The following is a 115343-nucleotide window of genomic DNA, read 5'->3' as shown; positions in this document are numbered from 1 at the left end:
ATCGCTTTCAAAGATTTCAACGCATCCAAGGGGATTTGGGGAAGTGAGTGGGTAGGGGTAAAGTACTTCACTTCTTTTTTTAACGATCCGATGGCGTTCAGGGTATTAAAGAATACTTTGCTTCTCGGTTTGTATACTTTATTTTGGTCATTTCCGGCACCAATTATATTAGCACTGTTATTTAATGAATTGAAAAACAAGGGCTTTAAGAAGCTTGTGCAGACGGTTTCTTATTTCCCGCATTTTATATCGGTCGTCATTGTTGCAGGGATGCTTAAGGAATTTACGGCGAGAGACGGTTTGTTTAACCATATTGTCGGCTTCTTCGGCGGAGACCCGATCATGTTTCTTCTCGAGCCTGACTATTTTCGGACCATCTTCATCTCTTCCGGCATATGGCAGGGCGTCGGGTTCGGCACGATCATCTACCTTGCTGCATTAAGCGGAATAGATCCTACGCTGTATGACGTAGCCGAGGTAGACGGCGCAGGCCGATGGAAGAAGGTTTTGCACATTACATGGCCGTCACTCAAACCGACCACCATAATTTTGCTGATTTTCGCCGTGGGGGGAATCCTCGGAAGCGATTTCCAGAAGATTATTCTGCTTTATTCGCCTGAGACTTACGAAGTAGCGGATGTCATCGGATCCTATGTTTATCGGCAAGGTATACTGGGCGCGCAATACGAGTACACGACGGCCATCGGATTATTCATGTCGGTTATTTCCTTTACGATCCTTTACTTGACCAATTGGTTAAGCCGGAAAGTATCAGATACGAGTTTGTTCTAGGTGGTGGAGTGTTGAAAAAGGCTAGCTTGGGTTCCAGAGCTTTCGATGTATTCAATGTTGTTATCATGCTATTCATCCTGATTGTCGTGCTGTATCCGATTCTGAACATTATCGCGACATCGCTAAGCGGCACGCGTTACATCTCTTCCGGGAGCGTAACCATTTGGCCCAAGGGATTTAATCTGGAAGCGTACACGACGGTATTTCAGGATCCGTACATTTTTAAAGGGTATCTAAACTCGATCATTTATGCGACCGGCTCTACGGGCATCATGCTGCTGTTTACGGCATTGATGGCTTATCCACTCACGATCCCGGGATTTGCGGGCAAGAAATTTTTTACCCTTTTCCTCATGATTACGATGTTTTTCGGCGGCGGTTTAATCCCGACCTATCTGCTTATGCGCGGTCTGAACCTGTTGGATACGGTCTGGGTCATGATTCTCCCCGGCGCGATCAGTGCTTATAATGTGTTTCTATTTCGGACCTTCTTTCTGAATATTCCTTCTGAACTGAAAGACTCCGCCTATATCGATGGAGCGAGTGATTTGGTGGTTCTTTTCAAGATCATACTGCCGTTGTCGAAAGCGCTTTTTGCAACCTTTGCTCTATTCGGTCTGGTTGGAAGCTGGAACAGTTGGTTCGAGGCTTTGATTTATCTGCGAGATCAGGATAAGTATCCGTTACAGATGGTGCTCCGAAACTACCTGTTTACCTTGGATACGACTGCGATTCAAGGACGAGTAGGCGGCGGATCCGTTGCCATCAATGCCCCGGGGGAAACGCTTGATCCGAAGGCGGTACGAATGAGCGTCATTATTATTACCATGTTTCCGATCATGTGTATTTACCCGATCTTCCAGAAGCATTTCACCAAAGGGATATTCGTCGGCTCCATCAAAGGCTAAAGCAGCGGAGTGGCGGTGCAAGCAAGCTGAGTGTGCAGTCATTGATGACAGTTAATGAATAGCAGATTTGAAGAAGAAGCGGTTCATTGTGCAAATTAGGGGGAAATGGAATGAACAAATTGGCAAAGAAGCTTGTCCTCGGATTGTCCCTACTGATGGTTTTTTCCGGATGTTCGAATAATTCCAAAAATACGGATACCCATGAAGAGAATCAAGAAGTCATGCGCTTTTCGGTCACGCTGCCTGCGAACGGTGTGGATAATCCGAACAGTCTGGTAGGCAAGGAATGGCATAAACGCATGGAAGCTTATATGGGCAAGAAGGTGGAAATTGAATATAACTATATTCCGTCTTCCGAATATGACGAGAAGGTCAAACTTATGATCGCAAGCGACGATCTGACAGATTTCTTCGTGACGCCTTTATTCTATGATACGACCGAAATGGCCGAACAAGGCCAGCTTCTCGAGTTAGGCCAGTATAAAGATTTGATGCCGAACTATATGAACTACATTGGCAAGGTAAAAAACGGGATGAAGCGGGTTACGGATGCCGACGGCAACATGTTCACCTTTAAAGAAACCTCCACGCCTAGATTCCCCGAGGATCGCGGCATGCTCATCCAGAATACGTCTGCCTACCGCTATGACGTGTTCGAGGCCAATAACATCAATATTCCGGAAACGCTCGATGAATTTTATGGGGCTGCCAAAAAACTTAAAGAGCTATACCCCGACAAATATCCCGTTGCGACAAAGTGGAACAGCTTGAGATCGTTGTTCTCCGCGAACCATATCCGGGATGAAATTTTCTGGGACGGCGAGAAATACGTATACGGGGTTCTGGAAGAAGGGTATAAAGATGCGCTGCAGTTTGCGAATAAGCTCTACGCGGAGAAGCTGTTAGATCCGGAGTACACTATTGATACAGACGATACGTTGAAAAGAAAAGCGTTGAACGGCGACAATCTCATGTGGCTGACGCAGTGGTTTACGACGCCAGCCGAGTATACGAGAACAGCGGGCGACGGCAAGATATTCGCAGTTTCGCTGTATCCCGACAATCCGAAGTACGGAAAGGCCTGGCAGGAGGTTGTAAACGGCAATACGCCTGACTTGGGCTGGGGAGCCTACGGCATAAGCTCAAAAGTGAAAAACCCTGAAGAATTGATCAAATTCATCGATTATCAGTATTCGGATGAGATGATCCAGCTCATCACTTGGGGAATTGAGGGCACGACCTATACGATCGGAGAAGAGGGTGTTCCGACCTTTGTCGACTCGCTGAAAACGGCCAAGGATCCATGGTTGGAGGGCGATAAATACGGCATGCGCGCAAGTCGGAACCATAACCCTGGATTGCAGATGGTGAGCGATGCAAGAGCGTTCGTCGATTTTGCCGCGACAGACTATACGGTATTTAACGGCAAATACGAAGAGGTGCCGATTGAGAAAGCGCAATTCCTGACGAGTCTGCCCATGCCCGAGAACGACTATGTTCCTTCTTGGTTGAGCGAGCCGTCGATTCAACTCACGGGAGATGAAAGCCAGCGGATCTCGGAGATCATGAACCCGATTAAGACGTTCGTTACGGAAGAACAGGCCAAATTCGTAGCAGGTAAGAACAGCTTCGATCATTGGCAGGCATTTATCGATAAGGTCCAAAAAATGGGGAACATTGATGAAGCGCTGAAAATTTATAATGACGCTGCACAAAGAGCTCTAGCCAACTAACAGAGATTGTCCCTCCGTTCCCGACCGCCGCCGGCGGCAGTAAGTCGCAGAGCGATAGGATTAAAGATAACGAAACCATAGGATGTGAGAAAGCTTGAGTGAAAAAAAAGAGATTTTATTTCATGCCGAAAAGCTGCTAAACAAAAGACATCAATTTATGATGACGAAGCTTTCCTCTATAGATTTTTCCGGTTTTACAACAATGGAACAACTATTCATCCATGAAATGGATGGGCGACCGTTTGAGCGCATCGCCCCGGGTCAACGGTGGGGGGAAAAGTGGGGATACGGCTGGTTCCGCTCGATGATCGTCGTTCCTCAGGAGGCTGAAGGCAAACGTCTTGTGGCCTTGCTTGATTTTGGATCCGAAGCGACCGTATATATTAACGGCATTGTGAGCGGCGCAAAGGACCTTAACCATCATTACGTAACGTTAACCCGTTCGGCGCAAGCCGGCGAGCGATTCGAAATTATCGCGGAAGCGTACGCCGGCCAAACGGATTCTCAGCCGATGTTCGGAGAGTCGCAGCTCTGCATTTTTGAAGAGGAAGTCTACCAATTTTTCATCGATATGGAATGTTTGTACGATCTTCGCAATCATCTCGATGCCAAATCCCTTCGCGTTGCGGAGATTGATCGTTGTTTGACTCAGGTGTTTGCCACGATCGACCTGACCCTGCGTCAGGAATTATTGGAAGAGAACGTAAAGCAGTGCCGGCAGATGATGGAGCCGCTCTTGGCCTGCATGAACGGTTCAACGGCGCCGACCCTGTACCTTATGGGACAGTCCCACCTGGATGTCGCCTGGCTGTGGCCGATCGCGGAAACGAAGCGGAAAATTGCGCGGACCATGTCCAATCAGTTGGCGCTCATGGACGAATATCCGGAATACACTTACACCCAAAGCCAGCCGTATTTGTTCCAGGTGGTCAAGACGCTGTATCCGGAGTTGTATGGGCGCATTAAACAGGCGGTAAAGGAAGGGAGAATCATACCCGAAGGATCCATGTGGGTGGAGCCCGATACGAATTTACCCAGCGGCGAGAGTCTGATCCGCCAGGCGCTGCACGGCAAGCGGTTCTTCAAGGACGAATTCGGCGTGGACAACGAGATGCTGTGGCTGCCTGACGTATTCGGTTATTCCGGCAACCTGCCGCAAATCATGAAGGGCTGCGGGATCCATTATTTCGCGTCTACAAAATTGTTCGGTACTTATGATAATGTAGCGGACCCGTTCCCGCATAATACGTTCCTGTGGGAAGGGATCGACGGTTCGCAAATTTTGACGCATCTGATGAACTACGGCGATTACTACCCGATTCGGATCAATCCGTCGTTCTTAATCCATCAGTGGAGCGATCGTGTGCAGCTTGAGGGAATTTCTACGCGACTCACGCAGTTCGGACACGGCGACGGAGGCGGCGGCTCCAATCGGGATGATCTCGAATTTATGCGCAGGCTCGGTAATTTGGAGGGCGTTCCCAAGACGAAGCATGGCTCGCCGATCGAATTTTTTGAGGATCAGATCGAAAAAGGCATCCCTGATGCCAAATACGTAGGAGAGCTCTATTATCCCGCCCACCGCGGGACGTATACGACGCAAGCGATCATCAAAAAGCTGAACCGAAAGGCGGAAATCGGCTTCCGCGAGGCGGAGCTTTGGGGAGCTGCCGCGGAGCTGCTGGTTAATCGGAACTACCCTCACGAGGATCTGGACCGGCTATGGAAGACCCTGCTGTTGCACCAATTTCACGATATTCTGCCGGGCTCCTCCATCCATCGTGTCCATGAAGAGGCGAAGCTTGAGCTGATGGCATTGAATGAGAATGTGTACGACATGGCATCGGATACAAGGAATGCGCTCACGGACGATGATGCCTCCCGGGTTACCGTCTTTAACTCGCTATCCTGGTCGAGAAAGGAATTGGTCGCGTTGCCAGCCGGCGTTCATGGCATTGCGGACGGGAACGGAGCGGTTATGCCGGTGCAATTGTACGAAGGCGTTCGTTATGCCGAGGTAGAGGCGCCTTCCATGGGTTGGTCGACGTACAAGGCTGAAGCGGAAGCGTCGGATGCTCCAGCAGCGTCGGCGATTCTTGCAACGGAATCGCGTTTGGAGAATGAATGGATTGCACTCGAATTGAACGAACAGGGCGGGCTTACTCGTATTTTTGACAAGGAGACCGGAACGGAATGGGCGGCGGATCGCTGCAACGTCATGCGAATGTATCGGGATCAAAATTCGGATTTCGATGCGTGGGAGATCGATCGGCGCTACCGCTTGGCACCCGTCGAGCTGAATACGAGCGCCAAGGTATCCGTTACCGCAAACGGCCCGCTCTTCGCGAATATTCGGGTTGAGCGCGAACTGAACCAATCGACCCTGGTCCAGGATATCCGGCTTCGTGCCGGCAGCCGCCGGGTGGAATTTCATACGACGATTCACTGGCGCGAGAAGAACAAGCTGCTAAAAGTTGATTTCCCTGTTCGCGTTCATGCGAACGAGTCGCTGCAGGAAATTCAGTTCGGTTACGTCAAGCGGCCGAATCATGCTTCGCGTCCGCATGATGCGGATCGATACGAAGTTGTGCAGCATAAGTGGTCGGCGCTTGCAGAAGCGAATCGCGGCTTTGCGCTGCTGAACGACTGCAAATACGGGATCTCCGTCAACGACAATACTCTGAGCCTAACGCTGCTTCGGGCTCCGACGTGGCCGGATGAGACGTCCGATCAGGGGACGCATCATTTTACATATGGATTTACTTTCTGGAACGGAGCGTTCCTGGGCAGTCCTGTCGTACGGGAAGCCTATGAGATGAACTATCCTATCAGCCTCGTGTCTGGAGGAGGCCGGGAGGAGCAATCGTTGCTCTTTGTCGATCAAGCCAATGTGATCGCGGAGACGGTCAAGCTTGCCGAAGACGAATCGGGCGATTGGATCGTGCGTCTGTACGAGAGCAAGGGAGCCTCCGTAGCGTGCGGGCTTCACTTCGGCCTGTCCGTTGCGATGGTTTATGAGGCAAATATGCTGGAGGAGAGAATGGCGGAATTGCCGCACGAGGGCGGAAATGTATTGCTACAATTCGGTCCGTTCGAGGTGAAGACGATTCGGCTCCAACGGAGTGGGAGGAATAAAGGATGAAGCTGAAAGAAGGGCAACGCCTAGTCATGATCGGCGACTCGATCACGGACTGCGAACGTAAATATCCGTACGGGGAAGGGTTGTTCCAGGGCGTCGGCAAAGGGTATGCCGCACTTGTGGACGGGATGCTGCAGGCGGCATATCCCGAGCTCTCCATTCGCGTGACGAATATGGGCATCGGCGGCAATACGGTTCGGGATTTGCAGGCCAGATGGCAGACGGACGTACTGGATCTGAATCCGGATTGGTTAACGGTTATGATCGGCATCAACGATGTATGGCGGCGGTTCGACCAACCTGCTATCCCGGAGTCGCATGTGAGCCTTGAAGAATATGAACAGACCCTGGAAGAGCTGGTGCGATCGGCACTTCCCGGCTTGGAGGGACTCGTGATTATGACACCGTTCTATCTGGAGCCGAATGACCAAGATCGCATGCGCAGCCGGATGGACGAGTTCGGACGGGCTGCCAAGCGGGTAGGTGCATTGTTTGTGGATACGCAGGCTGCTTTCGCCAGCCATTTCGAATACGTGCATCCGACTGCGCTGGCGTCCGACCGGGTGCATCCGAGCTTGACGGGGCATCTGCTGCTTGCGCGCGCACTGCTGGAGGCGATCGGCTTCGATTGGTCGCGCATGCGAGTCGGATCCTGACGTCAACTGCACTTAGTTGTAGCGTTCCTACTTTATATTGTGGGGCTAGTAGAGCCAGTGCTTCCTTCATCAGCATGGAGCAGGTAATCCGCAAAATGCTTGCAGAGCTCGGTGCGAAGTTTCTTCGAAATTCGCGCCGAAGCTTACATTCGCTTATGCTTGTCGATCCGTATGTTCTGATTGAAAATGTACGTCGCTAGGTCCTTTTTTTATTGCTCGATCCGCGTATGTGTTCCTCTCCAAGTTGAGAAAGGAGGTGGTTATGGAGGCGTTTCGTACCCATGGCTGTAGAAATAGGGTTCGAACAGACGGTATCCGGTCAGCAACGATATCATTCTATCAAAATTACTAGAAGTCGGGAGGTAAGAGTTATGAAGATGAAGCAGTGGAAACGTGCGGGAATTTGGACATGCATCATACTGACGGTCATGACGGCTCCAGGCGCCGCGGTGACGGCGCAGGCTGCGGAAAGCAGCGCGGAGCCACATCTGAGCAATGCAAAGAAAAAGGTTCAGGAGCCGTTCATGATCAAGATCGTGGATGCCGAGACGGGCCGGGGCATTCCTCTTGTTGAGCTGAAGACGACGAACAACATTCTGTATTACACGGACAGTGCCGGTATCGTGGCCTTCAACGAGCCCGGCCTAATGGATCAGTCGGTCTTCTTTCATTTGTCGAGCGACGGTTACGACTTCCCTGCCGACATGTTCGGCAATCGCGGGCAGGCCGTACAGATCACGCCCGGGGGCATGATTACGATCGAGATGAACCGGGTCAACATCGCGGAACGGCTGTATCGGGTTACGGGACAGGGTATATACCGCGACAGCGTACTGCTTGGTTTGAATGCGCCGATTCAGGAGCCGCTGATCAACGGTCTGGTCATGGGACAGGATTCCGTGCAGACGATCGAGTACAACAATAAGCTGTACTGGTTCTGGGGCGATACCGACAGACCGGCTTATCCGCTGGGGAATTTCCGCGTAACGGGAGCGACTTCGAGTATGCCGCAAAACGGCGGGTTGGATCCTGACGTCGGCGTAAATCTGAACTATTTTACGAAAGACGACGGCTTCGTCAAAAGCTTGGTGCCGCCGCTGCCCGACGGCGCCGGTATAGCCTGGGTGTTCGGTTTGATGACCGCCGAGGACAGCACAGGACAGGAGCGTCTGCTCGCCGGCTACAGCACGCATAATCCCGATCTCACCGCCTTCGGGATTCTTGTCTTTAACGACAATACGAAGGAGTTTGAGCAGGTCGTCCAGTTCCCTTCCAAAGACGATTGGCGCCATCCGGGAGGCCAAGCAACCTATTATGAAGAGAACGGGTCGGGTTACTGGCTCTTTACCGAACACCGGATGCCGAATTTGCGAGTTGCCGCCAGCTATGACGCCATCATCGACTATACTCAATACGAATCGTTTACGTGCTTGACGCCGGGAACGGCATACAACGGGGCTCAAACGTCGCTGGAACGAGACGAGGACGGCAAGCTCGTATGGGGCTGGAAAAAGAACACGCCGCCGCTTACCCAAAGTCAAGAGAAGGAACTGATCCAACTAGGGCTGATCCAAGCGGATGACCCGCATTATTATCAGTTGAAAGATGCCGATACCGGCGAAGCGGTGGAAATCGCCTCAAGCTCCGTCGAATGGAACGATTACCGGCAGCGTTACGTGATGATCGGGCAGCAGCTGCAGGGCAAGACGTCGGTGCTCGGGGAAATCTGGTACGCGGAGGCTCCGGCCCCTCAAGGCCCTTGGACTACTGCCAAAAAGATCGTAACGCATGACAATTATACTTTTTACAACGTGGCCCAGCACAAAAACTTCAACAAGGAAAGCGGCCGAATTATCTATTTCGAAGGCACCTACACGAATACGTTCACGGATCATATCCCGACACCGCGGTATAACTACAATCAAGTCATGTATAAACTCGATCTGGCGAATCCGGAGTTAGGGCTAGAGCCGGTTCAAGTAACGACCGGTATATAGCGTTAGAGCGCCAGACCGTTATTGATGAACGAATAAGGACCTTTCCGTAAGCGCTGTGGGGCTTTACCGGAGAGGTCCTTTTCGACTTGAGCTTGTTCCTGCAGAACAGGCATACCTAGCTGCCGCTTCTCCATGATAAGCTGGGAGGAACGATATCTTTAACGGCGGAGTCCCCGTGGATTTCCCGATACTGCTTCGGAGTAAGATTCGTGAACTTCTTGAATGTGGCGAAAAAATGCCCTTTGGATATGAAGCCGCATTGATCTGCGATCTCCAGCACCGAGAGCTGGCTGGATATCAGTTTCTCCTTCACTCTCTCGATTCGTTCCTGAAGTATGTACTCGGACAATGACACGTTCATGATCTCTTTGAAAAGCTGCCGGATATAGCTCACGGAGAAGGAAAAATTGTCGGCTACCTGCTCGATCGACAATTGCGCATCCTGCAAGTGGTTGTCCACGTACTCTTTGATCTCCAGGACGATTTCTTCCTTGCGGCTTGAAGATTTCGGAACCTCGGTCTCGGACGCGAGCATTGTCACGATGCTCTCCAGCCATGCTTGATACTCGGACAGCGTGCTGTACCGCTCGAGTAATTGATGAATGCTGCTGATTTCGTGCAGGACGCTGGATTTGTTGAAGTTCTTGAGCAGATCGTAGGTAAAGTAGGTCAGGTTAAGCTTGCAGTCGCGATAAGGAAGTTCATGGACGTGCTTCATCTGCTGACGCAGCAGAGCGAGCGCGCTCTCCGGGCGGCCGCGGCGGATCGACTTGATGATCTCGGCTGTCTCCAGCGCCTCAGACGCAGAAGGATACCCTGCCATAAACTCTTCATAATCGCTCTCCAGAAAAAATTGCTTCTCTCCGTTAAGAAATCGCAGCTTCGTCAATTCGTAGATATGATCATAGATGTTTCGGATATTGGCGCCGAAGTCATAGGCATTGCTGACTGCGGTGGTTGTATCAACGTTCAGGATACGTGCAACCTGATTCTGCGTCTCCTCCAGAAGACGTTGTAGTTGAAGCCCGCCGGATGCATGGCCCCCAACGACCAGAATGATATGGTCGCCGCCCATATCCAAGCCTTCGGCCGCATAAGAACCTGTGCCAATCACTTCTTCGCTAATATTGCGTATGGCGTACTTGATCAATTTCCGGGAGGGGAAATCGTAACGTTCGCAAAAGACCGTATAGGCTTCGATCCGAAGGACGGCCAAAAACAGAGCTTCACAGGAGGCCAGTTTGGTCTTGGTCTGAATATATTCGTAGCACTTGGTACCCGGCGTACCGTGGAGCATCCACTGGGCGAGAAGCTCCGTTCGAACGAGCTCGGATTGGTTTCTCATGGATGCATGAAGCTGTTCCACATTGTTCAGAAGCATATCGATGCCGTCATTGATCCATTGGATATCCGGCCTGGCATCTGACGTGGCATTTGCGAATGCAACCTTTCCCTTCAGCTTTTCCGACAAGAAGGTGATGGAGCGCAAGGAACGGCGAGAACTCCAGAAGAACAACAAGGAGAGGAGTGCCAATAGAAGCAATGTATACGTTATCAATTTTTGCTGGAATAAGGAGATATGGCGTGTCAAAATATGATACTCGTTCGAGTAGTATACCGACCAATTTTCAGTAGTCAGCTTGGCTGTATTAACGAACCATCTCTGATGCGGGAGCCGAACTTGAAATTCGCTGTCCTGCTGCTCCCGGCTCGCTTGATATAGCTGTCCGCTCAGCGCGGGATTAGACACGCCCAATAGAAGTTGCCCGTGCTCGTCCAGAATCCGAATGTCTTGTTCCGAGGAGACCGTTTGGCCGAACAAAAGCTTCGACAGCAGCGGTTTGTCAACGAGCAGCACGAGATAGAAGTCGGACGGCTTCTTGGGGGTTGCAGGCAGAATAAGGGCCAGGGAGTCCGAGCCATCCAGCGAATGATTAAAGAAGCGCAAATATTGGGGGTGGAATGACTCCACACGCTTCAGCATGCTCTGGTCGGCGAAGGATTCATTGCGGACAATTCCGACTTTGGAATCGACGACAAGATCGAGCTTCAAATTAATTAGATAGGATCGCTGGATGAGCGGTTCGGTGGACATGAAATTGGATTGGGCGACGAGTGCAGCATGGTTGATGAGCGGATCGTTGCTTGTATTGAAGAACCAGTTCTGAATATTCTGATCGGCGTACATGCTGAGCCCGTTAGCTTTCAAATTGCCGAGAATCATTTCGGCCTTCGAAGCCAGGTTGTTGACTTCGTTCTGCGAACTGCTGCGAACCTCCAGCATGGTGTATTTTGCGAATTCCGCAGACAGTAGATAGACGAAAGGAATAATGGAACAGATCAGAACGGTGGTCAGTAAAAGAAAGGTTCGAAAATAGGTCTTCTGTAAAATAGGTTTGATCCTCATATAATGCCAGCACCCCTTGCTGATGGATTGACGGTTTAAGGGTATAACGTAACTGTTCGATAGAAGAAACGAACCGGGACCTCCTTACTCAATCATATCCTGACCCTTGTGTGAAGTCCTCATTTTGACAAAGTAGAAATTAAGATGATACCGAAAGTCCGATTACCGCACAATCCTTAAGTTGAGTACCCTTTGTGACACAATGAGGACTATTCCGAAATCCTCCTTCCATACATAATAAACACTGTCAGGATTTGGCCACATCGGACAGACCAGATCGAATGGAGGGATACTATAAATTGAGAATGTTTAGGGATCTTGTAAAGAATCGGAGCTTGTATTCGATGGCGATACCGGGAGTCATCTTTCTCGTTGTCTTCTCCTATATTCCTCTGTCCGGACATCTGCTAGCGTTCAAGGACTTTCAGATCAGCAAAGGTATATGGGGCAGTGATTGGGTGGGGCTGGATAACTTCCGCTTTTTTTTCTCCAATCGGGATTGGATTCAAGTTACGGTCAATACGGTTTATTTAAATGCGCTGTTCATTATTTTCGAGATGGTTTTTGCGCTTCTCATTGCTCTCTTCTTGAATGAGATTCGCTTGAAATGGTTTAAACGTACGATACAATCCGTCGTCTTCCTTCCTTACTTCATTTCCTGGGTTGTCGTAGGGTATATGACATTCATTCTATTCAACAACACGGACGGTCTGATTAACCGCGTGCTGAGCATGAGCGGACTTCAAGCCGTCGATTGGTACCAGACCCCGTGGGTATGGCCGATTATTCTAACCTTAACGCGAATCTGGAAGAGTGCCGGTTACTACTCGATTATTCTGATCGCTGCCATTACCGGGTTCTCCTCCGACTATTATGAGAGCGCTCGCCTGGACGGAGCCACGAGGCTGCAGCAGATGAAATACATTACGCTGCCTTTGCTGAAGCCGCAAATCATCATTCTCGTCCTCTTGGGAGTCGGACGTATCTTCTATGGTGATTTCGGTATGATCTACGGAATTATCGGGGACAACGGGATTCTATTTCCGACGACCGATGTCATCGATACATACTCCTATCGGGCGTTAAGGCAGCTGGGCAATTTTAGCATGTCATCGGCTATCGTGTTCTATCAGTCTATTATGGGGCTTATCGCCGTCGTTTCGTTTAATGCGCTGGTTCGGAAAATCGATAACGACTCCAGATTATTTTAGTTTTGAGAAATCCAATGGGAGGTGAATTCCATATGAATCGTCCGGTTGCTCTGATCACGCCCCCACGAGTTCGACGGACAAACGGGTTCTCCGATAAAATGGCGGTGTTCTTATTCGGACTGTTTTTGATTCTATTTGCACTGGTTTGTTTGTTTCCTTTTTGGCTGATGGTCATCAATTCGTTCTCCAGCACCCGAAGCTTGGCGGTGAACGGATACTCCGTATGGCCGGATGAATTTACGCTGGAGTCGTATCGCTTTCTCCTTCAGGGTAAGCAAATGTTTACCAGCTATGGCATCACCATTGCGGTAACAGCCATCGGAACCGTATTCGGCCTCGTTGTCACCGCGTTGTTTGCATACGTGCTGGCCCATCCGAAGAACCGATACGGCGGCTTCCTCTCGTTCATGACCTATGTGCCGATGGTCTTCGGCTCGGGGCTCGTCGGCTTCTATCTTCTCGTTGTTCAGTGGCTGCATCTGAAAGATACGCTATGGGCGCTTGTGCTCCCCTATGTCATGAATCCATTCTTTGCGTTTATCCTGGTCTCGTTCTATCGCTCGTTGCCTTATGAGCTGAACGAATCGGCTAATATGGACGGCGCCGGAGAGTGGACGATCTTCTTCAAAATTATCCGGCCGATCTCAACGCCGGTTATTGCGACGATCAGCTTGTTCTATGCGCTGCAATATTGGAACGATTGGTGGCTGTCGCTTCTGTTTATCGACAACAGTGATATGTACCCGCTTCAGCTGCTTCTTCGGCAGCTCATGTCGCAGATGCAGCTCACGTCGCTTAATCACGGCAATGTGCTGACGCTGCCGCCGGCGGAAGGGGTCAAGTTGGCAACGGTATGCCTGACGATCGGCCCGATTATACTCGTCTATCCAATGGTCCAGAAATATTTCGTTAAAGGTCTGACCCTCGGCTCGGTGAAAGGTTAAGATTGGGGCTCTACGCAAATGGCTGAGCGCGTTATAGACTGGCCAGCCGCTTATACATAAGTTGATAATTTGAAGGGAGTCATTTACATGGCCAAATCAAAACGCAAATTCTTGGTGACAGCGCTGCTCGGACTAGCCATCGCTTTGTCCGGGTGCTCCGGATCCGGCGGGGGCGCCACCGCGCCGGGCGATGCCGGGGAAACCGGAGATCCGTCCTTTGAACCGGTCACTTTGGAGGTTGTCATTCCGGGGGCAAAAGGAGCTAATTATGACGAGGTGCTGGCCGAAGTCAACAAGCGATTAAAAGCCGAAATCAATACGCAGGTTAAATTTACATTTGTCGACTTTGCCGATCTAAATCAGAAGACCAACGTCATGCTGGCTTCGGGAGAGAGCGTGGATTTGATGTTTGATGCCCCGTGGCTGCATTTGGACACGATGGCTTCCCAGGGCTATTACGAAGAATTAAGCGAACTGCTGGACCAATACGGCCCTAATGTGAAAAAGACGAGGCCGCAACAAATGTGGGACGCGAACAAAATTAACGGTAATATCTACGGCGTTCCCTTAGGAAGCGCCTATACCCAACAGAGGTCGATCTTCATCCGAAAGGACCTGAGGGAGCAGTTAAACTTGCCGCCCGTAAAGACGTATGAAGATCTAAAAGCTTATCTCTACGCCGTTCGTGACAGTAACTCCGGCATCACGCCGCTCCTCGCGGGCGCAGACGACGTCACCTACAGCTGGGTCAACTGGCTGATCCGGGACGATACCAGCGTCAACATTCGTCCAACGAATTTTGCTGGCGCCAGCTTGATGCTGTATTACAAGGGCAACGATGGCAAGGTCTACAACTTCTTTGAAACCCAGGAACCAAAGATCTGGTCGGGCATCCAGGATGTCCGCAAGCTGTTCGTTGACAAAGTCATGTCGCAGGATGTCTTGACGAATAAAAGCGGTCCGGGGGACATGCAGCTCCAGAACAAAGTCGCGGCCACGCCCCAAATGGCCTTTGGCATTCCCAAGACGTACAACGATCAGTTGAAGCAGGTCGTGCCCGATGGAGAGCTGGAAGCCGTCCGTCTATTCGATCTGACCCCTGGAAAGAACCTATCCAATTACAAAATGGATAATTTCATCTGTATTGTGAAGACGAGCAAACATAAAGACCGGGCGATGATGTTCCTCGATTGGGCCAACCGGCAGGAGAATTATGATTTGTTGGAGCACGGCATCGAAGGCGTGAACTGGAAAGCGGTCGGCGAGCATCAATACGATACACTGAACAACGATGGCGGCATTGTCTCGTTCCAGCTCATGTTGAATCCTGCGTTAGAGCGGGAGTGGGCCGGTATCGACGAAGAGACCCGAGAGTATAGTCAATTCATTACGCAAGCCGACAACTTCACGAAGGATATTATGACCGGCTTCACTTTCGATCCGACGCCGGTGAAGAACGAAGTGGCCCAGTTCGCGACCATTCAGGCCAAATATTATAGCGGATTATTTAACGGCGCGCTTGATCCGGACGAATACTTTGCCAGATTCAAAACGGAAGGCGAAGCGGTGCTGAAGAAAATCCAGAATGAGCTGCAGAATCAGGTCGACGCCTTCTTGGCAAAATAGACCTACCGTTCCGCAAAAAAAATGACCGCTTCTGGTAGGAAGCGGTCAGCCTGTTGAAAAACTTCAACAGGCTTTTTTTAAATTATAAAATATATAAATTTCAGCGAAGCTGAATTCTGTAATCGCTAGAAAAACGACATTCAAAAAGTCTGTCTTCTGTGAAAGTACGTCGATCGACGTTTATCTTATTATTTAGGGATCGATGCGAATTGATTTCCTGCAGATGAGGCCCCCTTAAAGAAAATCAGAACCAGCTTTTGAAGGCTGACTTTACTTTCCTAAATTAGAATCGTTGGGCGACTTCCTTAGCATGTTCGATTGCTTTTTCTTTAATAGCCGGAGCTTGCTCCGATGATGCCGTTCCTTCAACCAAAATCGCCTCAGTCGATATCCCATAGAACTGTAAAACCTTATTCAAATAACTGTATCCCATTTCAAGTGGGGCAAGAGGACCTTCCGAATAAATGGAACCGCTAGCTTGAATATGCAAGGCTTTCTTGTCGGGCAATAGCCCTATAGGACCGTTTTTGGTATATCTGAACGTCTTCCCCGGAATTGAAGTCGCATCCGTGTATGCTTTCAAGACTGGCGGGACCGAGAAATTCCACATCGGGGAAACATATACGTACTTATCAGCGGTCACGAATTGATCAACAATCGCCCCAAGACGGTCTACTTTTGATTTCTCGGCATCAGACAGTTGATTGAACGATGAACCCGTCCGAAGCTTTTCCCAACCGCGTAAAACATCGGCATCGATTTGTGGAATATTCTCTTGGTACAGATCCAAATGAACCACTTCGTCGGTTGGATTTGCTTGACGATAAGTTTCTATAAATTCTTCCCCTACCGCGAGACTAAATGATGACTGGGAATCCAGGGGGTGTGCGGTGATGTACAGTACTGTTGTCATGAATCCAAACTTCCCTTCTGTAATAATATTAGATACGCTTTACAGGTTAATCATATAATATATATTTCTTTTGGGAAGTACGCACAATAATGTGATATAGTATTAAAAAAGGTACTGTAAGGGAGACGGATGTATGCAAAAGGACCCTATCCAATGTCAATTCGTTGTGGCGCTGGATTCGATCGTCGGCAAATGGAAGCCGATGATCCTTTATCATTTGCTTAAAGGTGAACCTTTGCGGTTCAATGAGCTAAGAAGATTGCTGCCGGATATCACGCAAAGGATGCTTACACTCCATCTGCGCGAATTGGAGGAGGAAGAGATCGTTAAACGAGTCATCTATCCGCAAATCCCGCCGAAAGTGGAATATTCCATCACGGAATACGGTAAGAGCCTGTCTCCGATTTTGGAATCCTTACATCAATGGGGAGTGGCTCATGTCGAGCGAAAGCAGCTAAAAAAGGCGAATAACGAACAAACAGAGACGGACTAGCGTTCGAGATTGCGCTAGTCCGTTTCTTTCTGCATCGATTCGCAAAATATAGCGAAAATGCTCTACAAAGGGACAGGGGAACACTTGACGGTCGTTCCGGCCAATTGTTCGGCTATTTGCCGATGCCATAAATTTGAAATTTGGTTATTGACTAATCAATCACAACTTGCTATAGTGTGATCATAAGTTAGTGATTGATCAATCACAAATAAGGGGAGTGTTGATGAACATGAAAAAAGCAATTGTAGTGGGTGCAACGGGTGGTACTGGTGCTGTTATTACGGCTGAGTTGGTAAAAAGGGGGTTGCCTGTGATTGCATTTGGACGGTCGCGGCAAAAGCTGGAGGAGCTTGCAAGAGAACTCGGCAATCCTTCACACCTTACATTAGCAATCGGGGATGCATACCGGCCGGATGACATTGTAACTGCGGCAAAAGAGGCGGAGGTATTGTTCCATTGTGCGAACGTCCCATACCACGAAATGGAGAGTAAATTGATTCCGCTCGGCGAAGCCATCATGGAGGCTGCCAATCGATTAAGCTTGAAGGTTGTCGCAATAGACGGAATTTACCCTTATGGAAGAAGACAGATGGATCGGGTAACCGAGGAGCATCCAAAAAAACCTCATACCAAAAAGGGTAAAGTGCGCCTTGCTTTTGAGCAGATGATCTTTAGCAGCAGATGGAAGAATGTGTCTGCCATGATTGTTCGTTTGCCGGACTATTACGGACCGACTGCAAATCAAGCATCCTATCTTGGAGGGACACTCGAAGCGATCGCCGCAGGCAAAATGGCATTTTTTATCGGAAACATGAAGGTTCCTCGCGAATATGTGTACTTGCCTGATGCGGCAGTTATGATTGTAGAGCTTGCGAGACAGGATCAGGCATATGGTCAAAATTGGAATATTCCCGGGGCGGATATTATTTCCGGTCATGAGATTGTCCGCATCGCCCAGCAAGCCTCCGGTATGAAGAAGCCTGTTATTGCTCTTGGCAAGGCTGGATTGTCGCTGCTCGGTCTATTCGTCCCCGTCATGAAGGAGATTGTCGAAATGCTTTACTTAACGAAGGAGCCCCTGCGCCTAAGCGGGGATAAATATAAGCGTTTTATCGGCCCAATTCCGGCTACGAAGCCGGCGGATGGAATTGCCGCAACGATTCGCGAACTGCAGAAAAAACGATGAACATTTTTATAAATAAGTAATTGATTGATCAATCATAAAAAGGAGTGAAAGCTTATGCGGAGGCTAACTTGGAAAGGGAAGGTCGGTATAGCGGGGTTGGGAGTGGCGATTCTGCTGGGTGCGTTGGTTGGCACGTACTTTTGGCAAATTCGCATGCAAAAACCATATGAAGTAAACATGGGCGAAATGCATCACATGGAAGGGATGGCGGGCCATCAGCAKGGAACCGCCTCTGCAGCAACCCACCAGGCTTCACTGGCGACACGGTCATGCGAAGCAATTACAGAGGGGGAGAGCGACGCACCCGTACGCGAGTTTCGGCTCACGGCCTCACAGAGCGAGAAAAAATTAGATAATGGTGATATCGAGAAGGTTTGGACATTCAACGGCCTCACGCCAGGACCAGAAATTCGAGTTGCCGAAGGTGAAAGAGTCCGTGTCGTGCTAGACAACAAGGACATTCAAGAAGGGGTTACCATCCATTGGCACGGGATTGTTCTTCCTTGTTCGCAGGATGGAGTAGCGGGTGTGACGCAGGATGCCGTAAAGCCCGGAGAGCAGTATACGTACGAATTTATAGCAGACTCTCCCGGAACGTATTGGTATCACTCTCATCAGGCTAGCTCCATCCAGGTTGAAAAAGGCTTGCTGGGGAATTTCATTGTCGATCCTCAGCAGGATCGGTTCGAATACGATCAGGAGGAAACGATACTTATCCAACAGTTAAATGGAACTTATCTCATGAACGGTTCAACAAAGGGAACGAATATCGAGGCGGCTCCCGGAAAGAAAGTCAGACTGAGGATGATCAATGCTGCGAACGAAACGGAAACGATTCACGTCGACGGGGCCTCTTACCGAATAATTGCGATGGATGGCCATGACCTCCACGAACCGGGGATGCTGGAGCATTATAAATTTCTAATGGGAGCGGGCCAGCGTTATGATCTTCTCTTTGAGATGCCGCAGCAAGGTAAAGTTGTCGTCACGAGTGAATCAGGTTTGAAGGTGACACTCGGGACCGGTAGCGAACCGGAGATCCGTTCGGATCACAGCTTATTCAGATGGACCGACTATGGAGAACCAGATCCGAATGCTCCTGTAGACAAATTAACCTACGATCAGTCCTATACCTTAAAGCTCGATCAAAATCTGTTCATCAACTCCATTAACGGAAAAAGTTTTCATGAAATACCACCTCTGGTGGTCAAGGAAGGCCAGCGTGTAAAAATGACGATTACGAATGCTGGCGGAGGTGACCACCCTTTTCATTTGCATGGGCACATATTTCAGGTGCTAAGCCATAACGGCCAGGCTTTGAGCGGAAGTCCCGTATATCTTGATACATTATTAACGCAAGAAGGTGATACTTACGAGGTGTACGTAAAGGCGGATAACCCGGGTTTATGGATGATGCATTGCCACAATCTGATGCACGCATCTATGGGAATGAGCATGATGTTCAATTATGAAGGTATTTCGACGCCATTTCGGGTCGGGACAAAATCGGGAAATTTACCGGACTTATGATCGGAACTAGGGAAGACGCTTATCCTGATATGAAAAGCTTCATATTGTTTCCCCTTTGCGCCCAGCTCGATAATACCAGCTGGGCGCATTTTTGCGTTATCAAATAGCCGCCAGACATCATCATGCAATGGAAAGTTTCTTCAATAATATAAAGAGGAAAAAACACCATGAATTCGAATATACTCTAGAAACTATACGAAGAGAGGGATACGATAATGGATATGCAGACGCTAGCAGAGAGAATGAGTGCAGGCGTGTTTAACGATATTCTGAAACGTGACTTTTCACAGGACATGATTTCTGAATTAGAACAGATGAACGCGGTCCAAATGGAAAACAAACTGAAAGACATATTAGCCGTACCGATAGGTATATCCAAGCAGAGGGTATTCGAATATCTTCAATTGTATTATTCGGCCTCTTGGCAGAATCTTTTCATGGAGCTGAATATGCCCCGTGCGTTAAGTCTTTTGGAGGTTGGTGCCGGTGATGTTGTTTACATTCCAAAGGCTTTAGATGCTTATTCCAACAACATGGGAACCTATGTGACTGCCAATCTCAACAGGGATCTGACACGAAACTTTCAGGAGAAAACGAAAGGGATGGACGTCAGTATACGGGTTGTTGAGGACGATGCAGCCAATGTCGGTTTATATTATCCGGAGTCCTCTTTTGACGTTGTCGCTTATCACCACGCTATTAACGATATCATCCAGACCATTATCGCGGATCGTGAGGGCATTGATACAGTAAATCAAGATTGGTGGACAATCGAACCTCAAATGTTACAAACTGTTATGGATTATCACCGAAAAGGCATATTGAAGGATGCAGCATATCATGCGTTTATCCAAATCATTGACACAAGCCGTAAGCAGTTAAAAAGAGGGGGATACATGATATTCGATAACATTACTTATTCTGGATATGATGAAATGGGGTATTCCTCTGAATTCCACAGCAACTATATCCAACTGGCTAGAAGCTGGATTAGCGAAGCGAATCTAGGATTGGAAGAGGTTGAAGTCGAATCGTATGATAAGCAATGGTGGATGATACTGAGAAAAGTGTGATGACTGGTTGAAAAAGGAAATGCGGTCGGCAATAATAGAATGGGCTCCAATTCCAAATCCATATAATTATCATTGTCAGGAGTTGATACTGAAGTGAGTAAGCCTGTTATGCAGGTCGCTCTGGTCGTCGGACCGGATTGCGACATGGAGAGCCAAGCGGTAAGGGCGGCTCTGGAGTATTTCGGGGTGCGCGTCTTTACATACTGGATCGGGAGGCCGAATGATCTGATCTCCGTCTTGTCAGGCGTTGATCTATATGAAGGCACCGATATGATCCTGTTGAATTTTCACGGGGATGAAGGCAGCTTGATTATGCCGGAGCTCGGCGAAGAGGTATACGAGGAGGAGGAGCCGAAGGGCGACTTCGGGGCAGATGAGGTTCGGCGCTATGCGAAGCTGGACGGGAAGACGGTAATCGCGAACGGCTGCTCGCTGGGGGATCCAGCACTGGCTGAAGCTTTCCTGGAGCGGGGCTGCAAGATGTATATCGGGCCGGATGACTATCCGGACGGCAACGATGCGCTGATGTTTGTTCTACGGCTGTTCTATGAGATTGTTCAGCAGGGACGGGACGTGAAGGAAGCTTTTGCCCAAGCTGTAGCGATGAGTGATGAACTATCCATGTACCGTTTGTATGAACGATAGCAATCATAGATAAAGATTCCACACCCCTGCTCATGTCTTGCAGGGGTGTGTGCAAATATAAGTACGATCGAGCACCTCTCGTATCTAGATTACCCGTTCTATCCATTCTTCTCCTCGAAATATTCCTGATACTGGCTCGGCGTGACGTGGGCGTACTTCTTGAAGATGCTTATAAAATACTTGTAATCGCTAAATCCGATATCCTGCGCGATGGTATAAACTTTGTTATCGCCTGACTTCAGTAATTCGATCGATTTCTGGATGCGATAACGGTTAAGAAACTCATTAAACGTATAGCTGGTCTCTGCCTTGAATTTCTGGTTCAGGTAATAGGCGCTTAATCCGATCTCCTCCACGAGATCATGAATGCTGATCTTCTTGGCATAATTCTCCTGTACATAGGCGATCATTTTGGCCACGTATTTCGAGGTTTTGGTTTCCTTCTCCAGAAACTTGCTGTTAAGAATCTCCTCCTTTTCCTGCGGATGATTCGAGATCACTTCATATTTGCGGATTAAATCCACTTTAGCTTTGGCCGATTCGAGTGCCGCGACCAGCTGCTCGTCCTCTAAGGGCTTTACCAGAAACTCGCTCACGCCTAACTGGAGCGCCTGCTGCGCAAGGTGGAATTCATTATAACCGGAGATAATAATGCTGCTGAAGGTATGCTGCTTGAGGCCTTCCCGAATCATCGAGATGCCATCCATGATCGGCATGGTGATGTCGGTTATGACGATATCCGGCTTGAGCTCGCAGATCTTCTCGTAACCATCCTGACCATTCAACCCTTCCTCAATGACGATGCAATCGTATTGAACCCAATCGATGCTGAACCGGATGCCCCTGCGAATCATATCCTCATCTTCGACCAGCAGTACTTTAAACATGATATCCACTCCATTCGTAAGGAATTGTTAGTGCCACGCAGGTGCCTTTTCCTTGCGCGCTGTCAATGTGGATGCCGGATTCTTCACCATATAGAAGAACTAAACGACGGTGAACGTTATACAGCCCGATATGCTGCGTCGTGTTCGTCTGGCTTTGCAAAATCTGATTCACTTCCTGCAGTTTCTCTTTACTCATGCCTTGCCCGTTGTCGCGAACCTCCAGAATGAGCTTGCCGTTGGAGGTGTAGATGTTAATCTCAATCAGCACATCACTTTGATTCTCATAGCCATATTTGATAGCGTTTTCGATAATCGGCTGCAGCAGAAGCTTGGGGACGTATACATCCAGCGTTTCCTCCGCTACGGCAATCCGGTATTCCAGCCGATCGTTGAACCGAATTTGCTGCAGCTTTAGATAATCCCGTACATAATTCATGTCATTCTTCAGTTGAACATTGCGATCATGTCCGATGCTGTACCTTAACAAGCGGGATAGAATCAGCACGATGTCCTGGGCCTGACTGGCATCGATCTTAATGGCATAGCGCAGGGTTTCCAGAACATTAAAAATAAAATGCGGATGGAACTGCGATTGCAGCTGCTTCACCTCAATAATGGTGCGAAGCTCCGACAGCTCTTTATTTTTCTCGATCAATTCTTTCAACCGATCCAGCATCACATTGTACTCATCGCCCAGAATTTGAAACTCGTCATTTGTCTGAATATCGACATAGCCATTGAAGTTACCTTCGCGCAGCTGTGCCAAGGCATGAATTAATTTATCGATGGATTCGGAATTGCGCGTCGACATTTTGTTCGCCAGGAACTGGATCAACACCCACAGCAGCAGGCTGGCCGCAAGGACAAAGAAAGACACCGTATAATAGGTGTATTGCTCCGATTTATAGGAGTTCAGCGTAATGACTTGAATCGGTGTGTCAGGGATTCGTTTGGCATACATATAATACTTGCCTTCGTTCAGCAGAACATGTCCCCTGTTATCGAGCTTGGGGCTGAATTTGTTGAGAACCCCTTTGGTCACATTGCTGGTCGTGGCAATAATGGTGTTATGTTCATCCGTGATCATGGCAATCTCATTATTTTGTTCGAAAATCATCTTCTGAATGTCGGATTCATACAGCTGATAGATGATATAGCCTATCGTCCGTTTGTCCTTCACGATGGCTTTGCCAAACGTGTAGCTCGTATCGCGGTCATGCGAATAACGAAAACTGTTCATTTCGGTAAGCGTGTCGCCGGGCCGCTGATCGATCCGATGAATGAGATTGCCGAAGGCAAAATTGGAATACAGTGCATCCGCCGGGGCGGAGCTTGCCAGAAAGACCCCGTCCGTATTGACGATATGAAAAATACTCTTTACCTTCTGCCGGTTGTTGAAATCATAGAAGGCAGAGTACACCTGTTCGCTGCCCAAATGCGAGCTTACATAATTGATCACGGTAGGAGAAACGGCCATCCGGTGAATCTCCTCGTCGTACTGCTGATACACGCCGGAAATGGACTGACTGATGGACTGGGCGGCTTCGGTCGTTTTTTGGGTTAGGTTCATTCTGCCATTAATAATCGTGAACGCCAAAAACAATACGATTAAGACGGAGAACGGGATCATCGTATAGATGCGAAATAAATGACGGGTTGATTCCTTGAAATTACGATAATGTGTTGGTTTCATGCTGCCCTCCATCTGCGATAAGGCCCTCGATCCTATTATACTGACTCGCGGTAACCGCAGATAATCCAAATACATCCAAGCCGGACCTTCATGCTGCAGGTGCCGACTTGGATGTAGTCTTTCGTTATGAATTCTTCTCTTCACATTACATGGAAACTTCCTTTTGTCCGGAGAGCTTCAGGAAGACGAGCAGCGACACGACCGTAATGACGGTAAGAATGGTTGACAGCGCTGCCGCCACGCCGTAGTTTCCGCGGATGACCTCGGTGTAGATGGCAACCGTTACGGTCTTGGTCTTGCCTGTATAAAGAATGATCGAGGTGCTTAGTTCGGTGATGATGGTAATCCAGCTTAAGATCGCGCCGGAGACGACGCCTGCCAGCATCATCGGAAGCGTGATCTTGAAGAACGTCTTCATCTGGGAAGCGCCCAGACTGATCGCCGCTTCCTCGATCCCATCGTTAATCTGATGCAGAATGGCCGCACTGGATCGAATCGTATAAGGCAGCCGCCGGATGACAAACGAAATGATCATGATGACGGCTGTTCCACTTAGCGCCAGCGGCTTATTGTTGAACGTGATCAATAGAGCAATCCCGAGTATGGAACCGGGAACGATATACGGGAACATTGTGAAAATGTCCAATGTGTTCGTCAGTGCATTCTTCCTGCGAACGGTTACGTAAGCAATCAGTATCGCTAACAGAATGATGGCGACCAGCGAGACGATGGCCAGAAAGAACGTGTTCAGAATGACGCCGCCAATATTACTGAAAGCCTCTTGATAGCTTTGGAGCGAAAATCCTTTTACAAAGATTCTGCCGTTGGATTTCAGGAACGAAGTATAGATGACATAGAGCTGCGGCAGCAGTGCGATTAACGTATACAGATAGATAACGGCATGAGCCGCAATGTTGCCGATCCCCTTCTTCTTCTTGGCTTCGATCGGATGCAGTGCACTCATCGTAAAGGATTTGCGATTGGCTACGAATTTTTGCAGTAGAAATATCGTGGTGGCGAACAGAACGACGATGACACTGATCGCTGCCGCAAAGCCGTCATCGCCGCCGACCTCACTGATGAACTCGTTAAAGATCAGTACAGGCACGGTCTTGTATCCCTCACCGATCAGCATCGGCGTACCAAAATCGGCAAGCGCACGCATGAAGACGAGCAGGCCGCCTGCCAGCAGGGTTGGCGTAATGAGCGGAAGGAGCACTTTGCGCATTTTGCCTAAGCCTGTATAACCCATGCTCTCGGCTGCTTCCATCAACGATTGATCCATATTCTTCAGTGCGCCGGACACATACATGAAGATCAGAGGAACCATCTGCAAGGTTAAGACCACCAAGATCCCCGTAAATCCGTAGATATCCGGCATCGTAATGCCGAATGTGCTGCTAACGAATTTCGTAATGACGCCGCTTCTGCCCAGCAGCAGGATCCAGGAGTAAGCGCCAATGAAAGGAGCCGACATCGAGGAGATCAGAATCATGACCCGAATGGCCGAACTGCCTTTAATCTTCACCGTTGCCATGATGTAGGCCAGCGGCGTTGCGATAATGGCGGCAAGCAAGGTAACGCTGACGGTGACTTTCACGCTGTTGAACAGCGCGTTTAAATAATAGGGCTTACTGAAAAACTTCGTGAAATAGGCGAGGGAAAAATCGCCTGTCGTACCGTTGTACACACTCTTGAACAGCATCGTAAACAAAGGCAGAGCGAGAAAAAGAATGTAGAACACAAAGATCAGTAACGAAATGTTGGTCCAGACGTCAAATCGTTTGCGCGTCTCTCTCATAGCCGAGCGCCCCTAGTATAGTTCAGTTCGCCTGCCGCATCATAGACATTGATCTTCTCTTTTTTCACTTTGAGATAGATGACTTGGCCAGGCTCGAGGATCTGTGACGTTTTCGATTCCTGCGTGATCTCCATGCGTTGACCGGACGACAAGTCCACAAAATAATGGGTGTTCTGCCCCAGAAATACGCTGTGCACAATCGTTGCTTTCATGCCGGTTTGGTCCTCGGTTAGAATGAACTCTTCCGGCCGAACCGAGATTTGAACGTTAAGTGTATCAGCCTTGGCATCGGATTTCGGAACCTCGATGTTAGACAGCTCTTCCATATAGCCGGAGCCGAAGTGCAGGACATGGCTGTCTGCCAATTTGGTTAAAGTACCGCCAAGAATGTTGGTACGGCCGATAAAGGTTGCTACGAATACGTTTGCAGGACGCTGGTAAATCTCCTGTGGTGTTCCGAGATGCTGAATCACGCCGGATTTCATGACCGCGATGCGGTCGGATACCGCCATGGCTTCCTCCTGATCGTGCGTAACGTAGACGGTGGTAATCCCGACTTCTCGTTGAATGTCTTTAATGGCATTACGCATGTCGACCCGAAGCTTGGCATCCAGGTTGGATAGAGGCTCATCCATCAGCAGGACATCCGGGCGGATGACGATCGCTCTGGCTAGCGCAACGCGCTGCTGCTGGCCGCCGGACAGATTCTTCGGCATACGATCTTTATAGGGCTCAATCTGAACGACCTTTAAGATGTCATCCACCTTGGCGTTAATCTCCGCTTTGGATAATTTTCGATTCTCCAGTCCGAACGCGATGTTTCCTTTGACGGTTAAGTGAGGGAAGATCGCATAGCTCTGAAAGACCATCCCGATATTCCGCTTGCCCGGTTCCACCTGGTTAATGACGCGCTCATTAAAATGAATGGTCCCGCCTTCAATGCTGTTGAAGCCGGCGATCATGCGCAGCAGTGTCGTCTTGCCGCACCCGGAAGGCCCGAGAAGGGTGAAGAATTCACCCTTTTTAATCTCCAGGGACAGCTCGGGAATGACGGTTGTGTCGCCGTATTTTTTGATTAAGTCTTGAATGGTTATGGTTACGCTCATGGTTGTCACCTGATTCTATAGTTTATTTAACGCTAGTGAACAAATCGACATAACGCTCAACGATCTCGGATTTATGCTCGCTGACATAGTCTGTGTCTTCATCAATCATGTGGATCTCTTCATAAGGCTTCATGTGATCGCCAAGCTTCGTATCCTGGCGGAGCGGACGGTTCGTTAATTGCGTGCCGAATGCATCCTGCGCTTCTTGAGACAGAATGAAGTCGATGAATTTCTTGGCGTTGTCCATATGCGGCGCATCTTTGATAATGGCAGATCCCGCATCCAGGAATACCGCGCCTTCTTTTGGATATACGATTTCTACCGGAGCGCCGTTCTTTACATAGGTGCTGGAAGGGTCTTCGTAGGTAAGGCCGACCACATATTCACCGTCTGCCACGCTTTTGTGAACTGCACCGGAACCGCTCGCGATTTTGCCGTCCAGGTTCTCGATCAGCTGACCGACGTAGTTCCAGCCTTGTTCGTTCTCATAATCGCCGCCCATCGCTTTCAGCATGTTGGTTAACTGGGCGAAAGCGGAGCTTGAGCTTGCCGGATCAGCGGAAGCAATCTTCCCTTTGAGCTGCGGGTTCAGTAAATCCGCATAACCTTCGATTTTGATGTCGCCGATCAGATTTTTGTTCACGAGCAGGACGCTGCCATCCGAGATATAAGGAGTAGCGAAGCCCGACGTATTGCGGTGACCTTCCATTAAGTTCTTGTCTTCAGGTGATACGTAAGGCTCGTATAAAGCTTCATTTTCACGGAAACCGGCCATAGAACCGCCGAACATCACGTCAGCGTAAGGGTTTTGCTTCTCGGACTGTAAGCGCTTAATAATTTCGCCGGTACCAGCCGTTACAAGCTCAACCGTAATCCCGGTCTGCTTCTCGAACATCGGGATGATGGTCTTGATGATCTCCTCGCTATTCGGACTGTAGATGACGAGTTTATTAGACGAAGCCGAGTCGGACTCGCTGCTTCCGCAACCGCTTAGCGCCCCCATAATCAACACGCAGGTTAACAGTAAAATCGACAGCTTTTTCATGTATAATCCCCCTTGAACAAAGTTCATTTCGTAATTGCATGTTCATTGTAGCAAGCTTGGTACCGTTTACATAATCCCATAATCCGCAAACATCGTCTAAAATACGCAACCTATTTTGGAGTAGAAAGAGATCTGGGTCCGATATCCTTTTAAAGAATTCTTTCAGACTCGTTAGGGCAAGATATGGTTTGGAACAACGTCTGGCAAGATGGAGCTGTTCCGATCACAATGTCGAGGGAGTGAGATGGATGGCTAATAAAAACGATCGTAATCAAAAGGTTGATTCTGACCGTGACACGACCAACATGGATATTGAAGCTGGAGAAGCTTTAGGAACAGCTGGCGGCGGCGTCGTGGGTGCTGCTGTAGGTTCCGTTCTGGGTCCAATCGGCACGATTGCCGGCGGTATCGCAGGCGCAGCATTGGGAAACAAAGCTGGCGACGCTGTAGACAATGACGACAACGATTCGAAATAAACGGCTTAACACTACCATCTGTACGAGTACAAATAAGAGGACCCAAGGAATATAGGTGCCCTCGATAATTTGAGCTGTTTTGTAGATAAGAACCGCGCTCTCGCGCGGTTCTTTAATTTTACGTATAAGTTCAGTGTAGTGGAAAATTTCAACTTCCTTCGCTTGACATATCACTACGCGTTGTAGTAGGTTATAATCACTACATCGTGTAGTGATTAAGTTCGTTATGGACGCATAACGACGTAAAGAGGTGTTCACCGTGAACCAAGTTCAAAAATTATCGGATACCGAAATGGAGCTAATGGAGGTGATTTGGGAGTGTACGCCGCCTGTCACATCCACCGAATTGCTCGCCCTGTTTGCCGAGAGAGGTAGGGAATGGAAGGCACAGACCATTTCCACCTTCCTATCGCGTTTGGTGGACAAAGGGGCACTCACGGCTACAAGGGATGGGCGGACAAATAAATATACGCCTCGCATTTCGCCTGAAGATTATAAGCTTATGGAAACGCAGCATGTTCTGGACGGATTATATCAAGGCTCGGTTAAAAATCTAATTTCAGCTTTGTATGACGGCGAAAAGCTTTCAGATGAAGATATTGCAGAGCTGAAGCAATGGTTTTCGCAAAAGTAGGGGGGCTTATGAATACGATTCTTGAAACGCTGTTTACCCTTACCGCTGCTGGAAGTGCCGTCGTAGCCAGCATGCTTGTCCTGCGGATCATATCTGTCAATGCGTTTCCTACAAAGTGGCGTTATGGAATGAACAAAATGGCAATAGGCTTTTATCTTTTACCCGTAGTCCTTGGTATTCAGTGGATCTTGCCGCTTTTTACATTCAATCTAACAGCAACCGTTCCCATCGTGAACGAGCTGCCTTCAACTGTGCAGCATGCGCTGCCAGGTCCATATTCAGGGATTCATCCGGAGCCGCTGATCCGAGATCAGACCATATCAGCAAACATAGCACTTCCCCTGATTGTCCTATGGGCAGTCGGCGCTATAGCTTTTGCTGCATGGCAGATGTATTGTTATCGCAGATTTTTAAAGAAACTAGAACATACACGTACCAACGTTCCGACAAGCAGCGAAGCAGCCAAACAGCTCTCCTTCATTAAGGAAGCCCTTGGTGTGAAAAGCAGTGTCAGGCTTGCCTACAGCTCCATCATTCGGAGTCCTGTTCTTGTCGGCCTATGGAAACCAACCATTTATCTCCCTATAGAGAATACCGTTAACGTGGACATGGTGATCCGACATGAGTTGATCCATCTGAAACGGAAAGATTTATGGGTCAAAGCGTTCACGCTCGGAGCAAGCGCCGTGCATTGGTTTAACCCTTTGGTGCACATTCTTCGCAAGGACATTCATATATGGAGCGAGCTGTCTTGTGATGAAGAGGTCGTAAAAGAGATGTCCTATGCCGAGCGAAAACGCTATGGGGAGACGATCTTAAGCGTCATGGCAGGATCAAGGAATTTACCCGTGCAATTCTGTGCCTCCTTATCCGGTGACGGCAAACAATTAAAGAGGAGATTAATGATGATGCTGAATGTAAAGAAACAAAAAAAGAAAACGATGTATCTCACGATAACAGCAGTGTTTTTGGTTGCTGCAATTAGCACATCCGCAGCGGCATGGGCTTCTAACCATACGCCCAGAGTCATTGGAAATGAGGAAAGTCATGCTGAAGCTCAACGACAAGAAGCTGCCCCTAGGCCGGTACCTCCTGAAACCGTCGTTGAGAGTGAAGGAAACGATGTTGAAACTCAGCTGGAGGAAGCTCGTCCTGCACCTGTTGTAGAGCATGAAGGAAGCAATGTTGTAGCTCCTCCACAAGAAGCTCGTCCTGCACCTGTTGTAGAGCATGAAGGAAGCAAAGTTGTAGCTCCTCCACAAGAAGTTCGTCTTGTACCTGTTGTAGAGCATGAAGGAAGCAATGTTGTAGCTCCTCTTCAAGAAGCTGCCCCTTCGGAGGCGGTCGTTGAGAGTGAAGGAGACCAAGATGTAGCTCCTCCAACAGTTCGTCCTGTAGACGATCCACACGAGCTCCCCCAGGTAGTTCCATCACGGTAAGATTTATAACGCCTGAAGAACTTGCCGAGTATGATTTTGATAAATAAGAAACCTCATTTTAAAAAGAGCGCTGTCATTAGGGCAGTGCTTTTTTGTGGCTTGTATCACTACTTATCAATGTTGATAAAACTAAAGTAGCAGGCGATTAATCTAATTTGGCTTCATACAGAATGGCTCAGATAGCATCTGTAGTTGTAGCTGTATAAGCCCGCCTATGGTACGATATGAAGGATTGGCAAGCGACTCAGCTAGCGAATCATGCGATCATAGACATGGGATTGGGGATAACATCTTGAAGACGTTTAAGAAAGTTTACATAGAAATTACGAGTATTTGTAATCTGGCCTGCACGTTCTGCCCGCCGACGGAGCGCAAGGCCAACTTCATTAAAGTGGAAGACTTTGCGAGAAGATTGGATGAGATCAAGCCGCATACGAGTTACATTTATCTGCATGTGAAGGGGGAGCCGCTGCTCCATCCGAAGATCGATGAGCTGCTGGATATCAGCCATGAAAAAGGGTTCAAGGTCAACATTACGACCAACGGCACGTTGATCGCGAAGAACCGGCATAAGCTGCTGGGCAAGCCGGCCTTAAGACAGATGAACTTCTCGCTCCACAGCTTTGACGGCCATGTCGGGTCCACGGACCGTGAGGGATATTTGCGGGAGATTCTATCCTTTGTTCGTGCTGCCGAGGAGCATAAAGTCATCTTCTCGTTCCGTTTGTGGAATCTGACCCAGGACAACCAAACGAACCTGGAGAAGAGCCGCAATCGCCAGACACTCGAAATTTTGGAGCAGGAATTCAACCTGGACTACCGAATCGAGGAAAAGGTTGAACCCGGCGGCGGCGTGAAGGTCGCCGACCATGTCTATCTGAATCAGGATTATGAGTTTCAGTGGCCAAGTCTGACAGCCCCGGAGGATGAAGGCAAAGGCTTCTGCCATGCGCTTCGCAGCCAGGCGGCCATTCTGGTAGACGGGACGGTCGTGCCGTGCTGTCTGGATGGGGAAGGGGTCATCAACTTGGGCAATATCCATCAGAAATCCTTCTCGGAGATCGTTGACGGGGAGCGGGCGAACAATCTTGTGGATGGATTTTCGCGCCGGGAAGCTGTTGAGGAGTTATGCAGAAAATGCGGGTATCGGCAGCGGTTTGGGGCATAACTGGAACTGGATATAAAGACGTAGTGTACGTTTAGAAAATAGGAACAGTGCCGTCATAAAATTGGATCGTTTTTTGTGTAATTATTTAGTTTATTATGGGTTTTTCGCATATTCAGCCTTATAATTGGATAAACATGATTTTTCAAGCTGGAGTTACTCTTTGAATTACTTAAAAACAGGAATTCGGGGAGGCAGTATAAATGAATAACAACCGTGATCATGAACGAGAAGAACTTGAGAACAAACTAAGGAAAGAGTATGAAAAAAATGCAATTTTAAATTTTTCACAATCCATTGGAAAAACAATGATTGGTCATCAAACAGGATGCTTAACTACGCTAATAGCAATATTTATCATATTCCTAATTTTCTTCTTGAATAAGTAAAATCAATGATCCAAAGAAAGGTGGGTTGAATGAAATTTTGCGGTAGATAATAGCCGAAACGAGAGGCGGAGAAAAATTCCGCTTCTTTTTTTGTGCTAATGTATGGTATCGTTATATGTTATGACGTAAAGGAACGGCTTGTGGAGACTCTATATGAGATGCCCCATGTTACGTGATGAGACAATATAGGTATTCACCTTAAAGGAGACCCCATGACATTTCAAGATTTAAATATATCCCCCGTGATTCTCAAGGCTTTAGCGAAGGAGAATTACAAGACGCCAACGCCTATTCAGGCTCAGGCGATCCCGGCTGTGTTGGCCGGCAGAGATTTGCTGGGCTGCGCGCAGACCGGAACAGGGAAGACCGCCGCTTTTTCGGTACCGATGATTCAGCTGTTGAACGAACAGCCCCCTAAACCAGGGATGGCGCGCCGTATTCGCGCGTTGGTGTTGTCGCCGACCCGGGAGCTTGCCCTGCAAATTTCGGATAACGTGAAAGCCTACAGTCAGTTCACAAAGCTGCGGTCGACGGCCATTGTTGGCGGCGTTTCGCAAAAAACACAGGAGCGGGCGCTTCAGCAAGGAGCGGACATCCTCATTGCTACGCCAGGCAGACTTCTGGATCTTATGAATCAGAAGCGTGTCGATCTGCAGCATGTGGAGATTCTGGTGCTGGATGAGGCTGACCGGATGCTTGATATGGGCTTTATTCATGACGTAAAACGAATTATTGCCAAAATGCCGAGCAAAAGACAAACGCTGTTCTTCTCGGCTACCATGCCTGCGGAGATTACCCAGCTTGTCAAAACCTTATTGCAAAACCCTGTAAAAGTAGAGATTACGCCGGTTTCATCAACGGCCGAACGGATCAAGCAATCGGTGTACCTGCTGGAAACAGGAAATAAGCAGAAACAGTTGAATGAGCTGATGAAGGACCCATCCATCGTGTCGGCCCTGGTCTTCACACGTACAAAGCGCGGGGCTGACCGGGTTGTTCGCGATCTGACGAAGGTGAACATCTCTGCACAAGCCATTCACGGGAATAAATCGCAGGTCAGCCGTCAGACGGCACTCAAAAATTTCAAAAGCGGGGAAACCCGGGTTCTGGTGGCTACGGATATTGCGGCGCGAGGCATTGATATCGACGAGCTGTCGCATGTCATTAACTTTAACCTTCCGAACATTCCGGAAACGTACGTTCACCGGATTGGCCGGACGGGGCGTGCGGGACTGAGCGGAACGGCGATATCGTTCTGCGAAGTGGACGAGGTGCCTTTTCTCCGGGATATCGAGAAGTTAATCGGCAAGTCCATTCCCGAAGTGAAGGACCATGCCTTCCCGATGTCAGGATCATTAAGAGCAGCCAAGGTAGACCGATCGCCGAAATCGGGCACGGCCAAACCCGGAAAAGCCAAATCAGCAGCAGTTAGACCTGCTAAACCGAAGGCCGATGCCACCCGTAAGCCAAAGACCGACACGGCTCGTAAACCGAAGTCAGACGCGGCTCGCCATTCGAGCACGAATTCGGCACGTAACCCGAAGGCGGAAGTTGTTCTTAATCCGTATTCAGAGATGGCACGTAAGTTCAAAGCGGAAGCGGTTCATAACCCTAAGGACGGTCAAGCCCGTAAACGCAAGTCCGGTGGATTCAACAAGGGAAGCAAGACCGGCAGACCCCAGTAAGAGGAAAAGACGCGTAGGCGTTCCCCGGCCTCCCTGACAATCATCCTAAACTTAAGAAGCACCCTGTTCCACTTGTGATGTGGAAGGGTGCTTTTTTTTCGGAATGGAATGGGAGTTACGTGCTCTTTCTCCCTGCCAGAAACAGGAACAGTGGGATTCTGCGCCTGCGCTCATAGGTTTCCTCGTGTATGAAATGTTCTCGCACGGGACTGGATTCCCTAAGCTGCTCCACGATAAACCCGGCTTCCTGCATCGCCCTGAAATAATCCTCGACGGTTCGATGGTACTTGTGAACGGTACCGCCGAGCCATTGCTGTTCCCGGTAGCCTTCGATGAAGTAGTTGTCCACCACCCAATTCGTTCTGGTACCGGACGGTTGAAGCGTGGAGGTAATGACGGGATGCTCGACGGAGAAGACAAACCTGCCGCTTGGCTTCAAGCTCTGATAAATGCATTGAAAGACGCGCTCGATATCCTGCAGATAATGAATGGCGAGCCTGGAGAGCACCAGATCATAGGAATCGCGGGGATATGTAAAGTCCTCGAGCCTCGTGTGTACAACGGTTCCGTTGCAGCCGGCGAGATTGTTCGAAGCGGCTTCCACCATATTACGGGAACCCTCGATTCCTACATATGATGCACATCCTTTTTCCAACAATTCCACGCCAAAGCCAGCATCGCCGCAACCCAGGTCCAATACGAGCTGCTCTGAGACATCTCCCAGCAGCTGCCAGATGATGGGCTTCTCCAATGTATCGTTGGCATTCTCCTGCCCTTGCCGTCGCTGCATGTAGTTCTCGAAGTTCGTATCGTTGTCATAAAAATCGGATCCGTTATAGCTCATAGGCACCTCCTGCTTGGAATGATCCTTACACTCGATATTTCAGAAGATCAGCCAGCCGTGCTAATCCACCTAACACAGCCGTCTGCAAAATCCGGGGCGGTCCCGCGAGGTACCCATCCATAACTCTCCAAGCGGCACCAAGCCATAAGGGGTTCGACGGAATCCCCTTGTTGTTAAGTTTGCCTTCACATTCCAATTTGTGAATAAGCTCAAACATGTTCCAATGTTGTCCCGGAGGGCGAATCTCATGCAGGGCAACCAGTCGGTCTGTGCTAACATTCCAGAATTGGTGAATCTGAGTCGGAAGGATGCGGGCCTGCCCCCCTTGCTCTACGATCGTCTCTTCTCCGTTAATCACAAATCGCATAAGCCCCTCTTGTACAGTAAATGTTTCTTGCAGAACCGGATGCCAATGCGGGCCGTTCATCGGACCTTGCTTAACAATCGTATGTTGTACCAAGAGATAGTCCCCTTGGTCGTCGGTGCCGCTGTCGAGTAAGGTTACGGTTCGACCATCAGGATGAACAAGGGTTTTTCCTGTCGCATGACTCACCTCGATCCGTTATTTTGGATAATAGGGGATGTTTTCCTTATGATTCATTATAACGGAACGTTCCTCCCGGAATAATACCTAGGCTATGATTTAAGATATAAAATATCGTGCCGATATGAACCGGGCTATTCCTCCCAAAGTGGAATACGCTTTATAGCGAATCTGCGACACGCTGGTTCCCGTACTCGAAGCGATGTATAATTGGGTACGATTCATAATCAAAAAAATTACAGTTGGCGGGTGTAGAATTGCAAATTCAAAAGATAAAGAATAGAAGTTTCTTGTTTACCAACCATATCCCTACTGGATGGGATTTAAATGTTCAACTGATTATGGGAGACCGGAATAATTACATTATCGATACGGGTCTGGGCTCACGGAACATCGAGCCTGTCAAAGAATACATAAAGCATGACAGCAAGCCAACCATTGTAATCAATACGCACCATCATTGGGACCATATCTGGGGAAATGGCTCGTTCCGAGACTGTATCATCATATCTCACAAGCTATGCAGGGAAATGATGGAGTCGGGCTGGGAAGGCATGATCCAGAAAAACATGAGGTTTGTTGAGGGCGAGGCAGAATTGGTTCTTCCCAATCTGACATTTGATCACGAATTATATTTTCCGGAAGACAACATACGGCTCATTTATACTCCTGGCCATACCGTGGATTCTATAAGTGTGTTGGACGAGTTAGAGCAGGTGATCCATGTAGGCGATAATGTAGGTGACTCCATGGATGAAATTATTCCAAGCATTTATGTTGAACAAGATCTTTATATACAAACGCTTTTGAAATATAAAGAAATGGATTTTGACACGTGTATATCGGGTCATAATGTGATGTTGGATAAGCAGGTCATAGAGCAGATATTGAGCAAGCTTTAGGATCTGGGTAGAGCTATATTGCCGAAAAGCAGATAACCGAGTGCAACGGGAATAACCCCGTTTTCTCTCGGTTTTTATTTATCGGCGGGGATGCATTTATACCTCGGTTATATCACCACGTCGCTCGGACGAATCCGTTGCGTAGTAAACGGATGGAGCTTGGCATGGTGGATATTCCTCCTTACAGAATTAATGCTGGAACCTATTTTGCGGTCTCCTGTAAGGTGAGAGTCAATAGGTTAAAAACAACTAAAGTTGCTTAGTTGCATTCAGAGAACAATGTTGGAATATCTGTGTGAATGGAAGTTGGTTCATCAGCGGAAACATCGTACCCCCTTATCAACAACGGTCCTTATCGTGTAAAGTAAAAAATAAGAAGAATCCAACGAGTTGGAGGTGTGTTAATGAGCAACCTGTTGCAGGTTAGAGTGACCGGAATCCTGATTGAAGACGAACATATTTTACTGGTCAAACAGAGCGTTTCGGCAGAACGTGGCTGGTCGCTTCCAGGAGGAAGGGTAGAGCAGGGGGAAACCCTGGAAGAAGCCATGGTTCGGGAAATGGTAGAGGAAACCGGGCTGACCACCAAAGTGAAGAAACTCCTGTATCTATGTGATAAACCAGATTCATCGCCATCCCTGTTACATATTACTTTTTTGCTGGAACGCTTAGAGGGGGAGATCCGACTCCCATCGAACGAGTTCGACTCCAATCCCATAGGTGATGTGGTCTTGGTCCCAATCGCAGATCTACCAAGCTACGGGTTCACCGAGAAGTTTATGACGATCGTTCAGCACGGATTTCCCGAGTCCGGAAGCTATCAAGGACTCAAGGTTAATATTGGATTGTAGAGGAGGCACTGGTTCCATGAAAAACGTATTTATTGTGCGGCATTGCAACGCAGAGGGACAAGCTGCCGACGCTCCGTTAACCGGGCAGGGCATTCAGCAAGCGCTTGAACTTGCGGAGTTTCTCTCGGATAAAGGGATTGATCATATTGTTTCGAGCCCTTACCGTAGAGCCAGCGATACAATAAAACCGTTGGCGGATCTCATTGGCGTGGAAGTCGTGATGGATGAGAGATTAACGGAGAGAATTCTATCGAGTCGCAATGAGCCTGCTTGGCGGGAGATGCTTCGCCGAACTTATGATGATTTGGAGTTGTGTTATGAAGGCGGGGAATCAAGTCGTACAGCCATGCACCGCGCCGTTCGTGTAGTGGAGGAGATCCAGCAGAACTCCAGCCAGAATGCTGTCATCGTGTCGCATGGCAACCTGATCTCGCTTCTGCTGAAGCATTACGACAACCGAATTGGATTCAGGGAGTGGGAGGGCTTGTCCAATCCTGATGTATACCATCTTAGCTTTCTGCAAGATGCACCCGGCATACAACGAATATGGACCTCATGAAGGCTTGAAACGCTTATGTAAAAAAGAATTCATAAGCGTTTATTCCCTATATTTGACGACAGGTCGTCCCCTATAATGGAGCTGCACAGATATCCAGCTTGCTCGCCTTGAGGAGATTACAATTCTCATAACAAAGGATAAACGCAATGTAGACCAGCTGTGTGCATGGGTTCGCAACAACATTAGAGAGATTATGAAATAAAGGGGATACGAAACATGGCCAAAACAAAACGGGGCCGCGCACTCTGGAGTATGCCATCACGTGGCCGCGGCACATGCCCGGTATGCAGCACTTCTCGCATCAAGCTCCTTTACGTCGCCAACAAGTCGGACGGCACGGCGTTGAAGGTATGCAAGAGATGCCAGAATGCCGATCAGTCCAGAGTCGACGCTGCTGTCGTGTAAGACGCGGTTCGTCGGTTAACTGCATGTGAATACGAAACTTGAGAAACGATAGTCATGCAGCAGCCCGCTCCTTTATAACAATGGAGCGGGCTGTTTCACGTTCTGTGAAGTTCAGGCGTTACTGAAGGTTTACTTTGAATTTCGGATGGGATAATATCTGATTTAATGAAACATAAATTAGATGTTCGTCAAATTGTGTAGGGAGTGAACATATCCATGCAATTGGATAAGGTGGTTAGTTATCATAAGGCGCTTGCAGACCCGACGCGAATCAAAATGCTGATCCTGTTAGCCGAAGGCGAATTGAACGGACAGGTGCTGGCCGAGAAGATCGGCGTCACCCCCGCAACGATTACGCACCATGCAGCAAAGCTGCGGGAAGCGAGCCTGATTAAAGAGCGCAGGGATAAGAACACGATCTATTTTTCGCTAAATGATTATTTTATCGCAAATAGCGCGAGAGCGACGGAGAATTTGATCTATCAGAGAGTAAGGCCCGCAGGCGTTCCGGAGCGCTTGGAGGAAGACGATCAGCGGACGAGGGACGCTGTCGTGAAGAATTTTTTCACTTCCGAGAGAAAGCTGAAGAGCATCCCTGCCCAGCTGAAGAAGAAACTCATCGTGCTTACGCATATGGTATCCCGACTTGAGAAGGGACGTAAGTACACCGAGAAGGAAATCAACGAGTTTATTCAGGGTTACCATGAGGACTTTGCGACTCTTCGCCGGGAGTTCATCATGCATCATTTCATGTTCAGGGATAATGGGGTATATGAGCTCAATCCGCAAGAGATGTGGGCACGGTGGGAGGATCTATCCTCATGAAAGAGGATTCGCCGCTATCGGAGCAACGGATAGAGGATGCTAAAGCGGGGGATTTTGAAGCTTACCGGATGATTGTCCATCAGTATTCCAATGCCCTGTTATCCGTTGCGTACAGTGTACTGGGGGACTTCCACGAGGCGCAGGATGCCGTGCAGGAGGCGTTTTTGAAGAGTTACCGTAACCTGCATACGCTGAACGATCCTGCCAAGCTTGGCAGCTGGTTATATGCGATTGCGCACCGGACCAGTCTCGATTTTGCCAAAAGAAGCAGGCGAACGCTCCCGCTGCATGAAACGTCTTTATCATCGGACAATATCACGCCATGGCTGGAACAATATGTGATCCATGACTCCGTCTGGGGAGCCTTGCAGGAATTGGAGGAGAAGAGTAAAACCGTTGTCGTCCTGCATTACTTAAGCGAGTGGTCCATGAAAGAGATCGGACAGTTCCTTAATATGTCGGTATCTGCGGTTGAAAGCCGTATACGGCGTGCCAGAGAAGTTTTGAAACAGCATCTTGCCCGTGATTTCGAACATTATTTCCATACCCATCGTCTGGGGAGGGATTTCGAGCAGCAGGTCTTGGAGCAAGTCCTTAAGCGAGCCGGTCATTTCTATATTCCAGTCACGGATAAGAGGCAGGCGACCGCATGGTTTATCCTGCATTTTCATCTGGAAACCAGCAGGCACGGAAATCCGGTACTGGAATCCGGACAGGAATTGTATTTGCTCGAATGTCAGCATCACTCACCGGCCAGCATGCCAGTACTCACGTTCGAAGTAGCGAGCGTTGGGCAGTTAGGGCACCGGCTGCATCAACAGGGGGTTAGAAGCGAGCCGATCCGGGAGGATAATGTATTCGGCAAATGGCTGGCATTTTACGATCCCGATGGCAATAAGTATCTTGCGATTGAAAAACATGGATAAAAAATAGGGACTTCGTGACGGAATTGATCCGGCTCCATCGTCTATATATTGAAACCACATTAAACAAGAGGTGAATAGGATGACGACAGACAACCAATTAAACGAAGTGCCCAAGCTCCAATCCGTGAACAAGCCTTTGCTAAAGAAGGTTCATTGCAATTATCTCCCGGTAAGGAATCTTCCGCTGGCGGTAAAATGGTACTCTGAGCTATTTGGCCTTACTGTGAGAAAATGCGACGACACGGGCGCTATCCTGATCCTAGGGGACGGACAGTGGCTATTCCTGCTGGAAACGCTCGATAACCGAACAGCCAACTTTGTAACCAACCAATGGGATGGGGAGAACTATGAGATGTTTTCGTTAACCTTCGAGGTCGAGAACATTACCGAGCTGCACAAACGGCTGCGGGAGAACGGAGCAGAGGTCGAGCCGCTGGTTGATCACGGTTCCTGCGGATTGCAGTTCAAATTCAAGGATGTGGACGGCAACAAGTTTAATGTTTGGCAGGATGCACCCACGGGCTGACGGATAGAAGAATGGAATGGATAGGCAAGCGCTGGCTTTCATAAGGCAGATGGCTTGCCTTTTTTTTGTTGTTAAAGCGCCGGGGCCATCCTTGCTGCTGGGTCTGGCGCCTCTAATGTTACTCATAATCACGGGACAAGCGTCGTAAATGTAGGTGGTAGTCTAATTCTCCGGCAACGTTTACAATAGGGGATATAGGGATTAAATGCCAAGTGAGGTGATTGGATGGAATTCTACCGCTGCATGAACCATCCCGAGAGGGAGGCCGTCGCTCAGTGCACTCGCTGCGGGAAGCCAGTGTGTCAGGAATGCCATAATCCGGAGACAGGCCGCTGTCGCTACCGCTGCGGTGAGATGAACCCCGCTCCCGGCGTGCCGGGACGGCAAAGGAACGTATGGGTGACCGTGATCATCTCCATACTGGCCATTTTGGGCGGCCTTGCGCTGCTGCTGCTGACGATTTGCGGCGCAATCTTATTTTCTTATTAAAATAACGCGTGCCAATTTCCGGTTAGATTGCTTTTCCAATTCAAGTTTTGATATCAAGGAGTGGACAGATGGAGTTTCCTGTTTATGTGTACCTGGGTTCCTGGCGGATTCATCCGCACGTGCTGTTTGAATCGCTGGCCTACTTTCTCGGCTTCCGCGTGTATTTATGGACCCGCAGGCCGAGCGGCATGACGAAGCTGATGAGCCTGCAGATTCTGGCTGGAATCATTGCCGGCGCGGCCATTGGCTCCAAGCTGCTATTCTGGCTGGAGGATCCGGCCGCCACCTGGGAACAGCTGCGCCAATTCCATCTGCTGTGGGGAGGCAAGACGATTGTAGGCGGTCTTCTGGGCGGGTTGATCGGCGTTGAGCTGACGAAGCGCTTGGTGGGATGGAAGCATTCCACGGGCGATGATTTTGTTTATCCGCTGATGCTGGGCCTGGGACTCGGACGGATCGGCTGTTTTCTGACCGGTCTGGATGACCATACCTATGGTACGCCGACGACCTGGTTCACGGGTGTGGATTTTGGCGACGGGGTTTATCGCCACCCGACTCAGCTGTATGAGATCCTGTTCCTGATCGTGCTGGCCTTGCTGCTGCTTCCGCTGTACCGCCAAAGCCGTGGCAGATCCGCTCGCGAGGGTTACGTGTCCGGGCGGATGTTTCAATGGTTCATGGCCGGGTATCTGCTGTTCCGCCTGGTGATCGACTGGATCAAGCCGACGCCGCATCCTTACCTGGGACTGAACAATATCCAATTAGCCTGCATCGCGGGCCTCATCTATTATGCGTGGCTGATCGGCGGCAGAAACCGGCTTCGCCGATCGATGCCGGGTTCCCAACTTCCAAGCTGACCAAAGGAGTCTTGATTATGCCAAAAAACCGGCCTTATCTGTATCATGAACTGACCAACAGCATATGCACGACCTGTTACCGCAAAGTGGAAGCCAAGATCATCGAGGAGAACGGCATGATCTACATGCTCAAAAGATGCCTCGTTCACGGTCCGGAAAAAGTGCTGATCGCAACCGAGGCCGATTATTACCATCAGACGCGAAAGTTCATCAAGCCGTCCGAAATGCCGCTCGTCTGGAATACGCCGATCCGTTACGGCTGTCCTTACGACTGCGGACTCTGTCCGGACCATGAGCAGCACAGCTGTCTCACGCTGCTGGAGATCACGGACCACTGCAACCTGCAGTGTCCGATCTGCTTCGCGGAATCGTCGCCGCATCGCACTTCCTACAGGTCGCTTGCACAGATCGAATTCATGCTCGACCGGATCGTCGAGAACGAGGGGGAGCCCGACATCGTGCAGATCAGCGGCGGCGAGCCGACGACGCATCCGGATTTTTTTGACATCCTGGACATGTGCAAGAGCCGCCCCATCAAGCATATTATGGTGAACACGAACGGTATCCGCATTGCCCAGGACCGCGATTTTGCGCGGAGGCTCGCCGAATATATGCCCGGCTTCGAAATCTACCTGCAGTTCGACAGTTTTGAGGCGCATGTGCTGAAGGAGCTGAGAGGGGCCGACCTGCGGCGCATCCGCCAGCAGGCCATTGACCATCTGAATGAATTCAACATATCCACGACGCTGGTCGTCACGCTGAAGAAAGGCCTCAATGACGGCGAGATCGGAGACATTATTCAGTACGGACTTCAGCAAAAAGCAGTGCGCGGCGTGACTATTCAGCCGATTCAGGCCGCAGGCCGGCTGGAGGGGTATGATCCGGCAACCGATCGGCTGACCGTGAGCGAAGTCCGGCGGATGATCATCGATCAGTCCGAGGTGTTTACGGATGCGGACATTCTGCCGGTGCCTTGCCATCCGGATTGTCTGGCGATGGGCTACGCATTGAAGCTGGGCGGGGAAGTGCTGCCGTTGACGCGGATGATCGACCCGGAAATCCTGCTCGAGGGCGACAGCAACACGATTGTGTTTGAGCAGGATCCGGTCATCCGAAGCAAAATGTTCGAGCTGCTGTCAACGGGCCATTCGCCGCAATCCTCGGCGCTCTCCCTGAAGAGCCTGCTCTGCTGTCTGCCGCTGGCCGCCGTACCGGAGCAGATTACCTATGACAACGTCTTCCGGGTCATTATCATGCAGTTCCTGGATGCCCATAACTTCGATGTCCGCTCCGTCAAGAAATCCTGCGTCCACATCATGCATCCCGACGGACGGATGATCCCGTTCGATACCTACAACATGTTCTACCGGGATGACAAGGAAGAGCTGCTGAAGGAGCTGAAGGCAGAGGTTGCCACGGCCTGGGACCGGTAAGCCGTTCTAAGGCAATGCACACTCCATGCCTATGAAACGAAAAGTCGATCCGAGCTTACATAGGGAGGCGATACATTGTGCAGAACAATAGCCCTGAATTTGATAAGGTGTCTCCATTTCAGTTGGATCAGAACATGAAGATTGATAACGCCGGAGCGGACGAACGGTTATGGTATTCCCCATTGGAGGAGCCGTTCCGAGTATCGGGCTTTGCCTGGCTCGACGTTGAACATAAATATCGCAGGCTGCCTACCGTTCCTGATGTTCCCATAGGGCCGGAGGTGGATGCATTAGCGAACTGCACATCAGGTGGTCAGATCCGCTTCCGCACGAATTCGCGAAGCGTCTCGGTCCGCGTGCGGCTGACCGCAGGATCCGGCATGTATCACATGCCGCCAACGGGGGAGTGCGGAGTGGATGCTTATATCGGCGGCCCGGGCGAGTGGAAACATGCAGGAACGGCCCGTTTCCAGCCAGGTCAGGTAGAGTATGAGAGCAGTCTTGTCACTGTCGAGGACCGCAAAGTACGCTCGTTCCTGCTCAACATGCCTTTATACCAGGGCGTCGAGGAGATATGGATTGGACTTGAACCAGAAGCGGAGGTCTGGGCGCCGGAATCCTATGATTCTTCCAAAAAAGTGATTGTATACGGAACATCCATCACCCAAGGAGGATGCGCGTCGCGGCCCGGCATGTCGTACACGAATATCTTAAGCCGCAGGCTGCATCTGGAGTTTGTCAACCTGGGCTTCTCGGGGAACGGCAAGGGAGAGCCGGAGCTTGCCGAGCTGGCCGCCCAAATCTCGGAGCCGGCCTGCCTCGTGATTGATTATGAGGCGAATTGCGGGGGGACCGAAGCTTATCGGCAGACCTTGCCGCAGTATATCGAGACTTACCGGAAGTTCCATCCCCAGGTTCCCATCATCCTGGTATCCCGCATCCCTCATGGAGCCGAGTCGTTTATGCCGGAGTTTCGCGAAGGACGGCTGGTGCGGAAAAAGTTCCAGATGGATCTGATCCGGCAGCTGACCGAGGACGGAGACCATAACCTAACATTTGTGGATGGATCGGATTGGTTAGGTGACGATCCCGGGGAGACGACCGTTGATGGGGTTCATCCGACCGACCTTGGCTTCAAGCTGATGGCGGATGGGCTTGAGCCTGTGCTAAGGCAAGTGATTGGCGATAGAGCCGCTGCAGCAGGGCGATAGGGCAGCTAACCGTCCATAGGTTAGCGTATCGGTGTATGTAGGTGTATGTATGGAGATTCATTATCGCAATGAAACGTAAATAAGGTGAATCAATAAGTTACAAAGTCCGTTCCTGGTTGGAACGGGCTTTTGTCTGTGCCCTCGCCTAATTCAAAAACTTTTGATTGTTTGCCTAATAAATGGGATGTTATGATAACAAATAACTAATAAATAATAACTAACCGATTATGCTAAAGGATGTGTGCAGCTTATGGCAGGAAAAGTCACGATGCAGCAAATTGCCGATCATCTCGGACTTTCAAAGTTCGCAGTTTCTAAAGCGCTTTCAGGTAAATCCGGCGTCAGTCTGGAGACAAGGGAGAAAATCGTGAACGTCGCGACCCAACTCGGCTATTTTGCCAACAAGCCGCCGAAGGCCGGAGGCAAGAAAAACGAAACTAAAGCCAGCGGCACCCTTGCCGCAAGGGAGACCGTAATCGTGCTCGTTCCGAATGTCCGTTATCAGACACGCGATTCCCTGTATTGGGGACGAATTATCGATGGAATCACAAATGAGCTTGAGCTGAGGGAGACGGGGATGGTCATCGTGACCGACCAATTCAAGGACAGCTTTGCGAACCTGATTAATCCGAGCGGGGTGAGAGGCATCATCGGCGTCGGATTCATCTCGTCGCAGCTGCTCCTCGAAATCCGGAGCCTGGATATCCCCTTCGTATTGATCGATCATGAAGATCCGCTGATTCCGTCAGACTCCCTGTTCATGAACAATGTGGAGTGCACGAGACGGGTAACCAATTACTTGACGGGGTGCGGGCATCGAAAGCTTCAGTTTGTAGGCAACGTCCGGTTTTCGCGCAGCTTCACCGATCGTTATCAAGGGTACCGCTCCGTTCTCGGCGAGCAGGGGATCCCGCTGAATCAGAACGAGGAGCTGCTCAGCTTCGAAGGGGACAACCGTTCCGAAATGACGGAGGCGCTGGAGATGATTATAAGTCGAATGGATGAACTGCCGACCGCTTTTGTGTGCGCGAACGACTCCATTGCCATCTGCATTATGACGGTCCTTGGCAAGCTGGGTACCAAAGTGCCTGCCGATTGCTCGGTTACCGGCTTTGACAACATTGAGGATGCGGCTTTTGCGACCCCGTCGCTTAGCACCATCCATGTCAACAAGGAGGCGTTCGGACGCAGGGCGGTGGAGATGTTGATGAGACGGGTGGAGCAGCCGGATAGTCCGCTGGAAAAAATACTGCTTGCCGGCGACTTCATCCTCCGCGAATCCACGGCTTATGCCAAGAAGGTCGATTGAGATGAATATGCGCGGCTGCATTGCCCGTCTATGGAAGGAGCGGCCGGCCGGGCGTCTGGACCGGAAGCTGTTTGTGGTCTTTTTGTTTCTGATCATCCTGCCGATCGGACTCATCACGTATTTTGCGGCAGAACGCTATACGGCCACCATCGAGAATAATACGGTCGCCTACGTGTCCCAACTGTCGAGCAAAATGATGGGCAAGCTGGACGATTACGTGACCGATATGATGAAAATTTCGATCATTCCCTCGTACCTCAACGAAATTCAGTCAGGGCTAGAGCTGTCGAATCGGCATTACCAGGCGGAAGGGCAGCCGAAGGAATCGGCGAGCCTGAACGAGAGCGAGCTGAAGCTCCAGATCACGCGCAAGGTCGAGCGGAGCATCTATTTCATGAACAACATAAAGGAAGGCACGAGTAACGTGTATCTGTTCGACCTTTTCGGCAACCCGTACTATGTGGTCAAAAGCGGCGGGAACCGCTCGAATCTGCAGCAGTACTATGACAACTGGCGCAAGCTCGCCACGGCGGCCGGCGGCCGGCCCGTGCTGGTCAGCACGCAGGAGATTGCCGTGTCCGCCGGCAGCAAGCAGTATATGTTCACGGTCGTCCGCGACATTATCGATAAATCGTATCATTCCATCGGCACCATCGTGGTGGATGCCAACATCGGCGTGATCGAGAACATTGTCACCGACCTGGAGGAAACGACGCACGGCACCACCTTCATCTTGGACGACAACGGGACCGTAATCTATGACAGCGAGAAGAAATATTTGTCCCGCAGCATGACCGATAATGAGGCGCTTGCCCAGGCCACCGGAACCGAAGGGAGCTTTCGCCTTGACGTTGGCGGGGAGGAGCAGCTGGTCGTTTACCGGAAATCCGAGCAGACGGGCTGGCTGATCCTGATTACGGTGCCGGAGCGTCAGCTGATGCAGGATGCCCTTAAGACCCGCAAAATTACGATCGCTGCAGCTGTCGGCGTTACCAGCTTTGCCCTCATCATTTCCCTGATTCTGATTTATGCGCTGACAAGACCGCTGCGGTCCATCGTCCATCTGATGAAGCAGGTGCAGACCGGCAAGCTGGATGTGGTGTTCCCGGTCCGAAGGCGTGACGAGGCAGCGCTGATCGGCGTTTCGTTCAACCGGATGATGGCACGCATCAAACAGCTTATTGATGATATTTACACGATCGAGAAGCGGAAGAAGGAGGCGGAGCTGGAGCGCCTACAGCACCAGATCAATCCGCATTTTATCTACAACACGCTGGAGACGATCCGGATGACGGCCGTCCTTCATGATGATCATGAGGTGGGGGATATGGTTCAGCTGTTAGGCCAGCAGCTCCGTTACAGCATTCATGCCGGCAGCGAGGTCGTGGAGGTGAAGCACGAGTGGGAGCATGTCAAAGCCTACATCGAGCTGCTGAATTACCGTTACGGCGAGCGGTTCATGCTGACATTGCCGGAAGATCCGGCAGCTAATTCCATTAAGGTGATGAAGCTGCTGTTTCAACCGATTATCGAGAATGCCGTCAATCATGGCTTTGACGAGAACAAACCCGTGCTCCATCTGACCATTACCTATGCTATGGATGGCACGGACCATGTTTTTACCGTGACGGATGACGGGTTAGGCATGTCGGCAGAAGCGCTTGACAGGCTGCGCCACGTGCTGGATCAGGCGCAGCCTCAAGGTACGGACGGCCGGGGGGTCGGGCTGCGCAATGTGCATGAGAGACTTCAGCTCCGATACGGCAGACCTTACGGCCTTGCCGTAGACAGCGAGGAAGGGCAGGGCACTTCCGTTCGGATTACATTTCCCGCGGACCATACAGAAGAACCGAGAACAGGAGGACTTGCGAATGCTTAACATTGCAGTGGTGGATGATGAGGAACGGATCAGGTTAGGGCTGGGCAAGCTCATACAGGATGCAGGCGAGCAGTACCGCGTCGTGGGGACGTTCGCAAGCGGTCAGGAGCTGCTGGATCAATGGCATGAGCTGCAGCCCGATCTGGTCATTACCGATATCAAAATGCCGCAAATGAACGGGCTCCAGCTAATGGCGAATATCAAGCAGATGGCCTGCCATACCAAATTCGCCGTGCTGAGCGGTTATAACGATTTCGAATATGCCCGGACCGCCATGCGGCAGGGAGCCCTGGAGTATTTGCTCAAGCCGGTCAATATGAAAGAGCTGCTTCGCATGCTGGAGAACGTCGACGAGCTGGTCAAGGGCGAGCAGAACGAGCGCAAGCTGGAGTCGGACGATCTGGCGAGCTTCCTGTTAGGCGCGGATCAGCGAAAAATGCCGGGGCATTTGTTCGAGGAAGTCTGCGACCGACTGGATCAGCAGGCGCTGTTCCACGGATATTATGCGGTCATCCTGCTTCGCACATTCCCGGAAATCGTGGAAGAGAGGCTGCTTGAATGGACATCGGCTTGGGGGGCTGAGCGGAAAATTATCGACTGCGAAGGGGAACGGCAGGCGATCCTGGTGTCCATTGCAGAGTCCAGCCATGCGAATATCGTAAGGGAATGGGCTGCGATGCTCCTGCAGCAGCTTCCCGCGGGCACATCGGCGAAGGCAGGCATCAGCGGCGTGTTCAGTGGAAGCCGATGGCTGCCGCAGGCCTATAGGGAAGCCGCGAGCGTGCTGGAGCAGGCTTGGTACAGCGACGAAAGGCGCTGCTGTGGGGGTGAAGGCAGACCGCCGGTTCAGAAGGAAGAGCGCTACCGTCTTGTCCGTTCGCTGGATAAGCTGCTGCTTCCGGCACTGCGTGCCGGCGAGTATGCGCGCTTGCCGGCGGCGCTGCGGACATGGCTGGATGAGACGGCTTCCCTGCAGCCGGGCTGGGCCGAGCTGAGAGAGGTTTGTTTTGCCCTGGAGTCACATGTGGCGGAAGAGATGAAGCTGAGGGGCATTCCAGCAGGGGATGTGGATTGGAGCCTGGAGCCGGGGAACAGCGAGAATTGGCGCTCCTTCGCGGGCCAGCTGAAGATCGCTGTTGAGCAGGCTGCCGGGCTTCTGGATCAAGGGAAGAGCGAGCACCGGGCTGTGGAGACGATCAAAGTCTATATTCAGCAGCATTATACCGAGGAAATAGAGCTGCAGCACCTCGCCGATCTGGTCTATTTGACCCCGAGTTACTTGAGCAAGCTGTTCAAGACCGAGACGGGGGAGACGATTACCGACTATTGTATCGCCGTGCGAATCGAGCATGCCAAGCGGCTGCTGAAGGAGGATCACGGGCTCAAGACGTATATGGTCGGCGAACGCGTGGGCTACCCGGACCCGGCTTATTTTAATAAAGTATTCAAAAAAATGACCGGGAAAACTCCAAAAGAGTACCGTGATTTTGTTAGGTGACTGTTATCTAAACTGAGGACAATAAAAGCAAACAAAGTCTATTATTTTTCGGGGCGCTGTCTTTTATAATGATTGAAAACGGTACCATTTCATCCAGAAAGCGAGGAAGGGAATTGTTCAATTTCAGTTATAAAACGCAGCGCTATCTTATTCTGTTCGGTTTCCTTGCCATTCCGGTGCTCTTGTCACTGACCTTCTCTTATTATCCGGCACTATCGCTGTTGTATTACAGCTTGACGGACTGGTCGGGTCTCGGCTGGGATATGAACTTTATCGGCTTTGACAACTACGTCGAAATTTTTACGAAGCCTGAAGTGTTCAGTTCACTCAAGAACAATCTGTATTATCTGGTCGGGGGCCTCATCCAGGTCGTGTTTGCCCTCTATTTTGCCGTCATTCTGACAAGCAAGCTGAAGGGGAGAAACGGCTTCCGGGTTGCTTTGTTCCTGCCGTACGTGCTGCACAGCGTGGCCACGGTTATCATGTTCAAGAACGTATATCACATGGAGTACGGCTCTTTGAATACGCTGCTCGGCGCGCTTGGACTCGAATCCTTGCAGCAGAGCTGGCTGGGCGATAAGGGGATCGTGAATTTTGCCCTGGCGTTCATCTCGATGTGGAAGTACATGGGACTGAACATGGTTATTTTTATTGGGGCGCTCCAATCGATTCCGGGCGACCTGTATGAGGCAGCCTCGATTGACGGGGCATCGGGTTGGCAGAAGTTCCGTTACATCACACTGCCTAGCATCCGGGGCGTGCTGGAGCTGATGCTCATCCTTACCTTGACGGGCGCGCTCGAAGCGTTCGATATTCCGTTTGTGATGCTGCTCGGGGCGAACGATACGTCGACCTTCGTCATTAAGACGGTGGATACGGCGTTCAAGTATCAGAACTTTGGACTGGCTTCGGCGATGGCGGTTGTGTTGCTAATTATCGTGCTGCTGTTCATTGTCATCCAGCGGAAGCTGCTGTTCAGAGAGGAGAAGCAATCATGAGAAGGGAACGCTCGCTCGGCTTTACGATGTTCAACTATTTCACGCTGGTTGTCGCTTTGTTCGTGGTCTTTTTCCCGATTTACTCCATTTTTGTAGGGGCGTTCAAGACCCAGGTGGAGTATTATCAATCAGGCCTTAGTCTACCGGATAATTTTTTAAACTTCGAGAACTTTAAGCGGGTAATCGATATCGGGGATTTGGGACTTGGCTTTCGCAATATCCTGATCGTGCTGGTCATTTCGGTTGTCGGCAATATCCTGTTTGGCACCATGGTTGCTTATGCCGTCGGACGGTTTGAGTTCAAGATGAAAAAAGCCATCATGGGCATGTATCTGGTCGCTCAGGTCATCCCGATGGTCACGACACAAGTGGCTACCTTCAGCGTCATCCAGAGCCTGGGGGCCTACAACACGATGTTTGCGCCGATTCTGCTGTACTTAGGAGCCGACGTGCTCCAGATCGTCATCTATCTGCAATTCGTGAACAGCATCCCGCGGGATTTGGATGAGAGCGCCATGCTGGAGGGGGCGTCCTTGTTCAAAATCTACCGTTCCATCATCTTCCCGCTGCTTGCGCCAGCTACGGCCACCTTGGTCATTCTGAAGAGCATCTCGATCTACAACGATTTTTACACGCCGTACCTGTATATGCCGAGTCAGGACCTGAAGGTGGTGTCTACCGCGATCTATTCCTTCATCGGTCCGAACGCGGCGCAGCTGAACGTGATCTCGGCAGGCATTCTCATTATTTTCATTCCGACGGTCGTGTTGTTCTTGTTCATGCAGCGGTATATTTTTGCGGGGGTTACGAACGGAGCGGTCAAATAACGAACACTAGACGATGTAGAAGAGGAGACTCGATATATGAATTCGACAAACACGTGGACGGAAAAAGTATGCGGCATGACTTGGGGGTGGACCGGCGTACGGGGCTCCTGGACGGGACCCGAGGCGGAATTCTCCATGGAACGCATGGCGGACATGAACGTAAATTGGGTGGCCATTTCGCTGTCTGCCGTGCAGGCAACGCCGCAGTCGACGGAAATCCCGTTCCGGGAGGAACCGACGGTGACGGATGATGAGGTGCGATGGGCCATCCGCAAGGCGAAGAGCCTGGGCCTCAAGGTATGCTTGAAGCCGGTCGTGAACGTCGCGAACGGAACATGGCGAGCCCACATTAACTTCTTCGACGAAGAGGTTCCCGGTGAACCGAGCTGGGCCGAATGGTTCCGCTCCTATGGGGAATTCATTCGCCATTATGCCGAAATCGCGGAGGAAGAGCACTGCGAGATGCTGTGCGTGGGCTGCGAGATGGTGCAGGCCGACAAGCGGGATGCGGAGTGGCGGGCCCTGATTGCCGGKGTACGAAGCGTTTATAGCGGGCTGGTAACGTATAACTGCGATAAATATCAGGAGGAGCGCGTGGGTTGGTGGGATGCGGTAGATATCATCTCCTCCAGCGGCTATTATCCGATCGACCAGTGGGAGGAGCAGCTGGACCGGATCGAAGGCACGGTCCGCCGATGGAACAAGCCGTTCTTCTTCATGGAAGCCGGCTGCCCGAGCCGCGAGGGATCCCCGGCCCGCCCGAACGATTGGTCGCTGCCCGGCGGCCCGTCGGAGGAGGAGCAGCGGCGGTATTATGAAGCAATGTTCGCGGCCTGCGCCAAGCGGGATTGGATGCAGGGGTACATGCTGTGGGACTGGCCGGCACGGCTGTACGGTCTGGAGGAAGCGGCCCTGAACGATGATTATTGCATGTACGGCAAGTTGGCCGAGGAGACGGTGAAAACATTTTATGCTGCCGGAATTCGGGTTTAGATAGTTACCGGCTGGACTTACCGGGTTCGCCAGGTAGCTGAGCTTAAGAATATAGGGTTGGTATCGCACCGCTTGCTTCTTTAGACGCGCGGTGCGATTTTGCTATAGTTAAGGAGATATTCTGGAACCTAACAAGAAAGTGATATGTTAGCATAATTTATGACAATAAAAACAAAAACACTTCATTTGTTTTGGGCGTGTTAGCGATTATTATTTGGAATGTAAGCGATATCAGTAAGCGCTTCATGAGAAAACAGGAAGCGTAATACATTCATAGTACAGGGGGAAGACGAAATGAAAAAAAGATTCACGATGGCACTGCTTCTGCTCTTAACCGTATCATCCATTTTGGCCGCCTGCGGAGGAAATAAAACGAATAATGCAGGCACTGAGACGCCGCCGAGCAATAACGCAGGCAGCGAGCCGACCGAGGCATCCGGCAAAACGGAGCTTGGCGGCAAGCTGAAGGTGCTGACGCACCGAACCGACCTGGTGAATGACGGCACGCTGGACAAATACGTGGAAGCATTCAAAGCAAAATATCCGAAGGCCGAAATTGAATTCGAAGGATTGACGAACTATGCGACGGATATTCAGGTCCGTCTGACCACGGGAGAAGCCGGCGACGTGCTGATGATTCCGACAGGCCTTGCCACCTCGGAGTACAGCAAGTATTTTGAACCGCTGCCGGATGCGATGTTTGAGGATGTCTATTTTGCGGACAATACCCTCTTCGAAGGGAAACGCTATGGGATCTCCACGGGCGTGAATACGCAAGGGATTGTGTATAACAAGAAAGCATTCGAGGCTGCGGGCGTCGACAAAGTGCCAACCACGCTGGATGAGCTCTACGGGGCTGCGGAGAAGCTGAAAGCGGCGGACATCATTCCGCTGTACATGAACTTCGGGGCTCAATGGACGATGGGCAACTGGGCGGATAACTCCGCATGGTACGTGAACGGGGATCCGCAGTTCGCCTCGAAGCAGGTAGCCGAGGAAGCGCCGTTCCAGGTGGATAATGCTTGGGGAATCCTTGCGAATATTGGACGCACCTTCGTGCAGAATGAATGGGTAGAGAAAGACCTGTACACGAACAACTGGGAGATTTCGAAGGGCGAAGTGGCTTCCGGCAAAGCGGCGATGTACTTCCTGGGCAACTGGGTAATCCCGCAGGTGATCGGCGCAGGAGCAGCTTCGGAGGACATCGGCTTCTTCCCGCTCCCGTATGATAATAGCGGCAAGTACAACGCACCGCTCGGTTCGGATTATTTCATCGCCGTCAGCAAAGATAGCAAGAACAAAGAGCTTGCCACGGCTTGGGTCGATTTCTTCGTGAAGGAATCCGGCTATGTGGAAGATTCCGGCTTCATGCCGATCATCAAGTCGGCAGAGTCCTCCATCTCGCAGCTTGCCGAATTCCAATCGTTCAAACCGACGTTGATCGAGAGTGAAGCGACCGATCCGAAGTTTAACGAAATCGCCAATAAAGCACAAATCGGTATTGGTACTGGCGATTATGTTCAGGAATATATTGTGGCAGACGATCTGCAGGCTGCGTTCGACAAGCTGAATGCGAAGTGGAAGGAAGCCAAAACCGCACTGGGCTATTAATCTGGAGGAACCAGCAGGTTCAGCCGTAGTGCTGCTCGTGCTCGAGCGGCCTTATCCTGAGGTGATCAGGATAAGGCCGTTTCGTTACGAGTATAGATGGATTGAAGAGGAGGCGGATATATGAAGAGGATATTGTTGCTGGGCGATTCCATCCGGGAGGGATATGAGCCTTACGTTAGAGAAAGGCTGGCAAGCCTTGCAGAAGTCGTGGCACCGGGGGAGAACGGGCGCTTCTCGTTTTATACGCTGTGAAGGCGCTTGTGCCGATGGGCATTACGATTCATGATCTGAATGCCAGGGTCAAAGAGGATCTGAGCGGTTATTTGTCGGATGACCGCCTTCACTTGAATCAGGAAGGATACCGGATGTGCGCCGACTCGGTGGTGGAGATGCTCGGTCGCTATCTGTGACGTTTGGGCCAGGCCAATGAGCCTTAAGGCGCGAATCTATGGAATCTTTACCAAAAATGGCATAAGTCTATTATAGGTTCTAACAAATTTGTTACATCCTACTTGCGTTAAGACGATATTATAGAATAATATGAAGGGGCGCGGCTTTCATAGAGGGAACCCGCGCTTTTTTGCTATCTAACTTGCCTGGACACCTTCTTATCGGAAGCCCCCCCTGTAAGAGAGTGTTATGACGCGGAAGGCCGGCATGCCTTAAGGGTCTACAGGCTTGGGATGCGCATTTTCATATTTTCCATGTATAATAGAAGAAATCATTCAAATAGGAGCTAGGAAATGAAAAAGCTAGGAAGAAACGATCTATGTCACTGCGGAAGCGGGAAAAAGTACAAAAGATGTTGTCTTGAAAGAGATGAACGCACGGTATACGGTAAAGTCATCCAGTTCCCTGGTGCGAGAGCAGCAGATCCTAAGCTACAGGTCGATCAATTGCGGCAGATGATTAACGACAAGCTGGGATGGATGGACTGGAACGCTGATGAGCATCGTGAGCTTGCAGAGTCTGTGTTTCCTCAAATCTGCCGGGATTACGAATTGCAGGATGATCAGCAGCTGTTTCAAGTGTTCAGCCTTCTGATGGTCTGGAACAGCTTCTCCCGAGAAGCCAATCCGAAGTACCGCAAACAGGGCGGATATGCAAGTGCGTTAGAATATATAGTAACTTCATCGCTTAACATTTCAACAACGAAGTCTGATATCGCGAAGAAGCATGAGGTTTCCGTTGCTACATTGACCCGCAACAGCGGTCAGATTCAAGATTTCATGGATGGCGTAGCTGCATCCGGCGACGACGCGAACGTCGAGGATGAGGAATCCGATAGCGAAGTGGACAAGGACTTGTCCTTGGGACGCTAGCACTGCCAAAGTGAGGCTCCATAGCATGAGTGCGGCATTTGCGCATTCGGTTTCATAGCTGTGACCGCTCCCAAGTGGAGCGGTCATTTTGCGTTAATCACCCAGTCGAATTCAAAGATGTTTATACAAGTTAATCCTATGTGGTGGATTAATCAGTTTGTGATATGATTTAAAAGAGAAACGGTATTCAACGACAATAAGTTGGAGGTTGTGGCTATGAAAAAGGATAAACAATTAACCAAACTTATTAGGCTGACTGGCGAAAGAGCAAGACTTGAGGCCAAAGTAAACGAATCTTATGTTGTATATAAAGATGATTTTGGCAAACTGGTAAGGGAGTATTCTAATGGGGAGAAGGAATATGTCTCGGGAAAAGACAGTTGAACCAACAACGATGTTTGTTTTTGCCGGAAACAATGGGAGTGGGAAGAGTACGATTCGTAATCTCATCATCGACCGAATTGGGGTGAGTGTAAATATTGATCCCGATGCACTGGCTAGGCGTCTGAGCCCGGAGCAACCTGAATCAGCCCGCGTTTCAGCAGGAAAAGAGGCAATAAAATTAGCTCGAGAATGCCTACAATTTCAACGGGATTTCTCCATAGAAACGACACTCTCGGGTGGGTACGCCATTAGGCTTATGAAGGAAGCAAAAGCAAATGGTTTCCAGGTCACCATGTTTTATGTAGGCCTTGGTGATCCAAATCTTAATGTTGAACGAGTAGCCGGCAGAGTTCGTAATGGGGGTCACCACATCCCTGCCAAAGATATCATGCATCGGCATCATTCTTCTATGCAAAATCTTCTCCAATACTTGGGCCTGGTTGATCATCTACTAGTGATAGATAATAGCGCACTAAGTGGAGAAATTGTTCTGGAAGCAGAATTCGGGATAATTAAGCATAGGGAAATTAATTTGCCGAATTGGGTTTTACCTATCGTTAATCAACTGAAAGCGTTGGAAAATTAAATCAAAAAAAATTGTACTAAACAAATACCATACGCTCAAGCCGCTCCCATTCAAACGGAGCGGTCATTTTGCGTTAATCCATAAACCGGCGTTTCCGTAAGTCTGCTATCCGACCTAGGCTGAAGCTTTGCGTGAACCCGTCAGCAGCCAGCCCAATGCAATGCCGTATAACAGATGACCGGCCAGCCAGAATAGGAGGGCAGCGAGGTCAGTTAACTCCGGCGTACGGTTCGACAAAACGGTAGTCGGATACAGGAGCAGTCCTACGGCCAGACATACCAAGGAAACCCAAGACAAACTTCGCCCCCGAGGCCAGTTCTTTGACTTCAGAAAGATGGCTAGAAGAATGCTCAGCAGGACGGAGATGACGAGGTGTAGCACAAACTCGATCAGTTCGGGGAGCCTCAGCTCCTTCAGGACAGGCACGTAATCGACGTTCAGGAGCAGCGTATAGACCTTCAGCGTGGTGATATGCTCGATGATCTTGAGGAACAGCCCGAGAAGAATGCCCGCCGCGATGCCTGCCCAGACCGGTCCGTTCAACCTGAATATACTCCACATGAACGACGCCCCCTTTTGTGTTCATTGTATAATACCTGTCGATCCGATGTGAAACGAATATTCGCTGTGCAACATTGGAACGAATCGAGCGAGTACGAGGGCAGGCAGATATATGTACATATAAAATAACCGGATTCCTCCTCCATATACGGGGGAAAATTCCGGTTATTCGCGTCCTCTGTTATTTCACACGGCGCTTTGCAGCAGCAGGGAGCCGGGCAGTTCGATCCGGTATCCTTTGACAAGATGTTCGCCGTTGAACGTATCCGTGTCGTATGCCCGCTCAAAGCCGAGCCGCTCGTAAAGCTTCACCGCAGAGGCCATCATGTCGGAGGTATGAAGATTCAGTGTGGTTGAGCCGAGCTGGATCGATCTGCGGGCAGCCTCTTGAATCAGAAGTGTGGCAATGCCTCGTCCCCGGAAACCTGGAGATACGGCAAGAAGACGGATAATGGGGGAGTGAATTCCCATTTCCGGTTTTCCGTAAGCGTCCTCCGAGGAGAGGAAGAGCTGGACGCTGCCGACGATTTCCCCGGCAAGCTCGGCGACGATCCGGGCATGCGGCGCATGGCTGTACGCGGAATTCCTGATGGAATCCCGATACTCCTCCCATCGTTCCGTTGACAGATCGAAGGCATACTGCTGATAAGATTCCAGCATCACAGCCGCAACAGCCTCGCATTCCCAATCATGTGCATCCCGTACGATCACTTCTTGCATTGAATTCATCGCTACCACTCCTTTTTACGGTGTTTATAACTTCAGAGGATACGGTCATATCCTGATAAGGTGAGATTAGTATAGCAGTTTATCTCATTAATCACATCGGAATACAAATAACATTAATCCCCTCATTAAAAAAATCTATAAGCATATTTGGATTGACAATAATTTGCCAACTGCCTAAGATAAGGATAATTTATAAGGAAATTGCGGTCATAAAACCACCTATATTCATTGGAATAGTAAGTATAATAGTAATAATAATATCATGATGTTTCCGGAGGTGTTAGCTTGAACATCGAAAATATCGAGGCTTTTGTCTACATCCATCACTACGGCAGCTTCAATAAGGCGGCAGACGTCCTGTTTCTGTCCCAGCCGACGGTGACCGCACGCATCCAGTCGCTGGAGAGAGAGCTTGACTGCAGGCTGTTCGACCGTTTAGGTAAACAGATTCATCTGACCGACAAAGGCAAACAATTTCTTCCCTATGCTCAGCAAATCCTCCAAACCTTCCAAAAAGGGAAGCACCACCTTCAATCGAAAGCATCCATGCCCAATGAGCTCAGAATCGGAAGCACGGTTTCGGTATCCAATTACTTAATGCCTAATCTGCTTATGGTGCTCAACCGCCGGTTTCCCGAGATGAACTTCAAGCTGACAACAGGTCCTACAGAAGAGTTGGCCGGCAAACTATCATCTAAGGACATCGATCTGGCTTTCGTTCGCAAGCTGATGAATCCGGCGTTTCAATCCTATCCGTTCTTCGAAGACCCCATCCGCCTGTACGTATATAAGGATCATCCCCTCGCTGCGGCCGGGAGAGCCTCCATTCGGGATATTCGGCGCGAGACGCTGGTCTTCTTCGAATGCGGTTCGCTGGACTGGCTGCGGATTCACCGGGCATTCGAAAGTCTGGAACAGCCGCCGAACATCGTGTTTCAGGTGGATAATTCCGAGACGGCGAAGAAGCTCGTGCTGGGGCGGGCGGGGATCTGCTTTCTACCGGGGCTGTGCGCTCAGCAGGAGGCAGCCGAGGGAAGTTTGATTCCCGTGGATATTGCCGAAACGGCAGGCATTTCCCTGCAGACCCATCTCATCTCCTTGAACGGGCAGAATAATGAGTTTCTGGATTCCTTGCTGGAGCTCGGTCGGGAATTGTCCTATTGATGATTTACATGGATGAATAGAAAAACTCTATTAGACGCGTTTTCCAAATCGCGGTAAAGTTAGTGACAACATAATTCTTACTAAATCTATAGGAATTATTAAATTAGGATGGGGACAAGATCGAAAGGGGATGAGGTCGTGAAGAAATCAATCGTGGCAGCCGTTGTCATGGCGTTGGCAGGGGTGATCGCCGGGTGCGGAGCAGACGCGAAGAGCGGAGAGGCGCAAAAAGATAGCACGGTGAACAAGGCGGAAGGAAAAGTAACAAAGATTGTGGTTGGCACGGGCACGGCCTTTCCGAGGATTTGCTTTATTGACGAGAATGGAAAGCTGACCGGCTTTGACGTTGAGCTGGTGCGGGAGATCGATCAGCGTTTGCCGGAGTATGAGTTCGAGCTGCAGACGCAGGAATTCTCCAATCTGCTGCTGAGCCTGGAAACGAAGAGGATCGATTTTGTGGCTCACCAGATGGAGAAGAATCCGGAACGAACCGAAAAGTACCTGTTCAATAAAGAGCCTTACGCCTATTGGCGAAATAAAATCATTGTTGCCAAGGAGAACGACTCCATTCAATCACTGGATGATTTGAAAGGGAAGAAGGTATTGACCGGTGCAACCAGTGCGGCTGCTCAGATTCTGGAAAACTACAACAAGGACCATAACGATACGATCAATATTGTCTATCAGAACGGTGCGGCGAATGATACCGTAATTACGACGGGCCGTGTGGATGCAACCGTTGGGGCGGACTTTACGCTGCCGCTGATCGATCCGCAAGGAAAGCTGAAAACAACGGGTGATCACCTGTCGGAGGCCGATATCCTGTTCGTATTCCGTAAGGATGACCCGGACAGCCAGAAGCTGTCGGATGCGGTTGATGATGCGATCAGAGAGCTTAAATCGGATGGGACGCTGACCAAGCTGAGCAAGGAATGGCTGGGCGACGACTTCACGTCGTCGAATCCATGACGCGATAACCATACAGGAAGGGAGAAGGATTCATGGGGGCACCGTTCGATTTCACGTATGTGCTTAGCTTTTTGCCTAAACTCTTGTCGACCTTAGGCGTCACGCTGCTGATCGTGGCAGGCTCTCTGCTGGTGGGGATCGTCGTCGGTTTTCTGGTGGCCCTGCCTCGCCTGTACCGGATCCCGGTGCTGGACACGTTCTCCAAGGTGTACATATCGTTCTTCAGGGGAACGCCGATCCTGATCCAGCTCTTCTTGTTCTATTACGGTCTGCCGGAGATGCTGAAGCTGGTTCATATCGACATGTCCCGGGCGCCCGTCATAGTATTCGTGATCCTGACTTACGGGCTTCATACCGGAGCTTTCATGTCGGAGATGATTCGGGCATCGGTAACGGCGGTGGACAGAGGCCAGGTAGAGGCAGCATATGCCATGGGGRTGAAGGGACATCAAGCCTTCCTTCGGATCGTTCTCCCCCAGGCGCTCGCGATCGCCGTTCCTGTATTTTCGAATATGGTGATTGCCCTGCTGAAGGATACCTCGCTGGCGTTCACCCTTGGACTGATGGAGATGACAGGAAAAGCGCAAACCCTGGGCAATATCACCCAGCATTTTATCGAGGCCTATCTGGCGCTGGCAATCATCTATCTTGTCATCAGCTTTACGCTGGAGAAACTGCTGCTGCGAGCGGAGCGGAGCCTGATGCGTCATGAGGTTCCGGAGTCGGCGGCCCGTAAAAGATTCCGTATGCAAAAGAAATGGTCCTACCGCCGCATCATTGCCGGAATGAGAGCTGAAAAAGGAGGTGCGGAGCTGTGAAAATCGACCCATCCTTCATATGGACCGCATTCGTAAACCTGCTGTCCGCGATCCCGACAACGCTGTTAATCACCGCCGTATCGGTATCGGTTGGATTCATGATCGGGTTAGTGGCGGCGTTTGTGCGGATCTATAAGGTGCCGGTGCTCAGCCAGATCGCCACCGTCTACGTGACCTTTATCCGGGGCACTCCCATGCTGACGCATCTGCTGCTGATCTATTTCGGCCTGCCGGTGCTGGTGGATGCGCTGTCCGCCCAGATGAGCTGGGGCTTTAAGTCATCCTCCATCCCGATGATCTGGTTAGCGTTCATATCGTTCTCCATTACAGCAGGGGCGTATATGTCGGAAGTGATCCGCTCCGGACTTCTCGCGGTCAACCGGGGGCAGCTGGAGGCAGGTTATTCGATCGGCATGACGACCTGGCAGGCGCTGCGCAGAATCGTATTCCCCCAAGCCTTGGCGGTCAGCTTGCCGAATCTGTCCAATTCGGTGATTGGTATGCTTCACGGTTCAACCTTGGCTTTTACCGTGTCGGTTGTGGATATTAATGCGCAGGCGCAGATCGTGGCATCGACCAATTGGAAGTTCTTCGAATCGTATCTGGCGGCGGCAGCTATTTTCTGGGGACTTACGCTCCTCATCGAGAGACTGACCGCAATCATTGAGAAACGAATCAATCTGTACAATCGGGGGGGCGTCGCATGATTCAACTAACCGGAATTTCAAAGTCCTACGGCAAGAACGCGGTGCTGAAATCGATTGATCTGACGGTAAACAAAGGGGAAGTGGTGGTGATTCTGGGGCCGAGCGGTTCGGGCAAAACCACGCTGCTGCGCTGCGTGAATTATCTCGAGAAGCCGAATGGGGGCGAGATAACCATCGGCGATTACCGGCTCGATTGCAAGCGGGCCACGAAGAAGGAGATTCACGAACTCCGCCAGCGATCGGCGATGGTGTTTCAGCAGTACAATCTGTTCAAACATAAGACGGCGATCGAGAACGTGATGGAAGGCTTGATCGTCGTCAAAAAAATGCCGAAGGCCGAGGCAAGGCAGAAGAGTGTCGCCCTGCTCGAAAAAGTCGGTCTTGCCGATAAGCTGGATGCCTATCCGAGCCAGCTCTCGGGCGGACAGCAGCAGCGGGTGGGCATTGCCAGGGCACTGGCCCTGGAGCCGGAGGTGATCCTGTTCGATGAGCCGACGTCAGCGCTCGACCCGGAGCTTGTGGGCGAGGTGCTTGCCGTCATTCGCAAAATCGCGAAGGAAGGGATCACCATGATCGTGGTGACCCATGAGATGGGCTTCGCGAGGGATGTGGCGAACCACGTTGTGTTCATGGACGAAGGCGTGATCGTGGAGCAGGGGCCCCCGTCCGAGCTGTTCCATCATCCGCGGGAAGAACGAACCAAGCAGTTTCTGAAGCGGATCACGCCTGAGTTTAACTATAGCATTTAGGAGGTTGACGAATATGGGGATTACGATAAGCGTGCTTGACCAAAGTCCGATGTATCCGGGGGAAACGGCAGCGGAGGCGTTCGCGCACACCGTGCTGCTTGCCCAAAAGTCGGAGGAGCTCGGCTTCCGGCGCTTCTGGGTTTCCGAGCATCACGATTCGGACCATGTGGCAGGGTCTTCGCCGCCGGCGCTTCTGGGTTTCCGAATCCGCGTGGGATCCGGCGGCGTCATGCTGCAGCATTACAGTCCCTACAAGGTAGCGGAGAATTTTAACGTGCTGGCCGCGCTCGCGCCGGGACGCGTGGATCTGGGCATCGGGCGCGCGCCTGGCGGGTTGCCGCGCAGCACGCAGGCACTGCAGCGGGGCGTGCAGGAGGACGCGTCATTAACGGATAAGATCGTCGAGCTTCGAAAGTTTGTGCACAATACGCTGGAGGAAGACCATCCGTTAGCCGGGCTGCGCGCCGCTCCGCTGCCGGAGACCGCCCCCGAGCTGTACGTGCTGGGGGCAAGCGCGGGCAGCGCGGAAATAGCGGCCGGACTCGGTCTGCCCTATGTATTCTCCCTCTTCATCAACGGGGAGGAATCCGCGGCGTTGGAGGCCATTCGCGTTTACCGAAGCACATTTGACTATACCTATGGCAGGGAACCGGAAATTCTTGTCGCTCTATCCGTAATTGTGGCCGATACGGAGGCGGAAGCGGCGGAGCTGGCAGGGGCAATGAAGCTGGTGAAGATTCATTTGGCCAGCGGCCGGACGCTGACGCTGGGGACGAGGGAACAGGCGGAAGAATTCGGACGCCAGGCAGGCGAACCGTATACGATTGAGGAACAGGAACCGTTCATCACTAAAGGGACGAAGGAGACCGTGCGTGAACAGCTGCTCCGGCTTCAGCGGGCTTCGGGTGTTGACGAAATCATCGTCACCAGCAACATCCAGCCCTTTGCCAAGCGAATCCGCTCATTCGAGCTGCTGAGTGAGGCGTTGGCTGAGGTTCCTGCCGAAGCATAAGGGAATCGTCGATGGGCACGTGACTATTTAGGAGGTTTTACGCATGCCAAACCATGTTTTATCCACGGACATAGACATTCAGCGAATTATTGAGATCCGGCGTCATCTGCACCGATACCCGGAGCTGTCGAACGAGGAGTTCGAAACGACGCAGCTGATCAGGGGCTGGCTTGAGGAAGCCGGGATACGGGTGGCGGAGTATCCGCTCGCCACAGGCATAATCGCCGAAGTCGGCGGACTTCAAGAGGGGCCGATCATTGCGCTGCGAGCGGACATCGACGCCCTGCCGATCCAGGAAGAGACGGGGCTTCCGTACGCCTCGACGATTCCCGGCAAGATGCATGCCTGCGGGCACGATTTTCATACGGCTGCCCTGATCGGGACGGCGTATGCCCTGAAGCAGCGGGAACAGGAGCTGAGAGGAACCGTGAGGCTGATCTTTCAGCCGGCCGAGGAGAAAGCCAAGGGCGCGAGGCAAGTCATCGACAGCGGGGCGCTCGAAGGCGTGCAGGCGATCTTCGGCATGCATAACAAGCCGGACCTGCCTGTCGGCACCATCGGCATTAAGGAGGGACCGCTAATGGCCGCCGCCGACGGCTTCGTGGTTGAGGTGGCGGGGAAGGGGTCCCATGCGGCCGTACCCGAAGCGGGCCTTGACCCGATCGTGACCGCGTCGCATATCATTACGGCCCTCCAGTCAATTGTAAGCCGGAATGTGAGCCCCTCGAAGAGCGCCGTCATCAGCGTTACGAAGCTGCATAGCGGGACCGCGTGGAATGTGATTCCGGATAAAGCGCTGCTGGAAGGCACCATACGTACCTTCGATGACGACGTCAGGCAACAGGTGCTTGAACGATTCAACCAGGTGGTTCAAGGCGTGGCCGCAGCTTTCGGAACGACGGCTGCCGTGCGCTGGATCGAGGGACCGCCGCCGGTCCATAGTGACCGCAGGCTGGCGGAGCTCGGTTATATCGCCGCTGCCGAAGCGGGATATGAGGCGGTGATACCGGTTCCTTCGCCGGCCGGAGAGGATTTTGCGGTGTACCAGCGCGAGGTTCCCGGGTTGTTTGTTTTCATGGGGACGGCGGGCGAGCAGGAGTGGCACCATTCGGCATTTGATCTGGATGAGCGGGCGATTCCGGTCAGCATCGACTTCTTCACGAGGCTGGCGGAGCGGGCGCTCGGGCATTACCGCTCCGGCGGGGAGACTTCGCTATCGCCATCGGTATCACCCTCGCCCTCGGCAGCACCATCGCCATAAGGAATACCTTCTGTTGCTGTCATCTGAAAGGAAGCACCGGTTTATCTATCAAGCTTTACCGTTATGATGCCCGGAACATGAACCTTGCGCGGGATGTGAAGGAGCTTTTTGTTATTATTTCTGTCGGCAGGTCATAATCGAGTTTGTATTGGAGGAGATCGAATGAGCGAATTCCTTATCGAAGCTTTTGTTAATACCCATGATCAACTGCTGGCCGCCGTCGCCGACCTTAGCGAGGATCAGCTCCAATGGAAGCAAGCCCCGCACATATGGAGCGTGCAGGAGGTGCTCTCTCATCTGGTAGATCACAGCATCGTGGTTTCGTTCCGGATTCGGGATATTCTGGCCGGGACGACGACCCAGCTGCCCGGGTTCAATCAGGATGCCTGGGTCAACGGCCAATATTCGAACGAAGGCAGAGCCGAGGATATATTGGAAGCATTCCGGGCGCTGCTGCACTATAACAGCTTGCTGCTTCGCCGCTTGAGCGGGGCCGATACGGCCAAAACCGGCATCAATATCAAAGGGGAGACCGTCAGCGTCTCAGATATCGTCAATGGTTTTACCCGCCACGTACAGAATCATCTCGGGCAGATCGAACGCATTAAACTGGCTGCCGCTCCGGTGTGAGACGAGGGCGCCAATATCTGTAAGGAGGAATGGAATATGGCAAAGCAAAGACAATTGAAACTGGGGGCGCTCCTGCACGGCGTGGGGGGAGGAACCTCCATGTGGCGGCATCCGGACGCGCAGCCTGACGCAAGCGTTAATTTTGGGCTGTATAAGCAGTGGGTTCAGAAAGCCGAAGAGGGCAAGTTCGATCTGATCTTCATTGCGGACGGCTTGTATATCAACGAAAAATCAATCCCGCATTTTCTGAATCGCTTTGAGCCGATCACCATTCTGAGCGCACTAGCCGCCGTCAGTAAAAACATCGGTCTAGTCGGTACGTTATCAACCTCGTACAGCGAGCCGTTCACCGTTGCCCGTCAGTTCGCTTCGCTCGACAAGATTAGCGACGGACGGGCAGGCTGGAACATCGTCACTTCTCCACTGGAGGGCTCCGCCCTGAATTACGGCAGGAAGGAGCATCCGGAGCACGATAAGCGATATCGGATCGCAACGGAGTATTTGGAGGTGGCCCGGGGCCTATGGGATTCCTGGGAGGACGATGCTTTCGTGCGGAATAAGGAGACGGGCGTTTTTTTCGATCCCGAGAAAATGCACACGCTGAATCACGAAGGCGAGTTCTTCTCCGTGAAGGGGCCGCTGAACATCGCCCGTTCCAAGCAGGGACAGCCGGTTATATTTCAAGCGGGATCGTCCGAGGTCGGCAAGAACTACGCCTCCAAGGAAGCCGATGCCGTATTCACCGGTCATGAGTCCGTGGAGGATGCGGCAGCCTTTTATCAGGACGTGAAGGCGCGGGCGGCGGGATTCGGCCGGAATCCGGACGAAGTGCTGATCTTCCCCGGCATCAGTCCGATTATCGGCAGCACGGCCGAAGAGGCCGAGCGCAAATATGAGGAGGTAGCCAGTCTGGTGACCATCGAGAATGCCCTGGATTACCTCGGCCGCTTCTTCGAGCATCACGATTTCTCCCAGTACCCGCTGGATGAACCGTTCCCTGAGCTGGGTGACTTGGGCAAGAACAGTTTCCAGAGCGGCACTGACAAAATCAAAAGGGATGCCAAGGAGAAGGGGCTCACGCTCCGGCAAGTGGCGCTGCAGTCGGCCACGCCGCGCGGCGGGTTTATCGGCACGCCGGAGCAGGTGGCAGACAAGATCCAGGCTTGGTTCGAAGCAGGCGCGGCCGACGGCTTTATGATCACCGCGGCGGTGCCGAACGGGCTGGAGGATTTTGTGGACCAAGTCGTGCCGATTCTGCAGGAGAGAGGCCTCTACAGAACCGAGTACGAGAGCGACACGCTGCGCGGCAATTTGGGATTGCCCGTGCCCGAGAACCGGTACAGCAAAGGTAAGGCAGTTGCTGCACGTTCATAATAGGGAGCAGTGGGCATGACGGCAGCTGTAGAACTGGATGAAATGATGGATTTTGCGGGGGAGCTTCATGAAGAGCTCTCCAGGATCCGGAGGGACCTTCATCAGCATCCCGAGCTCCTGTACGATGTCTTCCGCACTTCGAAGCTTGTGGCTGATCTCTTGGAGTCGTGGGGGATTGAGGTTAGGCGGAATGTGGGCAGACATTTCGGGATGGGGATCATCGGTACGCTTCATGGAACGGCCGGCAGCGGACCGACCCTTCTGCTGCGAGCCGACATGGATGCCCTGCCGATCCGGGAGGAGAACGACGTGTCTTACCGATCGAAACATGAAGGGGTGATGCATGCTTGCGGGCATGATGCCCATACCGCAATGCTGCTGGGCGCGGCGCGGACCTTGGCACACTATCGCCATCGCGTCCGCGGCACGATCCGCTTTGTCTTTCAGCCTGCCGAGGAAGGGGCTCTACCAAGTCCGCTAGACGGACGGCTGCTGTCGGGCGGGCGCGATATGATTGAAGACGGCGTGCTGGAGCATGCGGATCAATGTTATGCCCTCCATGTGATGCCTGAGCTGCCTGTCGGTTCGTTTGGCGTCCATACCCGCTATGCCATGGCGGCATCAAGCCATTTTAGAGTGCATTTCCATGGGACCCCGGGGCATCACAGCTCCCCTCATCTGGCTACGGATGCCCTCCAAATGGCAGCCCGGTACGTAACGGAGGCCAACAGCTTGATGGCCAACCGGGTGGATCCCTCTGAACCAGCCGTGCTGGCATTCGGGACGCTTCAGGCAGGCACCGCCATCAACGTCATCGCTGCGCACAGTGAGCTTGCGGGAACCTTTCGGGCGTTTCGGAAGGACACCGTGGCGGCGATTACGGAGGGCTTAAGGCGCCTGGCCGCCTCCATTGCGGACCAAGCAGGCGGCAGCTATAAGCTGGAGCTTCGTGAAGGGATGGCCGTGGTCAACGACGGAACCGCGCTGCGTCGTATGACGCAAGCCGCAGGGCAAGTGCTGGGCGAGGAGCAAGTACATGTGCTCCATCCACCCAGCCTGGCAGGCGAGGATTTTGGTTGGTACCTGGATCAGGTCCCGGGCGCTTTTGGATTCATCGGTTGCGGGAACCGGGATCGGGGGATCGTCCATGCGATTCACCAGCCCCGATTCGATGTGGATGAAGCTGTCCTGGTGCATGGGACGCGAATATGGGTGCGCCTAGCCCTACATGACGTTAACGAATAAGGAGGAAATCATGACGAAAATCGCCTTTATAGCAGGAAGCCCGACTCAAGGGTCGCGCTTGTTCGGATTGACGCAATATGTAGAGGATCGCCTGGTCATTGCCGGCTACGAGATCGAATTCATCTCGGCAGCGGATCTACCGGCTGAGGATTTGCTGCGGGCCGATTTCAACAGTCCGGCCATCAAGCAGGTCATAACGGCGGTTGAAGGAGCTGCTGCCGTGATCATTGCCAGCCCGGTGTATAAAGCTTCTTATTCAGGGGCGTTGAAAACGATTTTGGATATTCTTCCTCAAAAAGGTTTGCAAGGCAAAGTCGTGCTCCCGCTGTTCATCGGGGGCACCATCGCGCATTTACTCGCGGTGGATTATGCGCTGAAGCCGGTAATATCCGCACTCGGAGGAACCCATATTCTCAGCGGGGTGTTTGCTGTAGATCAGTGGATCACCCGTCTCGAACTGGGCGAATACGACCTCACGGAGCAGCTGAGAGAACGCTTGGATGACGCGCTAAACGAGCTGCAATCAGAACTGGCCCGATATTCGGCTGTGCCGGCGGAGCGGCAGGGGCAGGCGGTCTGACCCTAAGTTTCCAAGGCAAACTGTGTGCGATCTTGAGATTCAGCAGCCGCGATCCGAATCCGTGGATCGTGGTTTTGCGCTGCCATAATTACCGAGGGTTAAGGGCTCAAATAGAGAATCAAGAAGTGAGGATAGAACTTCTCTATATGGTCTTGTAGAACAGAATGCTGGGTGATAGAGTAATCAACAACATAATTCCGACTATACTCATTGGAAATATGAATGTATGTAATGCCAGTGAGAGCGACAAATAAGTATTCCAGCATCTTATGCGGCATTCCATTAATAAAAATCGAATTCGAAGGGAGTCAGTCTGGATATGAGAAACCATGCTCGAAAACGAGGAAAACCGGTTGCCGCAGCTGCTATGGTATTGATGCTGCTGCTGTCCGCATGCGGAGGGCAGCAGGCCACCTCAGGGAGCACGACGGCAGCAGGAGCGCTTGCCGCACAAGGCGTACCCGCTCAGGGAGGAGAACTCAGCTTTGCCCTTGCGACATCGCCTGACACGCTGGATCCGCACCGCAGCGGGCTGGCGGTATCCGTTCGAGTCATCCGTACGATTCACGACAGTCTGGTGGTTCAGCTGCCTGATCATACGATCAAGCCTTGGCTGGCGACGGAGTGGGAAGTCTCGGAGGATGGCCTCAGCTATACGTTCAAGCTTCGGAAGGACGTGAAGTTCCACGACGGTACCCCGTTTAATGCGGAAGCGGTGAAATATAATTTCGACCGGATCCTGGATCCGGCCACGAAAGCGTCCAATGCGGCAGCATTGCTGCAGCCGTACCAGTCTTCGGAAGTTCTGGACGAATATACGGTCAAGCTGAATCTGGCCACGCCATCCCGAGCTTTTCTCGGCAATTTGAGTCAAGCATTACTGGGGATTGTCTCTCCGGCCGCGGCACAAAAATACGGCGATCAGCTCGGGCAGCATCCGGTCGGCACCGGGCCGTTCAAGTTTGTGAAATGGGAGGAGAACGCAGGGATTCACGTAGAACGTAATCCGGATTACAAGTGGGCGCCGGAGCTGGTGACCAATCAGGGAGCCCCTTATTTGGACGGCATCGATTTCCGAATCGTTCCGGAGGAGGCCACGCGAATCGGAAGCGTTCAGAGCAAGCAGGTGCTTGCCGCCGAGACGGTGCCGCCCCAGCATATTTTGACGCTGGAGAAGGACCCGAACTTCCAGCTGCTGCAGACGAACACCGTCGGGTTGCCCTACACGCTTTTTTTCAATAAAGACCGCGAACCATGGAATGAATTAAAAGCGCGGCAGGCCGTACAGCTTGCGGTGGATGTGGATACGATCGTTAAGACATTGTATTTAGGCACTTATGAGCGTGCCTGGTCCCCGTTAACGCCGGGAACGTTCGGGTATGACGCATCGCTTGAGCAGTCGATTAAGCCGGACATCCCAAAGGCTAATCGGCTGCTGGATGAGCTCGGATGGGTGAGGGGCGAAGACGGAATCCGGGTTAAGGACGGCAAGAAACTTACGCTTCGCTATGTGGACGGCACGCCGAACCGGGAGAAGCGCAACGATATTGCGGTGATGATTCAGCAGCAGCTGAAGCAGATCGGCATCGCCGTCGAGGTCGAAATCACAAAGGATATCCGCACGGTGGTGTATACCAACGGCGATTATGATTTGTATGGCAACAGCCAGGTGAACTCGGATCCGAACGCACTCTATTCGTTCTATCACTCCTATGATCCGAAAGGCCAGGCGAGCCTGTCCAGGCTGAACGATCCGGATGTGGATCAATGGCTTGAACAGGGGCGGGTGGAGAAGGACGACGCGAAACGTGCGGAGCTGTACCAGCTTGTCCAGCAATATATCATCGACCATGCGATCATCCTCCCGATTTATGTGTTTCCATACACGGTGGCAGCATCGAACTCGGTTCAAGGCGTGCTGTTCGATTCGCTGGGCTACCCGTTATTCAATGATGTGTCTCTGCAAAAATAGAAGAAAGGGGGCCTGAAGAAGTATGGCTAGAACGTTGACCTGGCGAGTGTTGACCTCTTTGATTGTCATCGTCGGTTCGCTTGTCCTGGTATTCTCCATTCTATATGTCCTTCCGGGGGACCCGACGGATAACATGGTGGATCCCTCCATGGCAACGCCGGAAGTGATCGCGAATCTGCGGCACGAGCTTGGGGTCGACCAACCCTTTCATATTCAGTTCCTTCGTTATTTCGGCGGCATTCTTCAAGGCGATTTCGGCATGTCGCTGATCAATTCCGATCCGGTGCTGCCGAAGATCGTGGAGAGTTTCCCGGCAACGCTCGCGCTGACGGCGGCAAGCTCGCTGGTCTCGGTCATCGTTGGCATTCTGCTTGGGGTATTGTCGGCGATTCACCGGAACAAGGCGATTGACATCATCGCCCGGATCGTCGGTTTATTCGGCATATCGATGCCCACCTTCTGGTCGGGCATTCTGCTGATCCTGATTTTCTCCATCACGCTGGGCTGGTTCCCGGCCATGGGCTCGGATGGCTGGAAGACGCTGGTGCTGCCGGCACTGGCGCTGGGAACGGTGGGAGCAGGCTTCATCGTGCGCATGGTCCGTAACAGCATGCTCGATGTGATCAACGAGCAGTTCATCGTGACCTTGCGTTCTAAAGGCCTTGCGGAGCGGGCGGTGATGTACCGTCATGCACTGCGCAATGCGCTGATTCCAGCCGTGACCATGATCGGGATGCTTGTCGGCGAGATGCTGGCGGGCACGGTGGTCATCGAGACGGTTTTTTCCCGGCAGGGGATCGGCAGAATTATTGCCGATGCCATCATGGCCAAGGATCTGCCAGTCGTTCAAGGGGTGATTCTTTTTTCCGCCATCATCTATGTCATCGTGAACCTGATCGTGGATATTTCCTATGCATGGATTGATCCGCGCGTCAGACGTTCGGCTTAAAGAAGAGGAGGGAGTTCATATGAGAGAGGCGGTCTCCGCCAAAACGGTTTGGCGTGAACGAAGGCTGACGTCCCCTTCTACGCGCCGGCTCGGCCGATTCTCGGCGAATGATGGGTTCTTGTACGCCGCAGGTTTGGTTGTGCTGTTTATCGTCGCATGCGCCATCGTGCCGCAGTGGATTGCGCCTTATGCCCCGACGGATATGTTGACGGACCGTATTATGCAGGCGCCGAGCGCGGCCCATCTATTTGGTACCGACTATTTTGGCAGGGATATATTCAGCGTGGTCGTTCATGGCAGCCGGGATTCGCTCTTTATCGGTTTTGCCTCCGTCCTCGTGGGAGGGTTGATTGGCGGCACGATCGGAGCATTGTCCGGGTATGCAGGTGGCTGGGTGGATACCGTTCTGATGCGGTTGAACGATATTCTGATGACCATTCCGGGCATCCTGCTCGCATTGGCGATTGCCGGGGCTCTCGGTCCGAGCCTGTTCAATGTTGTGCTGGCGGTGGCAGTCTCCGCCATACCGGGTTATGCGCGGGTGATGAGGGCCCAGATTATGAGCATCAAGAACCGGACGTTCGTGAAGGCGGCCGGGTCCATCGGCGCTTCGCCGCTGCGTATTTTTTGGCGCCATGTGCTGCCGAACAGCCTGTCCCCCCTTCTGGTTATGGCAACCATCGGCATCGGAACCTCCATACTGACAGGGTCGGGGCTGAGCTTTCTCGGTCTTGGCGTGCTTCGCGAAGTGCCGGATTGGGGGACGCTGCTCTCTCAAGGCAGAGGATACCTCGCCGTTGCGTGGTGGATGTGCACCTTTCCCGGTCTTGCCATTACGGCATTCGTGCTGTCCGTCAATATTATAGGCGACCGGCTGAGAGATCATCTCGATCCAAAAAAAATCACGCAGCGATAGGAGGACATGGATGAGTAATTTACTGGATATTCAACAGCTGTCGGTTGATTTTAGAACCCGGCGGGGGACGATTCATGCGATCCGCGACGTGACGCTTTCGATAGGGGCAGGGGAGACGGTATGTCTGGTGGGCGAATCCGGGAGTGGCAAGACGGTGACGTCCAAAGCCATCATGCGCCTGATCGATCATGAGCATGGCCGGATCACGGGCGGTTCCCTGAGGCTTGGCGGGACGGATCTTGCCAGCCTGACGGAGGCCGAGCTGAGGCGTTATCGCGGGAAAAAAATGGCGATGGTTTTTCAAGAGCCCATGGCTGCCTTTGATCCCGTCTTTACCATTGGGCAGCAGATTGAGGAAACCATTCTGCAGCATGAGCGGGTATCGAAGCGGGAGGCGAGGGATCGTGCGGCCAGGCTGCTTGGACGGGTAGGCATTCCCGAACCGGAGCTGCGGCTGAAGCAGTATCCGGGGGAACTGTCCGGCGGGATGCTGCAAAGGGCGATGATCGCCATGTCCTTGTCCTGCGGGCCGGATCTTCTGATCGCGGACGAACCGACAACCGCGCTGGATGTCACGATACAAGCGCAGATTCTGCGCCTGCTGAAGGATCTGCAGCAGGAATTCGGCATGTCCATCCTGCTGATTACGCATGATCTGGGGATCGCGGCCGATATGGCGGACCGGATCGTGGTGATGTATGCGGGGGAGATCGTCGAATTAAACAACCTTGTTTCAACTAGCCACAGTAATATGCGTTTGCGTGGCATTAAACATTTCCAGCACCCATTTCATGATTCACTTTCTAAAAGCGATCGCAATTCTAACGAGAACTGCAACAATCAGCAATATTTCCGGAGTGCCTAATGGTGTAAGAAAATAAAGTTCGTTACTAAAAAGCTTGTTTCTATGGATTTTAAAGGTTTATTTTACAATCCATGTGTTGAGCAATTTTGTTAGTGTCGGTTTCTTTCGTTAGGGGCAAACAGGAAATGTAGAAAATAAAGTTTGTTATTGATATTTGCTTTTGTAAAAACAGAACCAAAAAATTGGAGCTGCCGCGGCAACTCCACAATATAAATAATCGTTGTTGTTGTTGTTCCTAGTCATTAATGATCTGGAAAAATACCTTTTGAGAGGGAAGTTTTCTTTTAAACCAATCATTATCATGTTTCATCATATAGTCATAGTTACTTTTTTCCAAGTGCTATCATTAGTTGGGTCCGTTTCAATACATTATTCTGGGCCATAACATCCATTATTTTCTCCCTGAGAAGATTTACCCGAGACTGAATATAACTTTCACTAGTGGATCATTCTGTTGGTGGTGCATATACTGTATTGTTGCTTTAAACAGAGCATCTAATTCAATGATCAGCCATTAACGTAAGCGTATTCAATCATATTCGCTAAAATCCTGAGTTCTTAAAATTAAGGAGAGATCATTTTGCAAACTGCACAGGTAACTATGGTTAGTATACCATTCCCAACAAAATGGGGTATCCGCGCTGATATAGCTGGTAGACCGATCGTTTGGGGAGAACTCATCATTAACTCTATTACTGATAACAGGGTAATTGGTACGATTAATTTTCGTGGTATGCCTATTCCAATTCATGGATCTTGGAATGAAAGCGCCAAACAAATCACATTTGATTCACCTTATGCCACATACTCCGGTAACTTAACTATATTTGACGATCCTCCGATTAGAATTCGACATTTTATTTTGAGTGGACGTCTTATTATGAAACCTCCCTCTCTACAAGCAGGTGAATATGGAACTTGGATTGCTACAACTGATATAAGTCTGAACGCATACCCCATTAGTGGAAATTCCTTGCCATACCAGTATACTGATCAATTGCCTCCTGTTGGAGTCTTTTTAACATCGAATATACTATATCAACTTCAGGAGCAGCATTTGGGGAGATTTCGGGGTTGAACAGACTTAAATGCTGATATGGCCCCGTCTTTCGCACCTTACAAAAGACGGGGAATACAGGAGTACTTTACCGGGCATTCGGAAATATTCGTTGCACCATCTCATTAAATTCCTCAACAAAACCTGCGACCGGCCGTCCTTCTTGCACATCCCTTACGTACGCATTGATTCGGTCAATGAAATCCGGATTGGTGGAAACATATACATTTTGGATGGTCGGATCGGTTTCCCTGACTTTGGAAGCGATTTGATCTTCAATCTCCCTGCTTAACTGGCTCTGCCCATCATCCAATACCGCAGCGACATAAGCATTTCTTTGTGTAACCACCACATTGGCTTGTTTCACTCCAGGGATCGACACTATTTTTTGCGCCGCTTGGTCTGCTACTAGAATGCGATTATCCGCAGGATTCGTATCCGTTTGTTGTTGTATTCGATCTATCCGATCTGTTCGATTTCCTTGTTGCCTCACCTCATTATTATCGGTACATCCCGTTGCAACGATCGGAAGCACCACAAATGTTAAGGCAATAACCATCTTCATGTATCTTTTGTTTACCATTGTAACCTTCTCCTTTTTCTGCTTAGTAGAATCCTTTTTATATTTCCCTTGGATTCCCCATATTATCCTTTTGGTTTTACGAACAATGCAGCCAAAAATGAAAAAATAATCGCTGCAGAAATTCCGGCACTGGTCACCTCAAAAATTCCGGTGATGACCCCGATCCAACCGTCGCTCTTTAATGCCTCAAGCGCACCGTGAACGAGCGCATTACCAAAGCTCGTAATCGGCACTGAAGCTCCCGCGCCGGCAAATTCAATTAACGGATCGTACCATCCAATTCCATCGAGAAACGCCCCCAACACAACAAGCAAGCTCATTGTATGGGCCGGTGTGAGCTTAAATACATCGAAACAAAATTGACCGAAGACACAGATTGCGCCGCCAACTAGAAATGCCCATACAAATATCATCACAAACTCCTCCCAGCTTCTATCGATACGGCATGAGCAATACAGGGGATGCTTTCCCCTTGTTGGAAGGAGATCGGGGATAGAAGCGCACCCGTGGCTACAACGAGGATTCGTTTTAATTCGCCCTTTCGCATACGTTTCAGCAAATGTCCATACGTAACAACCGCGGAACACCCACAGCCGCTTGCACCAGACTGAACCATTTGAGTTTCATAATCGTAAATCATCATTCCGCAATCGGAATATTCGGTTTGACCGATTGGGAAGTTATGTTTTTTAAACAATTTACAAGCGATTTCATAACCGATTTTAGAGAGGTCACCGGTTACAATCAGATCATAATAACCAGGTTCAATTTCCAAGTCGCGCTTCTGGTGCAGCTTCTGGTGCAGTTTCTAGTGTAGTTTCTGATATAGTTTCTGAAACTGTTTCTGAGACTGTTTCTGAAGTGGCTCCTGGTACAGTTTCTGGTACAGTTTCTGGTACAGTTTCTGGTGCAGTTTCCGAGGCTGCTTTCAAGGCGATTTCCAAAACTGTTCCAGGGGAAGCGTCGCAACCACGATGTGCTGATATAAGCTTTGGCATCGATGAGATGACGATTAAGAATAGCTTGGATATTCAGAAGCACAAGCATGATCCGTTCGTAGAATCCCCGGACGTGTTGTTTGCCGTCGAGAATCTCCGAAAGTATTATCCCGTGCATGGGGATGGCTTCGGCAGGAAGAAGCTGATCCGGGCCGTGGATGACGTAAGCTTCACGATTCGCAGGAGGGAAACCTTCGGGCTGGTTGGTGAATCCGGGAGCGGGAAATCCACGCTGGGCCGAGTGCTGCTGCAGCTGGAGCGGGCAACGGAGGGCAAGGTCCTGTTCGAAGGAGAGGACCTGACGAAGCTGGGAGGCACGGCATTGCGCAGGGCACGACGCCATATGCAGACGATCTTTCAGGATCCCTACGGGTCGCTTGATCCTCGCTGGAGGATCGGGGACAGTATTGCCGAACCGCTCTTGGTACACCTTCATCTGCCCGCATCGGCCGTGCAGGAGCGTGTCCATGAGCTGCTTGGTCTGGTCGGGCTTGACCCTTCGTGGGCGGATCGGTATCCCCATGAATTCTCCGGAGGGCAGCGGCAGCGCATTGGCATCGCCAGGGCCATCGCGCTGAACCCGCGGTTTATACTGGCTGATGAAGCGGTGTCCGCTCTGGACGTGTCGGTTCAGGCGCAGATAATGAATTTGCTGCAGGACTTGCAGCAGAGGCTAGGCCTGACCTATCTGTTCATCGCCCACGGCCTGCAAGTCGTTCGCCATCTATCCGATAGGATCGGCGTGATGTACCTTGGGAAGCTGGTCGAGATTGCCCCGAGCGAATCCCTGTTTCTCAGGCCGGCCCATCCGTATACGCGGGCGCTGATCGATTCGATACCGCAGGGAGCTCCGGGCGGAAGCCAGCCGACAGGCGGCATAGAGGGAGAGATTCCCTCTCCGGCGAATCCGCCTTCCGGCTGTCGGTTCCATACCCGCTGCCCGCTTGCAMCCGCACGCTGCCGCGAAGAAGAACCGCCATTGCTGGTTCTGGAGAGCGGCCATTATGCAGCCTGTCATCATCCGCTGTGAGGATTATGGCGGCAGTCCACCCGCAGGGGGTTAATAAGATATGTCCATAAATACGGGCCATTTCCGGGCGAAGACTGGCAGCGGGCAGGCCGAGCTTCCATTCTGGCCGCTTTTGATCACGTTGTTTCTCGGATCGTTTGCCGGCATGTACCACGTCGTATCACTCAATGTGTCTCTCCCAGGTTTTATCGGCATATTCGATGCCGAGCTGAGCACGGTACAGTGGATGATTACCGGGTTCTCGCTGGCCTGCGGGATGATAACGCCGGTGAGCGGATACCTCGTGGACCGTTTCAGGGGCAGATCCATGTTCTTGTTGTCCCTTGCGGGAATTACGGCAGGTTCCATTCTGTGCGCGTTGTCATGGAACATCTATGCGCTCATCGGATTTCGCATGGTTCAAGGCTTGTTCTGCGGGCTGATTCACCCCATCTCCCTGACGATGATTTACCAGACGCTCCCGCGGGAAAGACAACCGCTTGCGGTCAGCGTATGGTCGTTCTCGACGGTGCTCGGCACCGCCATCGGCCCCTCGCTCAGCGGCTGGTTTCAGCAGCATGATTGGCGTTGGATCTTTCTGGTTACGGTGCCGATTGGAGCGGCTGCATGGATAGCCGGCCTGCTTCTGCTCCCATCCCGGTTTACCGCTGTTCGGAAAAGGCTGGATGTGGCCGGTCTTGTTCTAGCCACGGTAGGAAGTCTGGTCCTGCTGCTGCTTTTTGGCAATATACATGCATGGGGGCTGCAATCCCCTCTGTCATGGGGATGCTTGATCATAGGCAGTCTATGTGTGATGATGTTTGTCCGGGTTGAGCTGCGAACAAGTGAGCCGCTTCTGAATCTAAGATTGTTCCGCAATACTGCCTTTGCGATCAGCTTGGCTGTTTCGCTCATATTAACCTTCGCGCTCTATTCCGGTGTTTACTTCATCCCGCTGTTTCTGGAGGAAATCCAGGGTCTGTCTCCTTTCCAGGTCGGGTTGCTGTTCCTTCCGGCTGCGGCGTGCCTCACCATCGCTACCTTCCTGTCAGGGAGGTGGTATGCCTCTTGGGGACCAGCTCTGCTAATTACGCTGGGCAGCCTGATCCTGTTCGTCACGACCTTCCGATTCAGCAGGCTTCATATGGAAACGACGCTGATCACCGTCATGATCTGGATGTGTATCCGCAATGTAGGCTCCGGCCTGGCTATTTCCCCGGCAACAAGCGCAGCGATGGCAGCGGTCACGGAGCAGGAATCGGGCCATGCGTCGGCGCTGCTGAACTGGTTGCGGCAGTTGTTCAGCTCGATTTCGCTGGGCATGTTTACGTCACTGTTCTATGCGCGATTGAACGTGCATGAAGGCAGATTGTCTAACGCTACTTTAGGCGAAACCAAGGAGTGGCTGCATCGGATCATTTACACGAGGAGCATTGATGATGTGTTCCTGGTGGCAAGCGGGCTGGTTGCACTGGCCATCCCCTTGGCTCTTCTCCTCCGGCGAAGAAAGCAAACCTTGAAGGCTGCCGGCAGCTCAGCTATGCAAGAGCCATCGGCTTAACGTGCAACCCAGTCTTGTTTAGAAATTGTATAGTTCGGTCCTATATTCTAGTTCTATAGACTTATACAGCTGGAGTGATAGGATGACAGACGAGTATTTTGACGAGATGCGCAAGTTCGGCCACGAGGATGAGATGAGGTACCGGATATTGATGCGAGGGGTAAAGAACCTGCTGGAACAGCGAAAACGTGAAAAGTCCAAGCTGTTCAAAGTACTCCCGCATCGCCAAAGGAAAAAAGACCTGCGTGTAGGTAAATGGTCATGATGTGCCGCCAGCGAAGCAGACGTTAACAGTGGCAGACAAATCCTATGTTTAAGACTAATTCCAAATACAGTGACTGCCCTGATGGCTAGGGCGGTCTTTCTTTGTGTCGGCAAGTTTCCAGAACGCACGTTGTCGGTTGTTGTTTTCAAAAATGATCGATGAGTTAAAGCCGATACACTTATTCAGTCTCTCCGCCGTTCCGGCTGCCCTCATGTCTTGGTTTGCAAAGACCTGTTTTAGATAATAGCACCATACTGCGAGAATAGCCCAAATAAAAAAAGCCGGCTCCTCCCGCTTGAATGCGGAAGGGAGCCGGCTTAATTACATGTATGCTACACTGGTGCCAGTTCAGGGGCGGGTGGCGTAGTTGGTTGTTTTGGTTCCGCTGGTTCTAGCTTGACGGCTGAAGGCCTGCGCATGCCTTTTCCGCGCGGGACGCACATCGGGGTCCCGTACAACGGGTCCGGAATAATCTCGCACGGCAGTTGGAACACGGTTTGCATCAGCTCGGAATTAATGATTTCTCCCGGTGCGCCCTTGGCCTTGATGCTTCCGTCGCGAATGGCGACGATATGATCGGCATAGCGGCAGGCCAGATTGATATCATGCAGCACCATGACAATGGTCCGTTGCTCTTGAACATTTAATTCATACAGCAGATCGAGCACTTCGATCTGGTGGGTTAAATCCAGATAGGTGGTCGGTTCATCAAGCAAAATGAGCGGCGTCTCTTGTGCCAGCGTCATCGCGATCCAAGCCCGCTGGCGTTGGCCGCCGGATAACGAGTCAACCGTACGGTCAGCCAGTTCAGTCAAACCTGTGGATGCCAGCGCCGCCGCGACGGCTTCCTCATCCTCGCGTGACCATTGACGAAGCCAGCTCTGGTATGGATAGCGTCCTTGCTTTACCAGCTGCATGACTGTCAATCCTTCCGGGGCGGTAGGTCCCTGAGGCAAAATTGCGAGCTTACGCGCCACGTCCTTCGTGGACAAGCTTGCGATATCGGCTCCATTCAGTACAACCGAGCCGCGCTGCGGTTTCAGCAGCCTGGCCATGGAGCGCAGCAAAGTGGATTTGCCGCAGCCGTTGCTGCCGATAAACACGGTGATTTTACCTATTGGCACGGTTAAATCCAGATTTTCGAATATAAAGTCTCCCCCATAGGACAGACCCAATCCCTTTGCTTCCAGCGTATTCATGACGCCAGCTCCTTTCGGTTCTAGAATCGATTGCGGTTACGATACAGCAAGTAGAGGAAGAACGGCGCGCCGATCGCAGCGGTGAATACACCTGCCGGCACGTCTCGCGGCAGAAATGCCGTCCGTGCTACCAGGTCGGCGACAAGCAGTAGAATCGCACCGATCAGGGCGCTGACCGGCAGTACGCTTCCGAAGTTGGGGCCTACCAGCCTGCGGGCCATATGGGGTGCCATCAGTCCGATGAAGGCGATGGCGCCGCCGATCGAGATGGCAGCTCCGGCCAGAGTTACACTGAGTCCGATTAGGATCAGACGCTGCTTCTGAACCTGCGCGCCTGTGCTGCTGGCAACGTCGTCTCCTAAGGCTTGAATGTTCACATTGCGGGCCTGCAGCCAAGTAAGCGGTAGAAGTACGGCTACCCAAGGCAGCAGGGTCATAACGTCCTTATCCCAGGACATACCGTAAATGCTGCCTGCCATAAAAGTAAGGGAGCGGTCGGCCAGCTGCAGCGGTCCGGATATGATCAGCATGTAGGAGATCGATTTGATGGCAGCCGATACTCCGATCCCGATTAGGACGAGCCGCAGCGGCGATACGCCATTTTTCCAGGCTAGCACGTACAATAGACCGGTAATGAAAAAGGCACCAAGGATGGCGAATAGCGGCATCCAATGGATCGATACGGTGCCCGTAAATATGAAGATGAAGAGAACCGCCCCAAGCGATGCTCCCTCCGTTATGCCGATGACATCGGGGGAGGCCAGGGGATTGCGGATGACGCCCTGCAGAATAGCTCCCGCCACCGCGAGAGCGGCGCCGATCAGCACGGCGATAATAATTCGAGGCAGCCTTAGCTGCATGACGATGACCTGCTCCATGGGCGGAGCATCGCCGAACAATGCCTTTATGACATGAAGCGGCGAAACAAACTGGCTTCCTGTTCCTGTGCTAATAATCATGGCGGCGATGCAAAGCACGAATAGGATTAGGCATACCCATAGTGTTCTTCTCTCCAGCATAAACGATACTTTCGCGTTCCTGGAGCGGAATATGCGGTGTTTACTCATTGTGCTCGTCTTCCTTTCCTGGCTATGTACACGAAGAACGGCACGCCGATGATTGCGGTCATCACGCCAACCGGGACTTCCTTCGGCATGGCAATATATCGGGAACCGAGATCGGCCGTCACCAGCAAAAGTGCGCCCAGCACCGCGCTGTAAGGCAGAATCCAGCGATAATCATTTCCTATTAAATACCGAACGATATGCGGGATGATGATTCCGACGAATGCGATAGGTCCAGCAGCGGCAACGGAACCTCCAGCCAGCAATATAACGGCCGCTGCCGCTAACAGCTTAATGAGGGCTGTTTTTTGCCCAAGGCTCTGGGCGATGTCGTCACCCATGGAGAGGGCGTTCAGATGACGGCCCAGCAGGAGTGCAGCCAGCATGCCAACGGTCATGTACGGCCACACGGCTGCGAGTTGGTTCAAATCGCGTCCGGCTACCGAACCGACCAGCCATACCAGCACCTGGTCGAACATTTTGCCATCGGAGAGCATCAATCCCTGCGTCAGGGAATGGAAGAAGGCGGCTATGGAGGCACCCGCGAGGGTGATTTTTACCGGCGTCATGCCGTCCCTGCCGATGCTGCCCAGGAAAAACACAATACCGCCGCTTACCGCGGCTCCGATCAGAGCGACCCAGGTAAGGGATTGGAGTCCGCTGATGCCCAGCCAACCCGCCGACATAATAATGAAGAAGGCCGCACCGGAGTTTACGCCCAGCGTGCTGGGCGATGCAATCGGATTGCGCGTGATGACTTGCATGAGCGCACCCGCAACAGCCAGGGATGCTCCCACGGCAAGCGCAATGAGCGCCCGGGGCAGTCTTGCCGTGAGAATGATCAGATGCTCGTTGCTCCCGTTGAAGTGAGTGAACGATTCCCATACCTGATGAAGAGGTATGTTCGTTACTCCAAATGCGATGCTGCCCATGACGGCAGCAGCTAGCGCCAATAGCGATATGAATAGTCCGAATACGCGCATATATACTCACTTTCTTAAGTCCATGAATAATTAAGTTCATATGAATTTTAGGTGAAGGGACCCCATCTGTCAATGAGCTTGATAATCATTCTCATAAATATCTTGATATTTTTCATGAAACCCTTTATAGTTTTGAATCAGTGATTGATAATGATTTTCAAGTAGAGGGATATGACACAAGGGGGATTTAGATAGGAATGGGAAAAAAAGTGGCACATAAACCAACGAGAGGCCTAAAGTTTAGCTTGCTGGCTCTGATCATGATCGTGATTCTTGCCGGGTGCGGAGCAAGCCCCGCAAAAGAAAATGCAAACAATGGGGGCAGCGACACAACGAAAACCGCAGAGGGCAACAGCGGCGCTGCAGCCGGCGGCGAATCGTATGAAGTTACGCATGCCATGGGGACGGAGACGATCAAGGGAACGCCTCAAAAGGTTGTCGTCCTTACGAACGAAGGAACCGAGGCGCTTCTCGCATTGGGCGTGAAGCCTGTAGGTGCCGTTAGATCCTGGACAGGCGACCCATGGTATCCGCATATTAAAGACCAGATGGAAGGCGTTACCGTTGTCGGGGAAGAGAGCCAGCCGAACATCGAGCTGATCGCCGGCCTGCAGCCGGACCTGATTATCGGCAACAAGATGCGTCAGGAGAAAGTATACGAGCAATTGAAGGCGATCGCGCCGACTGTTTTTGCTGAGGATCTTCGCGGCGAGTGGCAGAACAATTTTGAGCTGTATGCCAAAGCGCTGAACAAGGTATCCGAAGGCGAAGAGCTATTGGCTGCATACGACAAGCGGATTCAGGATTTCAAAGAGAAGGCCGGAAGCAAGCTGGATGAGACCGTCTCCGTGGTCCGTTTCATGGCTGGCAAGACGCGCGTGTACCATACCAATACCTTCTCGGGCGTTATTTTCGATAAAATCGGCATTGCCCGCAACGATATGACCAAGAACGCCAAGGACGATTTCGTTGACGAGATCACGAAGGAGCGTTTACCTGAGGTGGAAGCCGACAGACTATTCTACTTCACCTATGAAACCGGGGATGGCGGCGCCAACCAAACCGAGCAGGAATGGATCAACGATCCACTGTGGAAAAACCTGAACGTCGTTAAGAACGGCCAGGCCCACAAAGTGGACGATGCCATCTGGAATACAGCAGGCGGCATCCTGGCAGCGAATTTGATGATTGACCAGCTTCAGGAGTTTTACGGCATTCAGTAATGAATGAAGACGAATGCAGCAGGCTAGTATTGTCGTATAGCGGATGATGCTAGGAAAAAGCAAAAAAAGGAGGCATCCCTCAAGATCTAAGATCTTTTGGAATGCCTCCTTTTTTGTATCGCAGCGTGGATAGTATCGCAGCGTAGGCAGTATCGCTGCGTCGGCAGCAACGCAGCATCGCTAGCGACGCGCGTAGGCAGTATCGCTGCGTCGGCAGCATCGCCGCTATGCAGCGTGGCCAGTATCGCTGCGTGTGCAGCACCACCGCCTCACCGCTTATGTAGCTACGTGCACACCACTCACCGGCACAGCTTTGCCAGCTCCGTTCTTCGTACCGCTTCCCCTGACCTGTTAACGGACACCAGTTCCCTTATTTGCCTGATTCGGGCCCAATTCTTAAATCTAACGGACACAGGATCCCTTATTACCGCAATAAGGTGCCTATTTGCCATCATATTCTAGAAATAACGTATCTGGGGTCCGTTAGCACTCGAAAATTACGCCTTTTCAGCTAAATAACGTATCCTCAGTCCGTTTGCCTCGAGCAAGTCGCACTAAAACTAGTAGTCGCATCAAGACCAGTACCACCAAGCCCAGCAGTACCACCAAGCCCAGCAGTAGTTCCAATACAGCAGTAGCAACAATACCAGCAGTAGCTCCAATAATAGCAGGCAGCACCAAGCCCAGCAGTAGCACCAATACAGCAGTAGCACCAATACAGCAGTAGCACCAATACAGCAGTAGCATCAATACCAGCAGTAGCACTAAGACCAGCAGTAGCCTAGAAGTAGCATCAATCCCAGTAGTTAGCACCAAGGCCACCTGTTAACGGACACCAGTTCCCTTATTTGCCTGATTCGCCTCCGATTCCTAAACTTAACGGACACAGGATCCCTTATTACCTCAATAAGGTGCCTATTTGTCATCATATTCTATGAATAACGTATCTGGTGTCCGTTAGCTCTCGAAAATTACGCCTTTTCAGCTAAATAACGTATCCTCAGTCCGCTTGCTTCGAGTAAGTGGCACTAAAACTAGTAGCCGCATCAAGACCAGTAGCACCAATCCCAGCAGTAGCACCAAATACCAGCAGTAGCATCAATACCAGCAGTAGCACCAAGATCAGCAGTAGCACCAAGATCAGCAGTAGCCTCAATACCTGCAGTTAGCATCAAGGCCCCTGTTAACGGACACCAGTTCCCTTATTTGCCTAATTCGATCCCAATTCTTAAAACTAACGGACACAGGATCCCTTATTACCGCAAAAAGGTGCCTATTTACCATCATATTCTAGAAATAGCGTATCTGGTGTCCGTTAGCTCTCGAAAATTACGCCTTTTCAGTTAAATAACGTATCCCCAGTACGCTTGCCCTCCGAGCAGTCGCACTAAGACTAGTAGCCGCATCAAGATCAGTAATAGCACCAAGCCCAGCAGTAACACCAATACAGCAGTAGCATCAATACCAACAGTAGCATCAATACCAGCAGTAGCACCAATCCCAGCAGTAGCACCAATCCCAGTAGCATCAATCCCAGTAGCATCAATCCCAGCAGTCGCACCAATCCCAGCAGTAGCATCAATCCCAGTAGCATCAATCCCAGCAGTCGCACCAATCCCAGCAGTCGCACCAATCCCAGCAGCAGCTACATACTCTGTGTTCACCCAGTTTCTACCTCTAAACCATAGCTACTCTGAGTTACCCGGTCCCTACATCGATCATAATCGACAGCCATCCACGCTACCCCCGGGAACCGAACCACCCATGTTCTCCCTGAAATAACGCTTTTGCTTCCCTTCACCTTGTTACGAAATCTTCACCACGATTTCCGCTCCGGCAACATAGGTCATTGCTTTCATGTAATCCGTGTCCTGGGCGCGTCGTTCCATCTCCTCGGGCGTCAGGTCCTCCAATCGCGTCTGAATCCACCATAAGTTGCCGAACGGGTCCCGTACCCGTCCCACCCGGTCGCCGAAGAACAAACTCGTTGGCTCCGTCACCGAGACGGCTCCTGCGGCGAGCGCTTGCTGGTAAGCAGCATCGCAATCCTCAACATATAAGCGGAGGTACGCCGGGCTATCCGGCCATTCCGGCTTCGCGTCAAACATCATGACGACGGCATCCCCGATTCGCACCTCGGCATGGCCGATGACACCATCGCCAACATAGACGCGGGCTAACTCTTCGGCTTGAAAAGCCTGCTCCAGGAATTCAATCAGCGCTGTGGAGTTTCTTGAGATAATCCATGGTGTCACGGAGGTGTAGCCATCCGGAATGGGGTTAACCGCTTTTGATGGGTTCGTCATAAATAAGCTCGCTCCTTTAAACTTCATTTTTTTGAATAACGTTTATGTACTCATTATGTAGGGGAATACATGACAACCCAGCGTCAGTGTTTCTGAAACAAGTGTTGGGTAGCCGGCGTTTTTTATTCGCGAAAGACCTCTGCCACCGTACAACATCATGATCCACCGATCACGGAAGATTTCGCTCGTGGGGTTCTGTCCGCGAACCGTTAACGTTTGACAGCATCTACAAACCTATGTACAGTATTAGACAAAAGAATAGGAAGTCCACTAGGGGAGCCGTTAGCGGCTGAGACAAGAGCGTATCTTGGACCCTTTGAACCTGATCTAGTTCGTACTAGCGTAGGAAAGTGGAGCCTTCGTATATAAGGTCTTGGTGCGTTTTTGGCGCACTCGGGCTTGTTGACGAAGCCGCTCCAGTTTTCGGGGTGGCTTTTTAGCGTTGCCTGGAAAGTCGTGTCTTATGGACTTCCTGCTCTTCAATATGTTGGAGGTGGGGACAAAAATGAGTTTTACGCAAGAGCTCCGTCAGCAGGCGGGAGGCATTTTTCAAGCAATCTTCGATCATCCCTTTGTAAAAGGTATTGCCGAGGGGAAACTGGCGCGGGAACAGCTGATCCACTATGTGAAGCAGGATTTTGAGTATTTGAACGCCTACATGCGGATTTACGGCATCGCCATATCCAAATCGACCAGCCGCGAAGAGATCGCAACCTTTAACGAACAAATCTCATTCATCCTGCATAGCGAGGTGCATCCGCATCAGAATTTTTGCGCAGCCGCCGGGGTGACTTACGAAGAGCTTCAAGGCTATCCGCTGGCTCCGTCCGCTCATCACTATATCCGTCATATGCTTACAGTGGCGCATGAGGGCAGTCTGGGCGAGATTATGGCCGTACTGCTGCCTTGCCCGTGGACCTACCTGGAGATTGGCCGCAAGCTGCTGGATGAAGTGAAGCCGGATGAATCCCATCCGTTCTACGACTGGATTTATTTCTACGGCAACCGGGGGGAAGACGCGACAGCCAAGTTCTGCAGCCGTGTCGATGAATGGGCGGAGCGTGCGACGGCAGCCGAGCGAGAACGGATGAAGGAGCATTTTATGCTGAGCTGCCAGCTGGAGTATATGTTTTGGGATATGGCTTATAAGCAGGAGGAATGGCCGGTGCCGCTGCAGGCTGCGGTGCTGTAAGGAGACCTAACTAGCTCATAAATTCCAATATAGCGAAGAGAGGCTGATTCATATGCATACATGGGAAAATGAAGTTTCGGCGCTTTTAACAAAGGTACGGCAGACGAGCCCCCTCGTTCACAACATGACGAACGTGGTGGTTACGAATTTTACGGCTAACGGCTTGTACGCGCTGGGCGCGTCGCCGGTCATGGCTTACGCGCCGGAGGAAGTGGCGGATATGGCCGCCATCGCAGGCGCGCTCGTATTGAACATCGGCACGCTGAATCGCGAGCTTGTGGATGCGATGATCATAGCCGGACAATCGGCGAACGCACAGGGCGTGCCGGTCCTGCTGGACCCGGTCGGTGCGGGAGCAACCCGTTTTCGGACGGAGTCGGCGCTGCGGATTCTAAGCGAGGTGAAGGTATCGCTCGTGCGCGGGAATGCGGCTGAAGTCGCTCACCTTGTCGGGGAGGCCCGCGAGATCAAAGGCGTAGACGCTGGCAACAGCACGGGCAGTGATCATGCCGAGCTGGCCGTGCGGGCTGCGCGCGGATTAGGCACGATCGTGGCCATTACCGGTGAAGAGGACGTGATTACCGATGGAATCGAAGTACGTATCATTACCGGCGGGGATGCTCTGCTCACGAAGGTGACCGGCGCAGGGTGCCTGCTGACCTCGGTGCTGGGTGCCTTTGCCGCAGTGGAAGCAAACCTGCTGCTTGCCGGTACGGCGGGCCTGGCCTTCTACGGGGCCGCGGCGGCGAGAGCTGCAGAGCGAACCGCGGACCAGGGACCGGGAAGCTTCCAGATTGCTTTCCTGGATGAGCTGGCAAAGCTTCATCCGGGCTCGCTGGAGGGCTATGCCGCTGTTCGGGAAGCGGAAGCGTCCACTGCAGGTGGCGCACGATGAGCAAGTCTCACGTTCCTCGGGCACTGACGATTGCGGGGTCTGACAGCGGCGGCGGTGCCGGCATTCAAGCCGATCTGAAAACCTTCCAGGAGCTTGGCGTATACGGCATGTCAGCGATTACGGCGATCACGGTGCAGAACACATTGGGGGTTCACGGCGTATATCCGCTGCCTCCCGAAGCAGCTGCGGAGCAGATTGAAGCGGTTGGCTCGGACCTCGGAGTCGATGCATTGAAGACAGGCATGCTGTTCAATGCCGAGATCATTCGACTGGCTGCTGACCGGATCCGGGCATTCGGCTGGGAGAAGGTCGTTGTGGATCCCGTGATGATCGCCAAGGGCGGAGCGGAGCTGCTGCAAAGCGAAGCAGTGCAGGCTTTAAGAGAGGACTTGCTGCCGCTGGCGTTAATTGTCACTCCCAATATACCGGAGGCCGAAGTATTGGCGGGGATGCGTATCCGCACGAAGGAAGATCGGAAGGAAGCGGCGAGACGTATCCAGGATCTGGGGCCCAAGATCGTTGTGATCAAAGGCGGCCATGACGAGGGAATGACCGGCGGCGGTGAAGTTGCGGATCACGAAAGAGACAGGGGATCAGCTATGGCGGCGGGTACGCAGCAGGAAGAGTTGTCTCAGTCCGAAAGTACGTATCGCCAAATAAGAACCGCCAGCCATAACGGGGAGTTTTATGAGGGACGCTCCCCCATGATCAAGAACGATGACAGATTCGGTAATCCCGACAGTCCTCCAGTCATGGACCTCGTATACGATGGTATCGCCTTTACAGAATTATATGGACAAAGAATTCATACCGTTCATACGCATGGTACCGGCTGTACTTTCTCTGCCGCGATTACCGCAGGCCTGGCCAAAGGCTTGAGTGCATTCGATGCCATTCAGAACGGGCGCACATTCATCCAGGCGGCCATTGAGGACGGCTTAAACCTGGGACAGGGACACGGCCCAACGAATCATTGGGCGTATCGTCGCCGCCATCAGGAGGTGCTGCGATGACGGGCAGAGTGACACCCGAGATGATGAGGCAGCATCTACGGATGGATCTCGTACTTGGCAGCGTGAATTGCATCGTCGAGCCAAGCCGGGTCGTGCAGGATGCATTGGCCGGCGGCACGACCATGGTCCAGTTCCGCGAGAAGGGACAGGGCGCACTTGTTGGCGAGCCGATGATCCGGCTGGCTCGCCGGATCCAGGATCAGTGCCGCCAAGCGGGCGTACCCTTCATCGTCAATGATGATGTGGAGCTGGCACTGAAGCTGAACGCCGACGGCGTGCACATCGGCCAGGACGATGAATCTGCGGCTTCGGTACGTAAGCGGATCGGCAATCGGATACTGGGCGTCTCGGCCCATTCTGTTGAGGAAGCCAGGCGCGCCATTCTCCACGGCGCCGATTATCTTGGTATCGGCCCGATCTATCCGACCCGCTCGAAGGATGATGCCAAGGCTGCGCAAGGCCCAGCGATCCTTCGAGAAATGCGCGAAGCTGGCATCCACCTGCCGATTGTTGGGATTGGCGGGATTACCGTGGAGCGCGTGGAGGAAGTGATGGGGGCGGGTGCGGATGGCGTCGCCGTGATATCCGCCGTGACGGGAGCGGAGTCGGCGCGAGAGGCTGTGGAGGCTTTTATAGGAAAGATACGCTGTGCAACCGAATGAATTTTTTAAAATGTAAGAGGGTCATGATAAGGATCATGAACAAGAGTGTCGAATTTCTTCGGCACTCTATTTTTCACGTCTGATTTTAAATTACTGTATATGTTCAGCTTATCCCTCAACATGCCATTCTTTGGGTCCATTCTCGCGTTCCATACCAGATCAGATTGCCATAGCGACCCGGATATGATATACGTAGGACAATGTACCTGCTCCACGAATAGTGAGCTCTCCAAATAAGTTGAATAGGAGATCGGAATGAATAATAGGCAAAAAGAGATTTTTCGTAATTTATTAATGGAACCGAACCGGCTGTGGCTCGTTCAGGATCTGGCGGATCAGACCGAGTGCTCGGAGAAGACGATCCGAAACGATCTGAAGGTGATTGAAGAATATTTAGTTCAGCACTCCAGTGGCCATCTGGTGAAAAGGCCGGGACTTGGCGTCTATCTGGAGATCGGAGAAGCGGATCAGGCTGATTTATTCCACCGCTTGTACTCCAACGAGCGTACCACCGAGGATGAATCCGACGAGGAAAGGGTGCTGCACCTGGCCTATCGGCTCTTGATGAACGCGAAGCCCGTAACCCTGCAGAACCTGGCTTCGCCGTTTTACGTGAACAAGGCAATTATCCGTCGGGATATGGAAAAGATTGGGGACTGGCTGCGCAGCTTTGATCTGAGCTTAATGACGAAACAGCGTGTAGGTTTCATGATTGAGGGCACGGAGAAGAACAAACGGATGGCGCTGGCGCGGTTGAACCAACTGATCAACCGTCCGGAGTTGACGGGACAGATGATGCGTAATCAGTATGAACCGCATGAGATTGCAACCGTATACAATGAGTTGAAGGCGTTGCAAAAGCAGCATCAGCTCCGCTTTACCGATGAAACCTTTGAAAGCCTGATGCTGCATATTCTGCTCATGGTCAAACGGACCAAGCTGGGACAGCCGATTTCGCTCTCCGAGCAGGACATGGCCTTTTTGGAGAACAAAGCGGAATTTGAATGGGCGATAGACTTTTTGAGGCAGCTGCAAAAGCTGTTCGCTGTACCTTTTTCCAAGGAAGAAACCGCATATCTAACCCTGCACCTGCTTGGAGGGAAGTTCCGATACACGCAGGAGGACGGAGGCGCTGGGCGGAGCGATCTGGCAGACAGCCACCCTCTGCTGCCCCAATTGGTTGAGCAATTGATTCGGCGGATGTCGGAGCTGAATATGATCCCTTTCTCCAAGGACCAGGTATTATTGAACGGGTTGAAAGTGCATTTGTACACAACCATGCACCGTCTTCATTATGGTCTGGCTGTGTCCAATCCGATGCTGGCTGAGATCAAAAAGATGTATCCCTATATGTTCGATCGGGTCATCATGGCATTGGAAGAGGTAGGGGGAGCGCTCCATCTGCACTTTCCCGAAGAGGAGGCCGCATATTTGACGCTGCACTTTCAGGCCTCTGTGGAACGGCTTCACCAGAATGAAAGCCATCCTCAAAAGGTCATTATTGTGTGTCACATGGGCGTCGGGATGTCCCAATTGCTTCTCGCGAAGGTGGAACGGAGATTCCCGTCCGTGCATGTAGAGACAACGATGTCCAAAGCGGAAGTTGAGGATTATCTGGCAGCTCATGAGGTGGATCTTGTCATTACAACTGTTGATCTGCCCGAGCTAAAATCACCTTATATCCTCGTTTCCCCTCTGCTCGAGGCCAGTGACGAGCGGAAGCTGGAGCAAGCGATCCGGGGGCTCGATGAGCCGGACAGCAGGGCGACTGAGGAATCGGTCTTTTTGAAATATACGACACCTTTTCTCGTCTTTCCTCAACAGGAGGTAGAGCGTCCAGAACAGTTAATCGCCAAGTTTGCGCAAATGCTGGAGGACAAGGGGTATGTCGAGGCTGGGTACACGGAAAGTGTGCTGGTTCGTGAGAATATGTCTGCTACGACGATTGGGGGTGGCATTGCCATCCCTCATGGCAGCTCGGAGTGGATTAAACAGTCCTGTATCGTTGTTGTTACATTGAAGCAGCCGATTACCTGGGGAGCCGAGAAGGTAGAGCTTGTGTTCTTGCTCGCGGTTAAGCACGATGAGCGGGAAGAGATGAGGCAGCTGTTCAGGGAATTGTCACGGATCAGTGAGCAGCCGGCATTGGTCCGTGCGTTGTCTAAGGAGACGGACGTGATGCGATTGCTGAATACGTTAAAAGGGTAAAATTAGTAGTAGAAACCGTGATGATGAAGCAGGACGTATACGTCCTGCTTTTTACATTTTTTTTGGGGCCCCCGCAAAGTATTTGGAATAAGCATCGTAGCATAGGCCCACTTTGTGGGGATATTTTATTGCGAAATAAACCTGTTTTTCCGGAAGTTCCGGTAAAAAGTTCATCCGATAACAGCGTTTTCAGCGTGTACACTATAAATGTAAGCGGGAACATGACAGCAAAGGAGAATGACAATCATGAAAATATTAGCGATTACTTCATGTCCTAACGGAATTGCACATACGTATATGGCTGCTGAGAATCTGCAGAAGGCAGGCGCGAAGCTGGGCGTTGAGTTGAAGATCGAGACCCAAGGCTCCATTGGCGTGGAGAATCAATTCACGGAGCAGGATATCCGTGAAGCCGATGGCATTATTATCGCAGCGGATAAGACGGTGGTGAAGGACCGGTTTGTCGGTAAAAAACTGCTTGTGGTTGGTGTGCAGGATGGCATCCGTCGTCCGGAAGAGCTGATCCAACGGATGATAAAAGGGGATGTGCCCGTCTATCAGGCACAGTCCAAGTCGGCTGAAGATATGACAGGAGAGAACAAACCTAAACAAAATCCGATCTACCGTCACTTGATGAACGGTGTATCCTATATGGTGCCGTTTATCGTGATCGGTGGACTGCTCATCGCAATCGCACTGACGATGGGCGGCGTGAAAACGCCGGGTGGGCTGGTTATACCGGAAGGTTCGATCTGGAAAACGATTGAGAGTATCGGTGCGGCTGCGTTTACCTTCATGGTTCCGATCCTTGCCGGATTTATCGCAATGAGTATTGCGGACAGGCCGGGTCTTGCACCAGGTATGGTCGGTGGGTTCATTGCTGCGAACGGCAGCTTTTATGGAAGTGAAGCGGGAGCTGGATTCATCGGGGGGATTATTGCCGGTTTCCTGGCAGGTTATGTTGCACTTGCTATTAAAAGGATCAAGGTTCCTCGGTCGTTGCAGCCGATTATGCCCATTATCGTTATCCCGGTACTGGCGTCACTAGTTGTAGGGTTAATCTTCGTCTTTGTGATTGGTGCTCCGGTTGCGAATCTGTTTGAAGCGTTAACCGTCTGGCTCGCGGGAATGCAGGGCACAAGTTCGATTCTGTTGGCGCTTATTCTGGGCGCGATGATATCTTTTGACATGGGTGGTCCCGTGAATAAGGTTGCGTTCCTGTTCGGCTCGGCCATGATTGGTGAAGGGAATTATGTGATTATGGGCCAAATTGCCGTTGCCATCTGTGTTCCTCCGATTGCCATGGGATTGGCGGCCATGATGAACAAAAGGAAGTTTACACCTGCGGAACGTGAAGCTGGAAAAGCAACATTTACGATGGGATTGTTCGGTATTACCGAAGGAGCGATTCCATTCGCGGCACAAGATCCTCTACGCGTCATTCCGAGTATCATGGTCGGTTCCATGACGGGTTCAGTGATTGCCATGTTGGGCAGTGTCGGTGACAGCGTAGCCCATGGCGGTCCGATTGTAGCCGTGCTCGGTGCCGTGGATCATGTGTTGATGTTCTTCCTCGCTGTCATGGTCGGCGCAGCCGTATCGGTTATCATGGTGAGCCTGCTCAAGAAAGATGTTGCAGCTGAGACTCCGGCAGTTGTTGGAGAAGGAGCCGAAGCGATAGAAAATCCTGCCGGAGCAGGTGAAGAGTTGGCAGTTAACGCAGCTGCACCCATAGCTGCGGACTTAACCGAAGTGGCTTCAACCGTGATCAATAACGGTACAGCAACGGAAACACCTGCTATCCGAGTTGAGAAATTGACGGATATTGTAACACCGGATCTCATTAATCTGAATCTGGTCGGAACGACACAGGATGCTGTTATCGACGAAATGATCAGTGTATTGGAGCGGAATGGTGCGGTAAGAGCTGACGGAGATTTTAAACAGGCCATATTAGCTAGGGAACAAGAAAGCTCCACAGGCATCGGCATGAATATCGCGATTCCTCACGGTAAATCGGATGCTGTCCTGAAGCCAAGCGTAGTCTTTGGTATCCAGCAGGATGGTGTCGACTGGAAAAGCCTGGACGGGAGCGATGCCAAACTGATCTTCATGATTGCCGTGCCGCGTAATAGTAAACAGAATGCACATTTGAAAGTGCTGCAAATGTTGTCCCGCAAGCTGATGGATGATGATTTCAGAGAAGCGCTCTTGGCGGTGACAACGAAGGAAGAAGCCTATCAATTGCTGGATCAGGTGCATTAATTCTAGACGCTGAGTGACAGGGTTGTATATGAAGCCACTCCAATGAAGCCAGCCCCGCACAGAAATGAGCGGGGCTGGCTTCAATTTTGCGCGTGCTTGAACCGGAGTAGGCATATCGCTTTTCCATGATTTATTTGATGCCCATGTCTCTCATCTGATCTATTACTGGTGAAGTTTCGTTGTCATATTTTGCATAATGACAATGATATCCAAAATATGATAAAGTTTGTTCATTCCGTGTCCAATGGAATTTCGTCCGTTTGGAGTGGACACTAAACGAAAATAACATCTGTGGGTGATAGCAGCATGAACATGAAAAAACTCGGCTTACTGCCGAAAATCCTTATTGCCATTGCGCTCGGCATTGCGATCGGATCGTTCTCACCGGCATGGCTGGTTGCCGGATTAGCTACCTTTAGCGGGTTGTTTGGAAACTTCCTTGGTTTTGCCATACCGTTAATTATCATCGGATTCATTGCTCCCGGGATCGGGGAACTGGGAAGAGGAGCCGGTCGCCTGCTGGGCGTGACCACGGGCCTTGCCTATCTCTCCACCGTTATCGCGGGTTTGTTGGCATTCTTGGCAGCGACGCTATTGTATCCGTATATGTTGGAGGTTGGCGGTCTGGTTAATTCCTACGCCAATCCGGAAGAGGCGCTGCTGGAGCCTTTTTTTAAAGTTGACATGCCGCCTGTATTCGGGGTGATGACTGCTCTGCTGCTTGCCTTTACGCTGGGGCTGGGAGCAGCGGTAACCAAGGGACAAACTTTGCAGAAGGTCATGGTTGATTTCCGGGAGATTGTTGAGAAACTGATCGCCTCGATCATTATTCCGCTGCTGCCGTATCATATCCTCTGCGTGTTTGCCAACTTAACCTATGGCGGGCAAGTGACCACGATTCTGTCGGTCTTTGCCAAAGTATTCATTATGATCATTATCCTGCATGTACTGTTCCTGACCATACAATACCTGGTTGCGGGGCAGGTTGCGCACAAAAATCCGTTTGCCATGCTGAAGAACATGCTGCCAGCTTATTTTACGGCGATAGGTACGCAGTCTTCTGCCGCTACCATCCCGGTTACGCTGCGCCAAACCAAGCTGAACGGAGTCAGTGGGAAGGTCGCTGATTTTGTCATCCCTCTGTGTGCAACCATACATCTATCCGGCAGCACGATTACGCTGGTGAGCTGCTCGATGGCCGTCATGCTGCTGACAGGGATGCCGACTTCCATCGGCATGATGTTCCCATTCATTCTGATGCTGGGCATTACGATGGTTGCTGCTCCCGGAGTTCCCGGAGGCGCCGTTATGGCAGCACTCGGATTGCTGGAGTCCATGCTGGGCTTCGATACGACACTGACGTCGCTTATGATCGCCCTCTATATTGCGCAAGACAGCTTCGGAACGGCTTGTAATGTAACCGGAGATGGAGCTATCGCCGTGATCACGGATCGCGTGAGCAAATCTGAGCCTGCGTAAATCATGTAAGCGCGGCTTACTACTTTGCATCGCGGACGGTCAGGATCCAGCAATCTATATGAGTTCAGGCAGAAGCCTGCCCATTTCCGAAAAGATGGGCAGGCTTCTTATTGATTTTTTCTGTACAATCGTACTAAAATGTAACCATGAATACTAAAAATAAAACGAATGACCAGAAGGAAATGTCGTTTATTGAGAAGGCCCGCCGTGCGCAGATCGTGGCATGTGCGATCGAAACCATTGCCGAGGTCGGTTATGCCCAAGCTTCGATAGGTCAAATCGCCAAGCGTGCCAACGTTAGCAAAGGGGTGATTTCCTATCATTTTGCCGGGAAGGATGAGCTCCTGGAGCAGGTGGTGACGGAGTATTATATCGCCTATGAGTCCTTTGTGCAGCCCATCCTGCGTGACGAAGCATCTCCGAAAAACAGGCTCAAGAAGTATATTGAAGCGAATGTGGAGTTTATCGCGGATCATCGGAAGATGGTTTTTGCCGTTGTGGAGATCGTGACGGGCATGAGGACGAAGGAGGGGAAGCCTCGGTTTTCGGCGGATACGGATGAAGGTGTGTTTCAACCGATTGAGGCGATTCTGCATGCAGGGGCGAAGGAAGGAACCTTTCGTGAATTCACCCCCTTATCTTCCCGAGTCATGGCGCTCGCTATCCGGCATGCCATCGATGGATTCAGCCTGGAATTGATGAGAAACCCCGATCTTCACGTAAAGGCTTATGTACAGGAGCTGATTACGATCTTTGATCACGCCACGCGCAAATAAGAACGCTCCCAAGGAGGAGAGAGCATGTTGATTTATTATGAGGTGGAATGCTTTTGCTGCAAGAAGACATTTCGGCTGTACGAAGGAAGCATAGGATATAAAAATTTCAAGGAAAACCGGAAAGGGAACTATTCCTGCGAGTCATGCAATCACAGCATACGGCTGGAGGCGATTTTTAATCTGCTTCGGAAATAAGAAGGAGGAAAATCAGAAGAATATAATAGAATAGGCTCGTGAACGATTTTGATGGGAGAGTTAGGGAACACCTACAGGTTAACGTACAGTGCGCAAGACTACCGAGTGTCGGCTGAAGCGGCACTCTTTTTTGCATGCTTTTGCAGATCTATGCAGGGTTAGGGAATTTTCGACGGAGTTGTTACTCCACATAAAGAGGACCTTGGAACCTCTTCCAGTTATTTGAAATGAAGTAGAATGACTATCTAACAAATGACGAAGAGGTTGACGTATGTCCAAGATACTTGTACCTCCTGAGGTGCTGCTGGCAGTGTCGGATCAATTCGACAGGGCCTCTGATCAGCTGAAGCGAACAAAAACACGCTGAATCAACGGATTCAGATGCTGGCGTCGTGTGTTGAAGATAAGGCAAACGCCTTGGTTGAAGATCCGATCGGAACCGGTAAACAGATGGCTTACGATGTTACAATAGGGACTGCCGAGGAGGTCTTGAATACGACCATATGGGGCGCCAAAATGGCATTTGACGTTGGCGACACCCGCGAGAAATTCGGTGAAAGGATACAGGCCGAGCAAGAGCGAATGAATGAGATGGGGAAGTCGGCCTATCTGGGGCAGCAGGGAGCCATGGCCCTTTAGGCGCTTTTGCTCTTAACCTCTATTTGATTACGCATCCCTAAAAATCCTCTTTTGATGATGCAGATCTTAGCTTTACTAACATATCTGGATCAGACTCGAGGCGAGCATCATTTCGAAGAGCAAATCTAAGCGCAAAGTTTATTAATGGTGATTTAACAAAAGCCCTGCTTGATGGAGCACTTCTCTAAGGAACTGGCTTTGAAGAAGTTAGCGGAATTGATGAAGTGTCAGCCAAATTTTTGTTGGATCTGAAGAGAATCCAAGAAGGTTGGAAGGCGATGATATCAAACAATGGGTACTGGAGCTAGGGAGAAGGTAATATCTTCATCAGCGGAACAACATTTGGTTAGTACGATGCGCAAACACATTCACATTCGAATGTGTTTTTATTTTCTCTAAATATTGTTGCAGCTTTGGTTTATTTACATATTTTTGTGCATTATTTACTCTAGGAGAATATTACCTTAATATTTCCTGTTTACTATAATATAGAAACTTATATCCTTAGCGGATGATATTCTGAAATGATGATAACTAGGAGGAATAATTGTGAAGAAGCTACTAACAGGTATGATGGCAGCATCTATGATTTTCAATATAGGTGCTTTTTCAGGATCAGCTCAAGCAAAACTGGATGAACATCAATTTTCAAAAAATCCAGGTCTTACTTTTGATGTCATTAGTGACATTCAAGGGGATTACAATGACTTTAAGCATGTGCTTCACGATATGAAACAGATAAACCCAACTTCAAAAGCATTAATCGTGAATGGTGATATTACAGACCGAGGGTGGGATTTTGAATATCAAGCCGTACAACAGGTGTTAGATCATAATCCTCATCCGGAAAATGTATGGTACAGCATAGGAAATCATGAGTTTTACAAACCAAAATGGGCAACACCGAACACATTAGCGCAAAACACGTGGCCAAATCATACGCCGGAGTCCGAAATGTTCCAAAACTTTTATAACTTTACTGGCGAAGAGAAAGTCTACCATAAAAAAGAGTTAGACGGATATCCGTTCCTTTTCTTAGGAACCGAAAAATATATGCACTACCATGATAAATCCTTGTGGGATGAGGTTTACCTTAGTGATGAGCAGCTTGATTGGTTAAAGCAGAATCTTGAAGAATATTCAAAGAACGATCCAAATAAACCCATCTTTCTGTTTAGTCATCATATTCTGAAGGATAGTATTTCAGGCTCCAATCAATCCCCTTATACAGGTGATTACTTAGACCAAGAAAAATTAGAAGCCATCTTAAAGGATTATCCGCAAGTCATTCTCTTTACAAGCCACAGTCACTGGGATCTGAATCTTCCGGATTGGGCAGGTAAAAAGGTAGTCGACGGTGGAGATAAGCGTGGTTTTACCGTTGTGAATACAGCTGGGATTCAAGCGGGCTGGGCATCGGCAGGGCCTAATGGTGGTGAAGTGTCGACGGGCAATGATTTTAAACAGGGCCTTCAGGTTGAAGTGAACGGAAATGATGTAGTAATAAAAGCGTTTGATTATAAAACAGATAAAGTCATTAAAGAGCTGGGTGTGCACAATGGTACTGTTGCTCAATTACCACCTCATGTTGAAGCTGATGATAAGAAAAATGAGCTCATTGGTGCTACTCAATACATGGAATATTCTGTAAACGGAAATGGTAATGGTAATGGAAATGGAAATGGGAATAGTCGCTGGATTGACTATGATCCGAAGAATCCTCCAAAATTTGAAGGAAACCAAAATGTATTCGTTCGCCATAAAGGTGAAATGAACCTGGAAGATGGATTATCTAAAAAGGTGACTTTCAAAAAATAATGTCTGAATAGAACAGAGCGTTGATTCAATTAACGCTCTGTTTTTTTGCGTACACAAATTACGTTTTAGTTCAGGACCTCAAGCCTGGACAATGTTTTGGAAAATCTGATTCCATGCATAGTAGAGTTTGTTTTGATCAATCTTTTTTCAAAACAAGTTCATTTATCAATTCGGTAAACAAATAAAAAAACTCCCGTCTAATCAGGAGTTAGTTATATCGTTTTGAAATGCTGACCCAATAGATCTTATAGGAAGATAGATCTCGTTTGTAATGTTCATTTTTTATTTTCGATACAACTCTTTAAGGATGTTTAATCCTCTTAACTGGTTTTCTTCATCTTGCTGTAGTAGCAGCGAGTTAATTTCAAATATGACCTCATTATCTTTTTTACCTAATGACATAAAGTCAAAGAAGTCGAGATTAAGCGCTGTTGTAATTTTTTCGAGGGTTTGCACGGTGAAATTGCCTTCCCCTCTTTCCAGCCTGCCAATATAACTAAAAGAGGAACCAATTTTCTCGGCAAGCTCCTCTTGGGTTAGATCCTGACTTTTTCTAATTTCTCGAATGATAATGCCCAATCTCTCTGCAATCGATTTATCCATATATGATCGACTCCTCTTATAAGAAGTGTAGACAAAAGGTAGTTAATAATGGAGTCACTAAAAGATTCATTATACATAAAATATTGTCCTTATAAGGTTTTTGTGATAAATTGTAAATATATTCAAATATAGTAGGATAGGATTAAAGGTACTTCCTAAACAAAGTGGTTTTGTCCGGGAAGCTAGCTTTATGCTTTAATTGACAGGCGTTAAATTAATCTATACTATTACTATTATTATATTGATGTACTAAATTATGGATGTTCCGAATGCGGATATTCTTATTGGAGGTTGTTGAATTGATACATACAACCACGATACGATCAGAATTGGATTTTCACCTGAAAAAGACGGGATTAACTATAAATCAATTTGCGGAACTATCAAAAATTAACTCAGGGACGTTAAGCACTATTATTAAAGGGATACGCCCCATTGCTATGCAGCAATTAGATCGAATGGTATCGGCCATGGGACTTCCCGAAGGCAGCTTTTACGAGCTGTATGCGGATGAATGTTTTGCTTATCCGCTGAATTGGAGAAGACTAAAGCCGTTTTTGTACCGCTGTGCCGAACTGGATAAGCTGAAATTAATTCAGAAGGTTGTTCGATACATGACGGATAACCTAGCTTATGTGCCACTTCTTTTTGACACAGCAGAGGATTTGTTTAATCAAGGCAAGTATTCAGCAGCCGCAATGATATACGAATCAGTAGCCGAAAGTGAGAAATATCAACATTCTGAACGGTTAGCTCTGTGCCATTATCGACTGTTTACAATCTCATTAGGTCATGATCAGGAAAAGAATCTTAGGGCAGCCACCAAATTTGAGGAATTCGTCGAGCGTTTAGATGAAGTGGATCAACTTGATGCGTTGAAGGATTTGGCTAATATTTATAGTTCTCTTCGATATTGGGATAAGGTTGAGGAAATTGCAGAAAAGATGGGACGAAAGGCAACTATCCAATATTCTTATAAATATGAACAGACCAAAAGTCATTGTCTCCAGAAGGAACCGAAACATCCGCTGTTTCTATATATTATATACTCGTATTTATTACGTTCGGGTGTTTGTGATGAACGAGGAGATTATGAGCAGGCATTACGATATGTATTGCTATATTCAGAACTGAGTTGGGTCAAGGAGGATTCTGAAGAAGCTCATCGAATTAAAGAGCAATATAAAATGTGGGCTGTGGCAAATACATATCTATACCAACTGTTGTCAGGTAAGGTCGAGGTTCTGCCGGATTATGTGGCTTATATTGAATCCAAAGAAGACGAGATTCTTCCTGCTTTGACTAAAATTCTCCAGGCGGCTAATCAGTATCATTTTAACGTAGATTATATTTTGCAGAAATTTCAAAGCAAGATTTCTTCGTATACTGCGATAAAGGGACAGTCGCAAACGTACCACCATCAAGTGGGAGAAGATCGGTATACGCATTTTTTGATCGAACTTTCATCCTATTATCTGAACAGACAAAGGTACGAGGATGGTTTGACTTATTTATTAGATGGTTTGGCAGTAGCCATTGATATTCATAAAGATGACGCCATTCTGAAATGTGTTCAATCTTTTGAGCAGTTCAGACATGTTGCATCTGTGGAAATACAAAATAGATATAATATTCTAATCAGTGAGGTGAAAATAAAATGAAAAGAAAAATAGTGTTATTTTTGATTGCATTCTGTATGGTTATTTCTATTAATGTTCCTGTGCATGCTGATGATGATTCCACGCTGGCTGAACCACCGCTCGTTCAGCAATTTACACATGGTATTGGGGGATCTTAGATCTCTTATTTCAAAGGCTTATTCCAACTCGAAGTATGAGTAGGAATAGGCTTTTTTACATGCCCAGCAATATATTATGGATGGATATGCGCCTATAAAACCTACCTAACAACAAGCCCATAAGGTATAATCTGTGTATATATTGTAAGCGCTTTATAATTGAGTCAGGACTGTATCAGTGCTCAATACGCTGCCCTGAATAGTTCCGTGTTGCTGTGTCTTCATAATTCGGGCCAAGGGGGATAAGGATGCTTCAAATAAGAAATTGGATCGATTCCGTGGGAAGCATGAAAAAGCGTAAGTTTTTTCTGAAGTTAATTGTCACGACGGTGCTCATTACCGTGCTTCCGAGTTTGGTCTCCAATATTTTTGCATATTACAGGGTATCCGGCATTGTAGAAGAAGAGACGGGTAACAACAAGCTGCAATATTTGAACCAGACGATCAACACCCTTGAGATTTTGCTGAACCGGATTAAGGAAAATTCGAATTTGCTTGCACTCAACCGCTCTTTCATTAGCTTCGAGAATTTCCCGAACGGGGCTTACTACGAAGGGCTTCAAGGGGAGATTCCGGAGGAAGACCTACCAGCGCTCTATGCTTATCTGGAAGCCAAGAAGAATACCTTCCTCACGATGAACTCATTCAAACTCTCCGATCAATTCGTGGATTCCGTATACTTTTATGACAGCAGCAAGAACCTAGTGATCACTTCGGATAAAGACCGCTCCAATCGTCAGTTTCGGAGGGAGGATTTTTATGATAAAGACTGGTATGACGCCGTGCAGACCATGCAGGTGAATCCTGTCTTCCTGGACACTCGGACCGCGAAGCAATATCCTGACGGGGATAAGGATCTCCTGTCCGTGATCTATAAATCCAAAAAAGCCAATAACGCCATCATCGTCAACCTCGATGCGGCCATGATTTATGAGGATATTATCAGCAAATTAAATGCGAGTGACGACATGTACGTAGTGTCCTCATCTGGAAATCTCGTATTCCGCAGCCAATCTTCAATGACGGGCGGTGTTCAGCAAATTGGATTACCCGAGGCTCTGCAAAGTGCCAAGTCAGGATCGTATTCCATCGAGCTCAATGGCAGCAAGAAGCTGGTTAGCTACTCTTCTTCCGCGCTATTGGGTTGGACCTTCGTCAACATATCCGATATGGGGGTGTACACGCAGGGCACGATTGACATCAAACAGACGATTACGTATTCTGCCGGCGCTTTAATGCTGTTCTCGCTGCTGCTCTCCTACTTCTCTTCCAGGAGCTTGTATAAGCCGATCTCCCGTTTGAATGCACTTGCGAAGGGGAGGAGCGATGGGAAAATCCAGCTGGTCAGCGAGCAATCTAACGGGCCGGATGATGAACTCAGCGTCATTGGCAGCTTTGTCAGGTCCACCATTGATGAGCGCAATTATTATAAGGAAAGGCTGGAGGAAAGCCTGCCCTTTCAATTGGAACGTTTCAAGCTGTCGCTGCTGCAGCGGCATACGATGAGTCTTGAGGAAATTGAATCAAAGAAGGATTATCTTGGACTCCCTATCAGCCTTCATGAGCTGTCTGTGTTCTTGCTGTCCATTGATGAAGAGATGGCTTCTAACGGCGAGGATATGCTGGCGCAGGACCTGTGCAAGATCAAGATCATGGATGCCTTGCAGGACAGCGTGGTACTGGGGCTGGGTACTGCATTTTTCGTCGTCAATGTGGAGAAGGACAAAATCGCAGTTGTTTTTAACCTTTCCGGAAAAGGGCGTCAGCAATTGTTCCATCTGGCACAGCAGCTGCTCGATGAGGTGAATGCACGGCTGGGCGTGCAGTTCTCACTTGGCGTCGGAAGTATCTGCAGTGGGATCGAGGAGCTCCCCCTTGCTTATGAAGAAGCGGCAGAGGCGTTAAAATACCGTATTCTCTATGGAAAAGGTTACGTGATATCCATGGACGATATCCGTGCCGATAATGGGCAAACCTTTCATTATCCGAACCAGCTTGAGGAAAAGCTCAACAGTTATATCCGGACTGCCTGCTTGCAGGAAGCTCTTTTCATATTCGACGCCTTTGTGGCCGAGATCGAGGCCTGTAAACACAAGCTTCATTACAACCAGATCCAGCCGATCTTCATTCAATTGTTCACGTCCATCCGGTATTCATTCAGCTCGTTTGGAACAGGCATCGAAACTCTGTTCGAGAAGGGAACAGATCCATACCGAGAGCTGCTCGATCTGGGCTCGATGGATCATATCGTCGCATGGTTTCAATCGCTTATAACGCGCGGGGTTGAATGCATACGTCAAGAGATTCACGCTAGGGGGAACCAGCACATTGCCAAAGTCATTGAAATGTTGGAGAACGATTATGATAAAGATATCTCGTTACAGTGGGTTGCCGAGCACCTGAATTTGAACCCGGCTTATATCAGCAGACTATTCAAGCAAAGCACCGGTCAGCCCTTCATTGATTACCTGAAGCAGGTACGGGTTGATAATAGCAAGCGTCTGCTCGCGGAAGGCAGGCTTAAGATCAATGAGATCGGAAAGCAGGTCGGATTCGGCAGTGCCCACTATTTTATTAAGGTGTTTAAGGAAATAACCGGGATCACTCCCGGCGAATACAAAAAAATATACTCATAGTATCGATCCCGGCCTTTTACTCCCAGAGAAGGAGTACCGGGATTTTTGTCTTTCGTAACAAATATTTGATAAGTAGAAATCGTGTTATAAAAGTACAGCATTTCACATTTTAAGCGCTTACATGTCGTGATAAGGTGTCTCCTGAAGCAGGTCCCGGCCATGTTGGAAACGCGGACCCAACCCAATTTAAGGAGGGAATAAGAATGAAGAAGCTGTTTCATACAACGCTGAGCGCCATGCTGGTGCTTTCGCTTGCGGCATGTGCAGGTGGAGGATCGGGAGGGAGCGGAGGCGATGGAGCCTCTGCCGGATCCAAGGAGGTTAGCGGAGATTCAAACAAGGGTTCCGGGGAGATGGCTAAAATTTATATTTATCAGAATACCGGGGCCTTGAATCAGAAACCGGAAGGCAGTATTCCGGATGCACTAGAGGAAATGAAGCAGATGTATATGGATGAGCTTGGCATTGAACCGATTGCGATCGTACCGCCAAAAGGCTCCGAGGGCGAAAAGTTGAATTTACTGCTTGGATCCAAGGATGAGGTGGACGTATTTCAGGGGGATTGGGATCAATATGCCTCGAAGGGTGCTATCATTCCGCTAAACGATTTGCTGGAGCAGCACGGCCAGGACATTCTGAAGGCATGGCCTCAGGAAGCTTGGGATTATATGACCGATAAAGACGGGAAGATCTGGGGCATTCCCCGGGGGCTGCCGTCCGTTCATTACCCGGTCTGGATTCGTACCGATTGGCTGAAGAAGCTGGATTTGGAAATGCCAAAGACCATTGATGAGCTCGAAGCGGTATTAAAGGCATTCCAGGAGGGCGATCCGGACGGTAATGGCAAGGCGGATACAATCCCGATGATGACCGATCTGGGCGGTATGAATAATGCGCTGATGGGCGCCTACGTTGAGGGCGGCAACAGTAATTGGCTTGATCCGGCCGACAACAAAATCAAACCGGTTGAGCTTGCGCCCGGCTATCAGGATTATTTGGCCAAGATGGCGGATTGGTACCAGAAAGGCTACATCTATAAGGAAGCTTTTGCAAAATTCGACCCGCTGGAGCTGCTAAAAACCAACCGGGTTGGAACCTCCTCTATGTGGTATTCCAGGATTACGCTGCTGTTCCCGCAGATCAAGCCGAATCTCCCGGAGGGAGCCGATTATGCGATTGCTAAGGATCTAACCGGTCCTGCCGGTAAGCTGATGACAGCGTCGCGCGGAAACACGACGGGCATGCTGGTTACCAAAAAAGCCAAAAATCCGGAAGCTGTCATCAAGTTCATCAACCATCAATACAAGGATTTACCGACCAATACGCTGAATGCAGCCTTCGGGAAGAACTGGAAGTATCTCGATGACAACAAGTTCGAGATCGAGCTGCTTAGCCCGGATCTCCGGTATGCCGGTGAATATATGCTTTCTCTGGGCTTAGCGACGGAGAACAAATACGCATTCCGTGATCCCGTGAAGAAGATGCATGCCGATTACCTGAATCATGAGATTACCAATGTGAGTGCAGCCAAAATGCCACTGGATGCAACCGTCGTATATGACAAGGAACGGCTGAAGCAGAATGTCCCGATGCTTGAAGATCTGGACCGTTTGCGGAGCGAGGAGCTCGTTAAGTTCGTGACCGGCGTAAGACCCCTGAGTGAATTCGATCAATATATTGAGCAGCTGAACAAAGCCGGACTGCAGATGTGGATCGATGAGTACACGAAGCAATTTTTTGAGCTGAAAAAATAAGACGGGAGGGCTGCGTGTGTGATGGAGCTTAACACTGCAACTGTTGCCCCGCCGGCCTTGAAGAAACGAAGCCGCTGGGCTGCAGTTAAAAAGCATCGATTTTACTATTACCTGATTCTGCCCGGGATCCTTTATTTCCTTATATTTGATTACGTGCCGATGTTCGGCGTTATCATTTCGTTCAAAGACATTTCGCCGTTTGAAGGGGTACGGGGGATTTTAACGGGGGAATGGGTGGGTTTCGATCATTTTGTCCGTTTCTTTGATTCCTATTACTTCTGGAACGTGCTTCGCAATACGTTTCTGATCAGCTTTTATAACCTGTTGTTCGGGTTTCCGTCCGCGATCATTCTAGCGCTCTTGATGAATGAATTGAAGAACGGGCTGTTCAAACGGATCGTTCAAACGGTTTCGTATTTACCGCATTTCATCTCGACGGTCGTGGTGGCAGGTCTCATCATGATGATGCTGTCCACGGATAACGGGCTGCTTAATGCGATTATCGTGTTTTTTGGCGGAGAGCCGATTCTGTTCCTCGGAGAACCCAAATACTTCCGATCCATCCTCGTTATATCCCATGTGTGGCAGACCGTCGGGTGGGGGACGATTTTATATCTGGCAGCTATGGCAGGCATTGACCCGGGGCTGTATGAGGCAGCCAAAATCGACGGTGCCAACCGGTTCCGTCAGGCATGGCATATTACATTGCCAGGCATTTCGCATGTGATTGTCATTATGCTCATTCTGTCGATCGGAGGCTTACTTAATGCGGGCTTCGAGAAGGTGCTGCTGCTGTATTCGCCTGCCGTGTACGGGGTGGCCGACATTATCGATACGTATGTGTATAGAGAAGGCCTGACATCGCTTAACTATTCATTCGCCACAGCGGTCGGTGTTTTTAAAAATCTGCTGGCGATGGTGCTCATCCTAGGCGCGAATTATATTGCGAAGCGAATGAACCAAACGGGAATCTGGTAAGGGGGGATATGGTGAGCGGAATAAAGCCTACAACAAGTGAACGAGTTTTTGATGTTGCCAACATTGTTTTTCTGATCTTCTTGTCCCTCATGTTTGTTATTCCGTTCCTTGCGGTGCTGTCAACGTCGTTTATCAGCGCTGAGGAGTCCATGCGTCGCGGAGCGTTCGTGCTTATACCGGAACGGCTGGATTTCGCAGCCTACGATGTGCTGCTTAACCGGGGGAAAATCATTTTAAATGCTTATCAGGTTACGATTTTCAGAGTCGTGGTCGGCACCATTCTCAATCTGTTATTTACATCCATGCTGGCTTATGGATTGGCCCGGCGGAGCTTGCCCGGACGAAACGGCCTTGTGCTGTTCATATTTCTGACGATGATATTTCAAGGCGGTTTGATCCCTAACTATATGTTGATGGATACGCTGGGGCTTAAAGATACGCTATGGGTGCTTATCCTTCCCAGCCTGATCAGCGCGTGGAATTTATTTATTCTCCGGAATTTCTTCATGGGACTCCCGGAGGAGCTGGAGGAATCCGCCGTCATTGACGGGGCTACCCCTCTGCTGATTCTGTTCAAGATTGTCATTCCGCTGTCCATGCCGGCGATGGCCACGATCGGTTTATTCTATGCGGTACATCATTGGAATGATTGGTTCGGGGCGTCGATCTACATTAATGATGTCAACAAGATGCCGGTTCAGGTCATCATGCGCAACATTTTGCTGACCGGAATTACACAGAATGAGGCCCAACTGGAATACGTGCGCAATCCGCCCCCGGCGGCCACGCTGAAATCCGCGGTCATTATGATCAGTACGCTGCCAATATTGTTTGTATATCCGTTCCTGCAAAAATACTTCGTTAAGGGAGTTATGGTTGGCTCTATTAAAGGATAGGAGGGTTTATAAACTTGATTCCATTTCGTAAGTTACTCATTGGCTGGATGATGCTTATATTAATTGCTGCCCACATTCCCTATGGACCTGTTGGCGTAAGTGAGGCTGCCGAGGCCCAAGCTGTGGCCGATGGGGAACCACAATTTCGCAATATCGATTTGTTTCTGGCTGGTACGGAGGGGTATCATACGTTCCGCATTCCGACCATATTGACGACCATGGATGGAACCCTGCTGGCGTTTGCCGAAGGACGTAAAAACAGCGCTTCCGATACGGGTGATATCGACCTTGTGCTGAAGCGGAGCTTGGACGGCGGCACAACCTGGGAGCCGCTCCAAACGGTGTGCGACATGAGTGCGGATACCTGCGGGAATCCGACGGCGGTGCAGGATGAGAGCAATGGCCGCATATGGTTATTTATGAACCATAATTATGGCGACGACACGATTGAAGAGATCAACAATGGAACGAGCCGAGGCGTGCGTACGATCTGGAGCTCATACAGTGACGATGACGGAGTCACCTGGTCGGAACCGGTGAACCGTTTCGAGGAGGTGCAGCCATCCAATATAAGGTGGGATGCAACGGGACCTGCAATCGGGATTCAGCTCCGGCATGGGCCGAACCAAGGGAGGCTGGTGATTCCGGCGATCGGACGAAACATTCAAAGTGATGACCATGGCTTAACCTGGTATCAGAGCGGCTATATCCAAGCGGACACAAACGAGGCGACCGTTGTGGAGCTGACGGACGGCACGCTGATGCGGAACGACCGTTTGTCCGCTAACAAAGAGCTGAAGCGGAGGGCGATATCGACAAGCAGCGACCAAGGGGCAACCTGGTCACCGGTTTTTTATACGCCCGAGCTGATTGATCCTGTTGTGCAGGCGAGCATTGTCCGCTACATGCCTGCCGATAATGAGCTGGGCAGCAAGCTGCTGCTTTTCGCCAATCCGGCCAATGAGAACGTTAGAGAAAATATGACGGTCCGGCTCAGTTATGATGACGGAGCCACCTGGCCGGAAGCAAAGACCGTATACAGCGGGCATTCCGCCTATTCTTCGCTCACCGTGCTACCGGATGGAACGATTGGCCTGTTGTTTGAAGGCGGGGGTTACACACCATATGACAAAATCATGTTTGCGAAATTCAATTTGGCTTGGTTCGATGCGGAGGAAGCGCATCTGGACGATCTGATGTTCTCGGAAGGCTCGCTGTCTCCCGTGTTTCGGGGTGACATCGGACATTATCGTCTGACGATGTATGAAGGAACAGAAGAGGTGACGGTGAAGCCGGTTACATCAAATGAAGGAATTGAAATTGAAATAGCGGGCGAGCCGGCGGCTTCAGGAGTGCCAAGAGCGGTTCGGCTTGACGGACTTGAAGATCTTTTCATTACGGCCAGGTTGGGGAGTCAGACACGCACCTATTCGATTGAATTGGATAGGTCCAGACCTCGTCCGGAGCTGCTGCTTCATTGGGATTTTGAGCAGACGGATGATTCGAGCGTGACGGATGTGACAGGCAAAGGTCATACCGGTTTGCTGAAGAACGGTGCGGCGGTAAGACCAGGGGCGGTTCGTCCCGATGGGCAGGGCCATATTCTTCATCTGGATGCCTTACAGCGTTCTCACGTCGAGATCACCCAAGCTCAGGATCTCCATTTTGGGACTGGCGATTTTAGCTTTGCGGCTTGGGTCAACCCGGAGACGCTGTCTCGGCAGCGACACCTGCTGATGTGGTACGGTACGGCGGGTCGGGGTGTGCCGCAGTGGTGGATGTCGGTCGAACAGAACGGTGCGGTTCGAATGAATTTGAACGGACTGCCGCTGAACAGGGAGATTGGCATTGCAACCCCTTCGGGTCTAGTTAAAACCGGGGAATGGACACATGTTGTGGGGATCCGGGAAGGCGGTAATCTGCTCGTATATGTGAACGGTGAGCTGGCGGCGACGTCGGCGAGGTTCGACGGTTCCGCCATGAATGTGTCGAACGAAGACGCTCCGCCATTCGTCGGTTTCGATAAAGGCACAGTGGCGAATCGCGATTGGAACGGTAGTCTGGACGATGTGCGGATTTATCGTCACGCGCTGGATCCGTCCGACGTCCGGAAGCTGTATCAGCTGCCATCCGATGCGATAGCACCGATAACGAAAGCTATAGTCACTCCGGATGAGCCGGGTGGAGTGAATGGATGGTACACCTCCGATGTGACGGTGGAGCTAACGGCATCAGATGAGGAATCTGAGGTAACGGGTACGGAATATCGACTGGACGGCGGGGAATGGAAGGCATATGAAGGAGCGGTCCCTGTTTCTGCAGAAGGGATTACCACGATGGAGTATCGGAGCCGGGACGGGGCAGGCAATGTGGAGGAGGGGCGTACCCTTACGCTGTCCATCGACAAGACGGTACCGGATATCACGATTTCTCCGAACCGTAACGTTATCTGGCCACCCAATCGCAAATGGGTGCCGGTGGAGATGGAAATCCACACCAAGGATGAATCATCCGGAATCGCTTCGATTGCACTGGTATCTGTTACCGGCAGCGGTGTACAGGATCCAAGTTCAATCGTCCGTGGTGCGGAGGTTGGAACTGGCGACACATCTTTTGAGCTGATGGCCGCGAGCAACCCGGGCGGACAGAAGCGGGAGTACAGCATCACTTATGAAGCAAGAGATCATGCCGGACATACAACGACAAAGACGGTAATCATCGAAGTAGCGAGAATTGTCAATGAGGAGGATGAACATGATGGCGATTGAAAGGTTTGCAATCAGCAGAGACACGGAATGGTATGAGGCATGGCCGGACGTAACGCTAACGGCCGCGGGCAAGCTGGTATGCGTATTTTCCCAATGCACTCACCACGGAGACCGGTCGGCTACACGCCTGATGTTGACGGAAAGTACGGACAAAGGGAGAACCTGGAGTGACAAACAACCGTTCACGTCATTGACGAACGGACTTCCGTACTGGAATTGTGCACGCATATCGAGGCTTCGGGACGACCGGCTGGTTATCGTGGCGGATCTGATATCGGCGAAAAAGGAGAACGGGGGCCGCAATTATATATGGATCGGAGACGCGGAGGGGAATAACTGGTCGGAGCCTATGGAAACGCCCGTTACCGGTATCGTTCCGGATAAACTGTGTGAGCTTGCAACCGGACGCTGGCTGCTGTCGGCCCATGAGCGAAACCCGGATTCGGGGGTAAGCGAGCAGCGGCTCTGGTATTCCGATAATCAGGGTGCGGACTGGGTGGGACCTGTCACTGTGGCTTCTCATCCGGATCTGAAGCTGTGTGAAGGAAGTATACTTCCCCTCCCGGATGGAACGTTGGTTGCGTTTCTCCGGGAGAACTCAGGGCAGGGATTGGATTGTTATAAATCAATATCCCATGATCAGGGCCAGACTTGGAACGGACCGTATCGTGTTCCTCTCCCCGGTTGTCATCGTCCCGTTGCAGGGATGCTTCAGAGCGGGAACATTATGATTGCGTACCGTTTCATGCAAGGCGGTAAGGGCTGGCTTGGCACCTGGACACAGAACTTCTTCGCAGCTCTTACGGATCAGGAATCAGCAAAGGCGATAGAGCGGCGGGAGCAGTGGACGAGAATCATGCCGATTGATTACGACCGTAGTCCAGTTGCAGACCTTGGTTATTCGGGCTGGGTACAGTTCGAAGACGGGGAGATTTATGTCGTTCAATATATTGCGGATGATGCGCCTAGAGCGCAAATCCGCGGGTACAGCTTTTATGAGGATGATTTTTTATTGAAATCATTGTAAACATGAGGGGGACGTTTTGTGAACCAGATATCTGGAGAACACAGCAAATTTAAAGGCATATTGACGGCACTGTTGACCCCGATGCATGAAGACGGATCGATTGATTTCGAATCGTTGTCTCGTTTGGTTGAACATCAAATCTCGCTGGGAATTAAAGGCTTCTACGTTGGCGGAAGCACAGGGGAAGGATTTATTCTGACGACGGAAGAACGACAGCAAGTTCTTGAGTCGGTCGTAAAGACGACAAAGGGTCGAGTGACCGTTATCGCGCATATCGGCTGCATAAGTACCATGGAGTCGGTTAAGCTAGCCCGGCATGCCGAAGCCTTAAGCGTGGATGCCGTATCGGCCGTTGTCCCGTTCTATTATAAAGTCACGATGCAGGAGATCCGGGAGCATTATGAAACGATCATGACCGCCGTACCGCTGCCCATGCTCGTCTATCATTATCCGGGAGCTACCAGCGTGAGTCTAACCATGGACTTTTACAGCCACATGAGCCGTAACTCTCAATGTGTGGGCGTGAAATTCACCTCGCTGAATCTGTTTGAGATGCAGCAGATCCGAGCGTTATGCGGGGAGCGATTCATGATCTATAACGGGCATGACGAGGTATATTTAAGCGGGGCTTATGCCGGAGCCGACGGCGCGATCGGAAGCACTTTCAATATGATGCCTGAACCTTTTGTTCAGATGCACGCTCAGATTAGCGCTATGGAGAGACCGGATATGGAGCTTCTCCAGTCTTTGCAGTCGAAAGCGAATGAGGTCGTATCGCATATGGTAAGGTTTGACRTCATCGCGTATGAGAAGTATGTCTTATTCCTCCAGGGAGTACTATCCTCACCAAAGGTACGCCAGCCTTTGAAACAATTTACGGAGGATGAGCGGCGGCAAATTGACGACTATTATCGGAATAGCGAGCTGCTGCATCATCATCGAATCAAGGTTTAAGGGAGCAATGAGCGTAGAGCGTTAGAGCTTAAACAATCTGCAAAAAACCAACAGGCCGGTCATGACTGGTCTGTTGGTTTGACGTTTAAATAGATCCACACCTCAACAAAACACAACCCCAACCCAAAAAAACAAAGAGGCTGCACCAGCGTTACTTCTATAATGGAGGTTACTAGACTGTCGGACCGCTGAGGATCGTGAGGAGGGATAAACATGAAGCGGGATGAATATATGGATGGGGCAGGACTGGAGCAGGGAAGGTCGGATGCTCTCATAAGCAATAAGCGGGTAAATGATCATGATCGTAACCGTCGGATAGCCTGGTGGCGCGAAGCTCGCTTTGGGCTCTTCGTGCATTGGGGGCCTTATTCGATGCTGGGCGGGAAGTGGAACGGCGAACGGGTGGATGCCAATTATGCGGAGCATATCCAGTTAAGGGGAAAGATTCCGGTGACCGAGTATGCGGAGGCCGCAGCCGGGATGAACCCGGAAGCGTTTGATGCGCACGAGTGGGTATCGCTGGCCAAGCGGTCCGGGGCAAAATATCTTATCGTGACAGCCAAGCATCATGATGGGTTTGCAATGTACGATTCCAAGGTCAGTGATTATTCGATTACTCGTCATGCTCATTTTCCAAGGGATCCGATCAAGGAGCTTGCAGAGGCCTGCGAATCGGAGGGGATTCGCCTTGGAATCTACTACTCCCATGCCATGGATTGGCATCACCCCGATTCGCAGGGGAACACGCTGGATTACCCGGATAACATCGGCGCCTGGGATCAACTGGAGGAATGGATCGAAGATGACGATAAGCGGGAACGCTTCGAGCGTTATCTTCATGAGAAAGCTCTTCCTCAAGTAGAGGAGCTGCTTACCGATTACGGTCCGATTGGTTTGATGTGGTTTGATTGCGGTCATAAGATCAGCGACGAGCACGCTGTGTGGTTCTATGATCTGGTACGCAAGCTACAGCCGGATTGCTTGATTAACAAGCGACTGCGGGATGACCGATTTGCCGATTACGGCAATCCGCATGATAACCAGCTCCGGTTCCATCCGGTGCAGCCTGAATGGGAGTCGATTCATACGCTGAATGATTCCTGGGGGTTCCGATATGACGATGACCATTGGAAGAGTCCGGATGAATTGATCGAACAGCTGCTGCGCGTGGCAGCCACGAACGGTAATCTGGTACTGAATGTGGGGCCGCTCGGAAACGGGACGATTGACGATACGTCAAGAAGCCTGCTGGAGACGGTGGGCAGCTTCCTGGAACGGAACGGCGAGGCGATATACGGCACGAGCGGCAGTCCGATCGGTACGCCGCAGTGGGGATATTGCACATGGAAGCCGGATGAGAATCTCTTGTACTTGCTGGTGAGAGAATGGCCGCAGGACGGGCGTTTGATCCTGCCCGGTCTTGCCAGCCGAGTTCAGTATGCGAGGCTTATCGGAGTGAAGGCGAAGGAGGACAACCTGCCGATCCGACAGCTTGGGCCGTGGGACTGGCAGATTGATGTGCGTTCGGTACCTCAGGACGCCTATGCGACGGTGATCAAGCTAAAGCTGGATGGAGCGCTGGAGACGCATCTCACTCCAAGGTTTATTTCCCGGATGCCGAATACGTTCTGGGCATATGATGGTGTTACCTGGGGCGATGGCCTGCGATACGATAATGGAAAACGCGGTCATGATGGCGTTACCGGCTGGACAGCTCCAAATGCGGCTGTTCAATGGACATTTCGTTCCGAGGAAGAGATGCCGATTCACTGTCGAGTGATCGTCACCTTGTCCGCTGCAGCGGATCAGGCGGGGGGGCATTTTGAGTTGTCCCTGGATGAACAGAAGCTGACTTGTACCGTTAAAGATACGGGTGGGGACGGATGCTGGGGAGAATTTGAGATAGGTCAACTGACGATTCTCTCGGCAGGCTTACATCGTCTTGAAGTCCGGGGACTATCGCTGGTTTCTGATTCATTAATGAATTTGCGCAAGGTTACGCTATTGCCAATGGAGAGGGAGTGAGGAATCAATGAAAATCGTATTTGATCCTGCACCGGTAGCAGGAGGCTTTCGAATGCCGGGATATTGGATATGGTGCGGCAGCGTTATCCAGGGTGAGGATGGCCGGTACCATATGTTTGCTTCGCGCTGGCCGAAATCCTTGCCCATGCATCCCGGCTGGCTTGCGGCCTCGGAGATCGTCCGTGCGGTCTCCGACCATCCGGCCGGACCGTACGTATACGAGGAGACGGTGCTCGGAGCCAGATCTCCGGCCTATTGGGACGGATGCAGCGTGCACAATCCGCATATCGTGAAGGTGGACGGCACGTACGTGCTTTATTATATGGGCACGACGTTCCCGTTTCCGCTGCCTGAAGAAGAGGAGCCGCTGCTTCCGAATGATCCGCTCGTCGCGGTAGCCAGGGCGAACAAACGGATCGGCGTGGCGACCGCCCCTTCCGTAACCGGCCCGTGGACTCGAAGGGATCATCCGGTTCTGCTGCCGCGTCCGAATCATTTTGACAGCTTCTTGGTATCTAATCCGGCCCCCTGTGTTCATGAGGACGGTTCGGTGAAGCTTATCTATAAATCTCGTCCCTATGAAGGGCATTCCTATGGCAACATGCAGCTGGGCTTGGCCTGCGCCGAATCGGTGTACGGTCCTTACAACCGTCAGCCTGAACCGCTGTTTCCTCCAGCGATTCATATTGAAGACCCCTTCATTTGGCGTACGGCACGCGGGTACGAAATGATTGCCAAGGACATGGACGGCTCCATCTGTGGGGAGCGCTATAGCGGAGTCCATGCGTGGTCAGCGAACGGGGAAGAATGGAAGATGACAACCAAACCAGGGGAACCCGTGTATTCCCGCAGAGTGCTGTGGGATGATGGTGCGGAGCGGCTGATGGGCAACCTGGAACGGCCTTTTTTGCTCATGGAGGACGGTCGTCCGGCCTGGATGTTTGCCGCGACTTCGGACGGGAGCCGCGGGTTTTACGATTGTACGGAGACCTGGAATATGGCGATTCCGATTCGGGAGATTACAGAGAACGACGACGAATAAGAGCGATTCATATCCGATTCGAAGCATGATAAACAGCACCTGAAACGGATGGTCGCCCTCCGTCATGCGATGCTGCACCGTGTATTGGGAGTGTGTGCGGTGAGAAATGCCCGATTACTCTCAGCGGCCCATGCTCTCATGTACGGCTGCGTTTTACTTCACCGTTCATTTCCCTCATAAGCCCTTCTGCTTACCATGGTCGGATAGACCATGCTAGCAGCAGGGCTTTTTTCTCTATTCCGCCTCAAATCCCCCATCTTAAAGTGCGTGTTCAAAAAGGTCGATTTTCAGCACCGAAGCTTATGCTTCCGATGTGCGTTTTTTCAAAACGCTTCAGTTGGATGAAGCTAGGGACGTCAGGAGCGGAGCTACACGTTTTCGCAGAAAACGCCTTCGAAAGCATCTGCTGTTTTGGGTACGAGCACCTGAAATGTTTCCGCAGGAAACATGCTTCGGAAGCTTCTCCTTTGGCCCGGCTGAATTCAAGATTCGATGCCGAGCTGCTTCCTGATTCGCTTCGTGTTAGAGTTAGATATAGAATTTATGAGTTATCAGTGGAACTGATGAAATTCTATATCGCAAGAAAACCTACCTATGCATCGCGGTCGCTCATCCTTGAAGTGGCCTCGATAGAGGTTTTCTTATCAAAAGCGGACTTTTTGAACAACCTCTTAAACACAATCATAAAAAAACACATCGACAAACAAATGCCGCCATTGTTGGCAAGGCCCTCCGCTTATACGATGAATACGAAGGAAAACTTACAACGGGAGGTCCTTATGGCGAACATCAACCCAAGCACGCGGCTAACACCGTCAGCGCGGAGCCGGGAATGGTTATCCAGCTTTCGCAAGTACAAGGCGATATACCTCATCTCGATTCCGGGCATCCTCTATTTTCTGGTATTTAAATATGTCCCTTTATTCGGGAGCGCCATGGCTTTTCAGGAGTATAACTTATTCAAAGGCATATGGGAAAGCCCATGGGTGGGGCTGGATCAGTTCTACCGCATGTTTCAGTACGAGGAGTTTCTGCGGATCTTCTGGAACACCCTGCTGATCGGGATGTACAGCATCGTATTCGCTTTTCCAATCCCGATTATTCTGGCCCTGCTGTTGAACGAGATTCGTCTTGTCCTGTACAAGCGGGTGCTGCAGACGGTCATTTACATGCCCCACTTTCTGTCCTGGGTCATTATCGGGGGGATTGCGGTAGGCATTCTGTCTCCGACCACGGGGATCATTAATCAGATTCTGATGTGGGTGGGACTTGAACCGATTTACTTCCTTGGCGAGGAGAGCTATATTCGCAGAATTCTGATCGGATCCGGCATTTGGAAGGAAGCTGGCTGGGGAACGATTATTTATTTGGCGGCGCTGGCCGGGATCAACCCGGATCTGTATGAAGCTGCACGCGTAGATGGCGCGAACCGGTGGCGCCAGACTCTGGCGATAACGATTCCGTCGATTCTGCCCACGATTATGATTCTGTTCCTGCTGAACATCGGCAATTTCCTCGATTTCGGGTTTGAACGCGTGTTTGTGTTCCTGAATGCCTTGAACGAGAATAAAGGCGACATTCTGGATACGTACATTTATCGCGTTGGTCTTCTCGGACAG

Annotated in this window: 106 protein-coding genes, 2 pseudogenes and 1 riboswitch (2 of these 109 cut by a window edge); of the genes and pseudogenes, 87 read left to right on the top strand and 21 right to left on the bottom strand. The window is 50.8% G+C overall.

The features are described from left to right. The 6 genes from ACPV3A_RS08515 to ACPV3A_RS08490 form a co-directional block, all read left to right on the top strand. A protein-coding gene (locus ACPV3A_RS08515) for an ABC transporter permease (protein ID WP_194541111.1) crosses the window boundary here: on the top strand, positions 1–792 show its 3' portion. 123 nt of this gene lie to the left of the window's left edge; only the last 792 of its 915 coding nucleotides appear in the window; its start codon lies beyond the left edge, outside the window; its stop codon occupies positions 790–792. An 11-nt stretch (positions 793–803) separates the two neighbouring features. After that, positions 804–1700: a carbohydrate ABC transporter permease gene (locus ACPV3A_RS08510; protein WP_426198906.1), complete on the top strand. Its 897-nt coding sequence runs from the start codon at positions 804–806 to the stop codon at positions 1698–1700. A gap of 110 nt (positions 1701–1810) precedes the next feature. After that, positions 1811–3433 carry an extracellular solute-binding protein gene (locus tag ACPV3A_RS08505; RefSeq protein ID WP_426198904.1) on the top strand — a complete coding sequence of 541 codons (1623 nt, stop codon included), beginning with the start codon at positions 1811–1813 and terminating at the stop codon, positions 3431–3433. 94 nt (positions 3434–3527) lie between these two features. After that, the gene (locus ACPV3A_RS08500) at positions 3528–6575 is read left to right on the top strand and encodes an alpha-mannosidase (RefSeq protein ID WP_426198902.1); all 3048 of its coding nucleotides are present in this window, start codon (positions 3528–3530) and stop codon (positions 6573–6575) included. Then, the gene (locus ACPV3A_RS08495; protein ID WP_426198900.1) at positions 6572–7228 is read left to right on the top strand and encodes an SGNH/GDSL hydrolase family protein; all 657 of its coding nucleotides are present in this window, start codon (positions 6572–6574) and stop codon (positions 7226–7228) included. Before ACPV3A_RS08500 ends, ACPV3A_RS08495 begins: the two co-directional genes overlap by 4 nt. Positions 7229–7599: 371 nt before the next feature. Then, complete coding sequence (locus tag ACPV3A_RS08490; RefSeq protein ID WP_426198898.1) at positions 7600–9225, top strand: hypothetical protein; 1626 nt, start codon at positions 7600–7602, stop codon at positions 9223–9225. Between the two features lie 115 nt (positions 9226–9340). On the opposite strand, the gene ACPV3A_RS08485 is transcribed toward ACPV3A_RS08490, so the two are convergent. Then, positions 9341–11632: an AraC family transcriptional regulator gene (locus tag ACPV3A_RS08485; protein WP_426198896.1), complete on the bottom strand. Its 2292-nt coding sequence runs from the start codon at positions 11630–11632 to the stop codon at positions 9341–9343. A 344-nt stretch (positions 11633–11976) separates the two neighbouring features. On the opposite strand from ACPV3A_RS08485, the gene ACPV3A_RS08480 reads away from it, so the two are divergent. The 3 genes from ACPV3A_RS08480 (at position 11977) to ACPV3A_RS08470 (ending at position 15413) form a co-directional block, all read left to right on the top strand. Beyond that, a complete protein-coding gene (locus ACPV3A_RS08480; protein ID WP_233354762.1) occupies positions 11977–12843 on the top strand; it encodes an ABC transporter permease in 867 nt (288 codons plus the stop codon). 32 nt (positions 12844–12875) lie between these two features. Then, positions 12876–13787, top strand: coding sequence for a carbohydrate ABC transporter permease (locus ACPV3A_RS08475; RefSeq protein WP_194541119.1), 912 nt, complete (start codon positions 12876–12878; stop codon positions 13785–13787). 87 nt (positions 13788–13874) lie between these two features. Beyond that, complete coding sequence (locus ACPV3A_RS08470) at positions 13875–15413, top strand: extracellular solute-binding protein (protein WP_426198893.1); 1539 nt, start codon at positions 13875–13877, stop codon at positions 15411–15413. A 283-nt stretch (positions 15414–15696) separates the two neighbouring features. Here the strand turns inward: ACPV3A_RS08470 and ACPV3A_RS08465 are convergent, their stop codons facing one another. Then, positions 15697–16326: an NAD(P)H-dependent oxidoreductase gene (locus tag ACPV3A_RS08465; protein ID WP_426198891.1), complete on the bottom strand. Its 630-nt coding sequence runs from the start codon at positions 16324–16326 to the stop codon at positions 15697–15699. Between the two features lie 133 nt (positions 16327–16459). On the opposite strand from ACPV3A_RS08465, the gene ACPV3A_RS08460 reads away from it, so the two are divergent. The 5 genes from ACPV3A_RS08460 to ACPV3A_RS08440 all read left to right on the top strand — a co-directional run bounded on the left by ACPV3A_RS08460 (position 16460) and on the right by ACPV3A_RS08440 (position 21253). Next, positions 16460–16819 (top strand): winged helix-turn-helix transcriptional regulator, encoded by a 360-nt coding sequence (locus tag ACPV3A_RS08460; RefSeq protein ID WP_339295706.1) that lies wholly within the window; start codon positions 16460–16462, stop codon positions 16817–16819. 229 nt (positions 16820–17048) lie between these two features. After that, positions 17049–18005 (top strand): SDR family NAD(P)-dependent oxidoreductase, encoded by a 957-nt coding sequence (locus tag ACPV3A_RS08455; protein ID WP_194541121.1) that lies wholly within the window; start codon positions 17049–17051, stop codon positions 18003–18005. A 54-nt stretch (positions 18006–18059) separates the two neighbouring features. Next, positions 18060–19535, top strand: coding sequence for a multicopper oxidase family protein (locus ACPV3A_RS08450; RefSeq protein ID WP_426198888.1), 1476 nt, complete (start codon positions 18060–18062; stop codon positions 19533–19535). 215 nt (positions 19536–19750) lie between these two features. After that, positions 19751–20608 carry a hypothetical protein gene (locus tag ACPV3A_RS08445; RefSeq protein WP_339222015.1) on the top strand — a complete coding sequence of 286 codons (858 nt, stop codon included), beginning with the start codon at positions 19751–19753 and terminating at the stop codon, positions 20606–20608. Positions 20609–20701: 93 nt separating this feature from the next. Continuing rightward, a complete protein-coding gene (locus ACPV3A_RS08440; protein ID WP_426198886.1) occupies positions 20702–21253 on the top strand; it encodes a delta-aminolevulinic acid dehydratase in 552 nt (183 codons plus the stop codon). A gap of 98 nt (positions 21254–21351) precedes the next feature. Here the strand turns inward: ACPV3A_RS08440 and ACPV3A_RS08435 are convergent, their stop codons facing one another. The 5 genes from ACPV3A_RS08435 to ACPV3A_RS08415 form a co-directional block, all read right to left on the bottom strand. Further along, a complete protein-coding gene (locus ACPV3A_RS08435; RefSeq protein ID WP_071221356.1) occupies positions 21352–22140 on the bottom strand; it encodes a response regulator transcription factor in 789 nt (262 codons plus the stop codon). Beyond that, positions 22133–23833 (bottom strand): sensor histidine kinase, encoded by a 1701-nt coding sequence (locus ACPV3A_RS08430; RefSeq protein ID WP_426198883.1) that lies wholly within the window; start codon positions 23831–23833, stop codon positions 22133–22135. Before ACPV3A_RS08430 ends, ACPV3A_RS08435 begins: the two co-directional genes overlap by 8 nt. 145 nt (positions 23834–23978) lie before the next feature. Further along, positions 23979–25634, bottom strand: a complete 1656-nt coding sequence (locus ACPV3A_RS08425; RefSeq protein WP_194541128.1) for an ABC transporter permease — start codon at positions 25632–25634, stop codon at positions 23979–23981. Continuing rightward, positions 25631–26740, bottom strand: coding sequence for an ABC transporter ATP-binding protein (locus tag ACPV3A_RS08420; RefSeq protein ID WP_426198881.1), 1110 nt, complete (start codon positions 26738–26740; stop codon positions 25631–25633). Before ACPV3A_RS08420 ends, ACPV3A_RS08425 begins: the two co-directional genes overlap by 4 nt. 22 nt (positions 26741–26762) lie before the next feature. Continuing rightward, on the bottom strand, positions 26763–27785 hold the full coding sequence (locus ACPV3A_RS08415; RefSeq protein WP_216533081.1) for an ABC transporter substrate-binding protein: 1023 nt from the start codon (positions 27783–27785) through the stop codon (positions 26763–26765). A gap of 248 nt (positions 27786–28033) precedes the next feature. Between ACPV3A_RS08415 and ACPV3A_RS08410 the strand changes: the two genes are divergently transcribed. The 6 genes from ACPV3A_RS08410 to ACPV3A_RS08385 all read left to right on the top strand — a co-directional run bounded on the left by ACPV3A_RS08410 (position 28034) and on the right by ACPV3A_RS08385 (position 33573). Then, positions 28034–28261 carry a glycine zipper domain-containing protein gene (locus tag ACPV3A_RS08410; RefSeq protein ID WP_071221351.1) on the top strand — a complete coding sequence of 76 codons (228 nt, stop codon included), beginning with the start codon at positions 28034–28036 and terminating at the stop codon, positions 28259–28261. Between the two features lie 259 nt (positions 28262–28520). Then, positions 28521–28895, top strand: coding sequence for a BlaI/MecI/CopY family transcriptional regulator (locus ACPV3A_RS08405; protein WP_194541132.1), 375 nt, complete (start codon positions 28521–28523; stop codon positions 28893–28895). A gap of 8 nt (positions 28896–28903) precedes the next feature. Then, a complete protein-coding gene (locus ACPV3A_RS08400; RefSeq protein ID WP_426198878.1) occupies positions 28904–30334 on the top strand; it encodes a M56 family metallopeptidase in 1431 nt (476 codons plus the stop codon). Positions 30335–30626: 292 nt separating this feature from the next. After that, positions 30627–31502 (top strand): radical SAM/SPASM domain-containing protein, encoded by an 876-nt coding sequence (locus ACPV3A_RS08395; protein ID WP_194541134.1) that lies wholly within the window; start codon positions 30627–30629, stop codon positions 31500–31502. A gap of 200 nt (positions 31503–31702) precedes the next feature. After that, on the top strand, positions 31703–31888 hold the full coding sequence (locus tag ACPV3A_RS08390) for a hypothetical protein (protein ID WP_339222026.1): 186 nt from the start codon (positions 31703–31705) through the stop codon (positions 31886–31888). A gap of 212 nt (positions 31889–32100) precedes the next feature. Beyond that, positions 32101–33573 carry a DEAD/DEAH box helicase gene (locus ACPV3A_RS08385; protein ID WP_426198875.1) on the top strand — a complete coding sequence of 491 codons (1473 nt, stop codon included), beginning with the start codon at positions 32101–32103 and terminating at the stop codon, positions 33571–33573. 115 nt (positions 33574–33688) lie between these two features. On the opposite strand, the gene ACPV3A_RS08380 is transcribed toward ACPV3A_RS08385, so the two are convergent. Next, entirely contained in the window at positions 33689–34417 is a 729-nt protein-coding gene (locus ACPV3A_RS08380) for a class I SAM-dependent methyltransferase (protein WP_426198873.1), read from the bottom strand. Positions 34418–34442: 25 nt separating this feature from the next. Then, positions 34443–34877, bottom strand: a complete 435-nt coding sequence (locus ACPV3A_RS08375) for a cupin domain-containing protein (protein ID WP_426198871.1) — start codon at positions 34875–34877, stop codon at positions 34443–34445. A gap of 341 nt (positions 34878–35218) precedes the next feature. Here ACPV3A_RS08375 and ACPV3A_RS08370 point away from each other — a divergent pair, with 341 nt between their 5' ends. From ACPV3A_RS08370 to ACPV3A_RS08260, 23 genes are all read left to right on the top strand, one after another. Continuing rightward, positions 35219–35863: an MBL fold metallo-hydrolase gene (locus tag ACPV3A_RS08370; RefSeq protein ID WP_220687514.1), complete on the top strand. Its 645-nt coding sequence runs from the start codon at positions 35219–35221 to the stop codon at positions 35861–35863. A 404-nt stretch (positions 35864–36267) separates the two neighbouring features. Further along, positions 36268–36714 carry an NUDIX hydrolase gene (locus tag ACPV3A_RS08365; RefSeq protein WP_426198869.1) on the top strand — a complete coding sequence of 149 codons (447 nt, stop codon included), beginning with the start codon at positions 36268–36270 and terminating at the stop codon, positions 36712–36714. A gap of 16 nt (positions 36715–36730) precedes the next feature. Continuing rightward, on the top strand, positions 36731–37273 hold the full coding sequence (locus ACPV3A_RS08360) for a histidine phosphatase family protein (RefSeq protein WP_426198867.1): 543 nt from the start codon (positions 36731–36733) through the stop codon (positions 37271–37273). Positions 37274–37489: 216 nt separating this feature from the next. After that, entirely contained in the window at positions 37490–37678 is a 189-nt protein-coding gene (locus ACPV3A_RS08355) for a hypothetical protein (RefSeq protein ID WP_074961888.1), read from the top strand. Between the two features lie 216 nt (positions 37679–37894). Next, entirely contained in the window at positions 37895–38503 is a 609-nt protein-coding gene (locus ACPV3A_RS08350; RefSeq protein WP_426198865.1) for a metalloregulator ArsR/SmtB family transcription factor, read from the top strand. Beyond that, positions 38500–39429: a sigma-70 family RNA polymerase sigma factor gene (locus ACPV3A_RS08345; RefSeq protein ID WP_426198863.1), complete on the top strand. Its 930-nt coding sequence runs from the start codon at positions 38500–38502 to the stop codon at positions 39427–39429. The genes ACPV3A_RS08350 and ACPV3A_RS08345 overlap by 4 nt, the downstream gene beginning before the upstream one ends. Positions 39430–39508: 79 nt before the next feature. Further along, positions 39509–39955: a VOC family protein gene (locus ACPV3A_RS08340; protein ID WP_194541140.1), complete on the top strand. Its 447-nt coding sequence runs from the start codon at positions 39509–39511 to the stop codon at positions 39953–39955. 225 nt (positions 39956–40180) lie between these two features. Beyond that, complete coding sequence (locus ACPV3A_RS08335; RefSeq protein ID WP_216533096.1) at positions 40181–40444, top strand: B-box zinc finger protein; 264 nt, start codon at positions 40181–40183, stop codon at positions 40442–40444. A gap of 68 nt (positions 40445–40512) precedes the next feature. Continuing rightward, on the top strand, positions 40513–41301 hold the full coding sequence (locus tag ACPV3A_RS08330; RefSeq protein ID WP_426198860.1) for a prolipoprotein diacylglyceryl transferase family protein: 789 nt from the start codon (positions 40513–40515) through the stop codon (positions 41299–41301). Positions 41302–41318: 17 nt separating this feature from the next. Next, complete coding sequence (locus ACPV3A_RS08325; protein ID WP_194541143.1) at positions 41319–42734, top strand: radical SAM protein; 1416 nt, start codon at positions 41319–41321, stop codon at positions 42732–42734. Between the two features lie 77 nt (positions 42735–42811). After that, a complete protein-coding gene (locus ACPV3A_RS08320) occupies positions 42812–43945 on the top strand; it encodes an SGNH/GDSL hydrolase family protein (protein WP_339222046.1) in 1134 nt (377 codons plus the stop codon). 250 nt (positions 43946–44195) lie between these two features. After that, positions 44196–45254, top strand: a complete 1059-nt coding sequence (locus ACPV3A_RS08315; RefSeq protein ID WP_426198857.1) for a LacI family DNA-binding transcriptional regulator — start codon at positions 44196–44198, stop codon at positions 45252–45254. A 1-nt stretch (position 45255) separates the two neighbouring features. After that, positions 45256–47133 (top strand): sensor histidine kinase, encoded by a 1878-nt coding sequence (locus ACPV3A_RS08310; protein WP_426198855.1) that lies wholly within the window; start codon positions 45256–45258, stop codon positions 47131–47133. After that, a complete protein-coding gene (locus tag ACPV3A_RS08305; RefSeq protein WP_426198853.1) occupies positions 47126–48631 on the top strand; it encodes a response regulator transcription factor in 1506 nt (501 codons plus the stop codon). Before ACPV3A_RS08310 ends, ACPV3A_RS08305 begins: the two co-directional genes overlap by 8 nt. Before the next feature lie 113 nt (positions 48632–48744). After that, positions 48745–49629 (top strand): carbohydrate ABC transporter permease, encoded by an 885-nt coding sequence (locus ACPV3A_RS08300; protein ID WP_071221331.1) that lies wholly within the window; start codon positions 48745–48747, stop codon positions 49627–49629. After that, positions 49626–50456, top strand: coding sequence for a carbohydrate ABC transporter permease (locus tag ACPV3A_RS08295; protein WP_220686402.1), 831 nt, complete (start codon positions 49626–49628; stop codon positions 50454–50456). Before ACPV3A_RS08300 ends, ACPV3A_RS08295 begins: the two co-directional genes overlap by 4 nt. A 36-nt stretch (positions 50457–50492) precedes the next feature. After that, positions 50493–51449: a glycoside hydrolase family 113 gene (locus ACPV3A_RS08290; RefSeq protein WP_426198850.1), complete on the top strand. Its 957-nt coding sequence runs from the start codon at positions 50493–50495 to the stop codon at positions 51447–51449. 294 nt (positions 51450–51743) lie between these two features. Then, on the top strand, positions 51744–53060 hold the full coding sequence (locus ACPV3A_RS08285) for an ABC transporter substrate-binding protein (protein WP_426198848.1): 1317 nt from the start codon (positions 51744–51746) through the stop codon (positions 53058–53060). Between the two features lie 120 nt (positions 53061–53180). Then, positions 53181–53312 (top strand): hypothetical protein, encoded by a 132-nt coding sequence (locus ACPV3A_RS08280; RefSeq protein WP_426198846.1) that lies wholly within the window; start codon positions 53181–53183, stop codon positions 53310–53312. 14 nt (positions 53313–53326) lie between these two features. Beyond that, on the top strand, positions 53327–53470 hold the full coding sequence (locus ACPV3A_RS08275) for a hypothetical protein (RefSeq protein WP_235613143.1): 144 nt from the start codon (positions 53327–53329) through the stop codon (positions 53468–53470). 333 nt (positions 53471–53803) lie between these two features. After that, the gene (locus tag ACPV3A_RS08270) at positions 53804–54382 is read left to right on the top strand and encodes a YecA family protein (protein ID WP_426198844.1); all 579 of its coding nucleotides are present in this window, start codon (positions 53804–53806) and stop codon (positions 54380–54382) included. 216 nt (positions 54383–54598) lie between these two features. Next, on the top strand, positions 54599–54766 hold the full coding sequence (locus tag ACPV3A_RS08265) for a hypothetical protein (RefSeq protein ID WP_175495194.1): 168 nt from the start codon (positions 54599–54601) through the stop codon (positions 54764–54766). After that, positions 54744–55352: a zeta toxin family protein gene (locus ACPV3A_RS08260; protein ID WP_071221326.1), complete on the top strand. Its 609-nt coding sequence runs from the start codon at positions 54744–54746 to the stop codon at positions 55350–55352. Before ACPV3A_RS08265 ends, ACPV3A_RS08260 begins: the two co-directional genes overlap by 23 nt. A gap of 114 nt (positions 55353–55466) precedes the next feature. Here ACPV3A_RS08260 and ACPV3A_RS08255 read toward each other — a convergent pair whose 3' ends face one another. Continuing rightward, a complete protein-coding gene (locus ACPV3A_RS08255) occupies positions 55467–55913 on the bottom strand; it encodes a hypothetical protein (protein ID WP_220686399.1) in 447 nt (148 codons plus the stop codon). A gap of 186 nt (positions 55914–56099) precedes the next feature. Then, positions 56100–56642 carry a GNAT family N-acetyltransferase gene (locus ACPV3A_RS08250; RefSeq protein ID WP_426198841.1) on the bottom strand — a complete coding sequence of 181 codons (543 nt, stop codon included), beginning with the start codon at positions 56640–56642 and terminating at the stop codon, positions 56100–56102. 285 nt (positions 56643–56927) lie between these two features. Between ACPV3A_RS08250 and ACPV3A_RS08245 the strand changes: the two genes are divergently transcribed. The 16 genes from ACPV3A_RS08245 to ACPV3A_RS08170 all read left to right on the top strand — a co-directional run bounded on the left by ACPV3A_RS08245 (position 56928) and on the right by ACPV3A_RS08170 (position 72931). After that, on the top strand, positions 56928–57806 hold the full coding sequence (locus ACPV3A_RS08245; RefSeq protein ID WP_426198839.1) for a LysR family transcriptional regulator: 879 nt from the start codon (positions 56928–56930) through the stop codon (positions 57804–57806). Between the two features lie 138 nt (positions 57807–57944). Continuing rightward, positions 57945–58775, top strand: a complete 831-nt coding sequence (locus ACPV3A_RS08240) for a transporter substrate-binding domain-containing protein (protein WP_426198837.1) — start codon at positions 57945–57947, stop codon at positions 58773–58775. 32 nt (positions 58776–58807) lie between these two features. Beyond that, on the top strand, positions 58808–59593 hold the full coding sequence (locus tag ACPV3A_RS08235) for an amino acid ABC transporter permease (RefSeq protein ID WP_426198835.1): 786 nt from the start codon (positions 58808–58810) through the stop codon (positions 59591–59593). After that, the gene (locus tag ACPV3A_RS08230) at positions 59590–60300 is read left to right on the top strand and encodes an amino acid ABC transporter permease (protein ID WP_426198833.1); all 711 of its coding nucleotides are present in this window, start codon (positions 59590–59592) and stop codon (positions 60298–60300) included. The genes ACPV3A_RS08235 and ACPV3A_RS08230 overlap by 4 nt, the downstream gene beginning before the upstream one ends. Further along, complete coding sequence (locus ACPV3A_RS08225) at positions 60297–61049, top strand: amino acid ABC transporter ATP-binding protein (protein ID WP_426198831.1); 753 nt, start codon at positions 60297–60299, stop codon at positions 61047–61049. Before ACPV3A_RS08230 ends, ACPV3A_RS08225 begins: the two co-directional genes overlap by 4 nt. A 13-nt stretch (positions 61050–61062) precedes the next feature. Beyond that, entirely contained in the window at positions 61063–62061 is a 999-nt protein-coding gene (locus ACPV3A_RS08220) for an LLM class flavin-dependent oxidoreductase (protein WP_426198829.1), read from the top strand. A 43-nt stretch (positions 62062–62104) separates the two neighbouring features. Continuing rightward, complete coding sequence (locus ACPV3A_RS08215) at positions 62105–63322, top strand: M20 peptidase aminoacylase family protein (protein ID WP_426198827.1); 1218 nt, start codon at positions 62105–62107, stop codon at positions 63320–63322. Between the two features lie 162 nt (positions 63323–63484). Further along, complete coding sequence (locus ACPV3A_RS08210; protein WP_426198826.1) at positions 63485–63952, top strand: DinB family protein; 468 nt, start codon at positions 63485–63487, stop codon at positions 63950–63952. Between the two features lie 36 nt (positions 63953–63988). Further along, positions 63989–65326 carry an LLM class flavin-dependent oxidoreductase gene (locus ACPV3A_RS08205; RefSeq protein WP_194541162.1) on the top strand — a complete coding sequence of 446 codons (1338 nt, stop codon included), beginning with the start codon at positions 63989–63991 and terminating at the stop codon, positions 65324–65326. 15 nt (positions 65327–65341) lie between these two features. Then, positions 65342–66571, top strand: coding sequence for a M20 metallopeptidase family protein (locus ACPV3A_RS08200; RefSeq protein ID WP_426198825.1), 1230 nt, complete (start codon positions 65342–65344; stop codon positions 66569–66571). Positions 66572–66581: 10 nt separating this feature from the next. Beyond that, the gene (gene ssuE, locus ACPV3A_RS08195; RefSeq protein WP_426198823.1) at positions 66582–67151 is read left to right on the top strand and encodes an NADPH-dependent FMN reductase; all 570 of its coding nucleotides are present in this window, start codon (positions 66582–66584) and stop codon (positions 67149–67151) included. Positions 67152–67470: 319 nt separating this feature from the next. Further along, positions 67471–69123 (top strand): ABC transporter substrate-binding protein, encoded by a 1653-nt coding sequence (locus ACPV3A_RS08190; protein WP_426198821.1) that lies wholly within the window; start codon positions 67471–67473, stop codon positions 69121–69123. A 22-nt stretch (positions 69124–69145) separates the two neighbouring features. After that, positions 69146–70072 (top strand): ABC transporter permease, encoded by a 927-nt coding sequence (locus ACPV3A_RS08185; protein ID WP_194541165.1) that lies wholly within the window; start codon positions 69146–69148, stop codon positions 70070–70072. Positions 70073–70091: 19 nt separating this feature from the next. After that, positions 70092–70988: an ABC transporter permease gene (locus ACPV3A_RS08180; RefSeq protein ID WP_426198818.1), complete on the top strand. Its 897-nt coding sequence runs from the start codon at positions 70092–70094 to the stop codon at positions 70986–70988. Positions 70989–70998: 10 nt separating this feature from the next. Continuing rightward, positions 70999–71853, top strand: a complete 855-nt coding sequence (locus ACPV3A_RS08175; protein ID WP_426198816.1) for an ABC transporter ATP-binding protein — start codon at positions 70999–71001, stop codon at positions 71851–71853. A gap of 580 nt (positions 71854–72433) precedes the next feature. Beyond that, on the top strand, positions 72434–72931 hold the full coding sequence (locus ACPV3A_RS08170; protein ID WP_426198814.1) for a hypothetical protein: 498 nt from the start codon (positions 72434–72436) through the stop codon (positions 72929–72931). A gap of 67 nt (positions 72932–72998) precedes the next feature. Here ACPV3A_RS08170 and ACPV3A_RS08165 read toward each other — a convergent pair whose 3' ends face one another. The 3 genes and pseudogenes from ACPV3A_RS08165 to ACPV3A_RS08155 all read right to left on the bottom strand — a co-directional run. Then, positions 72999–73493, bottom strand: coding sequence for a YhcN/YlaJ family sporulation lipoprotein (locus tag ACPV3A_RS08165; protein ID WP_268633785.1), 495 nt, complete (start codon positions 73491–73493; stop codon positions 72999–73001). 62 nt (positions 73494–73555) lie between these two features. Continuing rightward, positions 73556–73906 carry a stage V sporulation protein AE gene (gene spoVAE / locus ACPV3A_RS08160; protein WP_426198811.1) on the bottom strand — a complete coding sequence of 117 codons (351 nt, stop codon included), beginning with the start codon at positions 73904–73906 and terminating at the stop codon, positions 73556–73558. Beyond that, positions 73906–74274 (bottom strand): annotated as a pseudogene (locus tag ACPV3A_RS08155) (stage V sporulation protein AD); the annotation flags it as partial. The gene spoVAE and the pseudogene ACPV3A_RS08155, both read right to left, overlap by 1 nt. A gap of 224 nt (positions 74275–74498) precedes the next feature. Here ACPV3A_RS08155 and ACPV3A_RS08150 point away from each other — a divergent pair. The 3 genes from ACPV3A_RS08150 (at position 74499) to ACPV3A_RS08140 (ending at position 77326) form a co-directional block, all read left to right on the top strand. Next, the gene (locus ACPV3A_RS08150) at positions 74499–75521 is read left to right on the top strand and encodes an ABC transporter ATP-binding protein (protein WP_426198809.1); all 1023 of its coding nucleotides are present in this window, start codon (positions 74499–74501) and stop codon (positions 75519–75521) included. 40 nt (positions 75522–75561) lie between these two features. Further along, positions 75562–77061 carry a DHA2 family efflux MFS transporter permease subunit gene (locus ACPV3A_RS08145; protein ID WP_426198807.1) on the top strand — a complete coding sequence of 500 codons (1500 nt, stop codon included), beginning with the start codon at positions 75562–75564 and terminating at the stop codon, positions 77059–77061. Positions 77062–77143: 82 nt separating this feature from the next. Further along, positions 77144–77326, top strand: coding sequence for a hypothetical protein (locus tag ACPV3A_RS08140; RefSeq protein WP_113060721.1), 183 nt, complete (start codon positions 77144–77146; stop codon positions 77324–77326). A gap of 332 nt (positions 77327–77658) precedes the next feature. Here ACPV3A_RS08140 and ACPV3A_RS08135 read toward each other — a convergent pair whose 3' ends face one another. Genes ACPV3A_RS08135 through ACPV3A_RS08125 form a run of 3 tightly spaced genes read right to left on the bottom strand, consistent with a single transcriptional unit; the run spans position 77659 to position 80572 of the window. Further along, the gene (locus ACPV3A_RS08135) at positions 77659–78525 is read right to left on the bottom strand and encodes an ABC transporter ATP-binding protein (RefSeq protein ID WP_426198804.1); all 867 of its coding nucleotides are present in this window, start codon (positions 78523–78525) and stop codon (positions 77659–77661) included. 20 nt (positions 78526–78545) lie between these two features. Next, positions 78546–79592, bottom strand: a complete 1047-nt coding sequence (locus tag ACPV3A_RS08130) for a FecCD family ABC transporter permease (RefSeq protein ID WP_426198802.1) — start codon at positions 79590–79592, stop codon at positions 78546–78548. Beyond that, complete coding sequence (locus tag ACPV3A_RS08125; protein ID WP_216533128.1) at positions 79589–80572, bottom strand: FecCD family ABC transporter permease; 984 nt, start codon at positions 80570–80572, stop codon at positions 79589–79591. The genes ACPV3A_RS08130 and ACPV3A_RS08125 overlap by 4 nt, the downstream gene beginning before the upstream one ends. Positions 80573–80769: 197 nt before the next feature. Here ACPV3A_RS08125 and ACPV3A_RS08120 point away from each other — a divergent pair, with 197 nt between their 5' ends. Next, positions 80770–81795, top strand: a complete 1026-nt coding sequence (locus ACPV3A_RS08120) for an ABC transporter substrate-binding protein (protein ID WP_220686397.1) — start codon at positions 80770–80772, stop codon at positions 81793–81795. Positions 81796–82302: 507 nt separating this feature from the next. On the opposite strand, the gene ACPV3A_RS08115 is transcribed toward ACPV3A_RS08120, so the two are convergent. The 3 genes from ACPV3A_RS08115 to ACPV3A_RS08105 form a co-directional block, all read right to left on the bottom strand. Further along, on the bottom strand, positions 82303–82617 hold the full coding sequence (locus ACPV3A_RS08115; RefSeq protein WP_194541172.1) for a hypothetical protein: 315 nt from the start codon (positions 82615–82617) through the stop codon (positions 82303–82305). A 521-nt stretch (positions 82618–83138) separates the two neighbouring features. After that, complete coding sequence (locus tag ACPV3A_RS08110) at positions 83139–83459, bottom strand: hypothetical protein (RefSeq protein WP_426198799.1); 321 nt, start codon at positions 83457–83459, stop codon at positions 83139–83141. A gap of 141 nt (positions 83460–83600) precedes the next feature. Then, positions 83601–84101, bottom strand: coding sequence for a VOC family protein (locus tag ACPV3A_RS08105; protein WP_426198797.1), 501 nt, complete (start codon positions 84099–84101; stop codon positions 83601–83603). Positions 84102–84363: 262 nt separating this feature from the next. Then, a riboswitch (TPP riboswitch) is annotated at positions 84364–84467 on the top strand. Positions 84468–84606: 139 nt separating this feature from the next. Here ACPV3A_RS08105 and tenA point away from each other — a divergent pair. The 12 genes and pseudogenes from tenA (at position 84607) to ACPV3A_RS08045 (ending at position 97243) form a co-directional block, all read left to right on the top strand. Then, a complete protein-coding gene (gene tenA, locus ACPV3A_RS08100) occupies positions 84607–85293 on the top strand; it encodes a thiaminase II (RefSeq protein ID WP_220686393.1) in 687 nt (228 codons plus the stop codon). A gap of 52 nt (positions 85294–85345) precedes the next feature. Continuing rightward, positions 85346–86188, top strand: coding sequence for a hydroxyethylthiazole kinase (gene thiM / locus ACPV3A_RS08095; protein WP_426198795.1), 843 nt, complete (start codon positions 85346–85348; stop codon positions 86186–86188). Then, complete coding sequence (thiD, locus tag ACPV3A_RS08090) at positions 86185–87201, top strand: bifunctional hydroxymethylpyrimidine kinase/phosphomethylpyrimidine kinase (RefSeq protein ID WP_426198793.1); 1017 nt, start codon at positions 86185–86187, stop codon at positions 87199–87201. The genes thiM and thiD overlap by 4 nt, the downstream gene beginning before the upstream one ends. Beyond that, positions 87198–87863 carry a thiamine phosphate synthase gene (thiE, locus tag ACPV3A_RS08085; RefSeq protein WP_426199080.1) on the top strand — a complete coding sequence of 222 codons (666 nt, stop codon included), beginning with the start codon at positions 87198–87200 and terminating at the stop codon, positions 87861–87863. Before thiD ends, thiE begins: the two co-directional genes overlap by 4 nt. Before the next feature lie 255 nt (positions 87864–88118). Beyond that, positions 88119–90071 (top strand): BglG family transcription antiterminator, encoded by a 1953-nt coding sequence (locus ACPV3A_RS08080; RefSeq protein ID WP_426198791.1) that lies wholly within the window; start codon positions 88119–88121, stop codon positions 90069–90071. 246 nt (positions 90072–90317) lie between these two features. After that, positions 90318–92336 carry a fructose-specific PTS transporter subunit EIIC gene (locus tag ACPV3A_RS08075; RefSeq protein ID WP_426198789.1) on the top strand — a complete coding sequence of 673 codons (2019 nt, stop codon included), beginning with the start codon at positions 90318–90320 and terminating at the stop codon, positions 92334–92336. A 312-nt stretch (positions 92337–92648) separates the two neighbouring features. After that, positions 92649–93815: a dicarboxylate/amino acid:cation symporter gene (locus tag ACPV3A_RS08070; RefSeq protein WP_326117486.1), complete on the top strand. Its 1167-nt coding sequence runs from the start codon at positions 92649–92651 to the stop codon at positions 93813–93815. 146 nt (positions 93816–93961) lie between these two features. Beyond that, the gene (locus tag ACPV3A_RS08065) at positions 93962–94591 is read left to right on the top strand and encodes a TetR/AcrR family transcriptional regulator (protein ID WP_326115842.1); all 630 of its coding nucleotides are present in this window, start codon (positions 93962–93964) and stop codon (positions 94589–94591) included. 24 nt (positions 94592–94615) lie between these two features. Further along, positions 94616–94786 (top strand): hypothetical protein, encoded by a 171-nt coding sequence (locus ACPV3A_RS08060; RefSeq protein WP_165789753.1) that lies wholly within the window; start codon positions 94616–94618, stop codon positions 94784–94786. Positions 94787–95203: 417 nt separating this feature from the next. Further along, positions 95204–95425 (top strand): hypothetical protein, encoded by a 222-nt coding sequence (locus ACPV3A_RS08055; protein WP_426198786.1) that lies wholly within the window; start codon positions 95204–95206, stop codon positions 95423–95425. Between the two features lie 56 nt (positions 95426–95481). After that, positions 95482–95613: pseudogene (locus tag ACPV3A_RS08050) on the top strand (pentapeptide repeat-containing protein); the annotation flags it as partial. A gap of 361 nt (positions 95614–95974) precedes the next feature. Next, on the top strand, positions 95975–97243 hold the full coding sequence (locus ACPV3A_RS08045; protein ID WP_426198784.1) for a DUF4073 domain-containing protein: 1269 nt from the start codon (positions 95975–95977) through the stop codon (positions 97241–97243). Between the two features lie 282 nt (positions 97244–97525). Here the strand turns inward: ACPV3A_RS08045 and ACPV3A_RS08040 are convergent, their stop codons facing one another. Then, positions 97526–97846 carry a helix-turn-helix domain-containing protein gene (locus ACPV3A_RS08040; RefSeq protein WP_100540493.1) on the bottom strand — a complete coding sequence of 107 codons (321 nt, stop codon included), beginning with the start codon at positions 97844–97846 and terminating at the stop codon, positions 97526–97528. Between the two features lie 299 nt (positions 97847–98145). On the opposite strand from ACPV3A_RS08040, the gene ACPV3A_RS08035 reads away from it, so the two are divergent. From ACPV3A_RS08035 to ACPV3A_RS07980, 12 genes are all read left to right on the top strand, one after another. Then, complete coding sequence (locus tag ACPV3A_RS08035) at positions 98146–99507, top strand: helix-turn-helix domain-containing protein (protein ID WP_426198781.1); 1362 nt, start codon at positions 98146–98148, stop codon at positions 99505–99507. After that, entirely contained in the window at positions 99504–99644 is a 141-nt protein-coding gene (locus ACPV3A_RS08030) for a hypothetical protein (protein WP_165789764.1), read from the top strand. The genes ACPV3A_RS08035 and ACPV3A_RS08030 overlap by 4 nt, the downstream gene beginning before the upstream one ends. 248 nt (positions 99645–99892) lie before the next feature. Then, positions 99893–102280, top strand: a complete 2388-nt coding sequence (locus ACPV3A_RS08025; RefSeq protein ID WP_326117305.1) for a helix-turn-helix domain-containing protein — start codon at positions 99893–99895, stop codon at positions 102278–102280. A gap of 203 nt (positions 102281–102483) precedes the next feature. Continuing rightward, positions 102484–104034 carry an extracellular solute-binding protein gene (locus tag ACPV3A_RS08020; protein ID WP_326115835.1) on the top strand — a complete coding sequence of 517 codons (1551 nt, stop codon included), beginning with the start codon at positions 102484–102486 and terminating at the stop codon, positions 104032–104034. 21 nt (positions 104035–104055) lie between these two features. Next, entirely contained in the window at positions 104056–105012 is a 957-nt protein-coding gene (locus ACPV3A_RS08015; protein ID WP_100540496.1) for an ABC transporter permease, read from the top strand. A gap of 11 nt (positions 105013–105023) precedes the next feature. Continuing rightward, entirely contained in the window at positions 105024–105908 is an 885-nt protein-coding gene (locus ACPV3A_RS08010) for a carbohydrate ABC transporter permease (RefSeq protein ID WP_100540497.1), read from the top strand. A gap of 14 nt (positions 105909–105922) precedes the next feature. Further along, positions 105923–108676, top strand: coding sequence for a sialidase family protein (locus tag ACPV3A_RS08005; RefSeq protein WP_100540498.1), 2754 nt, complete (start codon positions 105923–105925; stop codon positions 108674–108676). Next, positions 108663–109703, top strand: a complete 1041-nt coding sequence (locus ACPV3A_RS08000; RefSeq protein ID WP_426198777.1) for a sialidase family protein — start codon at positions 108663–108665, stop codon at positions 109701–109703. Before ACPV3A_RS08005 ends, ACPV3A_RS08000 begins: the two co-directional genes overlap by 14 nt. Positions 109704–109721: 18 nt before the next feature. Next, a complete protein-coding gene (locus ACPV3A_RS07995; RefSeq protein ID WP_426198775.1) occupies positions 109722–110657 on the top strand; it encodes a dihydrodipicolinate synthase family protein in 936 nt (311 codons plus the stop codon). Between the two features lie 213 nt (positions 110658–110870). Further along, positions 110871–112682 carry an alpha-L-fucosidase gene (locus ACPV3A_RS07990; RefSeq protein WP_100540501.1) on the top strand — a complete coding sequence of 604 codons (1812 nt, stop codon included), beginning with the start codon at positions 110871–110873 and terminating at the stop codon, positions 112680–112682. A 7-nt stretch (positions 112683–112689) separates the two neighbouring features. Next, positions 112690–113724, top strand: a complete 1035-nt coding sequence (locus ACPV3A_RS07985; RefSeq protein ID WP_100540502.1) for a glycoside hydrolase family protein — start codon at positions 112690–112692, stop codon at positions 113722–113724. 779 nt (positions 113725–114503) lie between these two features. Then, on the top strand, positions 114504–115343 hold the 5' portion of the coding sequence (locus tag ACPV3A_RS07980) for an ABC transporter permease (protein WP_426198772.1). Its footprint extends 111 nt past the window's final position; 840 of the gene's 951 nt are visible here — the first part of the coding sequence; its start codon is at positions 114504–114506; the stop codon falls past the right edge of the window.

Origin of the sequence: Paenibacillus sp. Dod16 (genome assembly GCF_049893405.1) — a bacterium.
Lineage (GTDB): Bacteria > Bacillota > Bacilli > Paenibacillales > Paenibacillaceae > Paenibacillus_AQ.
Note: the sequence above shows the minus strand (reverse complement) of the source record. Positions and strands in the feature narration are given on the sequence as shown.

Excerpts from the sequence above, each read along its gene's own strand:
- ACPV3A_RS08505 (WP_426198904.1), top strand. The coding sequence starts at position 1,811 with ATGAACAAATTGGCAAAGAAGCTTGTCCTCGGATTGTCCCTACTGATG.
- ACPV3A_RS08495 (WP_426198900.1), top strand. The coding sequence starts at position 6,572 with ATGAAGCTGAAAGAAGGGCAACGCCTAGTCATGATCGGCGACTCGATC.
- ACPV3A_RS08490 (WP_426198898.1), top strand. The coding sequence starts at position 7,600 with ATGAAGATGAAGCAGTGGAAACGTGCGGGAATTTGGACATGCATCATA.
- ACPV3A_RS08485 (WP_426198896.1), bottom strand. The coding sequence starts at position 11,632 with ATGAGGATCAAACCTATTTTACAGAAGACCTATTTTCGAACCTTTCTT.
- ACPV3A_RS08480 (WP_233354762.1), top strand. The coding sequence starts at position 11,977 with ATGGCGATACCGGGAGTCATCTTTCTCGTTGTCTTCTCCTATATTCCT.
- ACPV3A_RS08475 (WP_194541119.1), top strand. The coding sequence starts at position 12,876 with ATGAATCGTCCGGTTGCTCTGATCACGCCCCCACGAGTTCGACGGACA.
- ACPV3A_RS08470 (WP_426198893.1), top strand. The coding sequence starts at position 13,875 with ATGGCCAAATCAAAACGCAAATTCTTGGTGACAGCGCTGCTCGGACTA.
- ACPV3A_RS08465 (WP_426198891.1), bottom strand. The coding sequence starts at position 16,326 with ATGACAACAGTACTGTACATCACCGCACACCCCCTGGATTCCCAGTCA.
- ACPV3A_RS08460 (WP_339295706.1), top strand. The coding sequence starts at position 16,460 with ATGCAAAAGGACCCTATCCAATGTCAATTCGTTGTGGCGCTGGATTCG.
- ACPV3A_RS08455 (WP_194541121.1), top strand. The coding sequence starts at position 17,049 with ATGAAAAAAGCAATTGTAGTGGGTGCAACGGGTGGTACTGGTGCTGTT.
- ACPV3A_RS08445 (WP_339222015.1), top strand. The coding sequence starts at position 19,751 with ATGGATATGCAGACGCTAGCAGAGAGAATGAGTGCAGGCGTGTTTAAC.
- ACPV3A_RS08435 (WP_071221356.1), bottom strand. The coding sequence starts at position 22,140 with ATGTTTAAAGTACTGCTGGTCGAAGATGAGGATATGATTCGCAGGGGC.
- ACPV3A_RS08430 (WP_426198883.1), bottom strand. The coding sequence starts at position 23,833 with ATGAAACCAACACATTATCGTAATTTCAAGGAATCAACCCGTCATTTA.
- ACPV3A_RS08425 (WP_194541128.1), bottom strand. The coding sequence starts at position 25,634 with ATGAGAGAGACGCGCAAACGATTTGACGTCTGGACCAACATTTCGTTA.
- ACPV3A_RS08420 (WP_426198881.1), bottom strand. The coding sequence starts at position 26,740 with ATGAGCGTAACCATAACCATTCAAGACTTAATCAAAAAATACGGCGAC.
- ACPV3A_RS08415 (WP_216533081.1), bottom strand. The coding sequence starts at position 27,785 with ATGAAAAAGCTGTCGATTTTACTGTTAACCTGCGTGTTGATTATGGGG.
- ACPV3A_RS08410 (WP_071221351.1), top strand. The coding sequence starts at position 28,034 with ATGGCTAATAAAAACGATCGTAATCAAAAGGTTGATTCTGACCGTGAC.
- ACPV3A_RS08400 (WP_426198878.1), top strand. The coding sequence starts at position 28,904 with ATGAATACGATTCTTGAAACGCTGTTTACCCTTACCGCTGCTGGAAGT.
- ACPV3A_RS08390 (WP_339222026.1), top strand. The coding sequence starts at position 31,703 with ATGAATAACAACCGTGATCATGAACGAGAAGAACTTGAGAACAAACTA.
- ACPV3A_RS08385 (WP_426198875.1), top strand. The coding sequence starts at position 32,101 with ATGACATTTCAAGATTTAAATATATCCCCCGTGATTCTCAAGGCTTTA.
- ACPV3A_RS08380 (WP_426198873.1), bottom strand. The coding sequence starts at position 34,417 with ATGAGCTATAACGGATCCGATTTTTATGACAACGATACGAACTTCGAG.
- ACPV3A_RS08365 (WP_426198869.1), top strand. The coding sequence starts at position 36,268 with ATGAGCAACCTGTTGCAGGTTAGAGTGACCGGAATCCTGATTGAAGAC.
- ACPV3A_RS08360 (WP_426198867.1), top strand. The coding sequence starts at position 36,731 with ATGAAAAACGTATTTATTGTGCGGCATTGCAACGCAGAGGGACAAGCT.
- ACPV3A_RS08355 (WP_074961888.1), top strand. The coding sequence starts at position 37,490 with ATGGCCAAAACAAAACGGGGCCGCGCACTCTGGAGTATGCCATCACGT.
- ACPV3A_RS08350 (WP_426198865.1), top strand. The coding sequence starts at position 37,895 with ATGCAATTGGATAAGGTGGTTAGTTATCATAAGGCGCTTGCAGACCCG.
- ACPV3A_RS08345 (WP_426198863.1), top strand. The coding sequence starts at position 38,500 with ATGAAAGAGGATTCGCCGCTATCGGAGCAACGGATAGAGGATGCTAAA.
- ACPV3A_RS08340 (WP_194541140.1), top strand. The coding sequence starts at position 39,509 with ATGACGACAGACAACCAATTAAACGAAGTGCCCAAGCTCCAATCCGTG.
- ACPV3A_RS08335 (WP_216533096.1), top strand. The coding sequence starts at position 40,181 with ATGGAATTCTACCGCTGCATGAACCATCCCGAGAGGGAGGCCGTCGCT.
- ACPV3A_RS08330 (WP_426198860.1), top strand. The coding sequence starts at position 40,513 with ATGGAGTTTCCTGTTTATGTGTACCTGGGTTCCTGGCGGATTCATCCG.
- ACPV3A_RS08325 (WP_194541143.1), top strand. The coding sequence starts at position 41,319 with ATGCCAAAAAACCGGCCTTATCTGTATCATGAACTGACCAACAGCATA.
- ACPV3A_RS08315 (WP_426198857.1), top strand. The coding sequence starts at position 44,196 with ATGGCAGGAAAAGTCACGATGCAGCAAATTGCCGATCATCTCGGACTT.
- ACPV3A_RS08310 (WP_426198855.1), top strand. The coding sequence starts at position 45,256 with ATGAATATGCGCGGCTGCATTGCCCGTCTATGGAAGGAGCGGCCGGCC.
- ACPV3A_RS08305 (WP_426198853.1), top strand. The coding sequence starts at position 47,126 with ATGCTTAACATTGCAGTGGTGGATGATGAGGAACGGATCAGGTTAGGG.
- ACPV3A_RS08295 (WP_220686402.1), top strand. The coding sequence starts at position 49,626 with ATGAGAAGGGAACGCTCGCTCGGCTTTACGATGTTCAACTATTTCACG.
- ACPV3A_RS08285 (WP_426198848.1), top strand. The coding sequence starts at position 51,744 with ATGAAAAAAAGATTCACGATGGCACTGCTTCTGCTCTTAACCGTATCA.
- ACPV3A_RS08280 (WP_426198846.1), top strand. The coding sequence starts at position 53,181 with ATGAAGAGGATATTGTTGCTGGGCGATTCCATCCGGGAGGGATATGAG.
- ACPV3A_RS08275 (WP_235613143.1), top strand. The coding sequence starts at position 53,327 with ATGGGCATTACGATTCATGATCTGAATGCCAGGGTCAAAGAGGATCTG.
- ACPV3A_RS08270 (WP_426198844.1), top strand. The coding sequence starts at position 53,804 with ATGAAAAAGCTAGGAAGAAACGATCTATGTCACTGCGGAAGCGGGAAA.
- ACPV3A_RS08265 (WP_175495194.1), top strand. The coding sequence starts at position 54,599 with ATGAAAAAGGATAAACAATTAACCAAACTTATTAGGCTGACTGGCGAA.
- ACPV3A_RS08260 (WP_071221326.1), top strand. The coding sequence starts at position 54,744 with ATGTCTCGGGAAAAGACAGTTGAACCAACAACGATGTTTGTTTTTGCC.
- ACPV3A_RS08255 (WP_220686399.1), bottom strand. The coding sequence starts at position 55,913 with ATGTGGAGTATATTCAGGTTGAACGGACCGGTCTGGGCAGGCATCGCG.
- ACPV3A_RS08250 (WP_426198841.1), bottom strand. The coding sequence starts at position 56,642 with ATGAATTCAATGCAAGAAGTGATCGTACGGGATGCACATGATTGGGAA.
- ACPV3A_RS08225 (WP_426198831.1), top strand. The coding sequence starts at position 60,297 with ATGATTCAACTAACCGGAATTTCAAAGTCCTACGGCAAGAACGCGGTG.
- ACPV3A_RS08220 (WP_426198829.1), top strand. The coding sequence starts at position 61,063 with ATGGGGATTACGATAAGCGTGCTTGACCAAAGTCCGATGTATCCGGGG.
- ACPV3A_RS08215 (WP_426198827.1), top strand. The coding sequence starts at position 62,105 with ATGCCAAACCATGTTTTATCCACGGACATAGACATTCAGCGAATTATT.
- ACPV3A_RS08210 (WP_426198826.1), top strand. The coding sequence starts at position 63,485 with ATGAGCGAATTCCTTATCGAAGCTTTTGTTAATACCCATGATCAACTG.
- ACPV3A_RS08205 (WP_194541162.1), top strand. The coding sequence starts at position 63,989 with ATGGCAAAGCAAAGACAATTGAAACTGGGGGCGCTCCTGCACGGCGTG.
- ACPV3A_RS08200 (WP_426198825.1), top strand. The coding sequence starts at position 65,342 with ATGACGGCAGCTGTAGAACTGGATGAAATGATGGATTTTGCGGGGGAG.
- ssuE (WP_426198823.1), top strand. The coding sequence starts at position 66,582 with ATGACGAAAATCGCCTTTATAGCAGGAAGCCCGACTCAAGGGTCGCGC.
- ACPV3A_RS08190 (WP_426198821.1), top strand. The coding sequence starts at position 67,471 with ATGAGAAACCATGCTCGAAAACGAGGAAAACCGGTTGCCGCAGCTGCT.
- ACPV3A_RS08185 (WP_194541165.1), top strand. The coding sequence starts at position 69,146 with ATGGCTAGAACGTTGACCTGGCGAGTGTTGACCTCTTTGATTGTCATC.
- ACPV3A_RS08180 (WP_426198818.1), top strand. The coding sequence starts at position 70,092 with ATGAGAGAGGCGGTCTCCGCCAAAACGGTTTGGCGTGAACGAAGGCTG.
- ACPV3A_RS08175 (WP_426198816.1), top strand. The coding sequence starts at position 70,999 with ATGAGTAATTTACTGGATATTCAACAGCTGTCGGTTGATTTTAGAACC.
- ACPV3A_RS08165 (WP_268633785.1), bottom strand. The coding sequence starts at position 73,493 with ATGGTAAACAAAAGATACATGAAGATGGTTATTGCCTTAACATTTGTG.
- spoVAE (WP_426198811.1), bottom strand. The coding sequence starts at position 73,906 with ATGATATTTGTATGGGCATTTCTAGTTGGCGGCGCAATCTGTGTCTTC.
- ACPV3A_RS08145 (WP_426198807.1), top strand. The coding sequence starts at position 75,562 with ATGTCCATAAATACGGGCCATTTCCGGGCGAAGACTGGCAGCGGGCAG.
- ACPV3A_RS08140 (WP_113060721.1), top strand. The coding sequence starts at position 77,144 with ATGACAGACGAGTATTTTGACGAGATGCGCAAGTTCGGCCACGAGGAT.
- ACPV3A_RS08135 (WP_426198804.1), bottom strand. The coding sequence starts at position 78,525 with ATGAATACGCTGGAAGCAAAGGGATTGGGTCTGTCCTATGGGGGAGAC.
- ACPV3A_RS08130 (WP_426198802.1), bottom strand. The coding sequence starts at position 79,592 with ATGAGTAAACACCGCATATTCCGCTCCAGGAACGCGAAAGTATCGTTT.
- ACPV3A_RS08125 (WP_216533128.1), bottom strand. The coding sequence starts at position 80,572 with ATGCGCGTATTCGGACTATTCATATCGCTATTGGCGCTAGCTGCTGCC.
- ACPV3A_RS08120 (WP_220686397.1), top strand. The coding sequence starts at position 80,770 with ATGGGAAAAAAAGTGGCACATAAACCAACGAGAGGCCTAAAGTTTAGC.
- ACPV3A_RS08105 (WP_426198797.1), bottom strand. The coding sequence starts at position 84,101 with ATGACGAACCCATCAAAAGCGGTTAACCCCATTCCGGATGGCTACACC.
- tenA (WP_220686393.1), top strand. The coding sequence starts at position 84,607 with ATGAGTTTTACGCAAGAGCTCCGTCAGCAGGCGGGAGGCATTTTTCAA.
- thiM (WP_426198795.1), top strand. The coding sequence starts at position 85,346 with ATGCATACATGGGAAAATGAAGTTTCGGCGCTTTTAACAAAGGTACGG.
- thiD (WP_426198793.1), top strand. The coding sequence starts at position 86,185 with ATGAGCAAGTCTCACGTTCCTCGGGCACTGACGATTGCGGGGTCTGAC.
- thiE (WP_426199080.1), top strand. The coding sequence starts at position 87,198 with ATGACGGGCAGAGTGACACCCGAGATGATGAGGCAGCATCTACGGATG.
- ACPV3A_RS08080 (WP_426198791.1), top strand. The coding sequence starts at position 88,119 with ATGAATAATAGGCAAAAAGAGATTTTTCGTAATTTATTAATGGAACCG.
- ACPV3A_RS08075 (WP_426198789.1), top strand. The coding sequence starts at position 90,318 with ATGAAAATATTAGCGATTACTTCATGTCCTAACGGAATTGCACATACG.
- ACPV3A_RS08070 (WP_326117486.1), top strand. The coding sequence starts at position 92,649 with ATGAAAAAACTCGGCTTACTGCCGAAAATCCTTATTGCCATTGCGCTC.
- ACPV3A_RS08065 (WP_326115842.1), top strand. The coding sequence starts at position 93,962 with ATGAATACTAAAAATAAAACGAATGACCAGAAGGAAATGTCGTTTATT.
- ACPV3A_RS08060 (WP_165789753.1), top strand. The coding sequence starts at position 94,616 with ATGTTGATTTATTATGAGGTGGAATGCTTTTGCTGCAAGAAGACATTT.
- ACPV3A_RS08040 (WP_100540493.1), bottom strand. The coding sequence starts at position 97,846 with ATGGATAAATCGATTGCAGAGAGATTGGGCATTATCATTCGAGAAATT.
- ACPV3A_RS08030 (WP_165789764.1), top strand. The coding sequence starts at position 99,504 with ATGAAAAGAAAAATAGTGTTATTTTTGATTGCATTCTGTATGGTTATT.
- ACPV3A_RS08025 (WP_326117305.1), top strand. The coding sequence starts at position 99,893 with ATGCTTCAAATAAGAAATTGGATCGATTCCGTGGGAAGCATGAAAAAG.
- ACPV3A_RS08020 (WP_326115835.1), top strand. The coding sequence starts at position 102,484 with ATGAAGAAGCTGTTTCATACAACGCTGAGCGCCATGCTGGTGCTTTCG.
- ACPV3A_RS08015 (WP_100540496.1), top strand. The coding sequence starts at position 104,056 with ATGGAGCTTAACACTGCAACTGTTGCCCCGCCGGCCTTGAAGAAACGA.
- ACPV3A_RS08000 (WP_426198777.1), top strand. The coding sequence starts at position 108,663 with ATGATGGCGATTGAAAGGTTTGCAATCAGCAGAGACACGGAATGGTAT.
- ACPV3A_RS07990 (WP_100540501.1), top strand. The coding sequence starts at position 110,871 with ATGAAGCGGGATGAATATATGGATGGGGCAGGACTGGAGCAGGGAAGG.
- ACPV3A_RS07985 (WP_100540502.1), top strand. The coding sequence starts at position 112,690 with ATGAAAATCGTATTTGATCCTGCACCGGTAGCAGGAGGCTTTCGAATG.